The sequence below is a fragment of the Micromonospora sp. NPDC005197 genome (genome assembly GCF_040608295.1).
In the GTDB taxonomy this organism is placed as follows: domain Bacteria; phylum Actinomycetota; class Actinomycetes; order Mycobacteriales; family Micromonosporaceae; genus Micromonospora.
Genome location: NZ_JBEXHY010000001.1, coordinates 1 through 111,322, shown reverse-complemented (window position 1 = coordinate 111,322; position 111,322 = coordinate 1). Strand labels below are relative to the sequence as shown.

Below are 111,322 nucleotides of genomic sequence, written 5' to 3'. Positions count from 1 at the left end.
ATGTTCGGGGCCGGTACAGCAGCGAAGTACAGCAGTGGACCAACCGCCTGCCTGACTTCCGTGTCGGGGATGCTCTCCGGAGCGGCGGCGGACCGCGGCACGCTGACGAGTGCTGGCACGGACGAAGCTCCGAGCGTGCGGCTGTTGCCGGACGTGTGCGGACGTGATGCACAGAGCTCAGACGGAAGTAGCGCAGGCAAGCGAGATGGACGGGTATCGGCCACTTCCAGGCATCCGGGGTGGCGCGCCGGCGGCATGTTCCTCTTGTAAGCGAGGCGTTCCCCGGCTCAGCTCCTGCTCAAGAAGGTGGATGCGCAGGCGACCGATCCGGGCAAGAATCACGTATTCCTGTCCACTGCGCCTGTAGGCACGATCATGAGCGAGGCGCTTTGATGCCTTCTGACCCTTCTGTCGACTTCCTTCATCGAGCGCACCAACTCTGCGAGGACCAGGCCGACGACATGCGGAAGGCCCTGGGCAGGTACATGGACAGTGTGGCTGGGCCGGGCACGGTGGCGGCCAGGGATCATGCCCGCCTGCTGGCATCGGTGCGTAGCGCGGATCGCCAGACGCTGTGGAGCAAGGTGGGCATAAACTGCCTGCATCTGACGGTGAACGTTGCCGACCATGTACGAGCGGTCGCGGTGCTACTGGCGCAGCCGCAGGCGGGGGTGCCGATCTACGCACACGAGACCGTGGCGCGGGCTGCGGTCGAATCTGCGGCGATGCTGATGTACATACTCGACCGGGGACAGGTCTTCGAGGCCCGGTTTGCTCGCGGAGTCGCACACCTGATCGCGGACGCGACCGCGGCTCGGAACGCCGCAGCCGTGGTTCCAAGAAACGCGGTCATGGCGTCACCGGCCGCTGCAGTCACCCAGGAAAGGGATCGACTGATTGAGCTAATCCAGCGAGCCCGGATTGAGCTCGTGATGGGCAAGCGGGATGTCAAGGGCGTCCGGGTGGTAGCGGCAGGCCCGGAAGCGCCGATCGCGGTGAAGGCGACGGACCTGATCCAGGCCCGGTTCGCGGACCTACCGGCGGTCTACCACATGCTGTCCGGCGTAGCCCACGGCATGCCTTGGCGGTTGGCGGACAGCGCCCATGTCGAGGGGCGGTTGGCATCGTGGGAGCCCGATCCGATTTATGTAGGCACATCAGCGCTAATCGCGATGGCCGCTGCGGAGCGCGCAGTCAAGGTGCACTCCTGGTATCGCGGGTTCGACGAGGACCTGATGGCGACACGCATGCAAGCCCGGGTTGCAGCGGCAGACGCAGCGCTTGCAGCGTTTGGGCGGAAGCGCTTTGGGCTGACCCGGATGCCGCCGTCAGTGGCTCCATTCTTGTCACCCAGCGTATGAGTCGGTCCGCCGGATGTGCCTTGGGGCAGGGTCACCCTCCTTGGGCGGCGAGCCGACAGCAACGGCGACCTGACATCAGCCGCTGACATCAACGGTGGCGGCCGAGAACGGACTAGCGCGGACGGATGTTGCCTCCGGCCCGAAACTGGTGGACGTCAGCGGACGCTACGACTCTCGCCGAAAGCGCCTTGTAAGCAGGAGGCCGAGGGTCCTGGTCAGCTTGAATCAGGTGCTCGGTTGACCTTGAGAGGGCACGGGTGCCTCGGCGGCGCCGAGAAGCGCAGGCTCCGTAAGCATGGCGGCTAGAGCTGGATACCACCTGGGGTGTGTACTCACGACCTCGACGAGCGTGGGGCTGTGCCCGAGCAAGAAGCGCGAATAGTCCAACCAGTCTTCCTGCGCGTCGGTTGAAGCGATGGTTGTCGTGCTGTGCAAGCCAACCTCCAAGACATCGCCGAACATCTCCGCAACGGTCAGGACCCGCGCGCGCTCGTCCCCCTCCGGCGGGCAAACTTTGCGTTCGTACAGGTACGGGCGGAGCGACGGCTCTTCGAACAGCATGCGTAGTACTCCGTGCAGCAGTTCCATGGGCTGTTGAACACCCGTGGTGCCGGCTACCGCGTTCTGTAGCTTGCTCTGCTCGATCAGCTGTCGCGTCTGCCAGCCACTGAAGAGCAACGATCCGACTACGCCCAAGACGCCGACGATTGCGGTGATGAGCACGATCATCCCGAGTTCCTAGCGCTCAAGGTCCAGGTTCCGCACCAGTTGTAGCAGTCGATGGCAACTCCGAGCGAGGCAGCGAGAAGGCAGCGTGAGCGCTGATGCGGGCCGCCACCGAACGTGAACTGACGACCGCCCGGTACCTGCTCGTCGACGCGGGCTGGCACCGGTTGGCAGCGGTCGACAACTTGGGACCGCATCCCCCCCCAACGGGGGTCGCTAACGGCTGCGGCAGGGGTCAGCGACCAACGCGGATCCGGACGGCGGCATACACCTCGCGTGAGCCGTCGGCCCGGAAAATCACGATGACCGGGATGCCCTCACCGATCTCCAGCTCGCGCCGTTCGGCGGGGGTGGGCATCCGAGCGGTAGCGGTGTCGCCCTTGAGGAGGGTCACCGTTTCGGTCGGCTCGTCGGCGCGGACGAACGTTCCGCGCGGTGGTTCCACGATCACGAGCCCTTCCGACCGGAGTAGCGCTACAGCCTGTCGGACGCTCGTGCGGCTCAGCCCGTACTCCTGAGCCAGCCGCAGCTCGCTGGGAAGCGAGGCACCGGGCGCAAGGTCACCAGACGCGATCCGGTCTCGCAGAAGGTCTGCGAGCTGCCGGAACACGGCGCGATCCGCGCTGGGGTCGATCACGAATGTGACGCTACGTGGCCAACAGTTCTACATCTTATTGTATCTACAGTCCTACATCGTTACAGTGATATGAGCTGGGACAACAGTCGGCGACCGGCTCCACCTGCCCGTGAGATCGAAGAACGCCCGAGGGGAGACCCGGTGCCTCGCGTGTCGTACGAGGAGTACTTAGTGGCCGTCGCGCTAACCCTGGCAAGGCGGCACCGGCCGGTCTGGTCATGGCAGCGATGGCGGAAGGTCTGCCGATGCGGGGGCGAGTTGCCCTGCCATACGAGGCATCGAATCCCGATCAACCGGGGTCACTGGCCCTCAGAGGGCAGCTGGCTATCCGCTCCGTCATCGGAACCGCCGGCCGAGCGGGGGGAGCCGAAGTGACGAACCACCTCCCGATCACGCCGGCCTGGACCTGCGGCGGCTGCGATGCCGACTGGCCCTGCCACACCCGCCGTCGAGAGATGCGAGCGGAGTACGACGAGGCCTCCGTGTCACTCGCCCTCTACCTGGCTGCCCAGCTCGTCGACGCAGCCCAGGACCTGGCCCACGTCCGCGCCGGCCTCCTACACCACCGCTTCCTCGGCTGGATTCGATGAGCATCCTGCGACCCGGCGACGAGAAGTTCCACTACAGCGACGGCTCCCACAAGTGGATCCCGCCAAACCCGGACTACGACCAGGAGATCTGGGACGAGCAGGTCCGCCAGCACAAGCATGGCCACCTCAGGAACGGACGCCCCAAGGTCCGCATCCAGCGCCTCGTCTGATGCCAGCAGTACAGCAGCGAAGTACAGCAACCGTGCCAGCCGAACCAAGCCGCGAAGCACCCCAGCAGCCCGGATGACCTCGAACCACACCGCAGAAGGCCGGCTCGCCGGCAATCCATAGGTTCAAGGTTGGAGTCCCTGGCGGCCCACTCCTCCGCAGTCCCGCGGTCCCGTCCGGGGCCGCTGTTGCCATGATCGGGGCCGGTAGAGCAGCGAAGTGCAGCAGTAGGCTCAGCGGTCGAGCGCCTTGCCGAGCCGCTTGAGCGCCGCCACGCTTCTCAAGCTGACAATGCTGGTTCGGTTCCCGTCAGCCGCTCCACAGGAGAGACCGTGTGCGGGACTCCATCCGACCGGGCCTCGTTGTGGGCGTTAGCACAGGCTTAACCCGGCCTTATCCCACCGTGCGCGAGGCTGGCCCCTGCCCAGGTCGGGGACGGACCGGCCCGGTCTACACGGGAGGATCACGTATGCGAATTCGTACCCTCGGGGTGCCCGCTCTGGTCGTCGCCCTGCTGACGGCCGTCACCCCGACCGCCGCCACCGCCGGGACCGCCAACTTCGGCCCGCTGGTCGACGTGGCGACGGGCGCCGTCCCGGGCGCCATGGCCACCGGCGACCTCGACGGCGACGCGCGGCCCGACCTGGCGGTCGCGCACACGGACGCGGACCGGATCTCGATCCTGCTCAGCCGGGGGGCGACCGGCTTCCGGACCGGGACCGTGGTGGCCCTTGGAGGCGCGCCCCACTCGGTCGCGCTCGCCGACGTCGACGGTGACGGCCGGCGGGACCTGGTCGCCACGATCGTCGACATCGAGCTCGATCAGGTGGTGGTCGCCCTCGGTCGAGGCAACGGCCGGTTCCGGGCGCCTCGGGTGATCGACCTGGCCCCGAACAGCATCCCCCGGAACCTGGTCTCGGCTGACCTCGACGGCGACCGGGACATCGACCTGGCGCTGACCCTCGCCGGGCGAGAACAGGTCCAGGTGCTGCGCAATGACGGACGGGGCCGGTTCACACCGGGGGCGACTCTAGCGGCCGAGCCGACTGCCAACAACGGGCTGGCCGGGGCGGACCTCAACGGGGACGGCCACACCGACCTGGTGGCGACCGGCCAAGGCTACGGCCGGTTGGTGACCTGGTTGAACGCGGGCGACGGCACCTTCGCACCCGGGGTGTGGCACGAACTACCGAATCCCCGCAGCCCGGCCGTGCTCGCCGACTTCAACACCGACGGTCGGGTCGACGCGCTCGTACCGGGATCCGAGTGGGGCGACGCCCTTTACCTCGCGGGCAACGGCGACGGCACCTTCACCAACGAGCGCGCGCTCATCTTCGGGCAAGGTGAGCGGACCGCCGCCAGCGGCGACTTCGATGGCGACGGCAGCGCGGATCTCGCGTTCGGCGGTGGCTATTACGGCGTGCTGGTGGTGCTCGGTAACGGGGATGGCACCTTCCAGACTCCGGCCACCTTGGCGACGCCCGGTATCCCCGGCGCACCCGTGGTGGACGAATTCACCGGGGACGGGCGGGACGACATCGTCGTGCCAAACTCCAACGGCCTGAGCGACAGCCTCTGGTTCGTCCCGGCCATCTGAACCCTCGGCCCGGGAGGCAGCAGACTCGGACGAAGCGCCCGGGATCCTCCGGGCGCTTCGGTCATTTCAGCAAACTTGGCCAGGTGCGGCGGGCAGGTCGAGGTCGACCAGGAGCGTACGACGGCTGAAGTCGCTCGCGCTGGTAGCTTGACGCGTCCTGCGAGAAGTCGAGTCTGTCCGTGCCCAGGATGTTGCTGCGTAGGTTGGTCGCGGTGGTGACCGTGCTCGCCTGCGGACCTCTGACCTATCGAACGCAACGTTGGAAGCGCTGCGCATCACCGCCGACCGGCTTTGCAGCGAGTACCCGTACATGTCGTCCGATCAGCTCCGCGTCGAGGGGCGAGCTTGGTTGCGTCGGATCACTGCGCTGATGGATCGCCGGCTTACGCTCGCTCAGCACCAGGAGGTGCTGACCCTTGCAGGATGGGTCGCGTTGCTCGTTGGCTGCGTCGAGTACGACATGGGGCTACGCCGCATTGCTGAGGGAACGCGCAAGGCGGCATTGACGCTCGGCGAGGAGGCGGGAAACACCGCTGTCTCCGGATGGGCTTACGAGATGCGAGCCTGGTACGCGCTGACGCAGGGCGACTATCGAGGTGTCGTAGCGGCGGCGGAGGCTGGCGAGTCGATCGCGGCCAACAGCAGTGCCGCCCTGCAGCTCGCCGGCCAGCGTGCCAAGGCGTGGGCTCGACTCGGCGACAGGCGGCAAGTTGCGTCGGGCGCTGGAGGGTGACCGCAAGTCGATGCCGTCTCTCTTGATGTGCTCCTGGGAGTTGGCGACGCTAATGCAGGAGCGGTACCCGAACGAGCCGGAGGCTCTGTCGTACTTGGACGAGGTGCGAAGCCTTAGCCCGAGCTGACGTCGGGTTCGCTCTCGCTGTGGCCTAGTTCGGAACCCTTGATGTCTCTCGGCGTTTCGCACAAGCTTTGTGCGTCGGTTGTGCCGAATCTGTGCCCGATGATCTCTTCGATGCTCACACGGTTCCCCACTCTCATCCCATGAGATCACCCGATCCCGAGAATATTCCCGCTGAGCGAAGGGTCATTACCCACCTCGCATTGTTGCAACCACCTAATACTATGTACTCATTACTGAATTGTCGGCAAGAATGAGAGCTTAGTCAATTGGCGGTATACCAGCGCGTGCGAAGTAGGATCAGACCTCTACTGCCAACCTCCGAGAAAGTCGCTACGGCTTTCTCGAAGACAAACATGAGCGAGGAATCGTTCCTGTTTTTTGTCTCGGCGATGCGTGACAATAAGCTTAGCCATGAGAAGAAGGTGGGGAGGCACAGCTTTTCCTTAGTGCTGGTGGTTTGCGCCTTCGAGCTTCTGGCGCGTGGTATGGTATCAGAGGTTTCCGTTTTGGGTGTTAAGATAGAAAACCTATTCGTCGCCACGCTCTTTCTGCCAACGCTTGCCGCTTATTTTTTTAACAACGTCGTAGTCTCTCGATTCGAAGCTCAAATGCTGTCCGACGCTTTGGGTTGGGTCATCGCCAGAAGATACCCAACCTTGTACAGCACTGGCCTATACGCCTTGCCGGTTGCGGGTGACTCCTGGATGTCGTCCGGCCCGCTGGACGGCATACTTGATTCGAAATGGTTGACAAGGACCGCTTCCGCCGTCTTCTCCGTCTACGCTGTAGTAATCGGCCTTGGCTCTATCGCATTCGCTATATACGCCAACGTCCGGCTCTTTTTCCTGCCCGGCAGCAACCACTATTTGATTGTCGCCTCAATTCTTATGACTACCTTTTTCCTAGCAGTTGGCATAACGCGAGCGGTCCTTTTCTCCGATGCGTGGGGGATTGCACGTCAAACCACCACCGATGCAGATTCCCCATCTTCGTAAATACTCGATCAAATGCCTACACCTCGCCATCCCGTCTGCCGCCGACCCGCCCTCCTGGGGAGCGGGCCACCGCCCGGTCCGCCACGTCAAGCGGACCTTGACGCACGTACGGGACGCTGGCGGGCTGGGCGGCGGGCTGCTCGGCTCGCCCGGGTCGACGGCTGGCGGGATGGGCCCTGCGCAACCACCCATGGACCGCGACCCGCCGGCGGACCCCCGGCCATCTCGGAGTCGTTGCGCCCCCGCCGGAGGCGCGGTAACCGCGACCGGCCCGCCGCCGCGAACCGCCGTAGCGGACCCGGCGTGCCCTTCCCTGCGCCGCGCCGATCGGGCGCGGTGCCCGGCCGGCTGCCGGCCCACGAACACCAACCACCCTCGGCACCACCGTCAGCGGCGGCCCCCGGGCATCCCGCTCTCCGCGCCAGCCGCCGGGCGTTCTGCGTGGCCGGAGTCGGAGCGCCAGCGAAGCGACGGACTCGCGCCCAGGCGGCGGCGCGTGCGGCCCGTCTCGGGCCGCCTTGAAGACGTACAGAGCCGTTCCCGCTCGATCCCGACCCGGCGGGTGGAATGAACGCGCAGGTGATCGGCGAGCTTGCGGATGCTCCAGCGGGTGAACGGTCGCCCCAGTTTCTCGGGGCGGGTGTTGGCCGTCTCGACGATGAACTGTTCCTCGTCAGGACTGATCTGGCGGGGACGGCCACCCGCCCACTGAGGGTCCAGGCTGGCCATCCCCATCTCGTTGAACCGGTGGATGACCTGCCGAATCGTGTCCTCGTCGGCCTGGACCAAGCGGGCGATCGCCGGCACCGTGTTCCCGCCGGCAGACGCGAGCACGACCATCGCCCGTCGCAGTCGGATCGGTGAACCGGTTCCCCGGCGGGTGATTCTGAGCAGCTGCTGACCTTCCTGATCACTCAGCCGCCGCACGCGTACAAGATCCGCCACCGCCACAGCCTGACCGCTGCGGCGCCGCCCGGCCGATAGGCCGGACGGCGTGTCACCCAACACCGTGAACGTTCGTGGTCACGGCACTAGCGACGGCCGGCAAGATCGTCGGGCACAACGCGGGCACAACTGACACCAACAAGTGCCGTCAACCGCTGTAAGGCAACGGAAGGCTTCGCCGAGGTCAGCCGACCGATCTCTCCGATAGGACATGGTCGATGCCAGGCGAGAGGGGTTCAGGGTTCGAGTCCCTGGCGGCCCACTCTTCCGCAGCTCAGCCAGCCCTTGACAGGTCTCTCGTCTTGGTGCGCGTGGCCTGTAGCAGCTAAGTACACCAGCAGCCGGCCACGCACGTGCATGGCGCGACCATTCCACCCGAGGTACAGTTTTCTGTACTTGCCCTGGAGGTGGTCATGCGGACCGTGAACTTCACCCAGCTTCGACAGAACCTGGCCGCCGAACTCGACAGCGTCATCAACGACGCGGAGGAAGTAGTGGTGACCCGGTCCGGACACGAGCCCGTGGTGATCGTGCCACTTGCGGAGTACGAGTCGATGAAGGAGACCGAGTACCTCCTTCGCAACCCGGCCAACGCCGCAGCCCTGCGCCGCTCGATGGCAGAGCTTGAGAAGGGCGACGCGGTCGAGCGGGACCTGATCGACCCGGCCACCGTCCGGGACATCGCGTGAGGCTGGTCTTCACCGCGACGGCCTGGAACCAGTACCTCAGCCACACCGACCGCAAGTTGGTCAAACGCATCAACGATCTCATCGCGGACGTGATGCGCAACGGATACGAGGGCATCGGCAAGCCGGAACCCCTTCGAGGAGAGCTGTCCGGCTTCTGGTCCCGCCGGATCGATCGCGAACACCGGCTGGTGTATCGGGTCACCAAGGACGACGTCGAGATCATCGCCTGCCGGTACCACTACGTCGACCGGTAGCGGACGGCCAGTCACTCGCGTCGGGCGGCTCCGCGCATCGCGTACGTCACCAGGCCGGTGACCGCCAGGACGGTTGCGACCGCCGCCGCCGGTCGGCTGGTGTGGGGTTGTCCCTGCCAGGTGGCGAGCGCGCCCCACGTGCTCGGCTGGGGGAACATCGCGGCGACGACCGCCCACCCCATCGGAAGGAACCAGGCGCGGGCCGCGCCTACGACCGCCGCGCAGAGGGCGGTCAGGCCGAGCAGGCCGGCGGAGTCGCGAACCACCAGCGCGGCGGGGCCGAAACGGGCGCCGGTTAGTTGGGTGGCGAGCAGCACGACGAGTACGACCGCCAGAGCGGCCAGCAGGTGCACGGCTCGGCGCCACGGCCAGTGCAGTGCGGCAGTGCGTTCCAGGTCTTCGTCCGGGGCGGCCAGCGTGGTCGACAGGACCGCCACCATCAGCATGACCGTCAGTACGACGAGCAGGAGGATGGCGTCGCGCTCCTTCGAGAGGGTCAGCCACAGCGCCCAGATCAGCGCTGCGGCGCCGACGGACGCGGCCAGTGCCAGGGGTACGCGTCGTGCGCGCAGGTGGAGGGTCATCGCGACAGCAGTCCGGTGGTGTCCCGGCAGGCCAGGATCGCGTCGCGGACCGCCGTCACGCGGGCGATCGCCTCCGGTGCCGGTAGCTTCTGCAGGCCCTGCCACAGGGTGACCGCCTCGGCGTTGAGCTGCGGATCCTCCTCGATCATCTCGGGGATCACGCCGACGTCGGAGACCGGCTCGCGGCCGAGCAGGTGGTAGGCGGCTGCTCGTTCGACCGCGGCGTTGCGCTCGCATTCCCCGTTGCCGTACCCGGTGCCCAGGCCGAAGACCATCTCGGGGACCACGGCGTCGGGGTGGGCCAGGCCGCCGTGGTCGTCGATCCGGACGTCGATCGTGACGATGTCGGCGTCGCGGGCGGGCGCGTCCCCGAGGAATAAGGCCCGCCTGTCCTCGTGCGCCTGCGTGGGGGCGTTCGGCATTTTCGCGAGGACGGACATGCCCTGGCGGGCGAGTGGGGTCAGCGCGTCCAGCACGTTCGCGTGGACGCGGGTGACGCAGACCTTCGGCGCGTCGTCGGTGCAGACGAGTTCGCGGGCGACGGGGTCGACAGGTGCGACGAGGGCTGCGTCGTCGCGGGGGACGATCGCCGCCGCGGCGCCGAAGCCGAGCAGCACCGGCAGCACGGCGGCCACCGAGGCCCGTCGGCCCCCGGCGACCAGCAGGAGTACGCCGGTCAGCGCGAGCCCGCCCATGAAGAGGGCGAGCACGGCGGTGACCCGCGGGTCGATGGTCTGGAACGGGTAGAACGGGGTGCTGCCGTAGGCGGGCGACAGGATCGCGCCCATCCAGTCGGGCCGCATGATCACGGTGAAGAAGACCAGCAACACACCTGCCACGGCGAGCACGGGTGCGGTCACCAGAGTGGGCAGCAGCCGCCCGATGCCCAGGCCGAGCCAGGCCGCCGCGACGAGGCAGAGCGCGCCGACCAGCGTGATGGCGACGACGTCCGGCGGGAAGTAGGCGGCGGTCGACGCGATCCGCATGCCGCCCGCGGCGACCACGAGCAGGAAGGCGAGCCCGACCGAGGATCCCATCGCGACGAGGACCGGCAGCATCCGGCGGATGCGGGACCGGGGTGTGGTGGCGAACAGTTCGCCGACCTTGGCCCGGTGCTCGCGGCGGCCCTGCCACGCTCCGGCGGCCAGGGCGATCGGCCACAGCAGGATCATGTACTCCTTCACGGTCAGCGTGAGGGACATCCAGCCCTCCGACCAGCGCCCCGGGGCGATGTAGAGGGCGGCGACGCCGACCGCCAACGCGAGCAGGGCGGCGCCGGCCGCGGCGGAGCGCCGCAGTTCGATCCTCAGGACACTCATCGGGCGGCCTCCGCGTGGTGGCGGCGGAGCAGGGCCGAGTAGCCGCGTTCGGCGGGGCTGTCGCCCGGGTGGTGTTCGTCGCCCTGGGTGGCCAGGGCGGCGGGCGTGCCCTGCCAGACCAGCCGACCCTCGTTGATCAGCACGACCTCGGTGCAGGCGGCGACCACGTCCTCGACGAGGTGGGTGGAGACCAGTACGCAGGCGTCCGTACCCAGGTCGCGCAGCAGCTCGCGCAGGTCGAGGCGCTGTTCGGGGTCGAGGCCGACGGTCGGCTCGTCCAGCAGCAGCACCTGCGGGTCGTTGACGATGGCCTGGGCGACGCCGGCCCGGCGCAGCATCCCGCCGGAGAGTGTCCGGAGGCGGGCGTCGGCCTTGGCGCTGAGTCCCACGCGGTCGATCGCGCGCTGCGTGGCCGCCGGGATGTCGGGCTTCGGCATCTCCTTCAACCAGGCCAGGTACGACACGAACTCGCGCACCGTGAACCGCGGGTAGTAGCCGAAGTGCTGCGGCAGGTAGCCCAGCGCGCGCCGGGCCTGGCGCAGGTCGGCGCGGCCGTCGACCGAGCTGCCGAGCAGGGTGAGCCGACCTCCGGCCGGCTTGAGCACGGTGGCGAGGGCACGCATCAACGTCGTCTTGCCCGCGCCGTTGCGCCCCAGGAGGCCGTGCACGCCGGTGCCCAGGCTCAGGTCGAGCCCGTCGACGGCCAGGTGGCGGCCGGCCCGCACCTTCAGCGCCTCGGCGTGAATGGCCCAGGGGTGGATGGTGGTGGCCGTTTCGGCCGTACTCACCGCTCGCATGGTGGTTCCTTTCAGAACGAGGTGAGGCGCCGGAAGCTGTTGGCGCGCAGGAGGGTCAGGGCGGCCAGCACGACAGTGACGACGGCCCACCCGCCGGTGGCCGCCGGTTCCAGGAGCACCGGCAGTTCGGCGGTGGCGAGGCTGGGCGCGACCACGGCGGCGGCCCAGGCCACCATCAGGCCGATCGCGGCGCGGTGAACGCCGACGAGGGAGCCGAGCAGCAGCGTGGCGGCGGTGAAGGCCAGGCACGGCAGGAGCATCAGCGCGGGGTTCGCCCGGCTGGCGCCGAGGGCGGCGAACGCGGCGAGCACCGGGATGACGAGGACGAGCACCACTGCGGTACGGCGCAACAGCATCGTCAGACCGGCCGACGGGGTGCCGACGATCAGCTCCCAGGCCGGGTCGGCGCGTCTGCTCCAGGCAGCCGCGACCCCGGGCAGCGGCGCCAGGGGCGCGAGCAGCAACACGATCGACGGCAACTCGGACAGGAAGTACGTGAGCAGGGCCGCGGTGCCGAGCACGCCGGCGGTCATGGCGACCCACGGCAGCAGCGCCGCCACGAACCAGCGCTGCCGCACCGGCGTACGGAAGAAGGCCCTGGACCGTGGGGCGGGGCCGGCGGCGATCCCACGGTCGACGGCTGCCGCGACCTCGGCGACCAGGGCGCGCGACTCGGCCGTGGTGCTGCCGGCCAGGCGGGCGCGGCAGTCGGCGCAGTTCTCCAGGTGCACCTCGATCGACCAGACGGTCGCCTCGTCGAGGCCGGGATCGAAGTCGGCGTAGCGGTCGATGTCATTCAGGGTGGGATGCGTGGTCATGACAGGGCCTCCCGCAGGACGATCCGGGCGCGGCGGATCCGGGACTTGACGGTGTTCTCGGGTACGCCCAGCAGCACGGACGTCTCGCGGACGGTGAAGCCGTCGAGGACGGTGGCGCGCAGCACCGCGCGGACCTCGGGCGCCAGCACGGCGAGGGCCTGTTCGAGTTCCTGCCCGACCCGGCCGGCCAGCACCTCGTCCTCGGCGGCGGGCACGACCGTCTCGACCGGGTGTACCTGCGGCGTCCGGGCCTGCCGGGAGCGACGCCGGAACGCGTCGACCAGGCGGTGCGCGGCGATGGTCCACAACCAGCCGACGGCGCTGCCGCTGACCTGGTCGCCGGCGAAGCTGCCGGCCGCCCGCCAGAGGGTCAGGTAGGTCTCCTGGAGGACGTCGGCGACCACATCGGGGTCGGCGCACCGACGCCGCAGCCGCACCTCCAGCCAGGGTGCGGTGCGCCGGTAGAGCTCGTCGAAGGCCCGCCGGTCACCGTGGGCCACGCGACGTACGAGTTCCTGCTCGTCGGCCGCGTCCAGACTTCGTCTCACATCAGGTAAGACGACGACCCCCTCGTGATCGGGTCCCGCATCGGTGTGACCGCCGTCACCAACGCCGGCCCGGTCGGACGTCAATGGCGTTGCACGGCCACGGGTCCGCTGGTTAGGTTGACGCCATGTCCAGCTCGTACGCGTCCCCGACGGCGTCCCCCGACGTCCTGTTCGGCGCGCTGCGACGCCGGCGGTCCTGCGACCGCCCGCGCTGAGCATCCCTCACCTGCGACCGGCGGATCGAGCCGCCGGTCGTCACCGATCGTCCTCGGTCCGCCCGCATCCCCTTCCGGTGATCCGCGAGCGGCGGATCCGAGCGAGATCGGCGTACCCATGGATCTGGAAAAGCTGCTGACCGACCGGCTGGCGCCGGCGTTCGCGACGGTGGCCGGCGTACCGGTCGACCCGGTCGTGCGGCGGTCTCCGCGCGCGGACTTACAGTCCGACGCGGCGCTGGCGTTGGCCCGGCGGCTCGGCCGGCCGCCGCGCGACGTCGCCGCCGAGGTGCTGCAGTACGCCGACCTGGCCGACGTGTGCAGTGTCGCCGAGGTGTCCGGGCCGGGCTTTCTCAACCTGACCGTCGCCGACGCGGTCCTGGCCGGGCTGGTGTCCGCGCTCGCCACCGACCCGCGGCTGGGTGTGCCGGTGGCCGCCGAGCCGGAGACCGTGGTCATCGACTACTCGGCGCCGAACGTGGCGAAGGAGATGCACGTCGGGCACCTGCGCTCGACGGTGATCGGCGACGCGGCGGCCCGGCTGCTGGAGTGGCTGGGGCACCGGGTGCTGCGGGCCAATCACCTGGGCGACTGGGGCACGCCCTTCGGCATGCTGATCGAGCATCTGGCCGATCTGGGCGAGGCCGAGGCCGCACACGAGCTGTCCATGGGGGACCTGGACTCGTTCTACAAGGCGGCTCGGGCGAAGTTCGACGCCGACGAGGCGTTCGCCGAGCGGTCCCGGCTGCGGGTGGTGGCCCTGCAGGGCGGCGATCCGGTGACGCTGCGGCTGTGGCGGCTGCTGGTGGAGCAGTCCGAGCGGTACTTCCTGACCGTGTACGACAGGCTCGACGTGACCCTCACCGAGCGGGACTTCCACGGCGAGAGCAGCTACAACGACCTGCTCGCCCCGGTGGTCGAGGACCTGGGTCGGCTCGGCCTGCTGCGCGAGAGCGACGGGGCGGCCTGCGTGTTCCCGCCCGGCTCGGTGGGCCGGGGCGGCGAGCCGCTGCCGCTGATCGTCCGCAAGTCCGACGGCGGGTACGGGTACGCGGCGACCGACCTGGCGGCGATCCGGCAGCGGACCGACGCGCTGGGCGCGACCCGACTGCTCTACGTGGTCGGGCTGCCGCAACGGCGGCACTTCGAGATGGTGTACGCCGTCGCCGCACAGGCCGGTTGGCTGTCCCCGCCGGCCCGGGCCGAGCATGTCGGGTTCGGCTCGATCCTCGGGTCGGACGGGCGGATGCTGCGCAGCCGGGCCGGCGGGTCGGTGAAGCTGGTCGGGCTGCTGGAGGAGGCGATCGCGAGGGCCACCGCGCTGGCCCGGGACCGGAACCCGGAACTGGGCGAGGCTGAGGCGGCCGAGGTGGGCCGGGCGGTCGGCATCGGCGCGATCAAGTACGCCGACCTGTCCAACGACCGGCACCGGGACTACGTGCTCGACTGGGAGCGGATGCTGTCCCTGGACGGCAACACCGCGCCCTACCTCCAGTACGCGTACTCCCGGATCCAGTCGATCTTTCGGCGGGCCGGGGTGGCGGCCCGGCCGGAAGCGGCCGTCTCGCTGGCCGAGCCGGCGGAGCGGGCGCTGGCCTTCGAACTGGTCGGCTTCGGCCGGGTGGTCGGCGAGGTGGCGGAGGACCTGGAGTTCCATCACCTCGCCGGCTACCTGTACCGGCTGGCCGCGGCGTTCAGCGCGTTCTACGAACGGTGTCCGGTGCTGCGGGCCGAGGGGCCCGTCCGGGACAGCCGGCTGGTGCTCTGTGACCTGACCGCCCGGGTGCTCCGGCAGGGCCTGCACCTGCTCGGCATCCGGACCCCCGAACGCATGTGAACGCCCCCTTACTGCTCCGCCATGGCCATGGCGCTCGGGGCTGACGTGGCTATCCTCTTCAGGTGCTGGTCCGTGTGGAGATCGTTGGCACGAGTCCGGCACTGCGAAGGGACCTTCGACATGCCCCGTGTGGTACCGGCAGTCATCCGCGCGCTTGACGTCCTCGAACTGTTCCTGGATTGCCCCCAACTGTCGGCCCGCCAGGTGATGGAGCGGCTCGACCTGCCCCGCACCACAGTCCACGAGCTGCTCGTGACGCTTGAGGCTCGCTCGTACCTGATCTCCGTACCGGGCCAGCCGGTGCAGTACCGGCTCGGCATGCCGCTGTTCCAGCTGGGCGCGGCGTTCGCGGGCCGGCTTGATCTGGTACGCGAGGCGCAGGGCGTCGCGCGGGACGTGGCCGCCAGGTGTGACGAGGCGGTTCATGTGGCGGTGCTCGACGGCGCCGATGTCATCTACCTCGTCAAGTTCGACAGCACGCACCCCGTTCGGATGGTTTCCGGAGTCGGGCTGCGGCTGCCGGCCCACTGCACGGCGGTCGGCAAGGTACTGCTGTCGGCCCTCGATCAGGCGGACCTGGACGCCGTCCTGTCGAAGGATCCGCTGCCGGGGATGACGCCGGACAGCATCACCGACCCGGACCTTCTCCGTGAGCATCTCGAAGGTGTCCGGGCGGAGGGTGTCGCGGTCGACGTCGGCGAGTCGGACAGCGCGATGCGCTGCGTCGCGGCGGCGATCCGGGACCATTCCGGTGCCGTCATCGCCGCGATGAGCCTGTCCGCGCCGATCATCCGCTGGACGCCTGAGGTGCAGGTGGAGTGGACCGGGCTGGTTCGGGAGGGCGCGGCCGCGCTGTCGGCTCGGATGGGCTACCGGGCCCAGTCTCGATAGCCGACCTCCCGCTTTCGGGTCGAAACAGCATCGAAACATTGACATTACTCAGTGCACTGCTCTAGCGTCGCGACCACTCGATCCGGTATATCGAACCTAGTTCGAAATCTCGAACGGCGGTGGTCCCGTGACCCGACCGAACTGGAACGTCAGCGCCACCATCTCGGCCCGGTCGCCGATCGCCTCAACCTCGTCGCGCTGCCCGACGTGCGGCACCCGAAATGTCGCGAGTGGCCCGGGCGAAGCGTGGAACCCAACCATCGCGGTGTCCGCCAGGTGAGCCTTCGGCGTGCAGCCGTACGCGGGGAAATGAAGGAGGCGAATGTCCATGGAAGAAAAGCCGGCGTGGTCTCGGCGCGGCTTTCTGGGGGTGGGGGTGGGTGTGCTCGGCGCGACCGGCCTGGCCGCGTGCGGGGGCAGCTCCGAATCGCCCAGCAAGGTGCAGCCGGACGTTCCACAGGAGCTGATCGACGCCGCGTCGTCGATGAAGGGCTCCTCGATGGGGATGCTGTCGCAGAAGCTGTACTCGACGGCGGCGAACGAGGCACTCGACAGCTCGGTCAAGAAGTTCGCCGACACCACCGGAACGAAGATCGAGAACAGTCTGGTCCAGGCCGACGCCGGTGACGTGGTGGCCAAGATCGATGCCGAGGTCAAGGGCGGGGTGGCGCGCGACCTGGCGTTCATGACCGACTCACGGTTCGTCGCGCAGTTCCAGGCGCTGGGCGACCTGGAGGACGTGACGGACGTCGTCCAGGCATTGACCGCCAAGTACGGCCAACCCTCCGCCGAGGCCACGAACTTCTGCGTCTTCGACGGCAGGTGGTTCGCGATCCCCTACCACTTCATCGGGATCGGATCGTTCCTGCGCAAGGACTGGATGCAGGACAAGGGCATCACGCCCAAGGACATCTACAGCTGGGAAGAGCTGCGGGACGTCTGCCTGGAGATCTCCGATCCGGGCAAGCGCCGGTTCGGCTGGGGCATGACGGTGAACCGGTCCGGTGACGCCAACGGCATGATCGAGGCGCTGATCAACGCGTACGGCGGGTCGATCGCCTCCAACGACGGCCGGAAGGTCACGTTCGACTCCCCCGAGACGGTGCAGGCGGTGACCTTCCTGGGCGACATCTACACCAATCCCAAGTACAAGCCGATGCTGCCGCCGGGGATCGCGAGCTGGACCGACACCAGCAACAACGAGAACTGGCTCGCGGGAATCCTCGGTTACACCCGCAACCAGTTCAGCGTCTACGCGGACTCCCGGACCAAGAAGAACCCGGTGTACGCGAAGACCCACGTGTTCTCCGACTGCATCGGGCCGGCGACCAACAATCCCCTGCTGCTCGGCCAGTCGCAGGGCTTCGTCGTCTTCAAGGGCGCCAAGAACCCCGGGCTCGCCAAGCTCCTGGCGCAGTACCTGGTCAGCGCGCCCGCGCTGCTCGGGGTGGCGAAGGAGGCGCCCGGCCTGGTGATGCCCGCCTGGGAGAAGGTCTGGGACGCGGACCCGTTCTTCACCAGCGGCGACCCGGCGTTCCCCATGCTGCGCAAGATCACCCAGTTGCAGTTGCCGCTGAACACGAAGAACGGCCTGGCCTTCCCGCAGAAGGCCAGCGCCGGCCAGCAGGCCGTCGGCGCGGCCTACGTCCTCACCGACATGATGCAGCAGGTCGTGCAGGGCGCGGCGCCGGCGCAGGCCGTGACGGCCGCCCACGCGAAGATGGTGCAGATCTTCAACCAGCAGGGGCTGCCGCAGTGAGGTCGGTCCGTCCCGCGCGGGCCCCGGCGGCGAGGAAGTCCCCGCCGCCGGGACCCGGCTCTCTCACGGCTACCCAGCGGCGGCTGGGGCGTGACTGGCGACTGGCGGCGCTGTTCCTCGCGCCCATGGCCATACTGGTCGGCGGGCTCGTCCTCGTGCCGATCGCTCGATCGATCGTCACCAGCAGCACGGAACGGCACGGGCAGGACACCGTGTTCGTCGGCCTGGACAACTACCTCCACCTCGTCGGCGACGACCAGTTCCACACGGGCGTGGTGAACTCGTTCGTCTTCACCGCGTACGCCGAGATCTTCAAGGTGGTGCTCGGGCTGGCCGCGGCCCTGCTGCTGCACCACCGGCGCCGCGGCCGCGCGGTGCTGGCGGGGTTGCTGCTGGTGCCGTGGGTGGTGCCGACGGTGGTGACGGCGTTCAGTTGGCGCGCGCTGCTCGACCCCATCTTCGGCAGCGTCAACACCCTGCTCACCGCCACCGGGATCGGGCCGCTGCTGGCCAGCGCGCACCTGGTGGACAGCTGGCCGGCGGGCTGGCTGTCCGACCCGTCGCTGGCCATGCCGTCGGTGATCCTCGTCAACGTCTGGAAGGGGGTGCCGTTCTTCACCGTGTGTTTCCTGGCCGGGTTGAAGGCCATCCCGGCGGACCTCTACGAGGCGGCGACCATCGACGGGGCCTCGTCGTTGCAGCGGTTCGTCAACGTGACGCTGCCCGGACTCCGTCACGTGATCACCGTGACGGTGACCCTGTCGTCGATCTGGACGTTCAACAACTTCGACCTCGTCTGGTTGCTGACCCAGGGTGGCCCGGGTGACGTGACCGCGCCGTACGTGCTCGTCGCGTACTCGAAGGCGATCTTGCAGTTGCAGTACGGCGCGGGCGCGGCGGTCACGCTCGTCATGCTGCCGGTCATCGGCGGGCTGGTGTTCGTCCTGGTCCGGCTGTTGCGCCAGGACTCGGGGGCGAAACTGCCCCGACCACGCCGCGCAGCGCGGTGGGTCGGTACGCGGTGGACCGCGACGGCGCGCAGGGCCCTGCCGTGGGTCGTCGCGGCGGTGGTCACCGGCCTGCTGGCCTGGGCGTCGCCACAGATCTTCTGGAAGGCGGCGGTGGTCCTCGGGGTGATCCTGCTGATCGCCGCGGCGGTCGGCCGGGTGGTCTCGACCCTCCAGTCGCGCGGCGGGCGCCGGGCGTCGTCTGTGGTGTCGGGACTGGGATCCGGTGTCGCGCTGGCCGGGCTGCTCTTCTTCGTGCTGGGCCCGCTGTACTGGATCGCCGTCACGGCCTTCAAGTCCGAGGGCCAGGTCGTGATGCGGACCGACGACCTGTGGCCGACGCCGTGGACCACGGAGCAGTTCAGCGGACTCTTCGCCAACCAGCCCTTCGGTCGCTGGTACCTCAACACCCTGCTGGTGTCCGCGGCGTCCACGGCGGTGGCGCTGGTCTGCGCCGCCCTGGCGGGCTACGCGCTGGCCCGGCTGCGGTTCCGCGGCGCGCAGGGCTTCACCGTCACGGTCCTGCTCACCTACGTGATGCCGGGCGCGCTGCTGTTCATCCCGCTGTACCAGATGCTCATCGGCGCGCGGCTCACCGACTCGTTGTGGTCGCTGGTGGTGACGTACCCGACCTTCACGCTGCCGTTCGCCACCTGGCTGCTGGTGGGGTACTTCTCGTCGATCCCCGTCGAGCTGGAGGAGGCCGCGCTGGTCGACGGTTGCAGCCGCGTCCAGGCGTTCGGCCGGGTGGTGCTGCCCCTGGCCAAGCCGGGGCTGCTGGCGGTCGCGCTCTTCACCCTGACCAACGCCTGGAACGAATTCCTCTTCGCCTTCGTGTTCATCACGAAGGACGAGTACAAGACGCTGCCGGTGGGGATGCAGTCGATGATCGCCGGTGACGTCGTACCGCAGGGACAACTCGCCGCGGCGTCGCTGCTCGTCAGCATCCCCGTGGTGATCATGTACGCCCTCGGGCAGCGCTTCCTCACCGAAGGGCTCACCGCCGGCGCGGTGAAGGGCTGACCGGGTACGTCGAGTCGCGAGCGCAAGCGCGGACGTGCATCAGGTGTAGGCGAGCAGGAAGTCCACGGTGCCCGTACCGCCCGGCTGGCCGGGTGGGGTCTGGAGAGCGGTCGGTAGCACCACGCTGTCGCGCAGAATCCGGACGCCGGAACGGATGTGACCGCTACTCGGCACCGGCGATGGTGGCGCCACTGACGGTGTCCACGTACCACCTCTGGTACCGCTCCAGCGACCATCCGCGTTGCCGGACGAGCCAGTCGAAGTTACGGACGTCCTGAGCCAGCCAGAGGATGTCGGCCACCTGATCGACGTCCAGGTCGGGGCGGAGGCCCCCCGTGCCGACGAGTTCGGCGGCGAACATGGCCATGCCCCGGCGGCGCTCGTCGATGTTCTTGCGCCAGATCTCGGCGGCGTCCGGATCGGCCGTGGCTGCTCCGGCCAGCGCGAGCATCACCTGGACCTGTCGGGCGTTGACCTCGGCCAGATGGCGGGCATAGCGGACGAGTTTGGCGCGAGGGTCGGCGAGCGCGCGGATCTCGGCCACGAAGGGCCGGTCCGGCAGGGCCACCGGTTCGTCGTCGCCGGCCAGGGTGACGTCGACCAACTGGGAGAGCAGGTGCCGCTTGCTGCCGAACACCGCGTACAGGGTCTGGACCGCGACGCCGGCTTCCGCGGCGACCGCGGTCAGCGGGGTGGCCGCATACCCGGGGTCGACGAACAGGCGGCCGGCCGCTTCGAGGATTGCTCGCCGGGTCTGTCGGGCCTGCTCCTGTCGGCGGGAAGAGTCGTAGATTCGCTTGACAACCACCGGTCGAGTGTAGTGCTCTATTGGATAGAGGCTCACTCTATCGAGAGGCGGCGGCCGATGCCGTTCGGTGTGTTGCAGGAGATGCCCGGCGTCAGTGAGGCGGAATACCGGCAGGTGGAGCGGCACCTCGGGCCGGACCGGCCACCAGGGCTCCTCGCCCATGTCTCCGGACCGACCGAGGACGGCTGGCGGATCATCAACATCTGGCAGGACGAAGCGGCGTTCCGCCAGTTCCAGTCGGAGCGACTGGTCCGCGCCGCGGGCTTGGCGGCGCAGGAGGACGGCTTCGACCCGACGAAGGCAGCCAACTTCCGGTCGGTGAGCGTCGACGGCGCCGAGATGCCGTTCTGATGGCCGACACCGCCGCCCTACGCTCCCGCAATGCCGCCTTCTGGGCGGGAGCGGCGGCCGGCTGGATCCGCCACGCCGACCGGCAGGACGAGACCGGCCGACCGCTGGGCGCGGCGGCAATGGATCGACTGGCCGCACGGCCCGCCGAACGGATTCTTGACGTGGGCTGCGGCTGCGGCGGCACCACGGCCGAGCTCGCCAGGGCGGTCGGCGAGACCGGCGCGGCGGTCGGCGTCGACATCGCCGAGGCGATGGTGACCGCAGCCCGCCAGCGGTTCCCGGACATTCGGTTCCACGTGGCCGACATCGAGACTCTCGATGTCGTGCCGGGGGCGCCGTTCGACGCGGCGTTCTCGCGCATGACCCTGATGTTGCTGGCGGATCCGGTCGCCGGCTGCGCCACGATCCGACGATCCCTGCGCCCGGGCGGACGCCTCGCCGCGACCGTCTTCCGCGACGGCGGCGTCAACCCGTGGCTGTCCGCCGCGATGCTCGGCGCAGCACCGCACCTCGGGCCGCTACCACCGCTACCGGTAGGTGACGAGCCCGGTCCGTTCTCCTTCGCCGACCCGGCGAGGCTCGTCCGAGTCCTCACCAGGGCCGGCTGGACCGCCGTCACGATCACGCCGTACGACGTCGAACTGGACGCCCCGGACGACGCCGACGCGGTTGCCGAATGGCTCATCGAGGTCGGCCCCGCCGGTGCCGCGTACCGGGCTGCCCCGCTGGCTAAGCAGGTTTCGGCCCGGGCAGGGGCGGTCCGGCTGCTCGACCGGTTTCGCGAACCTGGCGTCGGCTACCGACTGCCCACCGGCCTGTGGCTCGTCACCGCGATCGCCGGGGCTGACCACCAACAACAACCAGGTCAGGACGAGAATTGATGATGAGAAGCAATCGCTTGATCGCGCCAGCCCTCTGTCTTGTGTTCGCCCTGACGGCATGCACTAACGCCGACGCGCCCGAGCCCGGGGCTGCGGCGCCGGGCACCCCGGCAGCACCCGATGCCGCGCCCAGCGCGGCCGGATCCGCTCCGGCCCGCGGCTCGAATCCGGTGTCGGCGAAGGAGGTGTGTGCCTACCTGGACGGCCAGTTGCCGACGCTGAAGGGGATCGGGTCCGAGACGGGCGCGATGGCCAACCTGACCGTGAACCTCTATTCCTGGTACGAGAAACAGGGCCCCGTGCCGAACGGCCGTCAGATCGACGACCAGACCCGTCAGGAATGCCCGGCGATCCGGACCGAGGTGCTGGAGCTCGCCGGGATGGAGAGCTTCGAACGGCTGTAGCCACTACTTACTGCCCGAGCTGCTTCTCGAACCAGTGGTGGGCGTAGCGCTCGGTGTTGTACGGCTCGATCTCCCGGTAACCGGCCGCGTGGTACATGGCGATCGCCTCGGTGAGGTTGCGGTTGGTGTCCAGCCGGACCGTGCTCACGCCTCGGTCGGCGGCGTACCGTTCCAGCTCGCTCAGCAGCCGTCGCCCGATGCCCAGCCCGCGGACGCTGTCCGCCACCCAGACACGCTTGATCTCGGCGGGTGCGTCGCGGTGGAGTTTGACGGCGCCGCAGCCGACGGGCTCGGTGTTGAGGGTGGCGAGCAGGAGCACGCCGGCGGGCGGGGCGATCTCCTCGTCGTGGATCGGCTTGCTCAGTGCCGGGTCGAACCCGTCGTCGAACCGCCGCCCGATGTCCCGGGCGTAGGCCCGCAGGCACGCCCGGGCCCGCGGATCGCTCGGTGGGCACGGTGCGATGACCACCATCGACCCGATGAGCAGGCGTTCGACCTCGGCCATGGCGGCGACGAGTCGTTCGCGGCGTCGCTCGGTGAGCGGTTGGAGGATCGAGGCGGCGAGTTCGTCGGACCGCTCGTCGAGTTCGGCCCATTCCGTACGGCCGGCGTCGGTGAGCTGGGCGACGCGTACCCGGCCGTCGCCGCCGGCCTGGCCGGCCGGGCCCACGGTGACCAGCCCGTCGTTCTCCAGGGTGCGCAGGAGTCGGCTGAGGTATCCGGAGTCCAGGCCGAGCCGTGCGCGTAACGCCGCGACCTCGGCGCCGGCGGGGCCGATCTCCCAGAGCAGGCGAGCCTGCCCGAGGGGTCGGCCCTGCGCCATGTACTCGTCGTCGAGCGCACCCACCCGCTGGGTGACAGTCCGGTTGAACCGCCGCACTGCGGCGATGAGCGCGGAGTCCATCTGCCTGACTTTAGTCAGCAGATCTGCGCCGGCGATAGGTGAAGGGGGCGGCGTGGTCCAGGACCGCCACCACGAGCACCACGCCGGTGGCGACCGCGCTGATCGCCAGCAGCGGCAGCCGCAGGGCGGCCGCCGCGCCGGCCAGCACGAGCAGCGCGCCAACCCGAGGCCAGGACAACCGCCGGTGGATGGCCAGCGAGAACAGGATCCGGCCGACGAGGAACAGCGTGGGTCCGCCCAGGATGACCGCGACAGCCCTCATGTCGCCGACCTCGGAGGGATGAGCGATGCTCAGCTCGGCCCCGACGGCCGTGACCACTATGCCGGCGATCATCACGAGGTGCAGGTATCCGGTGACGACACCGAGCCGGGACGGGTCGGCGCGCTCGATGGCCGAGCCCAGCTGCCGGCCGGCGGGGGTCACGTAGAGCAGACCGATCAGCACAGCCGTGGCGAAGACCAGCAGGAAGGCGGCGGTCTCGGCGAGGTCGAGGCGGGTGCCGGCGTACGAGAGCCCGGCGGCCAGGACGAGTTCGCCGAGCGCGATGATCATGATTTGCTGGTAGCGCTCGGCGAAGTGCGCGCCAGCGAGGCGCAACTCCTGCTGACGGGCGCGACCCAGCCTCGGCGTGGGCCAGCCGAGCCGTGGGCCGGTCACGTCGATCGCGAGGGCGAGCACCCAGAGCGGCACCCGCCATTGCGGCAGGAACGCGCCCGCCAGCCACGGCACGGCGGTGACCGTGTACCAGCAGAGGATCCGCAGCGCCCGGCGCTGCCGTGGATGACCGCGCAGCATCGAGGCGGTGACCACGCCCCGGACGAGATGGACCGCGACGTACGCGCCGGCGAAGAGCACCCCCCGCTCCTCGAGCGCCTGCGGGATCGCCACCCCGGCCAGCAGGCTGCCCAGCGTGGCGACGACCAGCACCACGCGGATGGCCGGGGTCTCCGGGTCGTACCAGTCGGCGCTCCAGGTGGTGGTCACCCAGATCCACCAGACGCCGGCCAGCAGCAGAGCGGTGTGCAGCGCGCCGGCCAGCGTGAGGTCGTGCAGCAGGTGCGCGGCCGACTGGCTGAGGGCGAGCACGAACGCCAGGTCGAAGAAGAGCTCCAGGAACGAGGCGCTCAGCGGCGCGTCGCTTGTCCGCAACAGCCGCTCGGGCCTGCTCGCCATCGGCGCTCCTCCCGGTGGCAGGCGCTGTTTCCGTCGTACCACCCGAGGCCCGCCACCGGAGGCGAAAGCGCGTCAGCGGCGGACGCCGACCCCGGCGTAGCCGTGTGAGTCCCCGACCTCTGGCTCGCCGTCCGGCCGCCACCGGGTGGTCTCGACCAGGCCGGGCTCCACCAGGTCGTACCCGTCGAAGAAGCGCAGCGTCTCGGCGTGGGTGCGGGGCACCAGCGGGGCGCTGCTGGTGCGGTACACGGCCTGCCCGCGCTCGGCCACCTCCGACGGGACGCCGTCCAGCGTCAGGTGCGACAGCACCAGGTGGCTGCCGGGCACGGTGGCGTCGCGCAGCCGGGCGACGGCAGCCCACGGGTCGTCGTCGTCCGGCACGAAGTGCAGCACCGCGAGCAGCAGCACGGCCACCGGGCGGTCCAGGTCGAGCGTGGCCCGCACCTCCGGGTGGGCCAGCAGGTCGTCCGGCCGCCGCAGGTCGCCCTGCACGACGGCCGCGCCGGGCACGTCCGTCAACAACCGCCGGGCGTACGCGACGGCCACCTCGTCGTAGTCGACGTAGACCACCCGGGCGTCCGGCGCCACGGCCCGTACCACCTCGTGCACGGCCCCCTGGGCGGGCAACCCCGCCCCGATGTCCAGGAACTGGTGGACGCCCTGCCCGACGGCGTACCGGACGGCTCGGCGCAGGAAGTGCCGGTTGGTCTGGGCCGCGAGCCCGGTGCCCGGGAAGATCTCCAACACCCGCTCGGCTGCGGCGCGGTCGGCGGCGAAGTTGTTGCTGCCACCCAGGAAGTAGTCGTACATCCGGGCGACGTTGGGTCGGGCGGTGACGTCGGTCGTGTCGGGGGTCGGCTGGTCGGTCACGAGGGGTCCCTTCGCCGCGGTCAGATCTCGATGTCTAGCAGCCGGGGCGACGACCCGCTGACCCCTCGTGTCGTTGATCCGGCTGCACCCCTGGTCAACCCCGACCACGGTGGGGGCACCGAATCACCGAGGGGGACGCGATGACCGGTCAGCGGGAAACCGTGCGGGTCGACCACGACCTGTTCCGCGCCGTGTACGACTCGCCCGCGTCGCTGCCCGGCCGGCACCGGTGGACCACACCGGAGTCGGACGTCCGCCGTCTGGAGAAGCTGCTGGGAATGCCGGCACGCAGCATCGGCGCCCCGCTGTGGGTCAGCGGCGACGAACCGGACTGCCCGAAGTGCGGCCGGCGGATCACCTGGTACGACATCGTCTCGTCGGCGCTCACCGGCCTGCACGACAAGAACATGATCGCCACGGTCATCCTCGGCGAACACAGGTACGTCAACACCGAGGTGCCGGAGGCCATCCCCGGGGTGCGCTGCGCCGACTGCCACACCGCCATCGACGGCCTGCGCAGCTTCAAGTGCCACAACTGGGCGTACGCCTTCGAGGCGCTGGAGGCCGTCCGCGAGCGCATGGCCGGCGGGCCCGCGCCGACCTGAGCGCCTGCCGGCGGGCCTCCGCCGACCTGAGCGCCTGCCGGCGGGCCTCCGTGCGGCCGGCTCGACCTTCGACTCCTGCGCTGCCCCCTGCCGCGTTCCCAGGGTGTCTTCCAGGTGAACGAGGTATGAACGTCTGGTGAGGTGATTCATGGCCGACAACGGCAGCACGGACGTTCCAGAGATCAGCGCCGAGTGGTACCGCGACATCGTCGACGCGGCCGCCGGCACCCCGCACCCGGTGCAGTGGTTCGTCGGGCACGTCACCGAGGGGGTGATCCTGCTGCTCGGCGCGCTGCTGGTGGCGGCCGCGCTGCGCCGCCTGGTCGGCGGCCCGCACGACCGGGCGCTCGCCCTGGTCGCGCCGCTGCCGACCCTCCTCGCGTACGCGAGCAGCGAATGGCTCAAGACCGTGGTGGACGAGGACCGACCGTGCCGGACGGTGGGCCGGGCGATCGTCGCCGGCACCTGCCCACCACCGGGTGACTGGTCGTTCCCCAGCAACCACGCCACCCTGGCCGGCGCGCTGGCGATCACCACACTGCTGCTCTCCCGACGGCTCGGACTGGTCGCGCTGCCGCTGGCCGTGCTGGCCGCGTTCTCCCGGGTCTTCGTGGGCGTGCACTACCCGCACGACGTGGCCGCCGGCCTGCTGCTCGGCGCCCTGGTCGCCATGGTGGCGACCCCGCTTCTGGCCCGCCTGACCGCCGAGGCGCTGCGCCGCCGCGCCGATGCCCGCCGCCCGGTACCCGACCTGGCCAGCCGACCCCGCCCCTGACCCCGCCGCCCGACGGTCGGTGGGGTGGGCGTCAGGAGGTCAGGAGGAGGGCACCCACCGTGCCGAGCAGCAGGAACGGGCCGAACGGCAGGTGCGTGCTCCACCGGGCCCGTCGGGCGACCAGCAGTCCCAGACTCACCAGCGCGGACAGCCCGAACGCGAGCAGCAGCCCGAGGAGCAGGACGGGCAGGCCGTACCAGCCGAGCAGTGCCCCCACGCTGAGCGCCAGCTTCGCGTCGCCCAACCCGAAGCCGCGGCGGCCGAGCAGCAGCGTGCTGGTGGCGAAGAACAGCGCCAGCCCCGCGCCTGCGGCGACCGCCCGCAGCCAGGGGCCCGCGTCGGCGTCGGCGAGCGCGGCCGCGCCGAGCAGCAGCCAGGTCCCGGCCGCCGCGGGCAGGGTGAGCCGGTCGGGCAGTCGGTGCGCGGCCAGGTCGACGAGGACCGCCGGCACGGTCCAGGCGAGCCACCATGCCAGCGCCGGCATCGCCCCGCCCGACGGGCCGACCAGCGCCAGCAGCGCCACGGCGGCGAGCGCGGCCACCTCGACCGTGCCGGGCGGCGGCCCGACCCGGGCCCGGCACCGGCCGCACCGGCCGGCCGGGCCGAGCGCCGGCCAGGGCCGGGTCAGGCCGACCGCCGCGCCGCAGGCGTCGCAGCCGGTCCGGCTGGAGGTGCCCGAGGGTACGGCGTAGCGCACGACTGCCAACCGCAGCAGCGGACTGACCGTCAGGATCGCCAGCCCGGTCGCGAGCCGAAGACGGCCAGGGGCAGGCCCCGCCGCCGCCCGATCGGTCGGGTTTCGCCGACCGGGTGCCGCCGCAGGGGGGCCGGTCAGCGCCACGTGGACCACGCCGGACGCCGGCCACCCCCGGTAAAGGTGAACACGGATCGTGACTGAACGTTCGCTCGGGTGTAGCGGATGGCGCGGAAACCGACGTCCACCACCGGCGGCACGATGATCTCCCCGTCCGAGGGCGGGCCGGTCGGCACCGCAGACGGGGTGGCCGGTCCGTCGCCCCGGGACGCAGTCCGGATGCCGGGATGGCGGCGCGATGTCCCACTCTCGGGACCGACGCAGGGGTTGCGGCGGATCGGCCCCGGCCGGCGAGGCCGGACGGTCGGCGACCCCTCGACCGGCCATCGTCCGGAGTGCAGCACGAACACCCGCCACCACCACCCATCATCACGCAGAGTGTTCACTTGAATTGCCTCTGTTGCATCGGCGAGCGTCAGCCTATGCTCGCCCCTTGGGTGTGACGCAAGCCTCACCTCTACGACCGGACGACACGGGACCTTGCATTTGTAGAAGATCCGTAACGGTGAATGCAGAAGCGCAGTAAAAGCTCCGGAAGGCACTGATCCGGGCGCGCTTCCGCATGCCCGGCGGCGGTGCTTCATGGCCACGTCGGGCGACCACGAGGAGGGCTCAGCGGTGCGCGGACGGCAGCTCAGGCGAGCGGCAATCTGCCTGCTGGCGGTCGTGGCGGCGGTGCCGGTCACCGCCTGCGGCAGCGGGCAGGAGGCGGTCGATCGGCCGGCGACGGCGCGGGGCGACGGAGCGCGGGCCGATTCGGGCGCGGAACGGGAAGCTGCCGAAAAGGCGGCGCTCGAGGCGTACTCCGGTTATCTCGCAGCATCGCGGACGGCGAGTCGGCGCAATGATCCACACGCGCCGGAACTGTCCCGGTTTCTCGCTGATCCGCTGCTGACCCGGGTGCAATTGTCCATTCGCGACGCAAAGGAGCACGGCGCGATGCGTACCGGGACGCTGGCGTCCGATCCCAGCGTGACCGCCGTCAGCCTGGACTCTGACCCGGCCACCGTGGAGATCCAGGACTGCCTGGACGCGAGCGGCTACCGGCTGGTCTACACCAAGGACCAGCGCGTGGTCCCGGGCAGCGGTGGCGGCAAACATCTGGCTACCGCCACCGCCACCCGCTATCCCGACGGTCGCTGGCTGATCAGCTCCGGCTCGGCGCACCCGGACCAGCCGTGCTGACCCGGGGGCGGAGAGCCCGCACCGGCGCGGCCCGGCGGATGCTCGCGGGGGCCGGTCTGGCGTTGCTACTGGTGGTCGGCGCGACCCTGCCGGCCGCCGCCGCCCGACGCGCCGACCCGGGGGCCGGATGTCCGCCCGGCCAACCGGACTGCAACGTCTGGGACGACGAGCCCGGTACGCCGGGCGGCCCCGGCGGCGGGGGCGACAACGGCGGCGGCGACTCCGGCGGCGGCGGGGGCGGCGGTGTCTGTCAGTGGGGCGGGCGGACGATCCCCTGCTACGACGACCTGCTGGGCTGGTTCAACAACGGCGACGGCTGCTACTACAAGCTCGCCTCGCCGCAGAAGCCGGCACCCGAGGGTCAGCAGTGGTACGTGCAGACCTGCAACGGGGGCGATCTCGGCGCACAGGACACGGTGCTGCGGGACGGGCCGCCGCCCGGCTTCGGCGCTCCGCCGGACCCGGAGGAGCTGGCCCGCCGGGCCCTGGCGTCGATCAAGCTGCTGCCGGCGCGGCTCAAGGTGGCGCCCCGCAAGGACATCGGCCCGGGCCTGGTCGGCCTGCCCGTGTGGATGTGGGCCACCCCGAGCGCCAGCTACTTCGGGCCGCTGCGCGCCTCCGCGTCCGACCGTGGGCTGACCGTCTCGATCGAGGCGAAGGTCGACCGGATCGTCTGGAACATGGGCAACGGCGACACGGTCACCTGCACCAAGGCCGGCACCCCGTACGACCCGAAGGGCAAGCGCGCCGGCCGCACCTCCCCGGACTGCGGCTACGACCGCGGCTACCCGAAGGCCGGCACCTACCGGGTGGGCGCCACCACGTACTGGACGGTGCGCTGGTGGACCGACGACGGCGACGAGGGTGACCCGATCCCGCAGACCCGGACCAGCGGCACCGTGCCGGTCCAGATCAAGGAACTCCAGGTGGTGACCAGGTGAGTGAGCCGGTTCTGCGAGCCCCACAGTCGGGAATGGAGATCGAACGGTGAGTGTGGCTACGCGTAACGCGACCGGGCCGGTGGACGCGCCGGTCAGCCCGCCCAAGGTGGTCCGGCAGCGCCGCGTCCGCCCAGGGCTGCTGGGTCTCGCCGTACTCCTGATCGCCCTCGGTGGGCTGGGGGCGGCGTTCGCGGTCACCTCGGTCCGGGCCACCGGCAGCTACCTCGCGGTGGCCCGGCCGGTGGAGGTGGGTCGGGAGGTCAGCGCCGCCGATCTGATCACCGTGCAGGTCGCCGGCGGTCAGGGGTTGCACCCGGTGCCCGCGGGCCGGCTGGACGAGGTGGTCGGCAAGCGGGCCGCCGTGGCGCTGGTGCCGGGCACCCTGCTCACCCTCGGGCAGGTCACCGACGACCCGCTGCTCGGCCCGGGTCAGCAGCAGATCGCGATCGGCCTGAAGACCGCCCAGGTGCCGGCCCGAGCGCTGCACCCCGGAGACAAGGTGCTGCTGGTCAGCACCCCGGACGAGAACGCCACCGGGGCGGCGGCCGGGGCGGGCACCCGGTTCGCGGCCACCGTCATCGACATGGTCAGCCCGACGGACGACGAGAAGGTGCTGTACCTGGCGCTGCTCATCCGGGACGTACCCGCCGTGGTGGCGTTGGCCGCCCAGGAGCGGATCGCGGTCGTGCTGACCGAGGCGGCCTGAGCATGGCGATCATCGCGTTGGTGTCCGCGAAGGGTTCGCCCGGCGTGACCACCTCGGCGTTGGCCTGTGCCCTGACCTGGCACCGCCGGCTGGTCCTGGCCGAGTGCGACCCGGCCGGCGGGTCGATCCTCGCCGGCTACCTCGGTGGTCAGCTGGACGGGCCGCGCGGCATCGGCGAGCTGGCCGTCGGGGAGCTGCGCGACGGCAACCTGGAGACCGGGTTCTGGTCGCAGCTGGTCGACCTGGACGCGCCGCGCCGGGAACGGCTGCTGCTGCCCGGGTTGGTCGACCCGGCGCAGGCCGGCAGCGTCACCCCGCTCTGGCAGCGCTTCGCCGACTACTTCAACGCCCTGGACCGGGGCACTCCCGGCTACGACGTGCTCGTCGACTGCGGCCGGCTGCACGTCACCGGCCCACCGTGGCCACTGCTGCGGGCCGCCTCGGTGGTGCTGCTGGTGACCCGGGCCCACCTGCCCGACCTGTCCGGCACCCGGGCGGTGGTCACCGCGATCGAGCGGGACTTCGCCGAACACCGGGTGCCGCCGGGCACCCTGCGGCTACTGCTGGTCGGCGACGGGCACGGGCGCGCGGAGATCAGTCGTGGACTGAAACTGCCGGTGATCGCCCGGCTGCCGCACGACCCGCGTACCGCAGGGGTGCTCGCCCTCGGTGGGACCGTACGGTCCGGACGGCCGCTGCTGCGCGCGGCCGCCGCGCTGGAGGTGCCGGTCGGGGCGCTGCTGGAACGCAGGCGGGCACGGCTGGCCTGGCCGGTGCAGCAGGGGGTGCCGGATGCGGTTTGAGCCCGTCTCCACCGACCCACGTCAGCAGCCGCCGGCCGCGACGTCCACCGCGCCGCCGCTGGCCCCGCCGAACGGCCGGCACCACCAGTCGGCGGCGATACCGCAGCCGATGCCCACGGCCACGCCGCCGCCGGAGGTGGCACCCCGACCCCGGATGGACTTCCAGGTGGTCCGGGAGCTGCGCCGGGAACTCACCGAACGGCTCACCCTGTGGCAGCGCGGCCGGGAGTTCACCGTCGACGAGGAGGACACCGAGCGGGCCCGGCTGGCCGTCACGGTGGTCGCCGAGTACGCGGACGCGGTCCGTCGCGCCGGCACACCGATGGCCGCCGGCGAGGAACGCCTGCTGCTCGACCAGGTGACCGCCGAGCTGGTCGGGCTGGGCCGGCTACAGACCCTGCTGGTCGACGACACCATCGAGGAGGTGCACATCCTCGGCTGCGACGTGGTGCGCATCACCCGGCACGGCGGTGGGGTGGACTGGGCCGAGCCGATCGCCGACAGCGACGCCGAGCTGGTGGAGATCCTCCAGGCGGCGGCGCGGCGGGCCGGCGCGACCGAACGGTCACTGTCCACCGTGAAGCCCACCCTGGACCTGCAACTGCCCGACGGCAGCCGACTGGCCGCGGTGTTCCTGGTCAGCCACCGGCCGTACGCGGTGATCCGCAAGCACAACACCCTGGACGTGAGCCTCGACGACGTGGCCGGCGCCCGGGGTGACCTGGACGAGATGATCGACCCGCTGCTGCGCGACTTCCTGCGTGCGGCGATGCGCGCCGGGTTGAACATCATGGTCGCCGGGCTGGCCGGCGCCGGGAAGACCACGATCATCCGGGCGCTCATGAACGAGATCCCACCCGACGAGCCGTACGTGCTGCTGGAGGAGAGTCGGGAGTTGTTGCCGGCCCGTCGCCGGGAGCGGCACCGGGCGGTGATGAGCTTCGAGGCGCGGGAGGGGCACGGCGAGCGCGGCTTCGACGGCCGGCCGGCGGGTGAGGTGACGATCGCCGACCTGATCCCGCTGTCGCTGCGGATGGGCGTGCTGCGGATCATCGTGGGCGAGGTCCGGTCCCGGGAGATCGTGCCGATGCTCCAGGCGATGACCACCAGCCGGGGCTCGATGTGCACCATTCACGCCCGTACGGCTGCCGGGGTGGGTGAACGGATCGTCGAGCTGGCGCTGGCGCACGGCCGGGAGATGACCGTCGACCAGGCCCGCCGGATGGCCGGCAACGCCCTCGATCTGATCGTCTACGTCACCGTCGAGGACGAGAGCGCGATCGGCGGCCGTAAGCACCGGTTCGTCTCGCACGTGGAGGAGGTGATCGGGGCCGGTGAGGCCGGACGGATCACCACCACCACCGTCTTCGGTCCCGGTCCGGACGGCCGCGCCGTCCCCCGGCACCTCCCGGAACGGGTTCGCGACCAGTTGCTGCGGGTGGGGTACGACGCCCGGCTGCTGACCCGCTGGATCGAGGCCGGTACGGGTGCCTGGCGGCGTCCCCGACAGACCCGACTGGCCCGGCGGTGACCTGATGGGGAACAGCCTGGAGTTGATCGCTGTGGTCTCCGGGGCCGCCTGTGTGGCCGGGCTGCTGCTGGCGGTCGTCGCCCTGGTGGGCAGCCGCCGGCCCGCCGGGCCCGGCCCGGGAGCTGGCCCTGGCCTGAGCCGCCTCTGGCGCGGCTCCGGCGCCACTCCGGCCGAGCGGCGGGCCTACCAGGCGCTGCTGCTCACCGCGGTGGTCGCCGGGGCGTTGGCGTTCCTGCTGACCGGGCTGCCGGTGGTGGGCCTGCTGGTGGCGGTGGCGGTGCCCGGCACGCCTTGGCTGTTCGCCGTCGGCAAGGCCGAGCAGCGGGCGATCGCCCGGATCGAGGCCGTCGGCGAGTGGACCCGCCGGCTCAAGGACGTCTCCGGTACGGGGCAGGGCCTCCAACAGGCGATCATCAGCACGATCGGCAGCGTGCCACCCGGCATCGAGGACGAGGTACGGCTGCTCGCCGCCCGGTTGCAGGCCGGCTGGCTGGCCCGTTCCGCGCTGCTGGCGTTCGCCGACGAGATCGGCGATCCGGTCTGCGACCAGGTCGTGGCGGCGCTGATCCTGCACCTCACCGACCGGGGTGAGCGGCTGGGCGACGTGCTGGGCTCGATCGCCGGCGCGGCGGCCGCGGAGGTGGCGACCCGCCGGGAGATCGAGGCCAAGCGCACCCAGCCCCGGTTCGCGGTCCGCTTCCTGACCGGGATGACGCTGGCGACGCTGGCGTACGGGCTGGTCAACACCGAATACATCAAGCCGTACGGCACACCGACGGGTCAGGTGGTGATGGCCGCTCTCGGTGCCGCATTCATCGGCCTGCTGGCCTGGGTGCGGTCGATGAGCCAGCCGCAGCGGCCGGCCCGGTTCCTGCCGGCCCCCGACCCGCAGGAGGTGATCGCGTGAGCGCGAGCGGCGAAGCGCGGCGCAGCCCCGGAAGGCGGTCGCGGTGATCCTCAACTGGCACCTGGCCGTCGCGGTCTGTGGCGGGGCGACGATCGGGTTGGGCTTGTTCCTGGTGATCCGGGAGCTGGTTCCGGCGACCCCCGCGCTCGGGCCGGCGCTGCGCCGCCTGCACCAGCCGCCGGGCACCGGGCGGGTGGCCGCTCCCGCCTCCCGCCGGCTGGACTGGCTGACCGGGCTGTCCCGCTGGTTGCGACCACCGCACCGGCAGCTCGCCCTGATCGGTCAGACCCCCGAGCAGTACGCGCTGTCGGTGCTGCTGTCCGCGCTCATCGGACTGGCCACGCCGACCCTGCTCGGGGTGGCGCTGTTCGTGCTCGGTGTCTCGCTGCCGCTTGTCGTACCGGTGCTGGGTGGCCTCGGCATGGCGCTGATCGCCGGCCTGCTGGCGCACCGCTCGGTGCTGGCAAAGGCGGACGCCGCCCGCGACGAGTTCCGCCAGGCCGTCTGCACGTACCTGGATCTGGTGGCTCTGCAGCTCTCCGCCGCGCACGGGCCGGTGCAGTCGCTGGAGCGGGCCGCCGCGGTCTGTGACGGCTGGGTGTTCGACCGGCTTCAGGAGTCGCTGCGGATCGCCCAGATGCAGATGCACGCGCCCTGGGACGAGCTGCGTGACCTCGCCGACAAGATCGGCATCCCGGAGCTGGGCGACGTCGGCGCGATCATGCGCTCCTCCGGCAGCGAGGGCGCGCAGGTGCACGAGACCCTGCGCAGCCGGGCCGACTCGCTGCGCGACCAGATCCGCACCGACAACCTGGCCCGCGCCGAGGGCGTGACCAGCCGACTCGACATCCCGGGCGCACTTCTCGTCTTCGTGCTGCTCGGCTTCGTCGTCTATCCGTTCATCGCCCGTGTCTGATCCGACCCCCGAGAAGGAGTACGCCATGTCCATCCTCACCTACCTGCACGTCGTGGTGACGACGCGCTTCGCCGAGCTGCGGCGGGACGGCGAGCGCGGCGACAGCCCGGTACCGACCGCCGTGATCATCTTCGGTCTGGTCTTCGTGGCGACCATCGTCACCGGCCTGGCCCTCGGCAAGGCCAACGACTGGATGAAGGCCATCCCGAACCACACGAACCCGAAGTAGCCGGCATGCGCCGAGCCGCGTTCGGAAGGTGGCGCCGGGCGGTTCTCGCCGCCCGGTGTCGCCTCGTGGCCGGCGACCGGGAGCGGGGTGCCAACCCGGTGGAGCTGGCCGTGGTGATGCCGCTGATCCTGGTGCTCCTGTTCGCCTCGCTCCAGGTCTCGGCGGTCTTCCTGGCCCGCTCCACGGCGTTGAACGCCGCCCAGAGCGGGGTCAACGCCCAGCGGCTCTACAACGCGTCCGACAGCGCCGGGAAGGCCAGCGCCACCCGGTTCCTGTCCGCCACCGGCGGCTGGTTGCTGGGCTGGGACAGGACCGGCCCGACCTGCGTGACCACCGCGGTCGAGGTGACCTGCACGGTGACCGGCCGATCCCTGTCGGTGGTGCCCGGTGTGGACTTCGCGGTAGAGCAGACCGCGCACGGGACGGTGGAGCGGGTGACCCCGCCGTGAACCGGCCCGCCGAGCGGGGCTCGGTCTCCATCGAGGTGGCGGTGCTCGCACCCGCGTTCATCGCGCTGATGGTGCTGGCCGGCGTGGCCGGACGCAGCGCGGTGGCGGCGGAGGCCATCGACGCCGCCGCCCACGACGCGGCCCGCGCCGCCTCGATCTCCCGCAGTGCGGCCGACGCCCGCAGGGAAGCCCGCGAGGCGGCTCAGCAGCAGCTGGACTGGCGAGGGCTGAATTGCAGCGGCACTCCGACCGTGACGTTCAGCGGCTCGGTCGGAGGCGCCACCACCAGCTTCGACAGGGCCTACCGCAGCGCGCTCGGCCAGGATGCGACAGTCACCGTCACGGTCGCCTGCCGGGTGTCCTTCCGGGATCTGCGCCTCTCGGCAGTGCCCGGCATGCCCAGCGAAAACCGCGTCGAGGCGAGCTTCACCTCACCACTTGACCGCTACCGGAGCCGGCGATGACCGTCCGTCCGCTCTCCGGCGACCACGGCCGCGTGAGCATCTTCCTGGCGGTGGCGATGATCGGCGTACTGGCCATCGTGGGTCTCTCGTTCGACGGCGCCGGTCAGCTGCGCACGCTGCAACGCGCGGACAACCTCGCCGCGGAGGCGGCCCGCGCGGGCGGGCAGGCCATCGACCGGGCCACCGCGATCGAGGGTGGGCCGACGCGGATCGACCAGCCGCAGGCCCGCGTCGCGGTCGCCAACTATCTCTCCGCCGCCGGCACCACCGGCCACACCGTGAGCTTCCCGCAGATCGCCGGGGAGACCGTCGTCCGGGTACGCGTCACGATCACCTACCGCCGCTCGATGCTCGGGCTGTTCGGCTTCGCCGACCGGGTCACCGTCACCGGCGAGGCGACCGCGCGGGCCATCACCGCAGGACCGTAGGAAGGAAGGCCGCCATGTCCGCATCGGGTCGGTCCGTCGTACGGCGGACCGGACGCGTCCTCACCGGCGTCGGCGCGCTCGTCGTGCTCTGCGCGCTGGTTGCGGGCGCGCCGGTCGCGCTGCTCGCCTTCGCGGGCAATCCCCTGCCCGACCATCTGCCCACCCTCGCCGAGGTGGGCACCGCCCTGACCAGCCGCGACGACGGGCAGCTCTTCCTGCGGGCCCTGGCGCTGGCCGGCTGGTTCGGCTGGGCCACGTTCGCCTTCTCCGTCATCGTCGAATTGGGCGCGCAGACCCTGCGCCGGCCGGCGCCGAAGTTGCCGGGGATGAGCCGCCAGCAGAAGGCCGCCGCCGCGCTGGTCGGTTCGGTCGCGCTGATCCTCGCGGCCAGCCCGGCCGCCGCCAGCGCCGCGGCGGTCTACACCGCTCCGGCGTACGCCCAGTCGAGCGCTTCGACCGGAGCCGCCCGACTGCCCGAAGGTGGGCCGCTCGGGATGACCGGGAGCGGGCCGCTCGGCATGGCCGGGAGCGGGCCGCTCGGGCTGGTCGCGCCTGACGGGCCGAGCGCCGGTGACCAGGCGGCCCCGGTGTATCGCGTGGCGCGGGGCGACTACCTCGGCGAGGTGGCCGAGCGGTACCTCGACGAGTTCGGCGACTACCGACAGCTCGCCAAGCTGAACCGGCTGGACGACCCGGATCGGATTCGCCCCGGCCAACTGCTCCGGCTGCCAGCGGAGGCCGCCGACCAGGGCGCCCGCCCGCACGCCACCGGAAAACTCGTCGGCCGGCCCGCCGCGCCCAGGCCGCCGGCCCCGCGACCGGCACCCGAGCGGACCGCGCCGGAGCGGGCGGAGCAGGCGCCCCCCGGCGGTACGGAGTCGACAGGTCAGGTACCCCCGATGACCGTCGGCGCGGCGCGGGCCGGAACCACCGACCGGGTGAACCGACCGTTGGCGGTCTCCGCCGTGCTGGCCGTCGCGAGCATCGTGGGCGCCCAGATCGGCGCGGTGCTCGGCCTGCGCCGCCGCCCGGCCACCGCCGGCGCGGCTCCCCGGCTGGCCGCACCCAGCCGCGCACCCCGGCGCGGGGCGAGCGGCCGCCGCGGCAGCTCGAACGGGAGCAGCCTGGGCCCGAGCGGGAGCAGCCTGGGCCCGAGCGGCAGCGGCGCCGCCTGGGCCGCCAGCCGCGCGGCGGCGGCCATCGAGCCGTCCGCACCAATCGCTGGCACAGCACCCGACTGGTCCAGCGACGGTACGGCGTCCGTCGGCGCATCGGGAGCCGGGAGCGACAGTGCCGGAGCTACCGGTGCGGCAGGGTGGGACGACGACGGACCCCAGGGCGGTCGGCATCGGCGCGGCTGAGCCGGCAAACCCCGGGCCCGGCACCGGCAGGCGCGCGGGGGTGCGGTCGGTCAGGGGACGCGGGTCTGGAGCACGCCGTCGCGGATCCGCGTGGGCAGGATCTGCTGGTCGTTGCCGGAGGGCCCCAGTACGACCTCGCCGCCGTTGAGCCGGAACGCGCTGCCGTGCCACGGGCAGACCACGCACGCGTGGCCGTCGATCTCCTGGACCTCGCCCTCGCCGAGCGGCCCGCTCTGGTGGGGGCAGCGCTCCAGCATGACGGTGACCTCGTCGCCGTGGCGGTAGAGGATCACCGAGACGTCGTCCACCTCGCGGGTCACCAGCGTGCGCTGCGGCAGGGCCGACATGTCGACAAGCGAGTGCCAACCGTCGCTCATCCGGCGCAGCTCGGAGATGCTCTGGTTGACCTGCGCCCCCTGCTTGTACGCCAGGTGCCCGCCGATGTAGGCCCCGAGGCTCGCGGCGGACAGCCCGAGGAAGCCGAGAGCGCGGCCCATACCGTGCCGGCCGGAGAGCCGTGCGGCCAGCGAGCCGGCGTAGAAGGTCAGGCCGATGCCGTTCGCGGCGGCGTGCACCAGGCCGACGCGCCGCTGGTCGGGGGCGAGGGCCACCCAGTCGTTCAGGCCGGCGATCGCCGCCGGCACGGCGCTGACGGTGCCCAGCCCGACCAGCGCGGTGGCAGCCCGGCGCTGCCCGGGCATGAGGTCCAGCACCGCCGCGCTGATCCAGGAGCCCACCGGCACCTGCACCATCGCCGGGTGCAGGGGATGGCCCAGCGGCACCCCGTGCAGGAGGTCGCGTAACCGCCGTGGACGCAGCGTGCCCAGCACCACCCGTTGCAGCCGGTCACCCACCCGGTCCAGCCGGGACGCCTGCTCGATCTTCGTCAGGATCTCTCGCACGAGGACCGACTTCCCGGCGAACGCCGTCGCAAACCGGTCGGCGGTGACGGACCTGTAGCAACGTGTGCGGATGCTCCGGTGGGTGCGCTCCGGCGCTCCGCCAGGCACCATGGGCCGATGGGTGTACGGGTGGAGCGCGCCGGGCCGGTGACGACGGTGATCCTGGACCGCCCGGCGGCCCGCAACGCGGTGGACGGGCCGACCGCGCGGGCACTCGCGGACGCGTTCCGCTCGTTCGATGCCGACCCGGACGCGGCGGTGGCCGTGCTCTGGGGTGCCGGCGGCACGTTCTGCGCGGGCGCCGACCTCAAGGCGATCGGCACGGCCAGCGGCAATCGGGTCGAGCCGGAGGGAGACGGCCCGATGGGTCCGACCCGCATGGCGCTGAGCAAGCCGGTGATCGCGGCGATCTCCGGGTACGCGGTGGCCGGCGGCCTGGAGCTGGCACTCTGGTGCGACCTGCGGGTCGCCGAGTCCGATGCCACGCTCGGGGTGTTCTGCCGACGCTGGGGAGTGCCGCTGATCGACGGCGGGACGGTCCGGCTGCCCCGGCTGATCGGTGAGAGCCGTGCCCTGGACCTGATCCTCACCGGGCGGGCGGTGCCCGCCGACGAGGCGTACACCATGGGGTTGGTCAACCGGGTGGTGCCGCCGGGCCGGGCGCGGGCGGCGGCCGAGGAGCTGGCCGCGGCGATCGCCCGGCATCCGCAGACCTGCCTGCGCAACGACCGGGCGGCCGTGCTGGCCGGCGCCGGACGGCCCGAGGCGGAGGCGCTGGCGACCGAGCTGGCGTACGGGATGGATTCGCTGGCCACCGACGCGGCGGCCGGGGCGGCCCGGTTCGCCGCCGGCGAGGGCCGGCACGGCGCGATGCCGCCGGGAGGGTGAACCTCCCGGCGGCATCCGGTACGGCCTGACTCAGTTGCGGTTGATGGTGAAGGTCGAGGTGGTGTTGCGGATGTCCACCGCGTTGTTGCTCAACCGCAGGTTGTTGAAGGTCACCGACCCGACGGCCGGCCCCTGCCCGGACTCGGGCATCTCGTTGACCCAGATGCCGAAGCCGGACTTCGCGTCGTAGGCGTCACCGCTCTTGCGGGCGCCGCTGATCGAGATGTTGGTGAAGACCGTGTCGGTGACCGGGAACTGCGGCTGCCCACCGACGTAGTTGGTCTGGAACATGATGCCGCTGTAGGTCGGATCGACGATGTCCACGTCGCTGACCCGGATGCCCTGGAACACCTTCGAGGCGGAGAAGACCCAGATCGCCGGGAAGGTCTGCGCGCCCCAGAAATGCCCACCGGCCCGCACGATCGAGATGTTCTCGAAACGGGTCGGCGGGCTCGCGCCGAAGCCGTTCATCGGGTAGCCGAAGTCGAGCGAGCTGATGGTGATGCCGGAGTAGACGAGCGTGTCCGCGATGTAGATGTTGCGGAACGTGTTGCCGTAGCCGCCGTAGACGGCCACACCGGCGGCCCGCCAGGTCAGGGTCGAGGTCAGGTTCTCGTAGATGTTGTCCCGCATGTCCGCGCCGCCCGCGTCGATCGCCGAGAACAGCGCGAAGCTGTCATCGCCGGTGGCCCGGGCGTCGTTGTTGCTGACCAGGTTGTTGGTGCTGCCGTTGGTCATGTTGATGCCGTCGGCGAACAGGTTGCGGATCCGCGAGTTCTTGATCGTCATGTAGTCGGTGTTGGCGCCCCAGTAGAGGCAGACCTGGTGCTCGGCCCAGATGTTGTCGATCACGATGTTCGACACGTTGGCGAAGTCGAACACCTTGCCCGGCCCGTCGATGCGCGAGGTGTAGTTGCCGAAGTAGGCGAAGTTCGCGAACGACGATCCGGCCGCCGAGTTCTCGGCCCGGAAGCCGATGTCGGTGTTCTCCTGGCCGGAGGGGGCGTTGAACCGGGTGTACCAGGGCCCGGCGCCGGTCACCTTGACCGCCTTGCCGTACACCTGGAACTTCGACGAGGTGGAGTAGTTGCCGGCGGGCAGGTACACCCCGATCAGGTTGCCGGTGGTGTCCATCCGCACCCGGTCCAGGGCGTTCTGCACGTCCTGGTGGGTGAAGCCGGCCGGCGTCGCGTAGCGGGCCGAGTCCGGGTTCGCGATCGGCGAGACCTGCTCGGTGTTGATGAAGTCGATCGCGTACGTGGTGGTGTTGGCCGCGTCCTTCTGGAGGCGGATCTTGCTGCCGGCCGGCACGGTCGAGTTGAGCATGACGTTGGCTTCGTCGTAGATGTGCCGCGGTCCGCCCGCGCTCGGCGAGTTGCCCGGGCTGGTCTCGTTGCCGTACAGCCAGGCGTAGCGGGACGTCAGGTCGATGGCCTTGTGGAACGTGCCGTTGACGTAGACGTTCAGCGTGGAGTTGATGCCCCCGCCGCCCGACGCGTCGGGGATGGAGAAGCGGGTGACCAGCGTGTTGGTGCTGGCCCGGGTGGTGAACTCGACGTAGCTGCCGGTCGAGTTGAGCGTCACCGCACGCCGGCCGGACGCCTCACCGGCCACGTCGCCGACGGTCCGGTTCGGGCCTACCACTGCCGCGCCGCCGCCGACCACGCCGTCCTCGGCCTCGTACATGTCGTACGGCATGTTGGCGCCGCGCCCGACGAAGAGCGGACGGTCGCTGGTGTTGTTGCCCTGCTTGACCGGCAGTTCGTTGCTGTCGGCGGCGAGCACGACCCGGACGGTGTACTTGCCGTTCGCGGCCGTCCAGGTGCCCAGGTCGACCGGGCCGACGGTGGCCCCGGCGTTGATCACACCGGAGTACGAGCCGGTGAGGGTACGCACCACCGTGCCCGATTCGTTGAGCACGGTGAGCGTGATGCCGTGCGACCCGGACGCGGAGGCCACGCTGCCGGCGTTGCGGATCGACACGGAGAAGGTGACAGTGCTGCCGGCCGACGGGTTGCCCGGCGACCAGGCCACCGCCGAGGCGACCAGGTCACTCGTGGCGACCGGGCTCACCACCAGCGGGCTCGGGTTGGAGTAGCTGTTGTTGGTGTCGTCCTGCTCGACGACGGTGTTGGACTCGTCGACCTTCGCGCTGAGCGGGTAGCTGCCCGCGTCGCGGGTGCCGATGCTGGCGCTGACCGTGGTCGAGGCGCCGGCCGCGAGGCCGCCGACCGACGCGGTGCCGACCCGGGTGGAGCCCAGGTAGAAGTTGACGTCGGTGGCGCCGGAGGCCGCCGAGCCGGCGTTGCGCACGGTGGCCGAAAGCGTGATGGTGCTGGTCTCCACGGGGGCGGACGGGCTGACCGACATGCCGGTCACGGTGAGGTCCGGGTTCGGCGCGGGGGTGCCGATGACCTGGAACTCGGCCACCTGCCCGGCCGGGGCGCCGGTGTTCGAGGCGATCGAGAGCCGTACGTCGGCGGCGGCGCCGGAGACCGGGATGGTCACCGTGTTGCCGCTGCCCGGGTTGAAGGTGTAGTTCGCCGCGCCGACCAGGGTGGTGAAGGTCGACGAGCCCTGGTCGCGGCCGAGCACTGTGATGTTCTGGGTACGCGTACCCCAGGCGGAGTCCGGGTTGAGCTTCAGCACGACCTGGCTGAGGCTGGCGTTCGCGCCGAGCTGCACGGTCAGCGTGCTCGGGTTGCCGTTGCCCTCCCAGTAGGTGGTCACGTTGTTGTCGTTGGCGTTGGTCGCCACGAACGTGTGCACGTACCCGGAGGCGGTGATCGGCTTGCCGACCGCCAGGTTGGTGCCGGTGGGAGGGGTGCCGGTGCCGGTGCGGGTCACCGTGTTGCTGTTCGACGACTGGTTGCCGGCCGCGTCCCTGGCCCGCACGTAGTACGAGACCGTGGCGGTGTCCGGCTGGCTGTCGGTGTACGTCAGCGTCGAGCCGCTGACGCTGCCGCGCAGCGCGCCACCCGCGTAGACGTCGTACCCGGTCACGCCGACGTTGTCCGTGGACGCGGACCAGGTGAGCCGGATCTGACCGCTGGCGGGCTGGGTGTAGGCCAGGTTGCCGGGGGCGCTGGGGGCTTGGGTGTCGGTGCTGCCGCTGGCGCCGTACACCTCGACCTCGGAGAACTGGGCGGCCGGCCAGCCGGTGTTGCCGGTGACCTGCACCCGTACGTAGCGGGTGCTGGCCGCGGTGAAGCTGACGGTCGCGGTGTTGCCGGTGCCCGGGTCGAACGTGTAGCCGCCGGACGCCTTCAGGGTGGTGAAGGTCGAGCCGTTGGTGGAGCCGAGGATCGACAGCGTCTGGGTGCGGGTCTGCCAGTCCGACGAGGGCGGCAGCTTGAGCACCACCCGGTCCACGTTGACGGTGGCGCCGAGGTCGGCCTGGATCCACTGCGGGAACGCGTTGTTGGCGCTCTCCCAGTAGGTCGACGCGTTGCCGTCGTTGGCGTTGCCCGCGACGTAGTTCTGGTTGTAGCTGCTGGCGCTCATGCTGGCCGAGAGCCCGGCGAGCAGGGCCGCGCGGGCGGACCCGGCCGGGGCCGGAGCCGGCTTCGCCGCCGGGGCCGCGGTCGCCGGGGTGAGGGCGGGGACGGCGGCGAGGAGCAGTCCGGCGAGCGCGCCGGCGAACAGCCGCCGGCCGGCCGGCAGTCGGCCGGCTCGGTCGGCTCGGGGGACGGGACCGGGCGAGCCGGCACGCGGGGTGCCTCGGGTGGGGCCGTTTCTGGACATGGGTGGCTACACCTCTTTCGGGGGTGGTGTGGGTGCGTTGCCCGGTGACGGGTGCAGGGGTACGCCCGTCGTGCCGCGACAGGTGGGGGACGGTGCGGTGCGGGACGGGTGCGGGCGGGCCGGCGCCGCGCTGCGCCGGGCTCCCCGACCGGTGGCCCCCGCCCTGCTCGGGCGGGGGCCGTCGGCCTAGCTGGAGTAGACCTCGAACTCGCTGAGCTGGCCGGCGGGCCAGCCGGTGTTGCCGGTGACGGTCAGCCGCAGGTACCGCTGGCTGGTCGCCGTGAAGGTCACGGTGACCGTGTTGCCGCTGGCCGGGTTGAACGTGTAGCCGGCGGACGCCTTCAGTGTGGTGAACGACGAGCCGGTGGTGGAGCCGAGCACCGACAGCGTCTGCGTACGGGTCTGCCACGCCGACGACGGCGGCAGCTTCAGCACGACCCGGGACACCGAACGGGTGGCACCCAGGTCCACCGTCAGCGACTGCGGGAAGGCGTTGTTGGCGCTTTCCCAGTAGGTGTTGGCGTTGCCGTCCACCGCGTTGGGAGCGGCGTACACGTCGGAGTGGCTGGTTTCGGTGATCGACCGTCCGGCCGCGAGGTTGCCACTGGGCGGGGGCGTCGTCGGCGGGGCGGTGGTCGGTGGGGCCGTCGTCGGTGCTGCGGTGGTGGGCGGCGGCGTGGTGGCGGTGCCGCCGTACACCTCGACCTCGCTGAGCTGGGCGGCCGGCCAGCCCGTGTTGCCGGTGACGGTGACCCGGATGTAGCGGCGGTCACCGGAGGGCAGCCCGATCGACACGGTGTTGCCCGTGCCGGGGTCGAAGACCCGACCGGCGGACGACGCCAGGGTGCTGTACGACGAGCCGTCGGTGGAGCCGAGCACCGACAGCGTCTCGGTGCGCTGCTCCCAGCCGGCGGGCAGCTTGAGCACCACCCGGTCGACCGAGCGGGCCGCGCCCAGGTCCACCGTCAGCGACTGCGGGAAGGCGTTGTTGGCGCTCTCCCAGTAGGTGGCCGCGTTGCCGTCCACGGCGTTGCCCGCCGTGTAGCTCTGGTTGGTGCTGGTCGCGGTCGTCGACCGGTTCAGCGCCAGGTTCCCGCCGGTGGGCGGCGGCGTGGTCGGGGGCGGCGTGGTCGGCGGTGCGGTGGTGGGTGGCGCGGTGGTGGGTGGCGCGGTGGTGGGGCCGGTGGTCGGCGGGGTGCTGGGGCCGCCACCCCACTGCGGCTCCGGCCACGGGCCGCAGTACGGGGTCGACGTGTACCAGCCCGAGTTGCCGGAACCCTGGGTGATCTGGAAGCCGCCGCCCACGCAGTTGTGCATCGGGTTGCTCTGCGCGATGTTGGTGGCGCGCACGTTGGTGAACGACACCTGGCTGGGCGCCTGCACCTGGAGCGCGTACGTGCCGGCGCCGTCGATCCGTACGTTGTTAAGGTTGATCCCGCTGGTCTGGCCCTCGATCCAGTGCAGCGCGGCGTACGAGCTGTCCAGGATGTCGGTGTCGGTGATGTTGATGGTGGCCTGCTGGAACGCCTCGTTGAGGGCGGAGAACCAGATCGCCCCGACGCCGAAGTTCCAGTTGTAGTCCGAGTTGCCGTTACGGATCAGCGTGTTCCGGGCGATCGTCCAGGTGCCCCGGACCGCGGTGTCGCCCTGCACACCGGGATAGCGGTTGGCGACGTGGATGCCACCGCCGTTGGTCAGCGAGTCGGCCGTCACGTTGTCGGTGATTGTGATGTCCCGACCGCCGTAGCTGACCAGGTGGTTGGCCAGCAGCGTCACGCCGATGGTGTTGTGCGTGAACGAGTTGTTGACGTTCGGCACGCTCTGCGCCCACATCGCCAGGGCGTCGTCGCCGGTGTTGCGGACGAACGTGTTGGTCACCGTCGAGTTGGTGACGCCGGTGTGGAAGTTCACCCCGTCGGCGGTCTGGTCCAGGATCCGGCTGTTGCGGATGGTGAAGTTGTCCATCGGGCCGTCCATCCACGCCCCGACCTTGGTGTTCTCCAGCCACAGGTTGTCCACCACCGAGTTGGTCATCGCCCCGCCCAGGGCGTTGACCTGGTCCTCGTCCACCCGCTCGCGGATGTCGCCGATGATGGCGAAGTCCCGCAGGGTGACGTTGCGGCTCGGTCCGCCGGCCTCGTGCGCCCGGATCTCCCCGGTGTAGCCGCCGCCGGGGACGTACTTGCCGTAGATGCCGGCGGCCCGCTTGCGGTCGGTGGGGTGCCGCCCGCCGAGCACCGAATACCACGGGCCGGCGCCACGCAGGGTCACCCCATCGACCACCACGTGATCCCAGAGGGTGAACGTGCCGGTCGGGATCCAGACGGCCCGGCCCTGGGCCTTTCCGGCGTCGACAGCGGCCTGGAACTTCGCGGTCGAGTCCGTCGCGCCGCTCGGGTCGGCGCCGAAGTCGGTGACCACGTCGAGCACACCGGAGGGCTTGCTGATCGCCGGGGCGACCAGCTCGAAGTCCGCCAGGTCGATCGTGAAGGAGGGCGACTGGGCGGTCGAGGAGACCTGCAACCGGATCTTCGTACCGGCCGGGTAGGTGGTGCCGAACATCGCCCGGGTCTCGTCGTAGAAGTGGTGCGGGTTCGTGTCGCCCGGGTTGTTGTTGAACGGGTAGCCGCCGTAGTACCAGCCGTACCGCGATGTCACCGGCACCGACTTCAGCAGGGTGCCGTTGGCCCGCAGGTCGAGGGCGGCGTCCCGGCCGGTGCCGGCCGGGCTGTCCGGCAGGCTGTGCCGGAAGGTGACCGCGTTGGCCGGGGCGGTGAGCGTGAACTCGACGTACTCGCCGACGGAGTCGAGGGTGACCGCCTCGCGGCCGGACGCCTCCGACGGCAGCGTGCCGTAGCGCCGGTCCGGGCCGATCCTCGTGCCGTTGGAGGCAGCCTTCTCCGCCTCCTGCTCGATGAACGGGACGGTCGCGCCACGGCCCGAGATGTCGAAGGGGGACAACCCGGCCGCCGAAGCCGGGGTGGCGGTGCCGGTGACCGCGAGGGCGGTCACCGTGGTGGCGGCGAGCAGGGTGGCGGCGATCGCGGCCAGCCCGACGCGCGCCGGGTGTCGGAGGTGGTGCGGGGTGGCGGTGGTGTGGTTGGCCATGAGCTGTGCTCTCCCTCTCGTCAGGCAGGCCAGGTCCCCCGTTTCGGTGCGGCGTGGCGGTTTCTCCCCCCTCGTTCCTCCTTCCTCGGTCGTGGTGTGTGGGTGGGTGGTGCCGGCGGCCGGGACGGGACCGCCGGCACCACGTCGGTCGGATCAGGTCAGGGCGGCGGCGTCCGCGCGCGGTCCGTCCACCGCTTCGGGGGTACGCAGCCAGACGGCCGTGTCCGACGGCAGCAGACCGTCGTCGAGGGGGCCACTGGCCAGCAGCAGCTCCCCGTCGGCGGGCAGCGGCACCGCCGCGTCGGTGAGGTTGACCAGGCAGCGGAAGCCACAGCCACGGCTGAACGCCAGCATCCCGTCCGGGGCGGGCAGCCACGTCAGCTCACCGTCGCCGAGCGCCGCCTCGGCCCGCCGGATGTGGATCGCCGCCCGATACAGCTCCAGCATCGAGGCCGCGTCGCCGGTCTGCGCCAGCGCCGTCCGGTCCTTCCAGTCGGCCGGCTGGGGCAGCCAGGGCGCCGCCGCCCCGTCCGGGCTGAACCCGAACGGCGGCTCGTCACCGGCCCACGGCAGCGGCACGCGGCAGCCGTCGCGACCGGGGTCGATCCGACCGGAGCGTTCCCACATCGGGTCCTGCCGCAGCGCGTACGGGATGTCCTCGACCTCCCAGAGCCCCAGCTCCTCGCCCTGGTAGACGTAGGCGGCACCGGGCAGCGACAGGGACAGCAGCGCGGCTGCCCGCGCCCGGCGGGTGCCCAGCTCCAGGTCGGTGGGGATCCCCTCGCGCTTGGCCGCGAAGCTGAACGTGGTGTCCGCCCGGCCGTAGCGGGTGACGTGCCGGGTCACGTCGTGGTTGGAGAGCACCCAGGTGGCCGGCGCGCCGACCGGCGCGTGGGCGCTGAGCGTGCCGTCGATGCTCTCGCGCAGCGCGGACGCGTCCCAGGCGCAGCCGAGGAAGTCGAAGTTGAACGCGGCGTGCAGCTCGTCCGGGCGCAGGTAGTTGGCGAACCGCTGCCGGTCCGGCAGCCACACCTCACCGATCAGCGCTCGATCGGCGTAGGAGTCGGCGACCCGCCGCCAGCCCCGGTAGATGTCGTGCACGCCGTCGAGGTCGTGGAACGGGTGCTGGTGGTCCGGTCGGACCTCGGGCAGCGTCCCGTCCTTCACCAGCAGACCGGCGGAGTCGATCCGGATGCCGTCGACGCCCCGGTCGAACCAGAACCGCAGGATGTCCTCGAATTCGGCCCGCACCCGGGGGTGGTCCCAGTTGAAATCGGGCTGCTGGGGGGCGAACAGGTGCAGGTACCAGTCGCCGGGCGTGCCGTCCGGGTTGGTGGTGCGGGTCCAGGTCTCGCCGCCGAACTCGCCGATCCAGTCGGTGGGCCGCTGGTCCCCGTTCGGGCCACGACCGGGACGGAACCAGAACAGGTCCCGCTCGGGCGCTCCCGGGCCGCCGGCCAGCGCGGCCTGGAACCACGGGTGCGCGTCGGAGCAGTGGTTGGGCACCACGTCGACGATCGTCCGGATGCCGAGGTCGTGCGCCTCCGCGATCAGCGCCTCCACCTCGGCGAGCGTGCCGAAGACCGGATCGATGTCGCGGTAGTCGGATACGTCGTACCCGGCGTCGGCCATCGGGGACGGGTACCAGGGGCTGAACCAGATCGCGTCGACGCCGAGCGCGGACAGGTGGTTCAGCCGGGACCGGATGCCGGCGATGTCACCGATGCCGTCGCCGTTGCCGTCGGCGAAGCTCCGGGGATACACCTGGTAGATCACGGCTCCACGCCACCACGGACTTCTGTCAGCTGTGGACACGAGCACCTGCTTTCTGCGTCAGTACGTCGGCGGGTTCGCCGGAGGGAGATATGTATCGGGACGAACGGTCGTTGTTCGCCGCGCGGGTGAATGCGGTCGTGGGCTATCCCTTGATGCCGCCCGTGGTCAGGCCGGACATGATGTTCCGTTGGAAGATCAGGAAGATGATGACAGTCGGGAGGGCGGCGATGACCGACGCGGCGATCACCACGTTCATCGGCGTACCACCCGCGAAGGTGTAGATGCCGACGCTGACCGTCCGGGTCTCGGGCGACGGCATGACCAGTTTCGGCCAGAGGAAGTCCTTCCAGACCGCGGTCACCGCGAAGATCGAGACGACGCCGAGGATGGGACGCGACAGCGGCAGGATGATCGACCAGAGCGTGCGCAGCGACGTCGCCCCGTCCATCAGGGCGGCGGCCATCAGCTCCTCCGGGATCGAGTCGAAGAACCGCTTCAGCAGGAAGATGTTGAACGCGTTCGCGACCATCGGCAGCCAGATCGCGAACGGTGAGTCGAGCAGGTTGATGTGCAGGATCGGCAGGTCGAGCACCGTCACGTACTGCGGAACGATGAGGACCATCGCCGGGATCATCAGGGTGCCCAGCATCAGGGCGAGGATCGCGTTGCCGAAGATCGGCCGGAGCTTCGACAGGGAGTACGCGGCGGCGCTGTCGAAGACGAGTTGGAACAGCACCGCCCCTATGGCGTAGTAAAAGGTGTTGAACAGCAGCTTGGCGAGGGCGAGGTTGTTCCACGCGTCGATGTAGTTCTGCGGCTGCGGGTCCTTCGGGAACAGCGACGGCGGGGTCTGCGCGATCTCCTGGCCGGACTTGAGCGCGCCGGTGACCATCCAGTAGAGGGGCCCGAGGAAGACGAGCGTGAAGCCCGCCACGACGACCACGAGCAGCGTCCAGTAGATGACCTTGCCGCGCCCCCGGCTCAGCTGGGAGTGGGAGATGAGGGTCCGGGTACCGGAATCCTGTGCCATTGGGCGCCGTCCTAGTCCTGTTTCGCGGTCAGTCGCACGTACACGGCGGAGAAGCCGGCCAGCACCACGAGCATGATCACGCCCAGCGCGGCGGCGCCGTTGAGATCGTTCTGGAAGAACCCGTGCTGGTAGATGAGGTACGCCACCGAGGTCGCGGAATCCTCCGCGCCCGCGCCGTTGGCGAGGATCAGTGGCTCGATGAAGAGCTGCATCGTGGCGACGATCTGCAGCATCGCCAGGAGCGCGAGGATCAGCCGGGTCTGCGGGATCGTCACGTGGCGGATCCGCCGCCAGATCCCGGCGCCGTCGAGCTCTGCCGCCTCGTACAGCTCACCGGGAATGTTCTGCAACGACGCCAGGTAGATCAGGACGGCGCCACCCATGTTCATCCAGGTGGACGCGATCACCATGGCCGGCATCGTCATCGCCGGCGACTGCATCCACTGCGACGTGGGCAGGTGCAGCGCCGTGAGGATCGCGTTGAACAACCCCGCCTCGCTGGGGTCGTACGCGTAGAACTTGAAGAGGAACAGCGCCGAGGCCGGCGGCAGCATGACCGGCAGGTAGACCAGGACCCGCAGGTAACCCTTGGCGTGGCGGAACTCGTTGAGCAGGATCGCCACGAAGAACGGCACCGCGTACCCGAGCACGAGCGCGAGCACAGTGAAGTAGAGCGTGTTCTTCCAGGCGGGCCAGAAGCTGGGGTCGGCGATGAGGCGGGAGTAGTTGTCCCAGCCCACCCAGGTCGTCTCGCCGCGCCTGGTCCGCTGGAAGCTCATGACGATGCCGCGGATCATCGGGTACCAGGAGAAGACCACGAAGCAGAGCACGGCGCCGATCAGGAACGCGTGCCCGGCGAGGTTGTCCCGTACCTTGCGGCCGAGGCTCGTGCGCTGCGGCCCTGTCGCGTACGGCGACATCGGGCGACCCGGTTTCCTGGGGGCCTGGGGGACGGCGGTGATCGCCAAGGCAACTCCTGCGGAAGTCAGTGACGCGGACGGTGCGGCGCGGGGTGTGGGGGCCGGTGGACCGACCCCCACACCTGCCGGTCAGCTCTCGGCGGCCAGGAGCTGGTTGACCTTCTCTTCGGCCGTCTTCAGCAGCGCGTCGATGTTCGCGTTCGGGTTCGTCAGCACCCCGGACATCGCGGCGTCGAGGACCGCGTAGATCGCCTGCGCGTTGCGCGGCTCACCCTTGATCGGCACCGGGGTCGCCTCGAAGATGGCGAAGTTCGCGGTGTCGACGTTCGCGTTCGCCTTGCGCAGCTCGAGTTCCTGCTTCTGCGCCTCGCTGCCGTTGGCGAACAGCAGCGGCTGGGGCAGACCCACCGGGTAGTTCTGCGGCTTGGCCCGGACGTAGTCGAACTGGCCCTTGCCCGGCGTGAGCTTCTGGTAAGCGATCCACTTCAGACCGGCCTTGACCTGCTCGGGAGAGAGGTCCTTCTTGAAGAAGTAGCCCTCGCCGCCGCCGAGCGTGCCCTTCGCCGGACCGTCCTGGCCGGGCAGCGGGGCCATCGCCCAGTCCTGGAACTTGCCCTGGAACTGGCTGACGATCGCCTGGGTGGCGTCCGGGGCGCCGATGAACATGCCGACCTTGCCCGCGCCGGCGTTGGTCAGCAGGTCACCCCACTGGAGCAGCTGGCGGGAGCCCATGCTGTTGTCGCCGTACCGCATGTCCTTGATGTTCTGCAGGACCTGCTTGCCCATCGCGTTGTTGAAGTCGGCCTTCTTGCCGTCCGCGGACAGCACCTGGCCACCCTGCGAGTAGAGCAGCGAGGTGAAGTGCCAGCCGCCGGTGTTGCCGGCGCTGTACTCGGAGTAGCCGGCGATGCCGTTGCCGAGGGCGGAGATCTTCTTGGCGGCGGCCCGGACGTCGGCCCAGGTCTTGGGCGGGTTGTTGACGTCGAGCCCGGCCTTCTGGAACAGGACCTTGTTGTAGACCAGGCCCATCGAGTAGTTCTTCACCGGGACGGCGTACAGCTTGCCGCCGTCGGTGAAGGCCTCCTTGAGCGCCGGGTCGACGCTGTCCCAGGTGGGGATCGTGTCCTTGTTGACGACCCCACTGATGTCCATCGCCTGACCGGAGTCGAGCACCTGCTGGAGATCGGTCATGTACCCGTAGAACACGTCGGTCACGGTGCCGCCGGCGAGGCGGGCGGTGAAGTCCGGCGGGTTGTTGCACTGCTCGCCGACGCTCACGCTCTTGACGACGATGTCCGGGTTCTGCTTCTGGAACTCGACGACATCGTCGTTCCAGTTCTTCAACAACTCTTTCTGTGCGCCGACCGGCTGGCAGTCGACCGTGATGGTGACCTTGCCGCCGGCGGTCGTGCCCTTGTCGTCGCTCTTCGTGGAGCATGCCGTGAGGCTGAACCCCAGGCCGGCCACGAGCGCCAGCGCCGCAGCCCTTCGGTATTGCGGTACGGACATCTGTCCATCCCTTCGGGAACGGGTGTCTCCATGAGGTGCGCTGATCTGCGGTGATGCGACCTGACGCCCTGTAGCTGCGCCGGAGCCAGGTGTGAGTGGAGTCACTGTAACGAGGCCGACTCATTTCAGCAAGGTGTCGACCGTGTGTTGAAAGGACACGACTTCTTGACGACAGAGACCGACAGTCGCTTGTTTTACGCCGGATTTGATCGCTTATGGACGCAAAAAAAAGCCGCCGACCGCGATGAGCGGTCGACGGCCGGACGGGGCTGGCGGTCAGTACGGCAGGGGCATCGTCAGCGGCCGGGGGCGGGCGCGGTGGAACCGCGAACCACCAGCTCCGGTTCGAACAGCAGCTCGTCCTGGAGGACGCCGGCGCCCTCGATCTGGGTGACCAGCAGATCCACGGCGGCCTGACCCATCGTCTCGATCGGCTGCCGCACCGTGGTCAGCGGCGGGTCGGTGCAGGTCATGAACGCCGAGTCGTCGTAGCCCACCACCGAGATGTCCGTCGGCACCGCACGACCCAGCCGCCGTGCGGCTCGAATGGTGCCCAGGGCCAGCACGTCGCTGGCGCAGATGATGCCCGTGACGCCACGCTCGACGAGCTTCGTCGCGGCGACCCGCGCCCCCTCCATGGAGAAGCTGGAGCGCTGGACGCACTCAGCGTCGCCCTCGCCCCAGCCCGCAACCTGGACCATCGCGTCCAGCTTGCGGCGGGACGGCACGTGCCCCTCCGGGCCGAGCACCATCCCGATCCGCTCGTGGCCGAGCGAACGCAGATGCCCGTACGCCTGCTCCACCGCCACCGCGTCGTCGGTGGAGACGCGCGGAAAGCCCAACTCGTCCACACCGGCGTTGACCAGCACCACCGGAAGGCCCCGATCGGTGAGCCTCCGATAGTGGTCGTGCCGGGCGTCGGCGAGCGCGTACGAACCACCGGCGAAGATCACCCCAGAGACCTGGTGGTCGAGGAGCATCTCCACGTAGTCCATCTCGGACACGCCGCCGATTGTGCGGGCGCAGAGCGCCGGGGTGTAGCCGCGCTGTGCGAGGGAGCCGGTGACGACCTCGGCGAGCGCCGGGAAGATGGGGTTCTGCAGCTCGGGCAGCACCAGCCCGACCAGCCGGGCACGCTCGCCGCGCAGCTTGGTCGGTCGCTCGTAGCCGAGCACGTCCAGCGCGGTCAGCACGGCCGTGCGGGTCGTCTCGGAGACGCCGTCCCGACCGTTGAGCACCCGGCTGACGGTGGCCTCGCTGACGCCCGCCTTCTTGGCAACTTCAGTCAACCGCTTAGTCACGGGCGCAATCGTACGTCACCAGAATGAAAGAAATGAACGGCAATTGAGGCAAAGTTTGCGGTCCGGCTGTCGCACCGCGCTCGCCAGTCGACAGTCAGATTCTGAGTCACGTCGTCAGGCGCGGACTGGATCGTCGTGAACGCCCGACCGCCGGTTCGACCCGGCGCTGGACGCGCAGCCCGGCTCTTCGGACAAACAGCTCGCGCTTGGCCCTCGCCAACCCCTGCGCGTCGAGCGCATAACCCGTGATCCAGAGCCAGCCGGTGTACGGGTCGACCTCGCCCAGTGACACCAGCCGCAGCAGGAGGGCCCGCTCACCCGTGAACTGCACCGAACAGGCGGCCCCGATCAGCATGACATCTCCCGGACGAGGTGCCGACGTCGTCACCGCTCCTCGCCAGGCCAGTGCCCGCGATTGATCGGGACGCGATGCCTGACTCGGCACGGCAACTCGTTCCCACACCGGCAGACGTTCCGCCACCTGACCCACGACCACACCGGCTTGTGCCGGCGAGCCAGCGTCAGCGCGACCGCCGTCAGGTACTCGGCGTAAGAAACACGTCGGGTCATACGCCTACAGTCGCCACCCCGGACGAATTAGTCAACTGGCAATAGCCAAAAGGAAAGGCTAGGTCGTCTTACGTTCGGGCCATGGACCGAGGGCCGGGTCAGCTCATGGGGCCGTACGAGATCGCCGAACGCCTGGGCGTCTCGCGCCAGCGATTCCAGCAGCTTGCCCGGTATCCCACCTTCCCGAAGCCGTACCAGGAGCTACGAGGGACGAAGGTCTGGTTGGCCGAGGATGTCGAGGCTTGGATCAAGAAGTACCGCCAGCCTCGCCCAACGGAGGACGACACCCCGGGCTGACCGAGTCGAGCGGTCAGCCCCAACGCTCGGCAGCACACAGAGCGGCACGCCACCGTCAGGACAGGTCGCGCAGCGCGTCCTCGATGGCGCGGTGGAAGGTCGGGTACGCGTAGATCATGTGCCGCAGCTGACTCAACGGCACGGCCGCGTGCACCGCCACCACCAGCGCGGACAGCACCTCACCACCGGCCGGACCGACCGACGTCGCGCCGATCAGCACGCCCTGGTCGGCGTCCGCGACGAGCTTGATGAAGCCCTCGTCACCGACCTGGTGGATCCAGCCACGGGTCGAGCTGCCCAGCTTGGTGAACCCGACCTGCACGTTGATGCCACGCTCGCGGGCCTGCTGCTCGGTCAGCCCCACCGCCCCGACCTCGGGATCGGTGAAGGTCACCCGGGGCAGCGCGCGGTAGTCGGCGCGCGGCACGGTGCCGGCCGACCCACTCGACCCGCTGGCGGCCACCGAACTGGAAGCGCCCATTGCACCGCCGACGACGCTGGCGGTCCCGCTGGCGTCGGCCCCCGCCGTCGCCTCCCGGGCGTGGGCCAGCAGATCGGCCACGACGATCCCCGCCTGGTACATGGCGATGTGGGTGAACGCCCCCTCGCCGGTCAGGTCGCCCACCGCCCAGATGCGGTCGGTGACGTGCAGCCGGTCGTCCACCGGCAGGTAACGCTGGGTGGCGTCCACACCGACGCTGTCCAGCCCCACCTCCTCCAGGTGCGCCCGGCGGCCGGTCACCACGAGCAGTCGCTCGGCGGTGAACTCCGCCCCACCGCCGCCGTGCAGCGTGAACCGGTCGCCATCGTGCTCGACCCGTTCGGCCCGTACGCCGGTGTGGATCTCGACGCCGTCGGCGCGCAGCGCGGCGGCGGCCACCTCGGACGCCTCGGGCTCCTCGACGGCCAGCACCCGGTCCAGCGCCTCCACCACCGTGACGCGGACGCCGAAGCGCGCGAAGACCTGGGCCAGCTCCAGCCCGATCGCGCCCCCGCCGAGCACCAGCAGCGACTCGGGCAGCTGCTCGACCTCGATCGCCTGGTGGTTGGTCCAGTACGGCGTGTCGGCCAGGCCGTCGATCGGCGGCACCGAGGGCCGGGTGCCGGTGCCCAGGACGACGCCGTGCCGGGCCTGGAACACCTGGTCACCGACCCGGACCCGACCCGGGCCGTCGAGCCGACCACTGCCCCGGACGAACCGGCCGCCCTTGCCGGTGAACCGCTCGACCGCGACCGTGTCGTCCCAGCTGTCGGTGGCCTCCTCGCGGATCCGCTTCGCCACCGGCGCCCAGTCCGGCCGGACCTGCGCCGTGCCCGCGAGCCCGTCGACCCGACGCGCCTCGGCCAGCGCGTTGGCGGCCCTGATCATCATCTTGCTCGGGATGCAGCCCCAGTACGGACATTCGCCGCCGACGAGGTCCCGTTCGACGCCGACCACGCTGAGGCCGGCCTCAGCGAGCCGCCCGGCCACCTCCTCGCCGCCGACCCCGAGCCCCACCACGATCACATCCACCAGCTCCGGCTCCGCCATCGAGACAGCATCCCCCAGCGGTCTCTCCCCGACCACCGGGGTCGGGAAAAAGTCGGCACGGTAACGCCGTCGGACCGCCTACGGTGATCCGATGCCTGCACGCTTCGACCCCGTCCGGGACTGCTTCCGCGACCTGCTCGCCTCCAGCCGGGAGTCCGGCGCCAGCCTGACCGTCTGGTACGACGGCCAGCCGGTGCTCGACCTGGTCGGCGGCTCCCGGACCGCCGACGGGTCGACCGGCCAACCGTGGCGGCCGGACACGCTGGTCAACGTCTACTCGGTCGGCAAGCCCGTGGCCGCGCTCTGCCTGCTGCTGCTCGTCGACCGGGGACGGGTCGACCTCGACTCGCCAGTCGAGAGGTACTGGCCGGAGTTCCGCACCCCGGCCACGGTGCGGCAGGTGTTGTCACACACCGCCGGGCTGCCGGCCTTTCCGGTGCCCCGGCCGGCGGCCGCCATCACCGACTGGGCGCTGCTCGCGGGCGACCTGGCCGCCGCCGACCCCGAGTGGCCGCCCGGGTCGCTGGCCGGAGAGCACGCCTGGACGTACGGCCACCTGGTGGGCGAGCTGGTCCGCCGGGTCGACGGCCGCGGCGTGGGCCGCTTCCTGGCCGACGAGATCGCCGGCCCGTGGCAGCTCGACCTCGGCTTCGGGCTGGCCGAGGCGGACCAGCGAAGGTGCGCGGACCTGCGCTACGGCGACCCGCAGTGGCCGGTCCGGAAGGTGGGCGAGCCGGAATCACTGCGGGCGCGGGCGATGGGCAACCCGGCCGGCGGGCTGGACCTCGCCGTGCTGAACAGCCCGCTGTGGCGGGGCGCCGAGATGCCGGCGGTCAACCTGCACGCCACCGCCGCCGGCCTGGGCCGGCTCTACGCCGGCCTGCTGGCCGGTGGCGTCCTGGACGGTGTACGGCTCTTCAGCCCCGGCCTCGTCGACGAGGCCACCCGGGTCCAGTACGACGGGCCGGACCTGGTGCTGGACCGCCGGGCCCGGTGGACGCTGGGTATGCAGTGGGAGCCGGACGGCAGCTGGGGCATGGGCGGGCTCGGTGGCAGCAGCGCCTGGGCCGACCCGGTGCGCGGCTACTGCCTCGCGTACGCCACGGCGCTGCTCGCGGAACACGACCGGGTCGACGAGCTGGCCGAGGCCCTGCACTCGGTGCTCTGACGCGTCGTCGCCTCAGCGCAGCCAGACCGGGTCGGTGCCGGGTACGGAGAGCGGCGGCGGGTAGTCCACCGTGCGGCGGAGGTCGTCGGGCAGCTTCCACGGCTGGTGGACGGCCTTGCCCGGCACCTCCGACAGCTCCGGCACCCAGCGGCGCACGTAGTCGCCGGCCGGGTCGTACCGCTCGGCCTGCCGGACCGGGTTGAACCCCCGGTACGGCTTGGTGTCGTTGCCGGTGCCGGCGACCCACTGCCAGTTGCCCGAGTTGTTGGCCACGTCCCCGTCGAGCAGCCAGCGGAAGAAGACCCCGACACCGGCCCGCCAGTCCTGCCCCAGGTGCTTGGTCAGGTAGCCGGCGGTGATCAGCCGCGCCCGGTTGTGCTGCCAACCCTGCGCCCGCATCTGCCGCATCCCGGCGTCCACGATCGGCATTCCGGTCCGCCCCGCGGCCCAGGCCGACAGGGCGTCATCGTCGTAGCGCCACTCTTCGGTGGCACCCCGCCGGTAGGCGGCCGTCGAGATCTCCGGAAACGCGGCGGTGACCTGGTAGTAGAAGTCGCGCCAGCAGACCTGCCGGACGAAGGGCCCGGACCGGTCGCCGGCACGGTTGGCCACCGACAGCGGGGACAGGCAGCCGAAGCGCAGGTACGGGCTGAGTCGGGAGGTGTCGTCGCCGGCCATGTCGTCGTGCTGGTCGTCGTACCGGCCCAGCTCGGGCAGCCAGTCGGTGAGCCGCTGTCGGGCGAGCCGCTCGCCGCCGACGGCCGCGTCCGGTGACTCCCCGGCCGGCGGGGCCGGCACCCGACCCACGCGCACCCCGTCGGGCAGCGTGATCCGGCGGGGTGCGGCCAACTCCTCGCGCCACCGCGCGGACGCCCACGCCCGGTGGTACGGGCTGAACACCCGGTAGTGGTCGCCGCCGCCGCCGGGGCGCAACGCACCCGGCTCGACGACCGTCAGCCCCGGAAAGAGCCGCAGGCGCAGCCGGTGCCGCTCGCACTCGGCGCGCAGTCGCCGCTCCCGCCGACGGGCGTAGCGGCTGATGTCGGCGGAGAGCGCCACGGCGGTGGCGCCGACCTGGCCGGCCAACCGGATCGTCTCGGCCACCGGGTCGCCGCGCCGCACCACCAGGTCACCACCGCGCTCGCGCAGCGCGTCGCGCAGGTCGGCGAGCGCCTGGTGCAGGAACCGGGTGCGGTTGGCCGACAAGCCGGCCAGAGCCGGGTCGAGCACGTACAGCGGCACCACCCGGTCGAACGCCGCGCAGGTGGTGGCCAGCGCCGGGTGGTCGTGCACCCGCAGGTCGCGGGTGAAGAGCACGATCGCGGTGCCCGCCGTCATCGGGCCGCCGGCTGGACCGTCGGCCCGGGGATCGTGACCGGGGTACCCGTCGGGGTGAGCAGAGCGCGGGCGGCCACCGCCATCCGCCGCCGCTGCGGCACCAGGGCCCGGCGGGTGAAGACGTCGTAGTCCTGCGCGGCAACCTCGTCGAGGATGCCGCCATAGAGGGCGTACGCGGTGCGCATGCACGCCTGCGACGCTGGCGCGAGCATGGTGATGCCGGGCGCGGCGGCGGCATAGTGCGCCTGCGCCCGGGTCACCTCGTACTCGATCAGCTCGCGCGTCCGGGGCGTTCCGCGCCCGCGGGCGCTGGCCTCGGCCAGGTCCTCGCGGGTGACGCCGAACTTCGCCAGGTCCTCGTCGGGCAGGTAGGTGCGACCCCGGTCGAGGTCCTCGGCGACGTCGCGGATGAAGTTGGTGAGCTGGAAGGCGAAGCCGAGCTGCCGAGCCGGCTCACGGGCGGCCGCCGGATCGGTGCTGCCCAGGATCGGCAGCATCATGGTGCCGATCACCGCCGCCGAGCCCTCCATGTAGTCGAGCAGGTGGTCGTACGTCGCGTACGAGGTGACGGTCAGGTCCATCGCCATGCTCGTCAGAAACGACGCAAAGTCGTCCCGGTCGAGATCGAAGATGGCGATCGTGTGCAGCACGGCCGGCAGCAGCGGGTCGTCGACCGGCGCACCGTGCAGACCGGCCACGAACCGGCTGGCCCAGTCGTCGAGCCGGGCGGCCCGCTCGGCCGGTGGCAGGTCCTCGGTGCGGTCGACGATCTCGTCGGCGTACCGCGTGAATCCGTAGAGGGCGTGCACATGTCGTCGTTTCCACGCGGGGAGCAACCGGGTGGCGAGATAGTAGGTACGCCCGTGCCGTTTGTGCAGCTCACGACACCGGTCATAGGCAGCGGTGAGATTCGTGTCCACCGGCCCTCCTCAATTATCGACGCACCAATCGACGCAACTCGTACCCTAGGGTACGCTCGCCACCATGGCCAACGACGCAGTAGCGGGCAACGCGACCCGTGTGGCGCCGACAGGGCCGGGCGACAGGGACGATCCGGTCCGCGCCGTCCTGGCCGCGTACACCCAGGACCTGATCACGGCGGTCGACGAGACCCTCTCCACCTTCCTCACCGCCGAGGTCGACGCACTCACCGAGATCGACGCGGCGATGGGCGGCTTCGCGTCCGCCGCCCGCGAGGCCGTGCTGGCCGGCGGCAAGCGGATCCGGTCCACGTTCGCCTACTGGGGCTGGCGCGGGGCGGTCGGCGGCACCGAGCCCCTCCCACCGGTCCTGCCCGCGCTGGCCTCCCTCGAACTGCTGCACACCTTCGCGCTGGTACACGACGACGTGATGGACGCCTCCACCACCCGCCGCGGCCGGCCCACCGCACACGTCGCGCTCGCCGCGCAGCACGTCGCCGCCGGCCACCGGGGCGACCCCGACCGGTTCGGCGAGGCGGCCGCCGTGCTCATCGGCGACCTCTGCATGGTCTGGGCCGACAAGCTGCTCGCTCGCGCCACCATCACCCCGGCCCGGCTGTTCGAGGTCCGCCGCTGCTACGACCAGATGCGCGTCGAGACGGTTGCCGGGCAGTACCTGGACGTGCTCGGCGAGAACGACCCGAGCAACTGGTCGGTCGACCGGGCACTGCGCGTGGCCCGCTACAAGACCGCCAGCTACACGGTGCAGCGACCGCTGCTCTTCGGCGCCTGCCTGGCCGGGGTGACCGCCGACGCCGCGCTGGTCACCGCGTACACCCGCTACGGCCTGGCCGTCGGCGAGGCCTTCCAACTCCGCGACGACCTGCTCGGCGTCTACGGCGACCCGGCGGCGACCGGCAAGCCGGCCGGCGACGACCTGCGCACCGGCAAGCCGACCACGCTGCTCATGCTGGCTCGCCAACTGGCCACTCCCCGCCAGCTCCGAGCACTGGAGCAGGCCGACGGCGAGCCGGTCGACCGGCTCGCCGACCTGGTCGCCGAGACCGGCGCGGTGGCCCGGGTGGAGCGGATGATCGCCGAGCGGGTGGGCGACGCCCTGGCCGCGCTCGACAGCGCGCCCGTGGACCGGACGGCGCGTACCGCGCTGACCGGGTTGGCCGCCGCCGCCACCAGCCGGCGGGCCTGATGAGCGATTCTCACGAGGAGGTGGTCACGTGCGGACGGTGACGGGACGGACGGACCGGGTGGTGGTCGTCGGCGCCGGGCTGGGTGGGCTGGCCTGCGCGCTGCACCTGGCCGGCAGCGGCCGACAGGTGACGGTGCTGGAGCGCGAGCCGGTCCCCGGCGGGCGCGCGGGCCGACTCTCCGTGGGTGGGTACGAGTTCGACACCGGCCCGACCGTGCTCACCATGCCCGACCTCATCGCCGAGGCGCTCGGGGCGGTCGGCGAGGAGCTGCACGACTGGCTCGACCTGACCCCGCTCGACCCGGCCTACCGGGCGTACTACCCGGACGGCTCGACCCTCGACGTGCTCACCGACACCACCCGGATGGCGGCCGAGATCTCCCGGGTCTGCGGGCCCCGGGAGGCCGACGGCTACCTGCGCTTCGTCGACTACGCCCGGGAGCTGTGGCGGCTGGAACGGGCCGACTTCATCGAGCGCAACCTGGACGCGCCCACCGACCTCATCACCGGCAACCTGCTCAAGCTGCTCACCGGCGGGGCCTTCCGCCGCCTCCAGACAAAGATCAACCAGTTCTTCCGGGACCCGCGTACCCAGCGGATCTTCTCCTTCCAGGCGATGTACGCCGGGCTCGCCCCGCACGACGCGCTGGCCATCTACGCGGTCATCGCGTACCTCGACTCGGTGGCCGGTGTCTACTTCCCCCGCGGGGGCATCCACGCGGTCTCCCGGGCGATGGCCGGCGCGGCCGAGAAGCACGGCGTGCAGATCCGGTACGACACGACGGTGACCCAGGTGCAGACCGCGAACGGCCGGGCCACCGGCGTGCTCACCGCCGACGGCGAGCTCGTGCCGGCGGACGTCGTGGTGCTCAACCCGGACCTGCCGGTCGCCTACCGGGACCTGCTCCCCGCCGCGCCCGCGCGACGCCTCACCTACTCACCCTCCTGCGTCGTCCTGCACGTCGGCTCACGACAGGGATATGCGAAGATCGCCCACCACAACATCCATTTCGGACGCGCGTGGAAGGGCACCTTCGATGAGGTCATCCGCAGGGGCGAGCTGATGACCGATCCGTCGCTGCTGGTGACCAACCCCAGCCGGACCGACCCGTCGGTGGCCCCACCGGACCGACACACCTACTACGTGCTCGCGCCGGTGCCCAACCTCGACCGGGCGCCGTTCGAGTGGCGCGGCGACCTGACCAGGCGCTACGGCGACCAGCTGATCAGCACGCTGGAGGAGCGCGGGTACGTCGGCTTCGGCGCCGGGGTCGAGGTGTTGCAGGCGATCACCCCCGCCGAGTGGGCGGAGCAGGGGATGGCCGCCGGCACCCCGTTCGCCGCCGCGCACACCCTCTTCCAGACCGGGCCGTTCCGCCCGTCGAACCTGCACCGCGACCTGTCGAACGTGGTCTTCGTCGGCTCCGGCACCCAGCCCGGTGTGGGCGTACCGATGGTGTTGATCTCCGGCAAGCTGGCCGCCGGCCGGATCACCGGAGAAGGCCGATGACGAGCCGCGAGGACCACCTCGTCGAACTGGTCGACGACCGCGGGCAGCCCTGCGGCGACACCACAGTCGCCGCCGCCCACCAGCCGCCGGGGCAACTGCACCGGGCCTTCTCGGTGCTGCTGATCGACCCGGACGGCCAGGTGCTGCTGCAACGACGGGCCGCGGTCAAGACCCGCTTCCCGCTGCGCTGGGCCAACTCCTGCTGCGGCCATCCGCGCCCCGGCGAATCGCTGACCGAGGCGGCCAACCGGCGGCTGAAGGAGGAGCTGGGCACCGGCCCGGTCGAGCTGACCGAGGTGGGCGTCTACGTCTACTACGCCGAGGACCCGACCTCCGGTCGCGTCGAATTCGAGTACGACCACGTGCTGCGCGGCGAGTTCCTGCCCGCCGCCCCGCTGCGACCCGACCCGGACGAGGTGGCCGAGCTGCGCTGGGCCGACCCGGCCGCCCTGGAGGCCGAACTCGACCGCGACCCCCGGTCGTACGCACCCTGGCTGGGCGGGGTGGTGAACCGACTGCTGCGCCCCTCGGGTGCTCCGTCGGGCGCCCCCGGCTCGCCCACGACCCCGGCCGGATCGTCGGCGGATGACGCGGCGGAGCGGTCGGGTGGCCGATGAGGCGCTGAGCGCGGGCGCCGTCGCGCGCCGGCTGGGGGTCGCGGTCACCACGCTGCGCACCTGGCACCAGCGCTACGGGCTCGGGCCCAGCGAGCACGTGCCCGGCCACCACCGTCGGTACACCCCCGCCGATCTGGCCCGCCTCGAAACCATGCGGCGGTTGACCGCCGAGGGCGTGAGCCCGGCCGAGGCGGCCCGGTGGGCGCGGCAGGCACCCGACCGGACGTCCGTGGACACCGTCACCCGCAGCCGGATCCGCCCGCCCGGCCGCGACGGTGGCGGCGCCATCCCGGTGGGCCGCGCCGGCCCGGCCGCCCGGGGCCTGGCCCGCGCCGCCATGCGCCTGGACGCCGCGGCGATCAACGAGACCATCGCGCACACGATCGCCGCCAGCGGCGTCGTCGCCACCTGGGAGACCCTGCTGCGCCCCGTGCTCGCCGGCATCGGTGACCGGCACGCCGCCACCTCCGGCCTGATCGAGGTCGAACACCTGGTCTCCCGGTGCGTGTCGGAGGCATTCGCGGCAGCCAGCCAGGCCAACGCGCCCAGCGGCCCCGCCCGGATCCTGCTCTCCTGCGCCGACGAGGAACAGCACACCCTCCCCCTGGAAGCGTTGGCCGCCGCGCTCGCCGAGGCCGGGGTGAGCTACCGGATGCTGGGTGCCCGGGTGCCGGTGGCCGCCCTCGTCGAGGCGGTCAACCGCACCGGCCCGGCCGCCGTGGTGCTCTGGTCACACACCCGGGCCACGGCCGACCCGGCCCAGCTCAGCGCGCTGCTCGCGGCGCCCCGCCGCCCGCTGCTGATCCTCGCCGCCGGCCCCGGCTGGCGGGCCGACACGCTGCCCGCCGGGGTGGTCCGGCCCGTCGACCTGGCCGAGGCGGTCTCGCTCGCGATGGCGGTCCGTGACTCGCTGGACCAGTCGCGGGAGGCGTGACCGGACTGTCGGTCCCCCACTCGCTTCCACTACCGTCGGGGCGTCCGCCTGCCCCGACCCCCGGGAGCGAACAGATGCAAGCCCGCGCCGCCCTGGCGTCCGTCCTCGCCGTGGTGCTGGTCTTGTCCGGTTGCGCTCAGCCAGACAGCACCGTCCACGCCGCCGGCGGGTCGCAGCCCGTCGAGTCGACCACCCCGACCGCCCCGCCCACACCGACGCCCACCCCGTCGCCGAGCCCCACCCACACCAAACCACCGAAGCCGCCCCTGCGACCGCTGCCGGCGAAGCTCCCGGCCGGGCTGCGGCGCACCACCGGCGTACGCCCCGTGGCGTTGACCTTCGACGACGGGCCCAGCCCGGCCTGGACCCCGAAGGTGCTCGACCAACTGCGGTCGGCCCACGTGACGGCCACCTTCTGCGTCGTCGGCCTCGAAGCCCAGCGGCACCCGGAGCTGATCCGGCGGATCGTCCGGGAGGGGCATCAGCTCTGCAACCACAGTTGGCGGCACGACCTCGACCTCGCCCGCCGACCGGTGGCAGAGATCAGGGCCGACCTGGTCCGCACCAACAAGGCCATCCAGGCAGCCTCCCCGGGCACACCGGTGTCCTTCTACCGGCAACCCGGTGGTCGGTGGACACCGGAGGTTCTGGCCGTGGCGAAAGAGCTCGGCATGCGCCCGCTGCACTGGGCCGTCGACCCGCAGGACTGGGACAAGCCGACCGCCGCCACGATCGCCAAGCGGGTCCACAACGCGGCACGTCCCGGTTCCATCGTGCTGCTGCACGACGGGGGCGGAAACCGGGCCGCGACGCTCGCCGCCTGCCCGCACCTGATCGCCGACCTGAAGCACCGCTTCGGCATCACCCGCCTCCGCTAGATTGGATCTGACCTGCGGTTATGCGGTGCACGACGGCTCCACCGATACCGGTTTTGTCGACCAGCCAGGCATCACGTATGCTTTCCAAGCCTCCGGCGGGGCCGGATGGGAGCAAGTCCGCTTGAAGTTGCGAATGTGCAATGATGGCGGGGCCGCCCTCATCGTCTAGCGGCCCAGGACGCCGCCCTTTCAAGGCGGTAGCACGGGTTCGAATCCCGTTGGGGGCACGACCGGCGCAAGCCGGAGCAACACAAGCTAGGTCCTGTGGAGCAGTTGGAGTGCTCGCCGCCCTGTCAAGGCGGAGGTCGCGGGTTCAAGTCCCGTCAGGACCGCAGCGCTGACGCCGCGCCTCGCGCGGCGTTCTGCGTATCGGAGCAGGTGACCCTGCCAGCGGTTCATCCGGTTGGCGGGTAGCATGAGCCGAGCAACACGGCCAGGTAGCTCAGTTGGTACGAGCGTCCGACTGAAAATCGGAAGGTCGGCGGTTCGACCCCGCCCCTGGCCACATAGCCTTTCGCCGGGCTACAGGAGCGCCGACCAGCGGAAACGCGGTCGGCGTTCTGCTTTTCCGCCGCAGCCCGCCCGGCCTTTCCCCGTGATCGCCCGGCCTGGCCCATGATCGCCCCCGCCCGGCCTGTGATCGCCCGGCCTGGCCCGTGATCGCCCCGCCTGCCCCTTGATCGCCCGGCCTGCCCCTTGATCGCCCGGCCTGCCCCTTGATCGACTCGCTTTCGGCGATATCGGGGTATCGCAGCGACCGGGATACCGCGATATCGCCGAACCCGAGTCGATCAACCGCGTCGGCCGCGCTGGGCGCTGGTCACTGATCGCGGCGGCCCTGTTGACGGTGCTGGGCCATCCCGCCCTGGATCGCCTCCCACACACTGCGCCCGGCCTGCCGCAGGGTCTCTCCCGCCTGCTCGGCGAGTTGCGCCGCGCTCTGAGCTGCGGCATGCGCCTGACTCGAAACACCACCGCCACCCTGGCCACCACCGGCCTGCCCGCCGCCGCCCTGACCACCACCACGCTGGCCACCGCCTCCCTGACCGCCGGCGCCCTGACCACCACCGGCCTGCCCGCCGCTGCCCTGGCCACCACCACCCTGACCAACGCCACCCTGACCATCGCCGCCCTGACCAACGCCACCCTGACCATCGCCGCCCTGGCCGCCAGCGGCTTGCCCGGCGGGTTTGCCACCACCGCCACCCTGGCCGCCCTGATTCCCGCCGCCGGAGGCCCGCGACTCACCAGGACCGGGGGTTGGCGAGCCACCCGGCTGACCGGCGGGCTTCCCGGTCGACGAAGCAGCCGGAGCGGATCTGTCTCCCCCCGCACCACCCCCCGGTTGCTGCCGGTCCTGGCCCTCGGGCGGCCGCTGCCCCTCAAACCCCTGCCCCGCGGAGGTCGGGTGCGCCTGCGCGGAGGCCCGGTCCACCGGCCACCGGCCCTGCAACCGAGACTCCGGCCGCTGACCTTCCGCCGGGCGCGACTCCGCTCGCTGAGCTTCCGCCGGCCGGGACTCCGCCGCTCGCGACTCCGCCGGCCGGGACTCCGTTGGACGAGGCTCTGCCGGCCGGGACTCCGTTGGGTGAGGCTCCGCCGGGCGGGCGGGTCGTGCTCGCGTCTGGTCGCCGAGCGCGCCGGGCACACCCGCCTGTCGGGCCAGCTCGTCGCGTACGCCGGAGTGCTGCGCCTGCGCGGTGACCTGGGCGGCGCCGGCGGCCAACTGCTGGGTGCTGCGGTTGACGTCGTCGAGCGCGCCGCTGCCCGCCCGGGCCAGGGATTCGATGACCTGCGGGTTGTTGTCGATCGTGTCGAGTGCCCGGCCCAGGAGTGTCACCAGCTGCTCCAGGCGTACCCGTAACTGCGCCTCGGCGTGCACCCCGTCGATGTCCAGCTCGACGCCGTTCAGGTGGACCCGTACGCCGGCGTCGAGCTGGAGCAGGTTGGCCAACCGGGCGCGCAGCGAGATGTCGGCGTCCAGCCCGTCCACGACCAGCCGGATCGAGTCGACCGACACATTCGGGATGTCGAGCAGGACGTCCGGGTCCCCGGCGTCGACGTCCCTGTCCGGATTCCGCTGCTGCGCGTTCTCGCTCATGCTCTCCCGCTCCCGTACGCCGCCCCGGTCGTCCGAGCCGTTCGGCGCGGTTACCCGCTTTCCGGCGGGGCATCCCGTGCGTGACGGCTCGGCAACCCACTGTCTGGAACCGGGCACCGCGCGAAGCTGCACACCGAGGCATCAGCCGGTATGGTCCGGGCCTATGGGACAGGGGATGACTGATCCGGCCGACATCCGGCAGGACCTGGAGCGGTTCTCCTTACGGTGCAGCCTCCTCGTCCCGGGTTCCGCAGAGCGGGCGTTCGCGGTCTTCACCGATGAGCTGACCGACTGGTGGGTCACCGAGTACACGTGGTCCGGTCCGGAGGCCCTCGCCGAGCTGGGCATGGAGCCACGGGCCGGCGGCATGCTCTACGAGATCGGCCCGTACGGCTTCCGCGCCGACTGGGGACGGGTGCTCACCTGGGATCCGCCCCGGCGGCTGGTCTTCGCCTGGCAGCTCGGTCCGGACCGGGTGCCGGTGCCGGACCCGGCGAAGGCGAGCGAGGTCGAGGTGCTGTTCCTCCCCGACGGTCCGGAACGGACCCGGGTCGAGCTGGAGCACCGACACTTCGACCGGCACGGCGAGGCGGCCGAGGGATACCGCAAGGCGTTGACGGCGGGCTGGCACGAGTTGCTCACCCGCTACCTCGCCACCGTGTCACGCGGCCAACAAGCCGCCTGAGCAGTCAGCGGTCGAGTTGTCGACCAGCCCGGCTGCCGTCCAGGCCCCGGCCGCCCAGGTGTGCGCGGTTTCCGGCCTCCGCCCCGGAGCCGAAGCCCGTGCCGCCGAGCCGGCGTGCCGGTGCGGTCCGCAGTCGCGGGTACTCCTCGGTGAGCCGCCGCTGCACCCGGTCGGAGCGGTCGGCCAGCACCAGCGCCACCGACGGGCCACCCGACTCGCCGGCCGCCGCCGTCTCGGCCGCCCAGAGCCGGCCCCCGATCACCTCCGCGAAGCCGGCGAGCCAGGACCGCCGGAAGGCGGCCGGATGGTCGTCCGCGGGCACCGCCGTGGCGGCCAGGCCGTGTGCGGCCTGCACGAGCAGTGAGGTGAAGAGCAGGTCCACCCGTTCCAGGTCGCTGGCGAAGCCGAACAGGTGCACCGCGAACCCGTTGCCCTGCCGGCGACGGACGCAGCGGCAGCGCAGCGGCTCCGCGACCGCGGCGAGCAGGCCCACCTTGTCCCGGGCGTACGGGGCGACGATGTCGAGCACCCGGTCGCCGACCGGGTCGGTGGTCGGATCCCGGACGGCGAGCAACGCCCTGTCGACGCCGTAGCGGGCGATCAACTCGGTCGCCTTGGCGGTGAAGGCCGCCGACTCGGCGGGTGTGCAGGCCGGGTCCTCGGCCTGGGCGAGCAGCTTGCGCACCTTGCTGAGCATGGCCTCGGACATGCCCCCAGAGCTATCACACACGGCGGACGATCTGGGACCACGATCGCATTGATCGATCAGTATCATCGTCACGATCAGCTCGACCGTCCAATACGGACGGTCAATTAACTGTTTCCGGAGGCACGCATGTCATCCCCGACCGCCCGCCTGCTCGCCGTCGCCACGGCCGCCGCCCTGCTCGCTACCGGCGCACCCGCCCAGGCCGCTCAGGCCGCCGCACCGGCCGCCCCCGCCGCCGACTCCACCGACGTCACCTCGGGGCCGAACCTCTTCGCCCCGCTCGCCACGTGTTACGGCGGGGCGGTTCGCTCGTTCTTCCAGACCGGCGGCTACGGCGGCCAGGCCGGCCCGTACCGCACCACAACCCGGTGCCGCGACATCAACGTGCGCAACGCCAGCGCGTACGGCACCGACGCCTGCGTGATCTTCATCGACAAGACCGGCAACTGCAACTACTGGACCTACCTGCCGGCCAACTCCGGCTGGGTCACCGTGGCGACCGACGTCCGGGACGGGGTCAACTTCCGGGTCCGCTTCGAGAACGTCCGCTACGAGTACGAGCCACTGGTCGCGTACCACGCCTTCTGAGCGGCCCGTGCGGGCGCGGCACCCGACGGGAGCCGCGCCCCGGGAGGCGTAGTCAGCCGGCGCGGCTGCGCAGGGTGGCGACCGTCGAGCCGGCGAGCGTGAGCAGGCAGTCGGAGAGCAGCCCGTCGGCCGCGGCCGCACCGAACAGGGCCTCCCCGGTCGGCACGTCCCGGTTGGCGTACGCGCTCACGAACCGAGCCACCCAGCGGGTGTCGTAGTCCGCCTGCTCGATGCCCGGGAAGTCCAGCGCGCATCCGGTGCTCGGCGCAGCGTCACCGACCATCGTCGCCGCCAGGCACCAGGCGACCCCGTACGCGCCGGGCAGGCCGGCCCGGTCGACGACGGCGTCGAACGCACCTGTCACCGCTTCCCCATCGCCGGCCAGCGCCGAGCGGAGCACGGCGGTCGCGTCGTCGAACGTCTGCTGTGGTAGGTCCGTCACCCAGCGCACAGTAGGACGGAGGGTCAAGGCCCGCCATTTCCGTCACTCTGCGTGTTCGATGCGAGCGACCTGCGCATTTCGCCACCTCCACGGTCCCGCCGCCGGCCCGGGCACGCTAATGTGCGCAGCGGACCTTCGCCGGAGGAAGGACGACCATGCTCGTATCACGCCGCTCGCGGGTAGCCACACTGGCCGCCTGCGCGACGATCCTGCTCGCCACAAGCGCTTGCGGGGATGACAAGGCCGAGGAGGGAAGCGCCCAACAGGTGCGCCTCTACGGCACGGACGGCAACATGCTCAACTCCTACCCAGCGGAGTTGAAGGATCGCGCCGATCTCGTCGACGGGATGAAGGGAACCACGCCCCTCACCCCGCTGCCCGACGACTTCAAGAGTCGGCTACGGTCCGTCAATCCGGCGCTGACGGACTACCTCTACGCCGCCGAGACGTACGACGCCGTCGTGATCGGTGTGCTCGCCGCCCAACTGGCCGGCAGCACCGACCCCGCCGCCATCGCCAAGCAGATCGTCGGCGTGACCAACAACGGTCAGCGCTGCGAGGACCCGGCCAGTTGTCTCACGCTGGCCCGGGCCGGGCAGGACATCGAGTACCGCAGCGTCTCGCTGACCCGCGCGGGCTTCACCGACAAGGGTGAGCCGGCCACCGCGAGCTACGCCACGCTGACCTTCGACGGCCAGCAGATCAACGACGGCAAGACCGAGTTCGTCGGCGCGGGCGCCGAGTCGGCGGCGAGCACCAAGACCCCGCCGAAGGCGAAGAAGGCACGCCCCGGTGAAGCAGACGACCAGCAGCCGCTGATCGTGGGCGGACTGCTGCCGAAGACCGGCGACCTGGCGATCGCCTACCCGCCGATGGCGGCCGGCGCGGCGCTGGCGATCCGGGAGATCAACGCCGCGGGCGGCGCGCTGGGCAAGCCGGTGACGTGGAAGGACGGCGACGACGGCACCAGCACGACGGTGGCCAAGGCGACCGTCGCCAAGCATGTGGCCGACGGGGTCAGCATCATCATCGGCGCCGGCGCCTCGGGCATCTCCCGGGAGGTGCTGCCGGACGTGGTCCGGGCCGGCAAGATTCTCTTCTCGCCGTCCAACACCGACTCCAGCCTGACCGACGTCGAGGACAAGGGCCTCTACTTCCGCACCGCCCCGCCGGACAGCCTGCAGGGTCGGGCGCTGGCCGACGTGATCCTCCGCGACGGGTCGCAGAAGATCGTCATCGTCGCCCGCAAGGATTCCTACGGTGAGGGCCTCCAGGCCACCGTCCGTGACGAGCTGGAAAAGGCCGGCATCGCCGGCGACCGACTCAAGCTGCTCACGTACGACCCCCCGGCCGACGCCTCGGCGGCGCCGGTGGACTTCACCGGTGGCGCGAAGGAGATCAAGGAATTCGGCGCGGACGCCGTGCTCATCATCGGTTTCGGTGAGTCGGCCCAGGTGATCCGGGCCCTCGCCGACACCGGGGTGCAGATCCGGCACTGAGCACCACCGCGGACCGCGACGGCCGCACCGGCTTCGGAGCCGGTGCGGCCGTCCTTCGTTTCCGCCTCAGCGGGCTCGGCGGCGCTCCAGGAACTCGGTCATGCGGCGGTGCTTCTCCTCGTCCTCGAAGAGCACCGCCTGGCTGACCAGGTCGAGCTGCGGATGTGCGGCGGCGGGCGCGTCCACCGCCAGCTTGGTGAGGCGCAACGCCAGCGGGGAGCCCTGCGCCATCTCGTCGAGCAGCCCGTGCGCCACCGTCAGCAGGTCGCCGGGCTCGTCCACCACCCGGTTTACCAGACCGATGCGCAGCGCCTCGGCGGCGTCCACCCGCCGGCCGGTGAACAGCAGCTCCTTGGCCCGGCCCTCGCCGATGAGGGCGGGCAGCCGGTGGGTCGCGCCCGCGCCGGCCAGAATGCCCAACCGCACCTCCGGCTGGCCGAAGACCGCCCGCGCCGTGCACACCCGCAGATCGCAGGCGTACGCCAGCTCCGCGCCACCGCCCAACGCCGGGCCGTCGACGGCGGCCACGCTCGGCATCGGCAGCGCCCTGATCCGGGCGAAGGCCGCCGAGTTGATCGCGGCCAGCGCGTCCGTGCGGCCTCGTTCGCGGAGCTGACCGATGTCGGCGCCGCCGGCGAAGATGCCCTCCGCGCCACCGGTCAACAGCAGCAGTCGGGGGTGCGCCTCCAGCTCGGCGCAGACCTGGTGCAGCTCGGCGATCAGGTCGGCGTCGATGGCGTTGCGCTTCTCCGGCCGGGCCAGCGTCACCACGAGCCGATCCGGCCGCTCCTCGATCCGCAGACCGCTCACCGTGCCCACCCTCCGTTCACCACCGCGCTCACCGCTTGACCCCGCCGTCCCAGTGGTAGAAGCCGTGCCCGGACTTCTTGCCCAGCCGGCCGGCGGCCACCATCTCCACCAGCAGCTCCGGCGGCGCGAAGCGGTCCCCGTACGCGGCCTGGAGGGTGCGGGCGATGTCCAGCCGCACGTCCAGGCCGACCAGGTCGGTGAGTTCCAACGGCCCGATCGGGTGTCGGTAGCCCAGCACCATCGCCTTGTCGATGTCGGCCGGGCTGGCCACCCCGTCGGCGACCATCCGGATCGCCTCCAGCCCCAGGGTGACCCCGAGCCGGGAGGTGGCGAAGCCGGGCAGGTCGCGTACGACGACGGGGTCCTTGCCGAGCCGGCCGGCGAGCGCGACGGCCGCCGCGGTGGTCTCCTCGGCGGTAGCCGGGCCAACCACGATCTCCAGCAGCGCCATCGCCCAGACCGGGTTGAAGAAGTGCAGGCCGAGGAAGCGCTCGGGCGCGTCCAGGCCCGCGGCCAACTCGCCGATGGCGATGCTCGACGTGTTGCTCGCGAGCAGGGCCGGGCTCAGGGCGGCGGCGTCCCGCAGCACCGTCCGCTTGAGGTCGAGCCGCTCCGGCACCGCCTCCACGAGCACTCCGGGAGCGGGGGCGACCTCGGCGAGGCTCGGGCGCAGCGTCACTCGCTCCCGGTTCGCGGCGGCCTCGTCGGCGGTCAGCTTGCCGCGCTGCACCGCCCGCTCCCACAGGTCGGCGAGCCGGGTCAGCGCGGTCGCGCCCCGGGCTGGGTCCACCTCGACCAGCTCGACGGCGTGCCCGGCTCCGGCCGCCACGTACGCGATGCCGAGCCCCATCGTGCCCGCACCGACGACCACGAAACGATCGTTCATCACGCCTCCCTGTCCGCCCCGGTGGCGCGCGGGGTCCCCGCCACGCCGGCCCGGGTGCTCGGCCCGCTCCGCTCGCTCATGGTGCGACCCTAAACAGCACGACGAACCCGCCCAGGCTTGGGGGAGCGCGCGATCGGGTACGTACGGCCTGTCAACCCAAAGGGAAGGACCGCATCGAGATGAGCCAGGCACCGGAGAGCGTCACCACCGGGGAGAGCACCAACTCCGAGACCGTGGAGACCCGGGGCGACGAGCGGGTCGACCTGCTGCGCGCCGACACCAACAACGACGGCAAGACCGACGTGTGGGTGGTGGACACCGACGGCGACGGCAAGGCCGACCTGTTCCAGTTCGACACCGACGGTGACGGCAAGGTGGACATCACCATGGTCGACATCGACGAGGACGGCACCCCCGACGAGGTGGTCGACGGCGATGGCGGCCTCCCGCCCGAGCAGCTGCCCCCGACCGTCCAGGTCTGATCTGCCGAAAAAGGGGGGGCCCTCCGACGAGGGTCCCCCTTTCCGGTCAGCCGGCGAGGCGCAGGGTGGCCAGGTAGTAGGGGGCGTCGCGGTCGTCCACATCGGTCAGCTGCCAGTCGCTGCCGTGCACCAGCTCGGCGAACTCGTCCGGCGAGCAGACCAGATAGTCGAACCACTCGGTGCCCAGTTCCCGGTAGCGCAGCCGTAGTCGCAGCTGGCCACCGAGCCGGCCCCGGCGGCGGTTGCGCTCGTGATAGCCGGTGTGCAGCGGGTCGCGGGTGCCGTACGGGTTGGTGCCGTGCGCGATGATCTGCGCCCCCGGTCGGGCCAGCGCGGCGAGCGCGGCCAGGAACACTGGCGCCCGCTCCCGCCCCTCGAACAGCCCGAGGTTGTTGCCGAGCAGCAGGAACGTGTCGTACCGCTGCCCGTCGGCGACGTGCGTGTCCACCGTGCCGTGCACCAGCCGCCGTACGCCGCGACGCCCGCTGACCGCGAGCGCGCCCGCCGACGTGTCCAGCCCGGTGACCGGCACGCCACGCTCCTGGAGCAGCAGCGCGATCCGGCCGGCCCCGGTGCCGACGTCCAGCGTCTCGCCCCGGGCCCGGTCGACGGCCCGGTGGTCGTACGGCTGCCAGTCGGCTGGCCCGTCGAGGTAGTGCGCGGCCGGAGCGCCGTTGATCAGGCCGTCGTCCCGTTCGATGATCTCGATGACCGGCCGGGGCAGCCGCCCGCCGACCATGGGCCGGGGCCCGACCCCGGTGGCCACGGCGAGCGCGTCCCGCAGCAGTTCGCCGACCACGTCACCGAATAGAGGTTCCCCCGTCACGGGGTTCACGCTATCCGGCCACTGATTGGCCCGCGGCGGCCGTATCCTGGCGGCGTGACCACGCTGGACCGGCTGTCGGCCGAGAAGTACCTCCTGCTCACGACCTTCCGTAAGGACGGTCGGGCGGTCCCGACCCCGGTCTGGGCGGTCCGCGACGGAGACGCGTTGGCCGTCTGGACCCGGGCCGACTCGGGGAAGGTGAAGCGGATCCGCCACAACGGCGAGGTGACCGTGGCCCCGTGTGACGTCCGGGGCCGGCCGCACGGGGCGGAGGTGCCCGCCCACGCGACCCTCTACGGTGGCCGCGACACGGGCCGGGTGCGCGACCTGCTCAAGCACAAGTACCGGCTGATCGGCCGCCTCAGCCTGCTCGGCAGCCGGCTGCGCCGCGGCGAGGGCGGCACGGTCGGCATCCGGGTCACGCTGACCGAGGGGCAGCGCTGAGGGCGGGCACGACAAAGGGCGGCGGATCGAGATCCACCGCCCTTTGTCGGAAAAACTCGTACCGGCTCAGTCGCCCTGCCGCTGCTGCGGGATCTGACCCTGCAGCAGCGCCCTGACCTCCGACTCGCGGTATCGACGGTGGCCACCCAGGGTGCGGATGGCACTGAGCTTGCCCGCCTTCGCCCACCGGGTCACCGTCTTCGGGTCGACACGGAACATCGACGCCACCTCGGCCGGTGTGAGTAGCGGCTCTGGTTCGTGCGTTCGCGATGCCATCGGTCACTCCTCCACATGTATAGACATCGGCCGGGGTCCCGCCGGCCGACGCGTCTCCCATGGTCCGGCTAGTCCCCGATGTCCGACATGGGCCGAACGGATGAAGGTCCCTAGACGGACGGATGAACCATGCCCGATTTTTACGACTTTTACACAGCAGAAACTACCTTATTCGGACTCATGATCACGGTTCGTGATGCGTCAACTACGAGCGCACCTCGCCTTGGGAGCGCTTCTGGGGTGAAATGCCCTAGTTGCACCGCTCCAGCAGCTGCACGGCACGCCACCGGGCCACCAATTTGTCGTACGCGGCGGACGCCTCCTCGGCCTCGCCGCGCGACAGCCCGGCAAGGCCACCGGCGACCAGCTCCGGCGAGTCGTCCGCGGCGAGGGTCTCGTCGGAGAGCAGGGCGACCAGGCCGCCGTAGTCCAGCTCCACCACTGAGCGCGGGTGGAACTCCTCCAGCCAGCGGGCCGCCTCCTCCACCGCTTCGGTGATCGGCGCCTCACCCACCGACTTACGCAGCACCGACAGCGCCCGCGACGATCGGCGACGGGCCTTGGAGATCTCCGTCCGGTAGCGCAGTGCCCGCCGGCCCGGTTTGGTGACCAGGTCCCGTTCCGCCGGGTCGAAGAGCACGAACCACCGCAGCGGCACGCCCCAGGTGGCGATCTGCTCGTGCACCCGGGGCACACCGTGCTCCAGCACCCGGGCGCCGCTGCGCCAGTCGTCGACGACCGCCCTGGCCTGCCCGGCGAGCACCGGCGGCACGAACGCGTCGGCGAGCACCGAGGGCACCCCGTCCCGGGCGTTGAGCGCCGCCTCGGCGACCCGGATGCGCAGGTTCCAGGGGCAGACCAGCAGGCCGTCGTCCGTCTCCAGGACGTACGCCTCCTCGGGCAGGTCGGGCAGCCGGGTCCAGCCCGCGCCCAGCGCCTCGATCACCGCCGTCCGCTGGCGGCCGGGGCCCTCGACCGGGGCGACCGCCCGCCCTTCGGAGACGTAGCGGCGCCAGTAGCTCTGCCGGTCCCGGTCGAAGGCGGTCAGCGGCTCGTACACGCGCAGGTAAGAAGCGAAGAGCGACGGCACCGCGCGATCCTCCCACGAACCGCACCCGTACGGGCCCAGCGGCCGGACCACGCGCGCCGCAACGTGAGATGACGCCGGCACGTCGGGCGGCCGCTCGGCGGCCGATACTAGGCTCGACCGCACCGGCAGCATCCCCGCCGGGGTCCACCAGGTCCGCGTCCCACAAGGAACGCACACCACCGTAGGAGCCAGTCATGGGCGTATTCGCGAGCACCGACGACCCGGTATCGACCGGTCACGAACAGGTCGTCTTCTGCCAGGACAAACAGAGCGGCCTGAAGGCGATCATCGGGATCTACTCCACCGCGCTGGGGCCCGCGCTCGGCGGCACCCGCTTCTACCCCTACGACAGCGAGGACGACGCGCTCGCCGACGTGCTCGACCTGTCCCGCGGGATGGCGTACAAGAATGCTCTCGCCGGGCTGGACCTGGGCGGCGGCAAGGCCGTCATCTGGGGCGACCCGGAGCAGATCAAGAGCGAGGCGCTGCTGCGCGCGTACGGCCGCTTCGTGGAGTCGCTGGCCGGCCGCTACTACACCGCTTGCGACGTCGGCACCTACGTCGCCGACATGGACATCATCGCCCGCGAGACCCGGTACGTGACCGGCCGCAGCGTCGAGCACGGCGGCGCCGGCGACTCCTCGATCCTGACCGCGTGGGGTGTCTTCCAGGGGATGCGGGCCGCCGCCGAGCACGTCTGGAGCACGCCGAGCCTGCGTGGCCGGCGCGTCGGCGTGGCGGGCCTCGGCAAGGTCGGCAAGTACCTGACCGGGCACCTGCTGGAGGACGGCGCGGAGGTGGTCGCCACCGACGTCAACCCGAAGGCCCTGGCCTGGGTGCGCGCGAACCACCCGCAGGTCACCCTGGTGGACGACGCCACCGCGCTGGTCGCTGCGGACATCGACGTGTACGCCCCGTGCGCGCTGGGCGGCGCGCTGAACGACGACACGGTGCCGGCGCTGCGCGCGAAGGTGGTGACCGGGGCGGCGAACAACCAGCTCGCGCACCCGGGCATCGAGAAGCTGCTGGCCGACCGGGGCATCCTCTACACCCCGGACTACGTGGTCAACGCCGGCGGCGTGATCCAGGTGGCCGACGAGATCGAGGGCTTCAACTTCGAGCGGGCGAAGCTGCGGGCCACCCGGATCTACGACACCACCCGCGAGATCCTGCACCTGGCGGACGCCGAGGGCGTGCCGCCGGCGGTCGCCGCGGACCGGTTGGCCGAGCGGCGGATGGCCGAGGTCGGTCGGCTGCGCACGATCCACCTGCGCTGACCCCTCCCGGAGGCGGAGGCGGATCGACCGAGATCCGCCTCCGGGCCTCCCGCGCCGGTCCGACTCGGTAAGCTGAGGCCGGGTCAAGTTTGGCGTGTTTTGTCCGGTGTCACGGGTGCTCTTCGTTCCGCTCCTTACCAGGTACACTGGGTGACGGCCGGATCGCCGCGACGCGCAGAGCCGGCCGACGGTAACCCGAGGTGCCGAACGATGGCATCCCCATGTACCGTAAGAGCCACGAGAGATGCCTGACGTCATCGGGGCCCGCCTTCGGGCTGCCCCGCATTCTGTGCGAGGGGGTCGAGCCATGGGGCGCGGCCGTGCTAAGGCCAAGCAGACGAAGGTGGCCCGGGAGTTGAAGTACCACTCCCCGAACACCGACCTCACCGCCTTGCAGCGCGAACTGGCGGGTGCTGGTAAGTCTGAGCACCACTTCGACGACGACTCGAAAGAGTTCGTCGACGACGATGATGAGAATCACGCGGACGACGACCCGGATCCCTGGGTCCGACCGACCCGCTGACCTCTCGACGCAGCTGAGCACGCGGTGACCCCCGCGTGCTCACGCATGTGCCCATCGGGAGCGAGACCGGTGCCGATCATCAGGGGCCTGCCCTGGCCGGAGGTCACTCCGGCCGGCCGACAGGCCCCTGATCACGGTCGGCCTCAGCGCGGGCGGTTGTTCCAGTTGTAGAAGGTCGGGATGTTCTCGAAGTGGTTCCAGGCGCAGACCGCGCTGACGCCGTCTCCGCCCGACACCTCCGCCCGCAGCCGCCGCGCGTCCTCGGCTTCCTGAAGCAGCGCGACGAGCCCGGGGGCGGCCTCCCGCACCCGCTTGGTCACTCCGTCCGGGGCGTCGTCCGCTTCGCGCTCAGGCCGCCGGTGACTGGTGGTCTCGGGCATGCTCCAACACTCCCTCCAATAGGCGGATCTTGCTGTTGCGGCAGTGCTCGGTCTCCGTACCGTCAAAACGCCCCAGCTCGAAGTAACGGTTGGCGGCATGACCGCCGCCGCAGAAGCCGAAGTACGGGCAGGACGCCCGGCACGCCTCCACGCCCCCCAGGAACTCGCCCACCCAGGGCGTCGACGCCGCGTCCGTCAGGATCCGGGCCAACGGAGTGGCCAGCACGTTCCCGCTGCTGAAGTCGCCGTAGTGCGGATCGGTGAACCCGGCCAGCTCCGGGGAGAGCACGGTCACCGAGCCGTCGTGCCCGATGGTCGGGATCGGGTCCAACCGACGGGGCAACACGCCGTCCGCCGCGCCGTCGAGCACCGCCGCCGCGTACCGCAGCGACCACTCGACCTCGCGAAGGTGGATCCGGGGCTCCTTGCGCCAGGCCGAAACCAACTCGGCCCAGAACGCCGTCACCGCCGCCGCGTCATGGCTGTTGTCGCGGGTGTTGACGCCCTCGGTCTCCTCGATGTTGATGCCCAGCACGTCGCAGCCCAGCCCGAGGAAGTAGTCGTACAACTCGGCGGCGAGCCCCGGCGCCGGCCGGGACACCACGGCCAGCGCGGAGAAGGGCAGCCCGTGTCGGCGCAGCGCCGCCACACCGCGCAGGATCCGGTCGTACGCCGGCTGACCGCCACGGTTGACCCGGTCGCCATTGCGTTCGGCGGGCCCGTCCACGCTCACACTCACCCGCACCTCGTGCCGGGCGAAGAACGCGCACCACTCGTCGTCGATCAGCGTGGCGTTCGTCTGCACGTGGTGCTCGACCTCGGGCCCGAAGGGCGCGATCAGGTCGGCCAGGTGCTCCCGACCGGCGGCCAGCGGCTCGCCGCCGTGCCACACGACGGAAAAGCGACCGGCCGCCGCCCACGGGTTGACCGCCGCTGCCACCGCCTCGGCCACCGGCACCGACATCCGCCGGTCAGCGGCCCGAAACGGCAGGTAGCAGTACGCACAGTCGAGGTTGCAGAGGGTCGTCGGCTGCATGACGACGTACGACGGGACCGCGGCCAGACCGCGCATCCCGCTGAACGACAGTTCCCCCGCAGCCATCACCCTCCTCCGCCCAGCCTGAGCCCTTCAGGCTAGGCGGCACTGGCCACTCGGGTGAAGCCCTGATCAGGTGCCCGTACGATCACCGGAGCGTGATCATCCGCGAGTGTGCTGACCGACCATCTGCACGTTGCCGGTGCCCTCGATGATCTCGCCAGCCTGCCACGCCTCGACCCCACGGCCGGTCAGGGTGGCCAGCGCACGGTCGGCGTCCTCGGCCGAGACGATCGCGAACATGCCGACACCCATGTTGAAGGTCGACTCCATGTCGTGGTCGTCGATCCGGCCCTTCGACTGGATCAGGTCGAAGATCGGCTGCGGCTTCCAGGTGGACCGGTTGACCACCGCGTCGACGTGCTCCGGCAGCACCCGGACCAGGTTGCCGGGGATGCCGCCGCCGGTGATGTGGGACAGCGCCCGCACGTCGGCCTCGGCGATCAGCTTGAGGCAGTCCTTGGCGTAGATCTTGGTCGGGGTAAGCAGCTCCTCACCCAGGGTCCGCTGCCGACCGAAATCGTCGATCACGATGTCCAGACGCATCCGGGCCGCGCCCAGCAGCACGTGCCGGACCAGGGAGTAGCCGTTGGAGTGCAGGCCGGAGGAGCGCATCGCGATCACCACGTCGCCCACCTCGACCCGCTCGGGGCTGAGGATGTCGGCTTCCTCGACCACGCCCACGCCGGTGGCGGAGATGTCGTACTCGTCCGGGCGCAGCACGCCGGGGTGTTCGGCGGTCTCCCCGCCCAGCAGCGCGCAGCCCGCGTACCGGCAGCCGTCGGCGATGCCCGCGCCGATCTCGGCCACCTTGTCCGGAACGACCTCGCCGGTGGCGATGTAGTCGAGCAGGAACAGCGGCTCGGCGCCACAGGCCACCAGGTCGTCGACGACCATCGCGACCAGGTCGATGCCGACCGTGTCGTGGATGTCCATCTGCTGGGCGATCACCAGCTTGGTGCCCACACCGTCGGTCGAGGAGGCCAGGATCGGGCTCTTGTACTTCTTCGTGTCCAGCCGGAACAGGCCGGCGAAGCCGCCGAGGTCACCCAGCACCTCGGGGCGACGGGTCTGGCGCACCTTCGACTTGAGCAGCTCCACCGCGCGGTCACCCGCGTCGATGGAGACCCCGGCGTCGGCGTACGAGACCGAGCGTTTACGGGCCTGACGGCCAGCACCGCCCGTCCACGGCTGGTGGTCGCCGCCAGCGCCGGTCGGGCTGCTTCCTGCGCCGCTGCGCTCGGACACGTGCGTCACGGTTCTCCCCTTTGTGGTTCTCGGTGCCGCGCCGGCGGTGGCCGGGCCGCGCCGGTTGGTGCTACGGGCGGTTTGCGGTCACGCCACCCGGAGTGGCGACGAGCGGGCCGAAGCTGTCCGGGGCTTCCGGCGTCGCGTTGGCGACCCGGCGGCCCACCCCTTCGAGGACGTGCTTGCCGATCAGGTTGCCGGCCGGCAGCTCGATCGGGTACTCCCCATCGAAACACGCCCGACACAGCCGGGTCTTCGGCTGCTCGGTCGCGGCGATCAGGCCAGGAAGCGAGACGTAACCCAGCGTGTCGGCGCCGATGGAACGCCGGATGCCGTCGTTGTCCAACCCGTTGGCCAGCAGCTCCGCCCGAGTGGCGAAGTCGATGCCGTAGAAGCACGGCCAGCTGACCGGCGGGGAGGAGATCCGGACGTGCACCTCCAGCGCCCCCGCCTCGCGCAGCATCCGCACGATGGCCCGCTGCGTGTTGCCGCGCACGATCGAGTCGTCCACGACCACCAGCCGCTTGCCGCGGACGTTCTGCCGCAGGGGGTTGAGCTTGAGCCGGATGCCCAGCTGGCGCAGGGTCTGCGACGGCTGGATGAAGGTGCGGCCCACGTACGGGTTCTTCATGAGGCCCGCGCCGTAGGTGATGCCGGACGCCTCCGCGTAACCGATCGCGGCCGGCGTGCCGGACTCGGGCACCGGGATGACCAGGTCGGCCTCCACCGGGTGCTCCTTGGCCAGCTGACGACCGATCTGCACCCGCGCCGCGTGCACGTTGCGCCCGGCGATGGTGGCGTCCGGGCGGGCGATGTAGACGTACTCGAAGAGGCAGCCCTTCGGCTCCGGCGACGCGAACCGGGTGGAGCGCAGCCCCTCCTCGTCGATCGCGATCAGCTCACCGGGCTCGACCTCGCGCACCACGCTGGCGCCGACGATGTCCAGCGCGGCGGTCTCGCTCGCCACCACCCAGCCACGCTCCAGCCGGCCGAGCACCAGCGGGCGCACGCCGTGCGGGTCGCGGGCCGCGTACAACGTCGACTCGTCCATGAAGACGAAGCTGAACGCCCCGCGCAGCTGCGGCAGCACCTCGAGCGCGGCCGCCTCGACGGACAGGTCCGGATGGCTGGCCAGCAGCATGGTCACCAGCGAGGTGTCGTTGGTCGAGCCGTCCGCGACCAGGCCGCGCTCGGCGACCTCCTTCTCCAGCTCGGCGGTGTTGACCAGGTTGCCGTTGTGGGCCAGCGCGATGGTCGTGCCGGAACTTGTCGACCGGATGGTCGGTTGGGCGTTCTCCCAGTTGGAGGCGCCGGTCGTGGAGTAACGGGCGTGGCCGATCGCCAGGTGGCCGCGCAGGCTGGCCAGGGTGGGCTCGTCGAAGACCTGGGCCACCAGGCCGAGATCCTTGTAGACCACCACGCCCGAGCCATCGCTCACCGCGATGCCTGCGGCCTCCTGGCCACGGTGCTGCAGGGCGTAGAGGCCGAAGTAGGTCAGGTTGGCGACCTCTTCACCGGGGGCCCAGACACCGAAGACGCCGCAGGCGTCCTGGGGGCCGGGTCGTTGGGGGTCAAGGTCGTGGCTCAGCCGGCCGTCGCCTCGGGGCACTACCGCTCCCTCATGCTGGTCTGGACCGGCCTGGCGGGGATCACGGTGCGGATCCACACTCCTCGGCCGGGACCACTGTCGTCGCCTGACAGTGTACGCGAGTCGCCGTCGATACAGATAGTCACGATTTCCCTGCCGAGAGTCACGATCACTCGGACATCCGCCCAGCTAGAGGGGCAGGTACGCCGAGAGGTCCGCCCGGATGCCACTCACCTGAACGCGACCATCGGTGACCGCTTCGGCCCACGCGATCCGGCCGGTGGCCAGCCCCAACCAGGTCTGCGGGGACATCTCGACCACGTTCGGCGGGTTTCCCCTGGTGTGTCGAGGACCGGGAACGCACTGGATCGCACCGTATGGTGGGACGCGCACCTCCACCGATCGGCCGGGGGCGCGCTCCGCGAGGACGGCCAACAAGGACCGGACCGCCTCCCGGAGTACCGGCCGTTCGGGCGTACGACCCTCGTCAAGCGCCGACAAAGCCGCCGCCACGGCGGCGGACTTACTGTGCGGAGAGGACACGACGGGACGATACGACGCACAGGTGAAGCACTCGACGCTGGCCCTGGGTCGCGCCGATCCAGTCAGACAAGGCATAGTGGCCGACGGCGTATTCGTACCGTGATGATCCCCGGCCCGGCGCCCCGCCGGTCAAGGGAAGTCAGCCCGGAAGGCGGTGGACGTGTCAACACACCGACGTGCCTGGAAGCAGCGGGCCGGTGTGGTCGTAGCGCTGGTTGCCGGCGCTCTGCTCGCCGTCCCCGCCACACCAGCCCTGGCCGCAGAGGTCGACGTCTCCCCCGGCTCGGTCACCGTGAACGCCGGAAGCGACGCCACGATCACCGTGCGCGTCACTCCCGGTGACAACGACCGGAAGGCCAAGATCAGTCTCTCCGGCCTGCCGTCCGGCGTCAGCTGCGCCAGCGGCTGCGGCGACGTCGACTTCCCCGGCCTGGGCAACCCGCAGGCCAAGTCGGTGCTGGTCAGGATCGCCGCCAACGACAACGCCGGCGACGCGACCGCCACCGTCACGGTGGCCGTCGAGGCCGACTCCGGCCCGGACACCGCCACGGTCGCGCTGACCGTGAAGGGCAAGGCCGCGGCTCCGCCGACGCCGCAGCAGACGCAGACCGTGAAGTCGGTGTCCGGCAAGGTGGTCAAGAAGGCCGACAACACCGCGGTGCCGAATGCCTTCGTCGTCCTGCAGGACAGCGCCGGTCACCGCTACGACGCCCTGAGCGACGGCAGCGGCAACTTCCGCTTCACCGGAAGCACCTCCGCTCCGATCGCTCCCGGGCGTATCGACCTCGGTGCGTCCTCCGACAACATCAAGGCGTTCAAGAACTTCACCGCGAGTGCCGGGCAGTCCATCACCGGCCAGCGGATCAGCCTGGAGATCAAGGTCGAGGTGACGCCCAGCGCCACGCCGTCCGCCACCGCCGAGGCCCTCCCCACCGAGGAGGCGACCGAGGAGGATGGCGAGGAGCAGCCGTCCGAGGCGGCCAGCCCGGGCGCCCCGGCGAACGCCGCCAACGAGGACGACGGCGGCGGCTTCGGGTCGTACCTGATCATCCTGCTCGGCGGCCTGCTGGTCGCGGCCGGCGTCGGCACGATCGTGCTGCTCTGGATGAAGCGCCGCGAGAACGGCGACGACGATGACGAGCCGGCGACCGCTGGCGCGGCTGGCGCCGTGCCGGCGGCCCGGGGCGCCTTCCACGGGACTGACGACCAGACCCGGGTGGTCAACCGCGCCGGTGGCGGTCCCGACCCGACCATGGTCGGCGGCGCGGCGCTGAGCGAGGCGCCGACGATGATGCACCGCCCGGTGGTCGACGACGTCCCGCCGGACCCGTACGGAGCGCCAGCGCAGCCCTACGGCGCGGCGGGCCAGCAGGGCTGGGGCGGCACCGGCTACGGCGACGAGCCCGCTCCGGGCGGCTACGGCGCCGGTGGCTACGGCAACGCGCCGTCCTCGGGCGGCGGCTACGGCACGGCGGCAACGCCGGAGGGCGGCTACGGCGCCGGCCCGGCGGGGGACCCCTACGGTGCCGCACCCGGCTCGGGCGCGGGCTACGGCGGCGCTGCCGCCCCGGGTGGCGGCTACGGCAGCCGTGACTACACCGCCCCGGCCGGTGGCGCGGGCTATCCGCCCGCTCCCGCCGGTGGGGCGGGCTACGGCGAGCGTTTCGACGAGCCGACCGGCCGCTACACCGGTGACAGCACCCAGTACCCGGCTCCGGCCGACCCGTACGCCACCGGCGTCTACCAGCCGGAGCAGGATCCGGGCTACGGCCAGCCCGATCCGACGGCCCCGTACGGCGGCGGTCGCGCGGCGGAGCCGGCTGGCGGCTACGGCCAGCAGACCAGCGCGTACGACCAGGGCGGTTACGGCCAGCAGCAGGGCGGCGGGTACGACCAGGGCGGCTACGGCCAGGAGGCCCCGCAGCAACGCGGCGCCTACGACGACCGGGGCTACGACCAGGCCGGCTACGGCCAGCAGCAGGGCGGCGGGTACGACCAGGGCGGCTACGGCAAGGAAGCCCCGCAGCAACGCGGCGCCTACGACGACCGGGGCTACGACCAGGCCGGCTACGGCCAACAGCAGGGTGGCCGGGCCCGGCCGGACGGGCCGCCGCCCACCGAGCGGGGCGGCCGACGCCTCGACTGGCTGGACGACTGACCAGCACCACGGCACCGCAGCACGGCAGAACGGCCGCCCGGATCTCCGGGCGGCCGTTCCGTTGCGGGCGCTGGTCGCCCGGTCCTCCAGCGTGATCAACTCGTCTTCCAGGAAGGCGGGCTGTCCGCGTTACCTCGACACACCGACTTCCCGGAAACCGAGTTGATCACGCCCGGCACCGGACGGGCGCGGGCGCGGCGGGACGCGGATGTGGGCGCGGCGCGAGCGGGCCGGCGACCCGCGACGGTCAGGCGGCGGAGAACACGCCCTGGCGGAGAACCGGTACGACGTCCGACACGCCCACCCGGACCGCGACGTCGACGTCGGCGCCGAAGCCGCCCTCGGTCAACTCCCGACCGGACACGCTGCCGCGCACCGCGGCGGGCACGTCCGGAGTGCTGGCCAGCGCGGCGAGCGCCATGGCCGCCTCCACGGAGAGGCCACCCGGCACACCGGACAGGGCGTCCAGCACGCTCGCCGCGCCGAGCTGGTCCTCGACCGACGGTCGTAGCGACCCGTCCGGCCACCGCTCACCCGAGGCGACGACGCCGATGGGGGCGTCCGTCGTGCCGTACCCCTGGCGGCGCAGCCAACGCCCGACGGCGCGGGCGTTGCGCAGGCACGCCGCGACCACCGGCAGCCCGGTGGCGCTGGCGGCCGCGCTGATCGCGGAGCCGTTCGGTGAGGGCAGCACCAGGTCCGCCACGACGGGCGCGGCGCTCAACGCGGCGGGTGAGAGCGACCACGGATGGTCGGCTGTCACCCGGCGACGGCCCACCGCCGCGACCGCGCCGACCCGCACCGCGTACTCGGCGGCCTGCTCGCCCCACGGGAACGGGTGCACCCGCATGCCCCGGGCGACCGCCACCTCGACGGCGGTGGTGAACGAGAGGACGTCCACCACCACCAGCGCCGCGCAGACGCGGCCGAGTTCGGCCGCCCCGGTCAGGCCCCAGTCGAAGCGGGCACCCGACCCGGGCTGGCCGTAGACGGCCGCCGTCAACGCCTCAGCGCTCGTCAGGCGACGGCTCGGCGGCACCGGAGTCAGACTCGGACGATTCGCCCGGCTGCTCCGACCCGACCGGGTCGACAGCTCCGGTCTGCGGGGACGGACCGGCCGAGGCGATCGGCTCGGAGAGCACCTCCGACGCGTCCACCGGCTCGGCCGGGGCACCCGGCAGCGGCACGGCCTCGACCGCGCCCGCCACGCCGGCGGCCGGCGCGGGCACGTCGACGGCCGCAGCGCCGCCGAAGAGGCGCGGCAGGGTCTCGGTGTGCGCGGCGCGCAGCTCGTCCAGACCGATCCGGAACTGGCCGTGCACCTCCAGCGCACCGCCGGTCGGGTCGGTGACGCCGATCAGCTCGAACGGCACCCCCCGCTCGGCGCAGAGCGCCGCGAACGCCTTGTCGTGGCCACGCGGCACCGACACCAGCGCCCGCGTGGCGGACTCGCTGAACAGGTAGACGAACGGCATCGAACCGTCGGCGAACTGCTCGGGCACGGCGATCCGTGCGCCGACGCCACGCCGCAGGCAGGACTCGACCAGGCTCTGGGCGAGGCCACCGTCGGACAGGTCGTGCGCCGAACTGAGGTGACCCACCCGGGCCGCCTCGGCCAGCAGGTCGGCCAGCGCCTTCTCGCGAAGCAGGTCGACCTGCGGCGGGATGCCGCCGAGGTGCTCGTGCGTCACCCAGGCCCACTCCGAGCCGGACAGCTCCACATTCGTCTCGCCGAGCAGGTAGAGCTGGTCGTGGTCGCCGCCGGGACGCGGGACGAAGCCCATCGGCACCCGGTCGGCCACGTTGTCCAGCACACCCAGCACACCGACCACCGGGGTCGGGTGGATGGCCGCCGCGCCGGTCTGGTTGTAGAAGCTGACGTTGCCACCGGTGACCGGGATGCCCAGCTCCAGGCAGCCGTCCGCCAGGCCGCGCACGGCCTCGGCGAACTGCCACATCACGCCCGGGTCCTCCGGAGAGCCGAAGTTGAGGCAGTTGGTGACGGCTATCGGCGTCGCGCCGGTCACCGCCACGTTCCGGTACGCCTCGGCCAGGGCCAGCTTGGTGCCGTTGTACGGGTCGAGCCGGGCGTACCGGCCGTTGCCGTCCACCGACAGCGCCACACCGAGCCCGGTCCGCTCGTCGATCCGGATCACGCCGCCGTCCTCCGGCTGCGCGAGCACGGTGTTGCCCAGCACGTAGCGGTCGTACTGCTCGGTGACCCAGGTCTTGTCGGCCAGGTTGGGCGACGCGATCATGCGCAGCACGGTCTCCCGCAGCGCCTCCGGGTCGGCCGGGCGGGGCAGCGTCTCGGCCCGGTCGGCCTGGAGCAGGATCAGGTCGGCCGGCTCCCGCATCGGTCGGGCATACACCGGGCCGTCGTCGACGAGCGAACCCGGCGGCACGTCGACGACCAGGTGATCCTGCCAGGTGATCAGCAGTCGGCCGGGCCGGCCGTCCGGCTCGGGCGCGGTCACCTCACCGATCGCGGTGGCGAGCACGCCCCACTTCTCGGCGGTCTTGAGCACGGCGTCGAGCTTGTCCGGCTCGACGACCAGCAGCATCCGCTCCTGCGACTCGCTGGCCAGGATCTCGTGCGGGTCCATCGAGGGCTCCCGCAGCGGCACCCGCTCCAGCCAGACCCGCATGCCGGTGCCGGCAGCGGCGGCGGTCTCGGTGAGCGCGCAGGTCAGGCCGGCGCCACCGAGGTCCTGGATGCCGACGACCAGCTGGCCGTCGTACAGCTCCAGGCACGCCTCGATCAGCAGCTTCTCGGTGAACGGGTCGCCGACCTGCACGGCCGGGCGACGGGCCTCGCTGCCCTCGTCGAAGGTGGCGCTGGCCAGCACCGACACGCCGCCGATGCCGTCCCGGCCGGTCTTGGCACCCATCAGCACCACGACGTTGCCGGGGCCCGCGGCGGCCTTGTTCTGCAGCCGGTCGACCGGCAGTACGCCCAGGCAAAGCGCGTTGAGCAGCGGGTTGCCCTGGTAGGACGGGTCGAAGACCAGCTCGCCGCCGATGTTGGGCAGGCCGAGGCAGTTGCCGTAGCCACCCACGCCGGCGACCACGCCGGTGAGCACCCGAGCGGTGTCCGGGTGGTCCGCGGCACCGAAGCGCAGCGGATCCATGACCGCGATCGGGCGGGCACCCATGGCGAGGATGTCCCGGACGATGCCGCCGACGCCGGTCGCCGCGCCCTGGTACGGCTCGACGAAGCTCGGGTGGTTGTGCGACTCGACCTTGAAGGTCACCGCCAGCTCGTCGGAGACCTGCACCACGCCGGCGTTCTCGCCGATGCCGGCGAGCAGGCGGTCGCTGTGCGGGGCCTTCTCACCGAACTGGCGCAGGTGCACCTTGCTCGACTTGTAGGAGCAGTGCTCGCTCCACATGATCGAGTACATCGCCAGCTCGGACTGCGTGGGTCGACGGCCGAGGATCTGCCGGATCCGGTCGTACTCGTCGTCGCGCAGACCCAGCTCGGTGTACGGCTGCAACTCGCCCGGCGTGCCACCGGCGCGCGGCACGGTGTCCACGCCGTCGGTCCAGTCGGCGGTCGCCGGCTGGGACGGAGCGGCGGGCTGCGCCAGCGGCTCGGTCGGCTGCGCCGGGGCGGAGTACGCCTCCGGAGTGTCCCGTACCGGGTCCGGATGGGTGGTCATGACCTCTCCTCGCTGCGCTCGTGCCCGCCTGACCGACTCCTCGCGTTCACGCGGGCGCCCCCACCAGGTGCTTGAGGACCGAGGTGAAGAAGCCCAGGCCGTCCAGCGAGGGGCCGGTGAGCGCCTCCACCGCGTGCTCGGGGTGCGGCATGATGCCGACAACGTTGCCGGCGGAGTTCGTGATGGCCGCGATGTCGCGCAGCGACCCGTTGGGGTTGCCGCCGACGTAGCGCGCGACGACCCGCCCCTCGGCTTCGAGCTGGTCCAGCGTCGCGGTGTCGGCGACGTAGCAGCCCTCGCCGTTCTTCACCGGGATGAGGATCTCCTGGCCGGGCTGGAACGCGTTGGTCCACGCCGTGCCGGCCGACTCGACGCGCAGGACCTGGTCCCGGTTACGGAAGTGCAGGTGCTGGTTGCGGGTGAGCGCGCCGGGCAGCAGGTGCGCCTCGCAGAGGATCTGGAAGCCGTTGCAGATGCCGAGCACCGGCAGGCCACCCCGGGCGGCGTCCACGAGCGTCTCCATCACCGGGGCGAACCGGGCGATGGCGCCGCAGCGCAGGTAGTCACCGTAGGAGAAGCCGCCGGGCAGCACGACCGCGTCCACACCATGCAGGTCCGGGTCACCGTGCCAGAGCCGGACCGGCTCGGCGCCGGCGATCCGGACGGCGCGGGCGGCATCCCCGTCGTCGAGCGAGCCGGGGAAGGTGACCACACCGACCCGGGCGGTCACGAGCGGGCGTCCGCGGTCTCGTCGGTCTCGACCAGGCGGACGGTGAAGTCCTCGATGACCGGGTTGGCGAGCAGCTTGTCGGCGATCTCCCGGGCCCGGTCCAGGTCCGGTTCACCGGTGAAGTCGATCTCGATGCGCCGGCCGATCCGCACTGAGGCGACGTCGCTGACGCCGAGCCGGGGCAGCGCGTTTGCGACGGCCTGGCCCTGCGGATCGAGGATCTCGGGCTTGAGCATGACGTCGACGACGACGCGAGGCACTGGGCACTCCTGACTGTGTACGCAGTTGGGTGCCGACCCACAACGGGCGAGCGCAGCCAGCGTACCTGGCAGATACCGTCGCGGACGCACCGGCCGGGCGCAGTTCAGGCAGTGATCCACATAACCGGCAGCGGGTGCGGCCGGCGGGGCGGGACAGGCGGCCCCAGCAGGGCATATACGGCGCGCTGGGTAGCCGAATCGTTACATTCGTTGATCTCGATAAGCTTCTTGAAAACGATGCTCGTCGGCCCTACATTACATAGACATCACTCGATGCCAGCGGCGGCGGGGATCTCCCGCTGTCGCCACCGGGCACCCGGCGACCCCGGGCCCCAGCCCCTCCAAGGAGTCCACCGATGCGCGTTCGTCCCCTGCTCGCCCTGATCAGCACCGCGCTGGTCGGCGCCCTCGCCGCCGCGTCCGGCGCGTCCGCCGCCCCGGCCGGCCCCCAACCCATCATCGGCGGCGGCACCGTGTCGTCCGCCCCCTGGGCCGCCGCCGTGCTGAGCAACGGCTCGTTCACCTGCTCGGGCAGCGTGATCGCCGCGCAGTGGGTGCTCACCGCCCGACACTGCATCAGCGGCACGATGTCGGTCCGGGTCGGCAGCGTCTACCGCGCCTCGGGCGGGGTCACCCGTACCGTCAGCGCCACCTACACCCGTAACGACCTGGCCCTCATGCGGCTCTCCAGCACCGTCAGCACCTCGGCGGTGTCCCTGGCCAGCAGCAACCCGCCCGTCGGCTCGACCAACTCGATCTACGGGTGGGGCATGACCTGCTACAGCGGGTGCGACGCCTCCAGCCAGCTCAAGACCGCCACCGTCCAGGTGACCAGCAACAGCGCCACCGACGCGTACGGCGGGCAGGCGATCCGCAGCAGCCGGATCAACGGCAACGCCTGGCGGGGCGACTCGGGCGGGCCGCAGTTCTACAACGGCCAGCAGGTCGGTGTGGCCTCCACGGCCGACGGCTCCTCCATCCAGAACTACGGCAGTGTCGCGTACAACCGGGCCTGGATCACCTCGGTGGCCGGTGTCTGACCGTTAGCGCCCGCGCGGCGCGGATGGTCGCCGGCGTGCCGACCGTCCGCGCCGCGTCGTTTTGCAGCATCCGATCAGGTGAACACGGCACCCGATCGGGTCGCGCAACTCCTGACAGCATCGGAACCGTGCTGGTCGTGACGACAGAGCAACTGCCCGGCTACGAGATCCGCCAGATTCTCGGTGAGGTGGTGTCATCGATGGCCAGGACGCGCAACCCGTACCGCGAGGGTGTCAAGAATCTGCGCGGTGGCGCGTACGACCCGATGGCGCCGGACAACCTGACCCGCTGGCGTACCGACTCCGTGACCCGCCTCGGCGAGGAGGCCCTGCGGCTCGGCGCGAACGCCGTGATCGGCATGCGCTTCGACAGCCGGGACTGCGGTGAGATGTGGATGGAGATCTGCGCGTACGGCACGGCGGTTATCGCCGTACCCACGATGCCCCAGGTCATGCCGGCCGACCAGCCGGCGGTGGCGGCGGAGACCGCCACCGACCCGGCCTTCGCCGAGTCTCTCGGCGGCATCGCCGAACCCGCAAGCGGCCCCAACCTACGAACAGCCGCAGAAACCCCCACCGGCGACTAACCCGACCCTCGCTGCCGGCCCCTCGCCACCCGGTTGATCATGAAGTTATTGCCCTGCGCGTCGGCGTGTCGCGGCAATAACTTCATGATCAACGAACGCTGGGGCGGGACGGGCGCGGGGGCGCGGGGGGGGAGTCGGCGGGGTTAGAGGATGGGGGGTGGGGTGTAGGTTGCGGCTTCCGGGTGGGTTTCTACCACCTTGGTGATGCGGCGGGTTACCGCTTCCACCTGGGTCTTCGCCGCTCCGACGAAGGCGGTGCGGTCGGCGACCAGGGTGTCGATGTCGGCGCGGGACAGGCCCAGGCGGCCGTCGGCGGCCAGGCGGTCGAACAGGTCGTTCTCCGGGGCGCCCTTCTCGCGCATGGCCAGCGCCACGGCGACCGCGTGCTCCTTGATCACCTCGTGCGCGACCTCCCGGCCGACGCCGCGCCGGACCGCCGCCACCAGGATCTTGGTGGTCGCCAGGAAGGGCAGGAACCGCTCCAACTCCCGGTTGATCACCGCCGGGTACGCGCCGAACTCGTCGAGCACGGTCAGGAAGGTCTGGAACAGCCCGTCGGCGGCGAAGAACGCGTCCGGCAGAGCCACCCGGCGGACCACCGAGCAGGACACGTCGCCCTCGTTCCACTGGTCACCGGCCAGCTCGCCGACCATCGACAGGTAACCCCGGATGATCACCGCGAAGCCGTTCACCCGCTCCGACGAACGGGTGTTCATCTTGTGCGGCATCGCGCTGGAGCCGACCTGACCCGGCTTGAAGCCCTCGGTCACCAGCTCCTGACCGACCATCAGCCGGATCGTGGTGGCCAGCGAGGACGGCGCGGCGGCGGTCTGCGCCAGCGCCGACAGCACGTCGAAGTCCAACGAGCGTGGGTAGACCTGCCCGACGCTGTCGAGCACCCGCGCGAAGCCCAGGTGCTCGGCGACCCGTCGCTCCAGCTCGGCGACCTTGTCGGCGTCACCGTCGAAGAGGTCGAGCTGGTCGGCGGCCGTGCCAACCGGCCCCTTGATGCCGCGCAGCGGGTAGCGGCCGATCAGGTCCTCCAGCCGCTCGTACGCGATCAGCAGCTCCTCCGCCGCCGACGCGAAGCGCTTGCCAAGCGTGGTGGCCTGCGCGGCCACGTTGTGCGAGCGGCCGGTCATGACCAGCTCGGAGTGCTCGTACGCCAGCCGGGCCAACCGGGCCAGGGTGGCCACCACCCGGTCCCGGATCAGCTCCAACGAGGCGCGCACCTGGAGCTGCTCGACGTTCTCGGTGAGATCCCGGGAGGTCATCCCCTTGTGCACGTGCTCGTGCCCGGCGAGCGCGCTGAACTCCTCGATGCGGGCCTTGACGTCGTGCCGGGTGACCCGCTCCCGCTCCGCGATCGACGCGAGGTCGACCTGGTCGAGCACCCGCTCGTACGCCTCGACCACGCCGTCCGGAACGGCCACGCCCAGGTCACGCTGCGCGCGCAGCACGGCGAGCCACAGCCGCCGCTCCATGCGGACCTTCTCCTCGGGCGACCAGAGGGCGACCAACTCGGGCGAGGCGTACCGGTTGGCGAGCACGTTCGGGATCGTCGTCACGTACCTCATTCTCGCGTACGCGCCGGTCGCAGCCCCAGCCAACCCGGCCCACCGGCCGGTCGGCGGGACGGGTCGGGTCAGGTCACACCCGCGGGGTGTCGTGCACGGCCGCACTCACGCGGCCTGGCCCTGCCGGCCCACGACGTTGCGATCCTCGCCCAGCCCGAAGACCGGGCGCAGCTTGGCGGATTTCTACTGACCGGGGGCGGCGAGCCGATGTGCATTGCCTCGGTCAGGTCGCTCAGGGCTGCTTCGAAGCGACCGTCGGCAACGGCCAGCAGCCACGAGCTGGGCATTTCCCCTGGGCGGACGACGACCCCTCAGCATTCGCGGCCTCGGTGGAGCGATTCCTCCCCTTGGCCGGACGGCAGGCCACGCAGGTTACTCCGACCGGGTTTGGTGTCAGCTCGCGTACGCCTGCATTGAAGTGATCATGGCTTGGTCGTCGAAGGTCATGGTGTCGATGACCTCTCTGGTGGGGCCGTCGGCTGGTGTGGCGCGGAAATGGAACGCGGCGTGGTGGTCGGCGATCGCCACCATGACGAGTTCCATTGTCCGTTGCTTGGTGAGCACGCCGGCAAAGTGCTGCTGGATGGCCGTTCGGCCGGTGACTGGGGATCCGCCAGCGGGGTCATGCAGACGGGCATCCGGTGTGTAGAGATCCGCCAGCGCGGTAGCGTCGGCGGCGCCGACGGCGGCGAGGTGTGCCTCGATGGTGGCCTCGATCTGCTCCTTGCTGGCCACGATCAACTGTCGCTTTCCGCCGAAGGACCCGGAGCCGAGGCAGGTCGCGCTTGCCGGTCGAGGACGACGCAGAGGACCCCGGTGTAGCCGGTCGTCGGATCTCCTTGCAGGTCCAGGATCATCTGCTCACCGCCGTCGGCAAAGATGCTGTCGGTGGCGTTGGTGGTGTCGCGCTGCGGCCGGCCCCGATAGGGCGGGCGACTGAAAACCTCGTCGGTGACCCTGTCGGGAAAGTAGAGCTGCGTGGTCACCGAGCGGTCGCCGAGGTGCGCGATGAGGTGGATGTGCACGGTACGGCTGGCGTACCAGCCCGGGTAGATCGTGTTGAACGCGCACATCCCGCGCTCGTCGGTGCGCTGGCTGCCCCGCAGGTACGTCTCACCGGCGGCGATCACATCGTGCGGCACCGACTCCGAGGTGACCACCTGTCCCGGCCTCGCTTCGAATGGCTGGAAGCCGGAGTATCGGCCCACGTGGTCGGCCTGCCAGACTTCGACGAGGACGTCCGCGAGGGGGGTGGTGGCGTCCGCCGCCAATAGGCGTAGCCCAAGGCGCAGCGGGAGACCATCGCGGTCCTCGGTGATCTCCCGCCGCTCGGGATGCACAGCTCGGTGGTATGGGCCCTGCGTCTGCTCGACCAACAACCGGCAGGTGACTCCGGTCGAGGCCAGCAGTTCGACGAGGTCCTCCTCCACCGTGCCAGTATCGTCCGCCGTTCGTTGCGGCGCCCGCGGTTTGCCGCCCGCTGCGACCGGACGACGTACAGGTCGATCGACAGGGACGCCTCAGCGCTCCAGGATCGCCGTCACGCCCTGGCCGCCGGCCGCGCAGATGGAGATCAGCCCGCGCCCGCTGCCCTTCTCGGCCAGCAGCTTGGCCAGCGTGGCCACGATCCGGCCGCCGGTGGCGGCGAACGGGTGCCCGGCGGCCAGCGAGGAGCCGTTGACGTTGAGCTTCTCGCGGTCGATCGACCCGAGCGGGGCGTCCAGTCCCAGCCGGTCCTTGCAGAACTCCGGCGATTCCCAGGCGGCGAGGGTGGCCAGCACCTGCGAGGCGAACGCCTCGTGGATCTCGTAGTAGTCGAAGTCCTGCAACGTCAGCCCGGCGCGGGCCAGCATCCGCGGCACCGCGTACGCGGGGGCCATCAGCAGCCCTTCGTCGCCGTGCACGAAGTCCACGGCCGCCGTCTCCGACAGGCTGAACCAGGCCTGCACCGGCAGGTGGTGCGCGGCGGCCCACTCCTCGCTGGCCAGCAGCACCGTGGACGCGCCGTCGGTGAGCGGCGACGAGTTCCCGGCGGTCATGGTGGCGTGCTCGGCGTCCGGGCCACGGGTGCCGAAGACGGGTCGCAGCGCGCCGAGCTTCTCCAGACTGCTGTCCGGGCGGAGGTTCGCATCGCGGGTGAGCCCCAGGTAGGGCGTCATCAGATCGTCGAAGAAACCCCTGTCGTACGCGGCGGCGAGCCGCTGGTGCGAGCGCAGTGCCAGCTCGTCCTGCGAGCGCCGGTCGATCTGCCAGCGCAGCGCGGTGCGGGCGGCGTGGTCCCCCATGGACAGGCCGGTACGCGGCTCGGCGTTGCGCGGGATCTCCGGCTTGAACGGCTGGAGTGGGCGCAGCTTCGCGGCGACCTTCAGCCGCTGGCCGAGCGTCCGGGCGGAGTTGAGTTTGAGCAGCGTGCGCCGCATCTCCTCGTTGACCGCGAGCGGCGCGTCGGAGGTGGTGTCGACACCACCGGCGATGCCGACGTCGAGCTGACCGAGGGCGATCTTGTTGGCGACGAGGATCGCCGCCTCCAGGCCGGTGCCGCAGGCCTGCTGGATGTCGTACGCGGGGGTGTGCGGGTCGAGCCGGGACCCGAGGACCACCTCGCGGGTGAGGTTGAAGTCGCGGGAGTGCTTGAGCACAGCCCCGGTGACCACCTCGCCGACCCGCTGCCCGGCCAGCCCGTACCGGGCGATCAGACCGTCGAGCGCCGCGCCGAGCAGGTCCGCGTTGGACGCGTCCGCGTAGCGGGAGTTGGAACGGGCGAAGGGGATGCGGTTGCCCCCGATGACCGCGACCCGCCGGATGCTCTGCACGATCCGCCTCCTCGACAAGTGTTGCTCGAACCTTACTCGCCAGTAGGCTACGCCCATGACCGACAGGTACGCGAGCTTCGTCCAATCGGCCGCCGGCCGCGCGCTGGTCAAGCGCCTCGGGCTGCCCGACCCGCCGCGACTGCGCCGACACCACCCCGGCGACCCGCTGCTGACCGGGCCGGTCCTGCTCGGCGCGGCCAGCGGCGGCCGGCTCGCCGAGCCGGTCACCACGATCCTGGCCGCCGCCGGGGTCGAGCTGCGCGACACCGGCACGGCCGAGGCACAGGACCGCTTCGGCGCCCTGGTGTACGACGCCACCGGCATCACCGACTCGACCCAGCTGCGTCAGCTCTACGACTTCTTCCACCCGCAGGCCCGGGCCCTGCTGCCCAGTGGCCGGGTGATCGTGCTCGGCACCCCGCCCGACGAGTGCCCGACACCGCGTGCGGCGACCGCGCAGCGCGCCCTGGAAGGGCTGGTCCGCAGCATCGGCAAGGAGTTCGGTCGGGGCACCACCGCCCAGCTCGTCTATGTGACAGGCGACACGAGCGCCGCCGGCACCCGCACAAGCCTCGAATCGACCCTCCGCTTCCTCCTGTCCGGCCGGTCGGCGTACGTCTCCGGGCAGGTCATCCGGGTCGGCGCCGGCGCGGCGAGCGCCCCGGCCGACTGGGACCGGCCGCTGGACGGGCAGGTCGTGCTGGTCACCGGGGCTGCCCGGGGTATCGGCGCGGCCCTCGCCCGGGTCCTCGCCCGCGACGGCGCGCAGGTGGTCGCCCTGGACGTCCCGGCGGCCGGGGACGCCCTCGCCGCGGTGGCGAACGAGATCGGCGGTACGGCAGTCCAGCTCGACCTGACCGCGCCGGACGCGCCGACCCGCCTCGCCGACCACCTGGCCAGCCGGCACGGTCGGGTCGACGCGGTGGTGCACAACGCCGGCATCACCCGGGACAAGACGCTCGGCCGGATGGACGCCGACCGGTGGGACCAGGTCATCGACGTCAACCTGTCCAGTCAGGAGCGGATCAACGACGTGCTGCTGGAGCGGGAGCTGATCCCGGCCGGCGGGCGGATCATCGGCGTCTCCTCGATCGCCGGGATCGCCGGTAACCGGGGGCAGACCAACTACGCCACCAGCAAGGCCGGCGTGATCGGCGTGGTCGACTCGCTCGCCCCGGCCCTGCGCGACCGGGGAATCAGCGTGAACGCGGTGGCCCCCGGCTTCATCGAGACCCGGATGACCGCCCGCATCCCGTTGGTCGTCCGCGAGGCGGGCCGGCGGATGAACAGCCTGGCTCAGGGCGGGCTGCCGGTGGACGTGGCCGAGACGATCGGCTGGCTGGCCTGGCCGGCCAGCGGCGCGGTCAGCGGCAACGTCGTCCGGGTCTGCGGCCAGAGCCTGCTGGGGGCGTGATGGGCAAACGGAGAGAGCCGGACGACCTGTCGGTCCACGAGCTGATCGAGGGCCCGACCGAGATCCTGTCGCGCGAGACGCTGGACGCGATCCGCCGGCCGGAGGCCGTCGGCGCCGACCTGAGCATCGAGCAGACGCACGACTTGAGCGCGTCGGCGGCCGAGGTGACCAGTGACCTCAGCGGTGCCGGTGCGGCCGGCGCGGGCGGCCGGACGCGCGTCGAGCTGCCCCGGATGCCCGCGCCCGGCGCGCTGTACCGGCGGGCCGCGCTCGGCGCGCTGCCCGGACTCGGTGGGCGGCGCGGCGCCGACCTGCCGGCGGTCGAGTTCACCGTGGCCGGGGTACGGACCGACCGGGCGCACCTGGCCGACTACGACCGGGTCTGCGGGTTCCGGCTCACCGATCGGCTGCCCGCGACGTTCCCGCACATCCTGGGCTTTCCGCTGACCCTGCGACTGATGACCGCGCCGGGCTTTCCCATCCCGCTGACCGGCGTGGTGCACGTCGGCAACCGGATCACCGTGCACCGCCCGATCACCGCCGACGAGGCCCTCGACTTCACGACGTTCGCCGAGAACCTGCGTCCGCACGACCGGGGGCGGCAGGTGGACGTGGTGCTGGTCGGCTCGGTCGACGGCGAGGAGGTCTGGCGCGGCGTCTCGACGTACCTGGGCCGGGAGCGCACACCCGGCGGGCGCGATCGGGGCGAGCGTCCGACCGCGCCCACGGCCACGGCCCGCTGGCGGGTGGAACCCCGCGTCGGCACGGAGTACGCGCGGGTCTCCGGGGACCACAACCCGATCCACACCTCCCGGCTCGGGGCGCGGCTGTTCGGCTTCCGCCGGCCGATCGCGCACGGCATGTGGAGCAAGGCGCGCTGCCTCGCGGCGCTGGAGACCCGGCTGCCGGACGCCTGCACCGTCGAGGTGGCGTTCAAGCTGCCCGTACCGCTGCCGAGCACTGTGGACTTCACCCTCCTGCCGGACGGGGCATTCGCCCTGCACGACTCGCGCGGCCGACCGCACCTGGCGGGTCTCGTGCGCTGACGCGTCCCTGCCGATCCTGATTCGGGCTTGGCAGGGGCGTACGTCTGCGCTACGTTGTTCTCACAACGAGATGTTCTCAGGATGAGAGAGACCAGATGAACGAGCAGGACTTCCTGGCCGCGTACGACCCGCGGGCCTACCCGTCGGTCGCCGTGACCGTCGACGTGGTGGCGCTGACCATCCGCGACGGTGCCCTGCACCTGCTGCTGATCCGGCGCGGCGAGGCGCCCTTCGCGGGGCACTGGGCACTGCCCGGCGGCTTCGTCCGCCCCGACGAGGACCTGACCGCCGGCGCTCGACGGGAGCTGGCCGAGGAGACCGGGCTCGGCGGGGAGGGGCTCCGGCGCGTACACCTGGAGCAGTTGGGCAGCTATGGCGACCCCGACCGTGACCCGCGGATGCGCGTCGTCTCGATCGCCCACCTCGCGTTCGCCCCCGACCTGCCCGACCCGGCCGCCGGCACCGACGCCGACGAGGCGATCTGGCTGCCGGTGACCGCGCTGACCAGCCGGCAGCTCGCCTTCGACCACGGCCGCATCATCGACGACGCGCTGGAGCGGGCCCGGTCCAAGCTGGAGTACACCCCGCTCGCCACCCGCTTCCTCGCCGCCGAGTTCACGATCAGCGAGCTGCGCGCCGTCTACGAGACGGTCTGGGGGCACCCGCTGCACGCCGGCAACTTCCACCGCAAGGTGCTCTCCGTGCCGGGCTTCGTGGAGAGCACCGGCACCAGCACCGAGCGCGGCGGGGCCCGAGGTGGCCCGCGCGCACGGCTCTACCGGGCCGGCGACGCCCGCCTGCTGCACCCGGCGCTGCTGCGCCCCGCCCGCGAGGAGACGGTGCGGTGAGGGCCGCGGAGGCCATCGGCCTGGTCGCGGCCGCCCGCACCGACGCCGATCTGTTCGGCGCCGACCAGCCGGCCCGCCGCTACCGCGAGCTGGTCGCGGCCCTGCACCCCGACCGCCTGCCGACCGACCCGGCGGTACGCGCCGAAGCCCTCGACGCGTTCATCCACGTCACCACCCGGTGGCGGGCCCGGCGGGTCACCGTCCTCGGCGACTACCGCCTCGGCACGCCGGCCCACTCGGGCGACCTGGCCGACCTCTACGACGTGGGCGACGACCGGCTGCTCAAACTCCCCCGACGGCCCACCGACAACGACCTGATGGCCCGCGAGGCGCACGCCCTGCGCACCATCGCCGAGCGCGGCGACCCGCGCTACCTGCCGTACGTGCCTCGGCTCGTCGACGAATTCCCGCACCGCGACGCCACCTCCGGTGCCGAACGGCGGATCACCGTGCTCGCCACCGCACCCGGCCTGCACGACCTCGACGAGGTGCGGCGCGCGTACCCCGACGGGTTGGACGCCCGGGACGTGGCCTGGATGTGGCGGCGGCTGCTGGTGGTGCTCGGCCTGGCCCACCGGGCGGGCGTGGTGCACGGCGCGGTCCTGCCGCGACACGTGCTGATCGAGCCGGACGCCCACGGCGTGGTGCTTGTCGACTGGTGCTTCTCCGCAGCCGTCGGCAGCACGATCCCGGCGTTGGTGCCGGGCCAGGAGGACTGGTATCCGGAGGAGGTCCCCGGCAAACGGCCCTGCGGCCCGGGCACCGACATCGCGATGGCCAGCCGCTGCATGAGCTGGCTGATGGGGCCGCGCGCACCCCGCGAGCTGCACGCCTTCGCGCAGGGGTGCCGGCAGCGCCCCCTGGACGCCCGCCCGGACGACGCCTGGCGTCTGCTGCGCGAACTCGACCAGGTGCTGGACCGGCTCTACGGGCCACGCACCTTCCGACCGTTCACCCGCACCCCCTAGGGAGCTGTCATGGGCAGTGGAATCTGGTCCACCGACGTGTACGACGCCGCCGACCGCTACCGCCGGTCCACCGGCCGGAGCGCCTTCTCCTACAGCGACAGCGGGGCGCGCACCGTGCACCCCGCGCTCGACCCCCGCGACGCGAGCCGGGAGAGCCGGGACTCCGACGAGCACCCGCAGTCGACGCCCATCGCGGTGCTCTTCGACGTGACCGGCTCCATGCGCAGGGTGCCACGCGCCCTGCAGACCAAGCTGCCGCAGCTGCTCGGCCTGCTGCAACGGCAGGGGTACGCCAGCGATCCGCAGATCATGTTCGGCGCGATCGGCGACGCCACCTGCGACCGGGTGCCGTTGCAGGTGGGCCAGTTCGAGTCGGACAACCGGATGGACGACGACCTCGGCCGGATCGTCCTCGAAGGCGGTGGCGGCGGGCAGATGAGCGAGTCGTACGAGCTGGCGCTGTACTTCATGGCCCGGCACACCGTCACCGACAACTGGGAGAAGCGCGGCCGGCGCGGCTACCTGTTCATCATCGGCGACGAGCTGGCGTACCCGCAGGTGAAGGCTCGTGAGGTGGCCGGCCTGATCGGCGACGACCTGGCGCAGGACGTGCCGCTGCGGCAGGTCGTCGACGAGGTGACCCGCCGCTGGGACACCTACTATCTGCTCCCCGCCGGCAGCCACTACGCCGGCAACGCGAAGGTGCTCGACTTCTGGCGGGATCTGCTCGGGCAGAACGCTGTCGTGCTCGATGACCTCGACGCCGTCTGCGAGACCATCGCGCTCACCATCGGCCTCGGCGAGCAGGCCATCGACCTGGACGAGGGCCTGCGCCACCTGGACCACGCCGGCTCCAGCGCCACCGGCACCGTCTCGAAGGCCCTGGCCCGCCTCGGCCGGGGGCGGCGGGCCGAGGTGTCGACCCTGCCGGCGTTCCGCGACACCACCGGCGGGGTGAGGAGGCTGTGAGGCACGTGGCGGTGGTCGACCTCGGCTTCGGCGACGCCGGCAAGGGCACGGTCGTGGACTGGCTCTGCGCCACCCGCCCGGTGCACACGGTGGTCCGCTTCAACGGGGGCGCGCAGGCGGCGCACACCGTCGTGCTGCGCGACGGGCGGCACCACACGTTCGCGCAGTTCGGCGCGGGCACGTTCCATCCCGGCGTCGGTACGCACCTGTCCCGGCACGTGGTGGTGGACCCGCTGGCACTGGCCGCCGAGGCCGACCATCTCGCCACGATCGGGGTGCCCGACGCGCTCGACCGGCTGACCGTCGACGCCGACGCGCTGCTCGCCACCCCGTACCACCGGGCCGCCAACCGCGCCCGGGAGATCGCCCGGGGAGCCGACCGGCACGGCTCCTGCGGGCTGGGGGTGGGTGAGGCCGTCGCGTACGGCCTCGCCCACCCCGACGACGCGCCCCGCGTCGCCGACTGCCACCGCCCCGCGCTGCTGCGCCGCCGGCTGACCGCCCTGCGGGACCGGCTGACCGCCGAACTCGGCCCGTTGGACGCGCCACCGGTCGACGACTGCCTGCCCGCGTTCACCGGGTTCGCCGCACGGGTCGCGGTCGTCGACCGGAGCTGGCTCGCCCGAGCGCTGCGCGCCGGCACCTGCGTCTTCGAAGGCGCGCAGGGGGTGCTGCTCGACGAGTGGCACGGCTTCCACCCGTACACGACGTGGAGCACCACCACGTTCGCCAACGCCCACAGCCTGCTCGCCGAGGCCGGTCGGTCCGGCGACCTGACCCGGATCGGCGTGCTGCGGACCGTCACCACCCGACACGGGCCCGGCCCGCTGGTGACCGAGGACCCGGCCCTGCCGCTGGCCGACCCGCACAACCCGACCAACCCCTGGCAGGGCCGGTTCCGGTTCGGTCACTTCGACGCGGTCGCCCACCGGTACGCCCTCGCCGCGGCCGGCGGAGTGGACGGCCTGGCGCTGACCCACCTCGACCTCGCCGGCCCCGAGCTGCGGATCTGCCGCCGCTACGACACCACCGACCGGCTCGACCCCGGCCCACCCGGCGACCTGGACCGACAGGCCGCGCTCACCGACCGCCTGCTGCGCTCCCGACCCTTGTACGACGACCCGCCGACGGACTGGAAGGAGGCGGTGGGCGCGGAGCTGGGCGCACCTGTGGTGCTCGCCTCGCACGGCCCCACCGCCGACGACAAGACCCCGCACGGCCCACTGCTCGCCCCACCCGCCCTGGTGCGCTCGGCCTGACGCCCGGGACCGAAGGGGGTGATCCGCCGACTCGGCCCACCGGGCGGCTCGCACCCGGCGAGCATGAGGGCATGGACGCCGCCCTCGACCTGCTCCGACAGCTGATCACCTCGCCGTGGGTGTACCTGCTGATCTTCGGGCTCACGGCGGTCGACGCGTTCTTTCCAGCCGTACCCGGCGAGGCGGCCGTCATCACCGCCGCCGTGCTCTCCACCGGCGGGAGCCCCAACCTGGCGGCGGTGATCGCCGTCGCCGCGGTGGGCGCCTGCGTCGGCGACCACATCTCGTACGCCATCGGACGCGGTGGCGGCGCGAACCGGCTCGCCGGGTTTCCCGACGGGAGCCGACGGCGGGCCAGCTCCGAGTGGGCCCGCCGTGCGCTGAACCGGCGCGGCGGGCTGATCCTGACCACCTCCCGCTACCTGCCGGGCGGCCGGACCGCGGTCACCCTCACCATGGGCGCGGTGCGGTATCCCCGCCGGTCGTTCCTGCTCTACGACGTGATCGCGACGGTCACCTGGGCCGTGTACTGCGGACTGCTCGGCTACTTCGGTGGGCTGGCCTTCGCGCGCCACCCCGTCAAGGGCGTCCTCGCCGGAATCGGCCTCTCGGTGCTCGTCACGCTGGGTATCGAGGCCGTCCGCTGGCTGCGCCACCGGGCGCACCGCCGCGCCGCCGCCCGCAACTGGCCGGGCGGATCGACCTGACACCCGTCACAGCAGGTCGGCCGGCGGACGCCAGGTGACGCCGTGCAGCAGTTGGGCGGCGCCGAGCCAGGCCACGTTCATCATCCGGGTGGCCGTCTTCTCCGGGTCGGCGTCCGGGTGGTCCGCGAGCCAGTCGGCCAGTGACTCGGTCGCGCCGACCAGGGCGTACGCGACGACCTCCAGGTCGAGGGCGGCGATCTCGCGGCCCTCGGCGCGCAGCGCGTGGTCGAGCATCCCGGCGACCACCTCGACCAGGCGGGCCCGCATGGTGGCCAGCTCGCCGGCGAACGGCTGCTCGCCCCGGGCCTGCCGGTAGAGCACCGCCCAGCCGTCCCGATGCGCGCCGACGAAGCCGAAGAACGCCCGCAGCCCATGCCAGAGCCGCTCGTCGGCCGGCAGGTCGGGGGCGGCGGCACCGGCGATGGCCTGCATCATCCGGGTGCCCTCCCGGTGCAGGCAGGCGACGAACAGCTCCTCCTTCGTCCCGAGGTAGGCGTACACCATGGGCTTGGAGATGCCGGCGTCCTCCGCGATCTCGTCCATGCTGGCGGCGTGGAAGCCACGCCGGGAGAAGACCTTCACGGCCGCGTCGAGCATCTGCTGCTCGCGGACGGCGCGGGGCAGGCGCCTGAAGGCGGGGACACTGGACACCTTGCGAGCATACCTACTCGTGCGTAGGGTTACGCACGAGTAGGTAAATCTTCCCGGAAGGCGCATCTCATGACTGACTTCGACCCGGCCACCTTCGCCAACGTCGGCCCCAAGGAGTTCGCCCAGCTGGTCAAGTCCACCCCGGACGACAAGATCGCCCAGGTGATGTCCGGTGACCTGCGCGGCAAGGTCCTCGGTGAGGTCTTCGGCCGGATGCCGTCGCTGTTCCGCGCGGACCGGGCCGGCTCCACCAACGCGGTCATCCACTGGATCATCACCGGTCGTCCCGACGGCGGCAGCGACACCTACGAGGTGGTCATCGCCGACGGCAAGTGCGAGGTGAACGAGACTCCGCAGCACGACCCGAAGCTGAGCCTGACCATGGGCCCGGTCGAGTTCCTGAAGATCGTCTCCGGCGGCGCCAACCCGGTGATGATGTTCATGACCGGCAAGCTGAAGGCGAAGGGCGACCTCGGCCTCGCCGCCAACATCGCCAACCTGTTCGACATCCCCAAGGCCTGACATGGCTGAGTTCTCGCTTGACCTGAACGAGGAACAGCGGGATCTACGCGACTGGGTGCACGGCTTCGCCGCCGAGGTCGTGCGCCCGGCCGCCGCCGAGTGGGACGAGCGCGAGGACACCCCGTGGCCGGTGATCCAGGAGGCCGCCAAGGTCGGCCTCTACGGCTTCGAGTTCCTCGCCACCTGCTGGGCAGACCCGACCGGACTCTCCCTGCCCATCGCCAGCGAGGAACTCTTCTGGGGTGACGCCGGCATCGGCCTGAGCATCTTCGGCACCTCGCTCGCCGTCGCCGCCATCTACGGCGCCGGCACCCCCGAACAGATGATCGAGTGGGTGCCGCAGTGCTTCGGCGACGTCGACTCCCCAGCCGTCGCCGCGTTCTGCACCAGCGAACCCGAGGCCGGCTCCGACGTCGGCGCGATGCGCACCCGGGCCGTCTACGACGAGGCCACCGACGAGTGGGTCCTGAACGGCCAGAAGGCGTACGCCACCAACGGCGGCATCGCCGGCGTGCACGTGGTCACCGCCTCGGTCGACCCCACGCTCGGCTCCCGAGGCCAGGCGGCGTTCGTCGTACCGCCCGGCACCCCCGGCCTGGCCGCGACCCGCAAGCTGCGCAAGCTCGGCCTGCGCGCGTCACACACCGCCGACGTCTTCCTCGACGGGGTACGCGTGCCCGGCCGCTGCCTGCTCGGCGGACGGGAGGCTCTGCTGGAACGCCTGGACCGCGCCCGCACCGGGCAACGGGCCAGCGGGCAGGCCGCGATGCGCACCTTCGAGCTGTCCCGACCCACGGTCGGCGCGCAGGCGCTCGGCGTGGCCCGGGCCGCCTACGAGTACGCCCTGGACTACGCGAAGGACCGCGTCCAGTTCGGACGGCCGATCATCGAGAACCAGGCGGTCGCGTTCGCGCTGGCCGACATGCGGATGGAGATCGACGCGGCTCGGCTGCTGGTCTGGCGGGCCTCCTGGATGGGCCGCAACAACCGCCCGTTCACCGCGGGCGAGGGCTCGATGTCCAAGCTGAAGGCCGGCGAGGTGGCGGTGTCGGTCACCGAGAAGGCGGTGCAGCTGCTCGGCGGGGCCGGCTTCCTGCGCGACCACCCCGTCGAACGCTGGTACCGCGACGCCAAGATCTACACCATTTTCGAGGGTACGTCCGAGATCCAGCGACTGGTGATCTCCCGGGCGATCTCCGGCATGCAGATCCGCTGAGCCTCCGGTCAGCCACCCCCTGGCCCGACTGGCGGTCGGGCCAGGGGGTGGCGTCCTACCTATCCGTGCCGTCTTCGTCACCCCATGCCGACGCCGGCTGGGCCTGATGCCGCGTCGGGTGCATGATCAAGGAAGACGCCCTGCCGGATGGGAGTCCCACTGCCCGTCCGCGTACCACCCCAAGGAGGTCTGCGGCATGGACCTGCCGTTCGTCGTCGCCACGCTGACCCGGCGCGGCCTGCTCACCCCGGGCCGCCCGATCCGGATCGCCTCACAGCTCAACGCGTTGCGCACCTGGGGGTGGAGTCTCGCCGGCGAACTGCGCCAGGCAGCCGCCCGAGACCCTGGTCGGCCGGCGATCATCGACGAGGACGGCGTCGAGCTGACCTACCAGGCGCTCCTCGACCGGGCCGAACGCATGGCCCGGTCGATGCGGTCCGGGCTCGGCGTACAGGCCGGCGACCGGATCGGCGTGCTGTGCCGCAACCACCACGGGCTGATCGAGACCATCGTCGCGGCGACCCTGCTCGGCGTCGACGCGGTCCTGGTCAACACCGGGCTCTCCGCCGCCCAACTGTCCACCGTCGCCGAGGAGCAGCGGCTGCGGCTGCTGGTGCACGACGACGAGTTCGCCGAACGGGTCCTCGGCCTCCCCGCCGAGCTGCCCCGCCTCGACGAACGCGCCCGCGAGGAGCTGGTGGCCGGAGCACTGCCCGGCGAGCTGCACCCACCGGAGCGCGACGGCCGGATCATCGTGCTCACCTCGGGCACCACCGGCGCGCCCAAGGGCGCCCGCCGGCCCACACCCAGCGGTTTCGGGCCGCTCGTGTCCATCATCGACCGCATCCCGCTGCACGCCAAGGACCGGGTGCTGATCGCCGCCCCGATCTTCCACACCTGGGGATTCGCCGCCCTGCAGGTCTGCTTCGCGTTGCGGGCCACCATCGTGCTGCACCGCCGCTTCGACCCGGCCGCCACGATCGCCGCCCTGGTGGCACACCGCTGCGACGCCCTCTTCGCCGTACCCGTGATGCTCCAACGGCTGCTGGAAGTGCCCCCACCGGACCCGCGCCCTCCGCTCAAGGTCGTCGCGGTCAGCGGATCGGCCCTGCCGGGCGGGCTCGCCCCGAAGTTCATGGACGTCTACGGAGACGTCCTCTACAACCTCTACGGGTCCACCGAGGTCTCCTGGGCGTCCATCGCCGGTCCCCCGGACCTGCGCCAGGCACCCACCGCGGCCGGCCGGCCGCCGCACGGCACCCGCCTGGAAATTCTCGACGACGACGGTCAGCCGATACCCGAGGGTCGGGTCGGCCGCATCTTCGTCGGCAACGAGATGCTCTTCGAGGGCTACACCTCCGGTGCCAGCCGGGAGACCCGCGACGGCCTGCTCGACACCGGCGACCTCGGCCGGCTCAACGCCGACGGGCTGCTCTTCGTCGACGGCCGGGCCGACGACATGATCGTCTCCGGCGGCGAGAACGTGTTCCCGTCCGAGGTGGAGGACCTGCTCGCCCAACTACCGCAGGTACGCGAGGCCGCCGTGATCGGCGTACCCGACCCCGAGTACGGCCAGCGACTGGCCGCATTCCTCGCCCTGCACCCCGGCGAGACCCTCGACCCCGAGGCGGTCCGTGAGTACGTCCGGCACTACCTGGCCCGGTTCTCCGTACCCCGGGACGTGGTCTTCGTGAAGTACCTGCCCCGCAACGCCACCGGCAAGGTGCTCACCCGGGAACTACGCCGCTACTACGGCTGAGGCGGGACCCTCAGGTCGGGATCGTGATCCGGCCCTCGACCGCGGCGGTGGCGATGTCGGTGCGGTGCTGCGAGCCGGCCAGCTCCACCCCGTCCACCAGCGCGTACGCCGCATCCCGGGCGGCCGCCAGGTCGGGGCCGGTGGCCGTACCGCAGAGGACCCGGCCGCCGGCGGAGAGCAACGCGCCGTCGCTCGCCCGGCGGACGGTGCCCGCGTGGATGATGCCCGGCCGGTCCGCGCCGGTGATCACGTCGCCGGTGCGCGGCGCGGCAGGGTAGCCCTGCGCGGCGAGCACCACGGTCACCGCCGCGCCGTCGCGCCAGCGCAGCGGCGGGTGCTCGGCCAGCGTTCCGGTGGCCGCCGCGTGCAACAGCCCACCCAGCGGGGTCTCCAGCAGGGCGAGCACGACCTGGGTCTCCGGGTCGCCGAAGCGCGCGTTGAACTCGATCACCCGAGGGCCGGTGGTCGTCATCGCGAGGCCCACGTAGAGCAGGCCCGCGAACGGCGTGCCCCGACGGCGCAACTCCGCCAGGGTGGGGTGGACCACGTCGCGCATGACGTCGTCGACCAGACCGGGCGGGGCCCAGGGCAGCGGCGCGTACGCGCCCATGCCGCCCGTGTTCGGGCCCGTGTCGCCGTCGCCGATCCGCTTGAAGTCCTGCGCGGGCAGCAGCGGCAGCGCCGCCTCGCCGTCGGTGACCACGAACAGGCTGACCTCCGGACCGTCGAGGAACTCCTCGACCACCACCCGGCCGCACTCCGCGGCGTGCGCCAACGCGGCGGATCGGTCGTCGGTCACCACCACGCCCTTGCCGGCGGCCAGACCGTCGTCCTTCACCACGTACGGGGCGCCGAACTCGTCCAGCGCCCGCGCGGTGGTCTCCTCGTCGGTGCAGACGTACGCCCGGGCGGTCGGCACACCGGCGGCGGTCATCACGTCCTTGGCGAACGCCTTGGAGCCCTCCAGTTGGGCGGCCTCGGCCGACGGGCCGAACACGGCGATGCCCTTGGCACGTACCGCGTCGGCGACACCGGCCACGAGCGGCGCCTCCGGCCCGATCACCACCAGGTCAGCGGCAGTCTCCACGGCGAGCGCGGCGACAGCGGCCGGATCGGAGGCGTTCACGGCCCGCACCTCGGCAACCGAGGCGATCCCCGGATTACCAGGCGCGGCAATCAGCGCCGAAACAGCCGGATCGCGTGCCAACCCGAGCGCGAGCGCATGCTCCCGCCCACCACCACCCACCAAAAGAACCCGCACAACCGAGCATCCTACTGTCCACCCCACCCACCGCCCCGCATCGCGCCGGTGATCAAGAGCTTTGCGTCAAAATCTCGCGCGAATCTGACGCAAAGCTCTTGATCAACAGGGCGAAGGGGGCGGGGACGCCAGGCGGGGTGGGGGCCGGGGTGGGTGGGTGGGGGGTTAGGGGAGGAGGGGGTGTTGGACTACGTTTTCTTCTCGGCCTGGGCCTACGCCGATGACGCTGACCCTGGTGTTGCAGAGTTCCTCGACGCGGGCGATGTAGCGGCGGGCGTTCTCCGGCAGCTCGTCAACGGTGCGGGCCTTGGTGATGTCCTCCCACCACCCGTCGAGCTCCTCGTACACCGGCGTGGCGTGGTGGAAGTCCGTCTGGCTCATCGGCATGTCGTCGACCCGCTTGCCGTTGATCTCGTAGCCGACGCAGATCGGCACCTTGGGCAGCCCGGTGAGCACATCCAGCTTGGTGATGACCAGGTCGGTGACGCCGTTGAGGCGGCAGGCGTACCGGGCCACGACCGCGTCGAACCACCCGCACCGGCGCTCCCGGCCGGTGGTGGTGCCGTACTCCGCGCCGATCTTGCGCAGGTGCGCGCCGTTGGCGTCGAACAACTCGGTCGGGAACGGCCCCGAACCGACCCGGGTGGTGTACGCCTTGCTCACCGCGATCACCTGGTTGATCGCGGTCGGCGGGATGCCGGCGCCCACGCAGGCGCCACCGGCCGTCGGGTTGGACGACGTCACGAAGGGGTACGTGCCGTGGTCCATGTCCAGCATGGTGGCCTGGGCGCCCTCCAGGAGCACGGTCTCGCCGCGGTCCAGCGCGTCCCAGAGCATGGCCCGGGTCTCGGCGATGTACGGCTTGAGCCGCTCCGCGTACTCCAGGTACTCCTCGACGGTGGCCTCAAGGTCGATCGCCTTGCGGTTGTAGACCTTGAACAGCATCTGGTTCTTCTCGCGCAGCGCGAGTTCCAGCTTCTTGCGCAGGATGCCCGGGTCGAGCAGGTCCTGGAGCCGAATGCCCATCCGGGCGACCTTGTCGCCGTACGCCGGGCCGATGCCCCGGCCGGTGGTGCCGATCCGGGACGAGCCGAGGTACCGCTCGACCACCCGGTCCAGCGCCCGGTGGTGCGGCATGATGAGGTGCGCGTCACCCGAGATCCGCAGCCGGGACACGTCCACGCCACGCTCGGCGAGACCGTCGATCTCGGCGAGCAGCACCTTCGGGTCGACCACCACGCCGTTGCCGATGATGATCATCGCGCTCGGCGAGAGCGCCCCGGAGGGCATCAGGTGCAGCGCGTACTTCTGGCCGTCCGGGGTGATGACCGTGTGCCCGGCGTTGTTGCCGCCGGAGTAGCGCACGACGTAGTCGACCCGCTCACCCAGCAGGTCGGTAACCTTGCCCTTGCCCTCGTCGCCCCACTGAGCGCCGATGAGCACGATCGCTGGCATCTTTTCCGCCTCCAGAAGGCTCGGGTGCCAGGTGGCGACCGGTTGGCGAGCCCGGGGTGTCAGGTTAACAAGTAGTGACGGCGCGACCGGCAGGGGTCGCGTCGAGAGGCAGGAGGCTCCTTCCGTGTACGACGTGGTGCTGCTCACCCTCTCATCGGAGCGCGACGCTCCCGGGGGCTGCGGCAGCGGCGGGGCCTGCTGCGGCGGCGCGACCGGAACCGACACCGCCGTCAAGGGCGCTGACGGGGCTGCCGCTGGCACGGCGACCGACGCCGGCACCGACCCTGGCGGGACGCCGGGTGACGCCGACCGGTGCGCCACCGACCGGCCCCGGGTGCCGGTGCTGGCCTGCGCCGACGCCCTGACCGCCCGGGGCGCCCGGGTGCAGACGGTCACCGCCCGCTCGGACGCGGAGATCGACGCGGTGTTGGCCCAGCTCGACGGTCCGGCCCGCCCGGACGGTCTCACCTGGCCGGATTCGGACGGCAAGACCCGGCTGGTCGTGGCCACGGCGAGCGACGCGCAGTTGCGCGCCGTGCTGCGCCGCCTCGTCCGGCGGTACGCCCCACCGCCGAGCCGCCGTCCGGCTGACCTGCGCGGTGACCGGACCCTGCCCGACCTGCCGCCGGTCGCCGTACTCCCTCTCGACCCAGCGCGCGGCGGCACCCACCGGGACCTGGCCGCGCAGCTCGGGCTGCCCCGCGACCCGGCGGCCGTGGCCGCCGCCGTGTTGGACGGCACGCCACGCCGGCTGGACCTGCTGCGCAACGACGGCGGCTCGGTGACCCTGGACGGCGCTCTGCTCGGCGCCGCCGATGACGCGGGCCGCCCGCTGCACTGGCGGGCCCGGGTGGAGGTGGACGACGCCATCCTCACCGACGGCGACGAACCGCTGCTGGCCTGCGCGATCGGAAATGCCGGCGGGTACGCGTCGCTCGACGACGTGACGCTGCTGGCCGCGCCGGACCCGGCCGACGGCCAGGTCGAGGTAGCGGTGGCCGTCCCGGTGGTCGTCCGCTCGGCCTTGGGACGCAAGCGGGTACGCCTGGAGGTGCGGCGGGCCCGGGGACGGGCCGTGTCGGTGCTGCCCCGGGAGGGAAAGGTGCCCTACCTCGACGATGGCGTCGAGGGTGAGCTGACCCGCAAGCGCTCCTGGTGGATCGAACCGGGTGCCTGGGCGGTCTGGGTGGTCTGACCCCGACTGCGCCGATCGGCCCCGATCGGCCGGTGGGCCTATCCTCGCAGGAGGACTGGGGAGGAACCGTAATGGACAAGAACGCCGACCGGGCGCAGGTGCCCGGCCAGCAGCCGGTGCCGGAGCGGGACATCGAACCACTCTGGCCGCCGGATCCGGCCGAGCGGGGCGCGGGTGACGTGGTGCCGCCGTGGGCGGCGGTCGCCGAGCGGCGGGACGGGCCACCACCATCCGCGCCGTCGTCGGCCGTCTCGCCGCCGGTGACCGCGCCGCCGACCGGCCGTCCGCCGGTTCCCGGGCAGCCGGGCGCCGCAGCCCTGCCGCCGCCGTCTCCGTCGGACTACCCGTCCCTGACCGGGGCGGTGCCGCCGCCGAGCGGCTGGGGGGCCACCGGCCCGAGCGGGGCGGGTACGGGTTGGGCACCGGCGCAGCCGAGCTGGCCGCCGGCCGACGCGCCGGCCACTCCACCCACGCCGCCCGCGCCACCGACGCCGGCCACTCCGCCCGCACCACCCGTTCCGTCGACAGCACCGGTTCCGCCGGCCGTGGGTGCTCTCGTCGGGCCAGGAAGTGACACGTCGCCGCCGACCTCCGGCACTCCGGCCACCGGCACGCTGTCGGGGGCCATCCCAGCCGGAGCGACGGGCACCCCCGCCTTAGCGACGGGCACCGCAACCGGGGCGACGGGCTTCCCAGCCGGAGCGGCGCCGGCCGACGAGCCTGTCCCAGGTCCGGTCACCGACCCGCCGGTCGCGTCGGGCGGCGTCGACCTGGACCTGCCGTTCTCCCTGGACCGCCCGGCGGCAGCAGCCACGCCCACCGACCGACCGACCCCGGCAGGCCCGCCCGCCACAGGTCCGGTGACGGCAGATCCCAGCACGGCAGGCCCGACCACCGCAGGGCCGACCACCGCAGGCCCGAGCACCGCGGGGCCGACCACCGCAGGTCCGAGCATCGCAGGCCCGGCAGCGGCGGTGCCGGTGCCGCAGGCTGGCGGAGCAGCCGGTGCCGGGGAGCACGGCCCTGCCGTCGGGGCGGCACGGCCGGCAACCGAGTCGCCCTGGGCGTATCCGCCGCAGCGGCCGGCCAGCCCGCCCCCGTCGGCCGAGGACCAGGCCACCGTCGCGCCGCCGCCGATTCCCGCGCCGCCCGTCCCACCGCCACCGCCCGCCGTCGACCAGGGCACCGGAGCGGGGCAGACGTACGCCGGCCAGACCTACGCCGGTCAGACGTACTCGCCGACGATTCCCGGCCAGGCCGGCCCGGCACCGGTCGAGCCGCCGCAGCAGGGCGCGGTGGCGACCCCGCCGCCGGGGCCGTTCCCGCCGTCGCCGGGTTGGTATCCGCCGCCCTGGCAGCAGGGCGCGGCCGCGGTTCCACCGGCGCCGCCTCAGCAGTACCAGGAGACCGACCCGGTGGCGCGGGTGCCGGCCACCGGTTACCCGGACGCCACCTGGACTCCGGAGACCACGGCCGCGCCGACGGCCGAGGACTTCGCCCGCCGCCGGCAGGTACGGCCCGCCGACCCGGTGGCCACCATGGGCGTACGCGCGGTGGTCAACAAGATGGGTCTGCTCCGGCTCTCGCCCGGGCGGCACGAGCAGGAGCTCAAGCGGGACATCGAGATGGTGCGCCGCAACTTCGGCGGACTGCGGCAGGTGACCGTGGTCAACCCGAAGGGCGGCGCCGGCAAGACGGTGGCCATCCTGCTGCTGGCCATGACGTTCGGGCAGAAGCGTGGCGGCTATGTGCTGGCCTGGGACAACAACGAGACCCAGGGCACGCTCGGCATGCGGGCCCAGCAGGACTTCCACTCCCGCACGGTGCGGGACATGCTGCGCGACCTCGGGCAGTTCCAGGGCGCGCACGGTCGGGTCGGTGACCTGTCGCAGTACGTCCGCTCGCAGGGCGAGGGAATGTTCGACGTCCTGGCCTCGGACGAGTCGGCGACCGGTGGCGAGATGCTGACCGCTGCCGCGTTCGCCGAGATCCGCGAGGTGGTCAGCCGGTTCTACAAGCTGATCTTCGTGGACACCGGGAACAACGTGCGGGCGCAGAACTGGCAGGCGTCGATGGACGCCACCGACCAGCTCGTGGTCACCATGTCGGCCCGTAACGACTCGGCGGAGACGGCCGCCCGGATGCTCGACCACCTGGAGCAGAGCGGCCGGCAGCGGCTGGTCCGGCAGGCGGTGACGGTGGTGTCGATGCCGCCGTCGCGCAAGGAGATCGACCTTCCGGCCATCCAGGAGCACTTCGCGGCCCGGACCAGGGCGGTGCTGCTGGCGCCGTACGAGCGACTCATCGACAGCGGCGAGCCGATCCGGTACGGCGCGCTCTCCTCGGCCACCCGCGACGCCTGGTTGAAGATCGCCGCTGCGGTCGCGGAAGGGTTGTAGCCCGTCGAAGGCCGGCCCGACTCCGGGCCCGCCTTAGACCGGGGGGGGAGTTTCTTGGCC

At 71.5% G+C, this 111,322-nt stretch carries 109 protein-coding genes, 3 tRNA genes and 1 pseudogene; 62 read left to right on the top strand and 51 right to left on the bottom strand.

Annotated features, from left to right (window positions below):
- Nucleotides 1–461: 461 nt before the first annotated feature.
- Nucleotides 462–1,361, top strand: a complete 900-nt coding sequence (locus ABZU46_RS00565) for a hypothetical protein (protein WP_354853676.1) — start codon at nt 462–464, stop codon at nt 1,359–1,361.
- 225 nt (nt 1,362–1,586) lie between these two features.
- Here ABZU46_RS00565 and ABZU46_RS00560 read toward each other — a convergent pair whose 3' ends face one another.
- Together ABZU46_RS00560 and ABZU46_RS00555 are read right to left on the bottom strand one after the other, a co-directional pair.
- Nucleotides 1,587–2,090 (bottom strand): hypothetical protein, encoded by a 504-nt coding sequence (locus tag ABZU46_RS00560; protein ID WP_354853674.1) that lies wholly within the window; start codon nt 2,088–2,090, stop codon nt 1,587–1,589.
- A gap of 232 nt (nt 2,091–2,322) precedes the next feature.
- Entirely contained in the window at nt 2,323–2,724 is a 402-nt protein-coding gene (locus tag ABZU46_RS00555; RefSeq protein WP_203174052.1) for a winged helix-turn-helix domain-containing protein, read from the bottom strand.
- Between the two features lie 371 nt (nt 2,725–3,095).
- On the opposite strand from ABZU46_RS00555, the gene ABZU46_RS00550 reads away from it, so the two are divergent.
- The 5 genes from ABZU46_RS00550 (at nt 3,096) to ABZU46_RS00530 (ending at nt 6,933) form a co-directional block, all read left to right on the top strand.
- The gene (locus ABZU46_RS00550) at nt 3,096–3,314 is read left to right on the top strand and encodes a flavin reductase (RefSeq protein WP_354853671.1); all 219 of its coding nucleotides are present in this window, start codon (nt 3,096–3,098) and stop codon (nt 3,312–3,314) included.
- A complete protein-coding gene (locus ABZU46_RS00545; RefSeq protein ID WP_354853668.1) occupies nt 3,311–3,484 on the top strand; it encodes a hypothetical protein in 174 nt (57 codons plus the stop codon). The genes ABZU46_RS00550 and ABZU46_RS00545 overlap by 4 nt, the downstream gene beginning before the upstream one ends.
- Before the next feature lie 467 nt (nt 3,485–3,951).
- On the top strand, nt 3,952–5,079 hold the full coding sequence (locus tag ABZU46_RS00540; RefSeq protein WP_354853665.1) for a VCBS repeat-containing protein: 1,128 nt from the start codon (nt 3,952–3,954) through the stop codon (nt 5,077–5,079).
- A gap of 259 nt (nt 5,080–5,338) precedes the next feature.
- Entirely contained in the window at nt 5,339–5,812 is a 474-nt protein-coding gene (locus ABZU46_RS00535) for a hypothetical protein (RefSeq protein WP_354853663.1), read from the top strand.
- Between the two features lie 479 nt (nt 5,813–6,291).
- Nucleotides 6,292–6,933, top strand: a complete 642-nt coding sequence (locus ABZU46_RS00530; protein ID WP_354853660.1) for a hypothetical protein — start codon at nt 6,292–6,294, stop codon at nt 6,931–6,933.
- Nucleotides 6,934–7,320: 387 nt separating this feature from the next.
- Here ABZU46_RS00530 and ABZU46_RS00525 read toward each other — a convergent pair whose 3' ends face one another.
- Nucleotides 7,321–7,884, bottom strand: coding sequence for a helix-turn-helix domain-containing protein (locus ABZU46_RS00525; protein ID WP_354853657.1), 564 nt, complete (start codon nt 7,882–7,884; stop codon nt 7,321–7,323).
- Nucleotides 7,885–8,291: 407 nt separating this feature from the next.
- Here ABZU46_RS00525 and ABZU46_RS00520 point away from each other — a divergent pair, with 407 nt between their 5' ends.
- Together ABZU46_RS00520 and ABZU46_RS00515 are read left to right on the top strand one after the other, a co-directional pair.
- Nucleotides 8,292–8,567, top strand: a complete 276-nt coding sequence (locus ABZU46_RS00520) for a type II toxin-antitoxin system prevent-host-death family antitoxin (RefSeq protein WP_354853654.1) — start codon at nt 8,292–8,294, stop codon at nt 8,565–8,567.
- Nucleotides 8,564–8,821 (top strand): Txe/YoeB family addiction module toxin, encoded by a 258-nt coding sequence (locus ABZU46_RS00515; RefSeq protein ID WP_354853651.1) that lies wholly within the window; start codon nt 8,564–8,566, stop codon nt 8,819–8,821. Before ABZU46_RS00520 ends, ABZU46_RS00515 begins: the two co-directional genes overlap by 4 nt.
- Before the next feature lie 11 nt (nt 8,822–8,832).
- Here the strand turns inward: ABZU46_RS00515 and ABZU46_RS00510 are convergent, their stop codons facing one another.
- From ABZU46_RS00510 to ABZU46_RS00490, 5 genes are read right to left on the bottom strand one after another with little or no spacing between them, the layout of a single operon-like run.
- Nucleotides 8,833–9,405, bottom strand: coding sequence for a hypothetical protein (locus ABZU46_RS00510; protein WP_354853648.1), 573 nt, complete (start codon nt 9,403–9,405; stop codon nt 8,833–8,835).
- On the bottom strand, nt 9,402–10,724 hold the full coding sequence (locus ABZU46_RS00505) for a hypothetical protein (protein ID WP_354853645.1): 1,323 nt from the start codon (nt 10,722–10,724) through the stop codon (nt 9,402–9,404). Before ABZU46_RS00505 ends, ABZU46_RS00510 begins: the two co-directional genes overlap by 4 nt.
- Entirely contained in the window at nt 10,721–11,521 is an 801-nt protein-coding gene (locus ABZU46_RS00500) for an ATP-binding cassette domain-containing protein (protein ID WP_354853642.1), read from the bottom strand. The genes ABZU46_RS00505 and ABZU46_RS00500 overlap by 4 nt, the downstream gene beginning before the upstream one ends.
- An 11-nt stretch (nt 11,522–11,532) precedes the next feature.
- Nucleotides 11,533–12,339, bottom strand: coding sequence for a hypothetical protein (locus tag ABZU46_RS00495; RefSeq protein WP_354853639.1), 807 nt, complete (start codon nt 12,337–12,339; stop codon nt 11,533–11,535).
- Nucleotides 12,336–12,887: a sigma-70 family RNA polymerase sigma factor gene (locus ABZU46_RS00490; protein ID WP_354853636.1), complete on the bottom strand. Its 552-nt coding sequence runs from the start codon at nt 12,885–12,887 to the stop codon at nt 12,336–12,338. Before ABZU46_RS00490 ends, ABZU46_RS00495 begins: the two co-directional genes overlap by 4 nt.
- Before the next feature lie 333 nt (nt 12,888–13,220).
- Between ABZU46_RS00490 and argS the strand changes: the two genes are divergently transcribed.
- The gene (gene argS, locus ABZU46_RS00485; protein ID WP_354853634.1) at nt 13,221–14,939 is read left to right on the top strand and encodes an arginine--tRNA ligase; all 1,719 of its coding nucleotides are present in this window, start codon (nt 13,221–13,223) and stop codon (nt 14,937–14,939) included.
- 21 nt (nt 14,940–14,960) lie between these two features.
- Entirely contained in the window at nt 14,961–15,830 is an 870-nt protein-coding gene (locus ABZU46_RS00480; RefSeq protein WP_354853631.1) for an IclR family transcriptional regulator, read from the top strand.
- 96 nt (nt 15,831–15,926) lie between these two features.
- Here ABZU46_RS00480 and ABZU46_RS00475 read toward each other — a convergent pair whose 3' ends face one another.
- Nucleotides 15,927–16,160 carry a hypothetical protein gene (locus tag ABZU46_RS00475; protein WP_354853629.1) on the bottom strand — a complete coding sequence of 78 codons (234 nt, stop codon included), beginning with the start codon at nt 16,158–16,160 and terminating at the stop codon, nt 15,927–15,929.
- On the opposite strand from ABZU46_RS00475, the gene ABZU46_RS00470 reads away from it, so the two are divergent.
- Nucleotides 16,153–17,589, top strand: a complete 1,437-nt coding sequence (locus tag ABZU46_RS00470) for an extracellular solute-binding protein (RefSeq protein ID WP_354853626.1) — start codon at nt 16,153–16,155, stop codon at nt 17,587–17,589. The two genes, ABZU46_RS00475 and ABZU46_RS00470, sit on opposite strands and share 8 nt — an antisense overlap.
- A 125-nt stretch (nt 17,590–17,714) precedes the next feature.
- Complete coding sequence (locus tag ABZU46_RS00465) at nt 17,715–19,619, top strand: ABC transporter permease subunit (protein WP_354853624.1); 1,905 nt, start codon at nt 17,715–17,717, stop codon at nt 19,617–19,619.
- Between the two features lie 39 nt (nt 19,620–19,658).
- On the opposite strand, the gene ABZU46_RS00460 is transcribed toward ABZU46_RS00465, so the two are convergent.
- Together ABZU46_RS00460 and ABZU46_RS00455 are read right to left on the bottom strand one after the other, a co-directional pair.
- Nucleotides 19,659–19,793, bottom strand: coding sequence for a hypothetical protein (locus ABZU46_RS00460; protein ID WP_354853621.1), 135 nt, complete (start codon nt 19,791–19,793; stop codon nt 19,659–19,661).
- Nucleotides 19,783–20,427, bottom strand: a complete 645-nt coding sequence (locus tag ABZU46_RS00455; protein ID WP_354853618.1) for a TetR/AcrR family transcriptional regulator — start codon at nt 20,425–20,427, stop codon at nt 19,783–19,785. The genes ABZU46_RS00460 and ABZU46_RS00455 overlap by 11 nt, the downstream gene beginning before the upstream one ends.
- A 57-nt stretch (nt 20,428–20,484) precedes the next feature.
- On the opposite strand from ABZU46_RS00455, the gene ABZU46_RS00450 reads away from it, so the two are divergent.
- Genes ABZU46_RS00450 through ABZU46_RS00440 form a run of 3 tightly spaced genes read left to right on the top strand, consistent with a single transcriptional unit; the run spans nt 20,485 to nt 22,063 of the window.
- On the top strand, nt 20,485–20,778 hold the full coding sequence (locus ABZU46_RS00450) for a hypothetical protein (protein WP_354853615.1): 294 nt from the start codon (nt 20,485–20,487) through the stop codon (nt 20,776–20,778).
- The gene (locus tag ABZU46_RS00445) at nt 20,778–21,659 is read left to right on the top strand and encodes a methyltransferase domain-containing protein (RefSeq protein ID WP_354853612.1); all 882 of its coding nucleotides are present in this window, start codon (nt 20,778–20,780) and stop codon (nt 21,657–21,659) included. Before ABZU46_RS00450 ends, ABZU46_RS00445 begins: the two co-directional genes overlap by 1 nt.
- Nucleotides 21,659–22,063, top strand: a complete 405-nt coding sequence (locus ABZU46_RS00440) for a hypothetical protein (RefSeq protein WP_354853609.1) — start codon at nt 21,659–21,661, stop codon at nt 22,061–22,063. Before ABZU46_RS00445 ends, ABZU46_RS00440 begins: the two co-directional genes overlap by 1 nt.
- 7 nt (nt 22,064–22,070) lie before the next feature.
- Here ABZU46_RS00440 and ABZU46_RS00435 read toward each other — a convergent pair whose 3' ends face one another.
- The 3 genes from ABZU46_RS00435 to ABZU46_RS00425 form a co-directional block, all read right to left on the bottom strand.
- Nucleotides 22,071–22,967 carry a helix-turn-helix domain-containing GNAT family N-acetyltransferase gene (locus tag ABZU46_RS00435; protein WP_354853606.1) on the bottom strand — a complete coding sequence of 299 codons (897 nt, stop codon included), beginning with the start codon at nt 22,965–22,967 and terminating at the stop codon, nt 22,071–22,073.
- A gap of 10 nt (nt 22,968–22,977) precedes the next feature.
- Nucleotides 22,978–24,141: a low temperature requirement protein A gene (locus ABZU46_RS00430; protein ID WP_354853603.1), complete on the bottom strand. Its 1,164-nt coding sequence runs from the start codon at nt 24,139–24,141 to the stop codon at nt 22,978–22,980.
- A gap of 72 nt (nt 24,142–24,213) precedes the next feature.
- Nucleotides 24,214–25,011 (bottom strand): SAM-dependent methyltransferase, encoded by a 798-nt coding sequence (locus ABZU46_RS00425; RefSeq protein ID WP_354853601.1) that lies wholly within the window; start codon nt 25,009–25,011, stop codon nt 24,214–24,216.
- 140 nt (nt 25,012–25,151) lie between these two features.
- Here ABZU46_RS00425 and ABZU46_RS00420 point away from each other — a divergent pair, with 140 nt between their 5' ends.
- Nucleotides 25,152–25,616, top strand: coding sequence for a hypothetical protein (locus tag ABZU46_RS00420; protein ID WP_354853598.1), 465 nt, complete (start codon nt 25,152–25,154; stop codon nt 25,614–25,616).
- Nucleotides 25,617–25,764: 148 nt separating this feature from the next.
- A complete protein-coding gene (locus tag ABZU46_RS00415; RefSeq protein WP_354853595.1) occupies nt 25,765–26,391 on the top strand; it encodes a phosphatase PAP2 family protein in 627 nt (208 codons plus the stop codon).
- A gap of 31 nt (nt 26,392–26,422) precedes the next feature.
- Here the strand turns inward: ABZU46_RS00415 and ABZU46_RS00410 are convergent, their stop codons facing one another.
- A complete protein-coding gene (locus tag ABZU46_RS00410) occupies nt 26,423–27,130 on the bottom strand; it encodes an A24 family peptidase (protein WP_354853918.1) in 708 nt (235 codons plus the stop codon).
- A 693-nt stretch (nt 27,131–27,823) separates the two neighbouring features.
- On the opposite strand from ABZU46_RS00410, the gene ABZU46_RS00405 reads away from it, so the two are divergent.
- The 12 genes and pseudogenes from ABZU46_RS00405 to ABZU46_RS00350 all read left to right on the top strand — a co-directional run.
- Entirely contained in the window at nt 27,824–28,390 is a 567-nt protein-coding gene (locus ABZU46_RS00405) for a hypothetical protein (RefSeq protein WP_354853916.1), read from the top strand.
- Nucleotides 28,391–28,428: 38 nt separating this feature from the next.
- The gene (locus ABZU46_RS00400) at nt 28,429–29,331 is read left to right on the top strand and encodes a hypothetical protein (protein ID WP_354853914.1); all 903 of its coding nucleotides are present in this window, start codon (nt 28,429–28,431) and stop codon (nt 29,329–29,331) included.
- Nucleotides 29,332–29,377: 46 nt separating this feature from the next.
- The gene (locus ABZU46_RS00395) at nt 29,378–30,037 is read left to right on the top strand and encodes an SAF domain-containing protein (protein WP_354853592.1); all 660 of its coding nucleotides are present in this window, start codon (nt 29,378–29,380) and stop codon (nt 30,035–30,037) included.
- A gap of 2 nt (nt 30,038–30,039) precedes the next feature.
- Nucleotides 30,040–30,840 carry a ParA family protein gene (locus ABZU46_RS00390; protein ID WP_354853589.1) on the top strand — a complete coding sequence of 267 codons (801 nt, stop codon included), beginning with the start codon at nt 30,040–30,042 and terminating at the stop codon, nt 30,838–30,840.
- Nucleotides 30,830–32,371, top strand: coding sequence for a CpaF/VirB11 family protein (locus ABZU46_RS00385; RefSeq protein ID WP_354853586.1), 1,542 nt, complete (start codon nt 30,830–30,832; stop codon nt 32,369–32,371). The genes ABZU46_RS00390 and ABZU46_RS00385 overlap by 11 nt, the downstream gene beginning before the upstream one ends.
- Before the next feature lie 4 nt (nt 32,372–32,375).
- Nucleotides 32,376–33,278, top strand: a complete 903-nt coding sequence (locus ABZU46_RS00380; RefSeq protein ID WP_354853583.1) for a type II secretion system F family protein — start codon at nt 32,376–32,378, stop codon at nt 33,276–33,278.
- Nucleotides 33,279–33,324: 46 nt separating this feature from the next.
- Nucleotides 33,325–34,194, top strand: coding sequence for a type II secretion system F family protein (locus ABZU46_RS00375; RefSeq protein ID WP_354853911.1), 870 nt, complete (start codon nt 33,325–33,327; stop codon nt 34,192–34,194).
- Nucleotides 34,195–34,219: 25 nt separating this feature from the next.
- On the top strand, nt 34,220–34,423 hold the full coding sequence (locus tag ABZU46_RS00370; protein WP_354853908.1) for a hypothetical protein: 204 nt from the start codon (nt 34,220–34,222) through the stop codon (nt 34,421–34,423).
- A 5-nt stretch (nt 34,424–34,428) separates the two neighbouring features.
- The gene (locus tag ABZU46_RS00365; RefSeq protein ID WP_354853580.1) at nt 34,429–34,872 is read left to right on the top strand and encodes a TadE/TadG family type IV pilus assembly protein; all 444 of its coding nucleotides are present in this window, start codon (nt 34,429–34,431) and stop codon (nt 34,870–34,872) included.
- The gene (locus ABZU46_RS00360; RefSeq protein ID WP_354853577.1) at nt 34,869–35,336 is read left to right on the top strand and encodes a TadE/TadG family type IV pilus assembly protein; all 468 of its coding nucleotides are present in this window, start codon (nt 34,869–34,871) and stop codon (nt 35,334–35,336) included. Before ABZU46_RS00365 ends, ABZU46_RS00360 begins: the two co-directional genes overlap by 4 nt.
- A complete protein-coding gene (locus ABZU46_RS00355) occupies nt 35,333–35,764 on the top strand; it encodes a pilus assembly protein TadG-related protein (protein WP_354853574.1) in 432 nt (143 codons plus the stop codon). The genes ABZU46_RS00360 and ABZU46_RS00355 overlap by 4 nt, the downstream gene beginning before the upstream one ends.
- 14 nt (nt 35,765–35,778) lie before the next feature.
- Nucleotides 35,779–36,804: pseudogene (locus ABZU46_RS00350) on the top strand (LysM domain-containing protein); the annotation flags it as partial.
- 371 nt (nt 36,805–37,175) lie between these two features.
- Here the strand turns inward: ABZU46_RS00350 and ABZU46_RS00345 are convergent.
- On the bottom strand, nt 37,176–38,027 hold the full coding sequence (locus ABZU46_RS00345) for a Rieske 2Fe-2S domain-containing protein (protein ID WP_354853571.1): 852 nt from the start codon (nt 38,025–38,027) through the stop codon (nt 37,176–37,178).
- Between the two features lie 117 nt (nt 38,028–38,144).
- Between ABZU46_RS00345 and ABZU46_RS00340 the strand changes: the two genes are divergently transcribed.
- Nucleotides 38,145–38,915, top strand: a complete 771-nt coding sequence (locus ABZU46_RS00340) for a crotonase/enoyl-CoA hydratase family protein (RefSeq protein WP_354853568.1) — start codon at nt 38,145–38,147, stop codon at nt 38,913–38,915.
- A 30-nt stretch (nt 38,916–38,945) separates the two neighbouring features.
- Here ABZU46_RS00340 and ABZU46_RS00335 read toward each other — a convergent pair whose 3' ends face one another.
- The 8 genes from ABZU46_RS00335 to ABZU46_RS00300 form a co-directional block, all read right to left on the bottom strand.
- The gene (locus tag ABZU46_RS00335) at nt 38,946–42,659 is read right to left on the bottom strand and encodes a discoidin domain-containing protein (RefSeq protein ID WP_354853565.1); all 3,714 of its coding nucleotides are present in this window, start codon (nt 42,657–42,659) and stop codon (nt 38,946–38,948) included.
- A gap of 186 nt (nt 42,660–42,845) precedes the next feature.
- Nucleotides 42,846–45,767, bottom strand: a complete 2,922-nt coding sequence (locus ABZU46_RS00330; RefSeq protein ID WP_354853563.1) for a discoidin domain-containing protein — start codon at nt 45,765–45,767, stop codon at nt 42,846–42,848.
- A 153-nt stretch (nt 45,768–45,920) separates the two neighbouring features.
- Nucleotides 45,921–47,543, bottom strand: a complete 1,623-nt coding sequence (locus ABZU46_RS00325; RefSeq protein WP_354853561.1) for a glycoside hydrolase family 13 protein — start codon at nt 47,541–47,543, stop codon at nt 45,921–45,923.
- A gap of 142 nt (nt 47,544–47,685) precedes the next feature.
- On the bottom strand, nt 47,686–48,573 hold the full coding sequence (locus tag ABZU46_RS00320) for a carbohydrate ABC transporter permease (RefSeq protein WP_354853558.1): 888 nt from the start codon (nt 48,571–48,573) through the stop codon (nt 47,686–47,688).
- Between the two features lie 11 nt (nt 48,574–48,584).
- Entirely contained in the window at nt 48,585–49,493 is a 909-nt protein-coding gene (locus tag ABZU46_RS00315) for a sugar ABC transporter permease (RefSeq protein ID WP_354853555.1), read from the bottom strand.
- 129 nt (nt 49,494–49,622) lie between these two features.
- Nucleotides 49,623–51,002, bottom strand: coding sequence for an extracellular solute-binding protein (locus ABZU46_RS00310; protein ID WP_354853553.1), 1,380 nt, complete (start codon nt 51,000–51,002; stop codon nt 49,623–49,625).
- 296 nt (nt 51,003–51,298) lie between these two features.
- Complete coding sequence (locus tag ABZU46_RS00305) at nt 51,299–52,303, bottom strand: LacI family DNA-binding transcriptional regulator (protein ID WP_354853550.1); 1,005 nt, start codon at nt 52,301–52,303, stop codon at nt 51,299–51,301.
- A 106-nt stretch (nt 52,304–52,409) separates the two neighbouring features.
- Nucleotides 52,410–52,658 carry a hypothetical protein gene (locus ABZU46_RS00300; protein WP_354853547.1) on the bottom strand — a complete coding sequence of 83 codons (249 nt, stop codon included), beginning with the start codon at nt 52,656–52,658 and terminating at the stop codon, nt 52,410–52,412.
- Between the two features lie 296 nt (nt 52,659–52,954).
- Between ABZU46_RS00300 and ABZU46_RS00295 the strand changes: the two genes are divergently transcribed.
- The gene (locus ABZU46_RS00295; RefSeq protein WP_354853544.1) at nt 52,955–53,170 is read left to right on the top strand and encodes a hypothetical protein; all 216 of its coding nucleotides are present in this window, start codon (nt 52,955–52,957) and stop codon (nt 53,168–53,170) included.
- Nucleotides 53,171–53,225: 55 nt separating this feature from the next.
- Here the strand turns inward: ABZU46_RS00295 and ABZU46_RS00290 are convergent, their stop codons facing one another.
- On the bottom strand, nt 53,226–54,701 hold the full coding sequence (locus ABZU46_RS00290; protein ID WP_354853541.1) for an FAD-dependent oxidoreductase: 1,476 nt from the start codon (nt 54,699–54,701) through the stop codon (nt 53,226–53,228).
- A gap of 91 nt (nt 54,702–54,792) precedes the next feature.
- On the opposite strand from ABZU46_RS00290, the gene ABZU46_RS00285 reads away from it, so the two are divergent.
- Nucleotides 54,793–55,869: a serine hydrolase domain-containing protein gene (locus tag ABZU46_RS00285; RefSeq protein WP_354853539.1), complete on the top strand. Its 1,077-nt coding sequence runs from the start codon at nt 54,793–54,795 to the stop codon at nt 55,867–55,869.
- Nucleotides 55,870–55,881: 12 nt separating this feature from the next.
- Here the strand turns inward: ABZU46_RS00285 and ABZU46_RS00280 are convergent, their stop codons facing one another.
- A complete protein-coding gene (locus ABZU46_RS00280) occupies nt 55,882–57,207 on the bottom strand; it encodes a deoxyribodipyrimidine photo-lyase (protein WP_354853536.1) in 1,326 nt (441 codons plus the stop codon).
- Nucleotides 57,204–58,127 carry a phytoene/squalene synthase family protein gene (locus tag ABZU46_RS00275; protein WP_354853533.1) on the bottom strand — a complete coding sequence of 308 codons (924 nt, stop codon included), beginning with the start codon at nt 58,125–58,127 and terminating at the stop codon, nt 57,204–57,206. The genes ABZU46_RS00280 and ABZU46_RS00275 overlap by 4 nt, the downstream gene beginning before the upstream one ends.
- Nucleotides 58,128–58,191: 64 nt before the next feature.
- Between ABZU46_RS00275 and ABZU46_RS00270 the strand changes: the two genes are divergently transcribed.
- The 8 genes from ABZU46_RS00270 (at nt 58,192) to ABZU46_RS00235 (ending at nt 63,778) form a co-directional block, all read left to right on the top strand.
- Nucleotides 58,192–59,334: a polyprenyl synthetase family protein gene (locus ABZU46_RS00270; protein ID WP_354853530.1), complete on the top strand. Its 1,143-nt coding sequence runs from the start codon at nt 58,192–58,194 to the stop codon at nt 59,332–59,334.
- Nucleotides 59,335–59,362: 28 nt separating this feature from the next.
- A complete protein-coding gene (crtI, locus tag ABZU46_RS00265; RefSeq protein WP_354853527.1) occupies nt 59,363–60,844 on the top strand; it encodes a phytoene desaturase family protein in 1,482 nt (493 codons plus the stop codon).
- Nucleotides 60,841–61,461, top strand: coding sequence for an isopentenyl-diphosphate Delta-isomerase (idi, locus tag ABZU46_RS00260; protein WP_354853524.1), 621 nt, complete (start codon nt 60,841–60,843; stop codon nt 61,459–61,461). Before crtI ends, idi begins: the two co-directional genes overlap by 4 nt.
- Nucleotides 61,451–62,395, top strand: coding sequence for a MerR family transcriptional regulator (locus ABZU46_RS00255; RefSeq protein ID WP_354853906.1), 945 nt, complete (start codon nt 61,451–61,453; stop codon nt 62,393–62,395). Before idi ends, ABZU46_RS00255 begins: the two co-directional genes overlap by 11 nt.
- A 74-nt stretch (nt 62,396–62,469) precedes the next feature.
- Nucleotides 62,470–63,273: a polysaccharide deacetylase family protein gene (locus tag ABZU46_RS00250; protein WP_354853521.1), complete on the top strand. Its 804-nt coding sequence runs from the start codon at nt 62,470–62,472 to the stop codon at nt 63,271–63,273.
- A gap of 154 nt (nt 63,274–63,427) precedes the next feature.
- Nucleotides 63,428–63,500, top strand: a tRNA-Glu gene (locus ABZU46_RS00245).
- 31 nt (nt 63,501–63,531) lie between these two features.
- Nucleotides 63,532–63,605 (top strand) — tRNA-Asp (locus tag ABZU46_RS00240).
- A 99-nt stretch (nt 63,606–63,704) separates the two neighbouring features.
- Nucleotides 63,705–63,778, top strand: a tRNA-Phe gene (locus ABZU46_RS00235).
- 315 nt (nt 63,779–64,093) lie between these two features.
- On the opposite strand, the gene ABZU46_RS00230 is transcribed toward ABZU46_RS00235, so the two are convergent.
- Nucleotides 64,094–65,374, bottom strand: coding sequence for a hypothetical protein (locus ABZU46_RS00230; RefSeq protein WP_354853518.1), 1,281 nt, complete (start codon nt 65,372–65,374; stop codon nt 64,094–64,096).
- A gap of 163 nt (nt 65,375–65,537) precedes the next feature.
- Between ABZU46_RS00230 and ABZU46_RS00225 the strand changes: the two genes are divergently transcribed.
- Nucleotides 65,538–66,059: an SRPBCC family protein gene (locus ABZU46_RS00225; RefSeq protein ID WP_354853515.1), complete on the top strand. Its 522-nt coding sequence runs from the start codon at nt 65,538–65,540 to the stop codon at nt 66,057–66,059.
- Nucleotides 66,060–66,063: 4 nt separating this feature from the next.
- On the opposite strand, the gene ABZU46_RS00220 is transcribed toward ABZU46_RS00225, so the two are convergent.
- On the bottom strand, nt 66,064–66,768 hold the full coding sequence (locus ABZU46_RS00220; RefSeq protein WP_354853512.1) for a DUF2786 domain-containing protein: 705 nt from the start codon (nt 66,766–66,768) through the stop codon (nt 66,064–66,066).
- Between the two features lie 126 nt (nt 66,769–66,894).
- Between ABZU46_RS00220 and ABZU46_RS00215 the strand changes: the two genes are divergently transcribed.
- On the top strand, nt 66,895–67,356 hold the full coding sequence (locus tag ABZU46_RS00215; protein ID WP_354853510.1) for a hypothetical protein: 462 nt from the start codon (nt 66,895–66,897) through the stop codon (nt 67,354–67,356).
- A gap of 52 nt (nt 67,357–67,408) precedes the next feature.
- Here ABZU46_RS00215 and ABZU46_RS00210 read toward each other — a convergent pair whose 3' ends face one another.
- Nucleotides 67,409–67,798, bottom strand: a complete 390-nt coding sequence (locus ABZU46_RS00210; RefSeq protein ID WP_354853507.1) for a hypothetical protein — start codon at nt 67,796–67,798, stop codon at nt 67,409–67,411.
- A gap of 155 nt (nt 67,799–67,953) precedes the next feature.
- Between ABZU46_RS00210 and ABZU46_RS00205 the strand changes: the two genes are divergently transcribed.
- Complete coding sequence (locus ABZU46_RS00205) at nt 67,954–69,297, top strand: ABC transporter substrate-binding protein (protein WP_354853505.1); 1,344 nt, start codon at nt 67,954–67,956, stop codon at nt 69,295–69,297.
- 66 nt (nt 69,298–69,363) lie between these two features.
- Here ABZU46_RS00205 and ABZU46_RS00200 read toward each other — a convergent pair whose 3' ends face one another.
- Together ABZU46_RS00200 and ABZU46_RS00195 are read right to left on the bottom strand one after the other, a co-directional pair.
- On the bottom strand, nt 69,364–70,107 hold the full coding sequence (locus tag ABZU46_RS00200; protein WP_354853502.1) for an enoyl-CoA hydratase/isomerase family protein: 744 nt from the start codon (nt 70,105–70,107) through the stop codon (nt 69,364–69,366).
- A gap of 28 nt (nt 70,108–70,135) precedes the next feature.
- Nucleotides 70,136–70,993 (bottom strand): 3-hydroxyacyl-CoA dehydrogenase family protein, encoded by an 858-nt coding sequence (locus tag ABZU46_RS00195; protein ID WP_354853500.1) that lies wholly within the window; start codon nt 70,991–70,993, stop codon nt 70,136–70,138.
- Between the two features lie 179 nt (nt 70,994–71,172).
- On the opposite strand from ABZU46_RS00195, the gene ABZU46_RS00190 reads away from it, so the two are divergent.
- Nucleotides 71,173–71,475, top strand: a complete 303-nt coding sequence (locus ABZU46_RS00190; RefSeq protein ID WP_354853497.1) for a hypothetical protein — start codon at nt 71,173–71,175, stop codon at nt 71,473–71,475.
- Between the two features lie 46 nt (nt 71,476–71,521).
- Here the strand turns inward: ABZU46_RS00190 and ABZU46_RS00185 are convergent, their stop codons facing one another.
- On the bottom strand, nt 71,522–72,301 hold the full coding sequence (locus ABZU46_RS00185; protein ID WP_354853494.1) for a class I SAM-dependent methyltransferase: 780 nt from the start codon (nt 72,299–72,301) through the stop codon (nt 71,522–71,524).
- Between the two features lie 54 nt (nt 72,302–72,355).
- Here ABZU46_RS00185 and ABZU46_RS00180 point away from each other — a divergent pair, with 54 nt between their 5' ends.
- Nucleotides 72,356–72,745, top strand: coding sequence for a PPOX class F420-dependent oxidoreductase (locus tag ABZU46_RS00180; RefSeq protein WP_234583170.1), 390 nt, complete (start codon nt 72,356–72,358; stop codon nt 72,743–72,745).
- 66 nt (nt 72,746–72,811) lie between these two features.
- Here ABZU46_RS00180 and ABZU46_RS00175 read toward each other — a convergent pair whose 3' ends face one another.
- Together ABZU46_RS00175 and ABZU46_RS00170 are read right to left on the bottom strand one after the other, a co-directional pair.
- Entirely contained in the window at nt 72,812–73,021 is a 210-nt protein-coding gene (locus ABZU46_RS00175) for a BldC family transcriptional regulator (protein ID WP_007073996.1), read from the bottom strand.
- 250 nt (nt 73,022–73,271) lie between these two features.
- Nucleotides 73,272–74,111 (bottom strand): hypothetical protein, encoded by an 840-nt coding sequence (locus tag ABZU46_RS00170; RefSeq protein ID WP_354853489.1) that lies wholly within the window; start codon nt 74,109–74,111, stop codon nt 73,272–73,274.
- A gap of 194 nt (nt 74,112–74,305) precedes the next feature.
- Here ABZU46_RS00170 and ABZU46_RS00165 point away from each other — a divergent pair, with 194 nt between their 5' ends.
- The gene (locus ABZU46_RS00165; RefSeq protein ID WP_354853486.1) at nt 74,306–75,388 is read left to right on the top strand and encodes a Glu/Leu/Phe/Val dehydrogenase; all 1,083 of its coding nucleotides are present in this window, start codon (nt 74,306–74,308) and stop codon (nt 75,386–75,388) included.
- Between the two features lie 307 nt (nt 75,389–75,695).
- Complete coding sequence (locus ABZU46_RS00160) at nt 75,696–75,911, top strand: DUF3073 domain-containing protein (protein ID WP_007454329.1); 216 nt, start codon at nt 75,696–75,698, stop codon at nt 75,909–75,911.
- Between the two features lie 143 nt (nt 75,912–76,054).
- Here ABZU46_RS00160 and amcA read toward each other — a convergent pair whose 3' ends face one another.
- The 5 genes from amcA to ABZU46_RS00135 form a co-directional block, all read right to left on the bottom strand.
- The gene (gene amcA, locus ABZU46_RS00155; RefSeq protein ID WP_354853483.1) at nt 76,055–76,291 is read right to left on the bottom strand and encodes a multiple cyclophane-containing RiPP AmcA; all 237 of its coding nucleotides are present in this window, start codon (nt 76,289–76,291) and stop codon (nt 76,055–76,057) included.
- The gene (amcB, locus tag ABZU46_RS00150; RefSeq protein WP_354853903.1) at nt 76,260–77,363 is read right to left on the bottom strand and encodes a cyclophane-forming radical SAM peptide maturase AmcB; all 1,104 of its coding nucleotides are present in this window, start codon (nt 77,361–77,363) and stop codon (nt 76,260–76,262) included. Before amcB ends, amcA begins: the two co-directional genes overlap by 32 nt.
- 126 nt (nt 77,364–77,489) lie before the next feature.
- Nucleotides 77,490–78,644, bottom strand: a complete 1,155-nt coding sequence (gene purM, locus ABZU46_RS00145; protein WP_354853480.1) for a phosphoribosylformylglycinamidine cyclo-ligase — start codon at nt 78,642–78,644, stop codon at nt 77,490–77,492.
- A gap of 61 nt (nt 78,645–78,705) precedes the next feature.
- Nucleotides 78,706–80,244 (bottom strand): amidophosphoribosyltransferase, encoded by a 1,539-nt coding sequence (gene purF, locus ABZU46_RS00140; protein ID WP_354853477.1) that lies wholly within the window; start codon nt 80,242–80,244, stop codon nt 78,706–78,708.
- 168 nt (nt 80,245–80,412) lie between these two features.
- Nucleotides 80,413–80,736: a sterol carrier family protein gene (locus tag ABZU46_RS00135; protein ID WP_354853900.1), complete on the bottom strand. Its 324-nt coding sequence runs from the start codon at nt 80,734–80,736 to the stop codon at nt 80,413–80,415.
- Nucleotides 80,737–80,926: 190 nt separating this feature from the next.
- Here ABZU46_RS00135 and ABZU46_RS00130 point away from each other — a divergent pair, with 190 nt between their 5' ends.
- Nucleotides 80,927–82,924 (top strand): carboxypeptidase-like regulatory domain-containing protein, encoded by a 1,998-nt coding sequence (locus ABZU46_RS00130; protein WP_354853474.1) that lies wholly within the window; start codon nt 80,927–80,929, stop codon nt 82,922–82,924.
- A gap of 247 nt (nt 82,925–83,171) precedes the next feature.
- Here the strand turns inward: ABZU46_RS00130 and ABZU46_RS00125 are convergent, their stop codons facing one another.
- Genes ABZU46_RS00125 through purS form a run of 4 tightly spaced genes read right to left on the bottom strand, consistent with a single transcriptional unit; the run spans nt 83,172 to nt 87,576 of the window.
- Complete coding sequence (locus tag ABZU46_RS00125; RefSeq protein ID WP_354853897.1) at nt 83,172–83,927, bottom strand: 2-phosphosulfolactate phosphatase; 756 nt, start codon at nt 83,925–83,927, stop codon at nt 83,172–83,174.
- Nucleotides 83,928–83,931: 4 nt separating this feature from the next.
- Nucleotides 83,932–86,586, bottom strand: coding sequence for a phosphoribosylformylglycinamidine synthase subunit PurL (purL, locus tag ABZU46_RS00120; protein ID WP_354853471.1), 2,655 nt, complete (start codon nt 86,584–86,586; stop codon nt 83,932–83,934).
- Between the two features lie 46 nt (nt 86,587–86,632).
- Nucleotides 86,633–87,316, bottom strand: a complete 684-nt coding sequence (purQ, locus tag ABZU46_RS00115) for a phosphoribosylformylglycinamidine synthase subunit PurQ (protein WP_266247815.1) — start codon at nt 87,314–87,316, stop codon at nt 86,633–86,635.
- A complete protein-coding gene (purS, locus tag ABZU46_RS00110; RefSeq protein ID WP_007454310.1) occupies nt 87,313–87,576 on the bottom strand; it encodes a phosphoribosylformylglycinamidine synthase subunit PurS in 264 nt (87 codons plus the stop codon). Before purS ends, purQ begins: the two co-directional genes overlap by 4 nt.
- Nucleotides 87,577–87,932: 356 nt before the next feature.
- On the opposite strand from purS, the gene ABZU46_RS00105 reads away from it, so the two are divergent.
- Nucleotides 87,933–88,616, top strand: coding sequence for a trypsin-like serine protease (locus ABZU46_RS00105; RefSeq protein WP_354853466.1), 684 nt, complete (start codon nt 87,933–87,935; stop codon nt 88,614–88,616).
- Between the two features lie 23 nt (nt 88,617–88,639).
- Nucleotides 88,640–89,203, top strand: coding sequence for a YbjQ family protein (locus tag ABZU46_RS00100; RefSeq protein WP_354853464.1), 564 nt, complete (start codon nt 88,640–88,642; stop codon nt 89,201–89,203).
- 143 nt (nt 89,204–89,346) lie between these two features.
- Here the strand turns inward: ABZU46_RS00100 and purB are convergent, their stop codons facing one another.
- From purB to ABZU46_RS00080, 4 genes are all read right to left on the bottom strand, one after another.
- Nucleotides 89,347–90,771 (bottom strand): adenylosuccinate lyase, encoded by a 1,425-nt coding sequence (gene purB / locus ABZU46_RS00095; protein WP_354853461.1) that lies wholly within the window; start codon nt 90,769–90,771, stop codon nt 89,347–89,349.
- Between the two features lie 402 nt (nt 90,772–91,173).
- Nucleotides 91,174–91,515 (bottom strand): nuclear transport factor 2 family protein, encoded by a 342-nt coding sequence (locus tag ABZU46_RS00090; RefSeq protein WP_354853459.1) that lies wholly within the window; start codon nt 91,513–91,515, stop codon nt 91,174–91,176.
- A gap of 2 nt (nt 91,516–91,517) precedes the next feature.
- Nucleotides 91,518–92,210, bottom strand: coding sequence for a hypothetical protein (locus ABZU46_RS00085; RefSeq protein ID WP_354853457.1), 693 nt, complete (start codon nt 92,208–92,210; stop codon nt 91,518–91,520).
- 90 nt (nt 92,211–92,300) lie between these two features.
- Nucleotides 92,301–93,593, bottom strand: coding sequence for an acetyl-CoA C-acetyltransferase (locus tag ABZU46_RS00080; protein WP_354853454.1), 1,293 nt, complete (start codon nt 93,591–93,593; stop codon nt 92,301–92,303).
- 55 nt (nt 93,594–93,648) lie between these two features.
- On the opposite strand from ABZU46_RS00080, the gene ABZU46_RS00075 reads away from it, so the two are divergent.
- The 7 genes from ABZU46_RS00075 (at nt 93,649) to ABZU46_RS00045 (ending at nt 100,804) form a co-directional block, all read left to right on the top strand.
- A complete protein-coding gene (locus ABZU46_RS00075; RefSeq protein WP_354853451.1) occupies nt 93,649–95,007 on the top strand; it encodes a 3-oxoacyl-ACP reductase in 1,359 nt (452 codons plus the stop codon).
- Entirely contained in the window at nt 95,007–96,053 is a 1,047-nt protein-coding gene (locus ABZU46_RS00070) for a MaoC/PaaZ C-terminal domain-containing protein (protein ID WP_354853449.1), read from the top strand. The genes ABZU46_RS00075 and ABZU46_RS00070 overlap by 1 nt, the downstream gene beginning before the upstream one ends.
- Before the next feature lie 95 nt (nt 96,054–96,148).
- Entirely contained in the window at nt 96,149–96,901 is a 753-nt protein-coding gene (locus ABZU46_RS00065; RefSeq protein WP_354853446.1) for an NUDIX domain-containing protein, read from the top strand.
- Nucleotides 96,898–97,869, top strand: a complete 972-nt coding sequence (locus ABZU46_RS00060) for a serine/threonine protein kinase (protein WP_354853443.1) — start codon at nt 96,898–96,900, stop codon at nt 97,867–97,869. Before ABZU46_RS00065 ends, ABZU46_RS00060 begins: the two co-directional genes overlap by 4 nt.
- 9 nt (nt 97,870–97,878) lie before the next feature.
- Complete coding sequence (locus ABZU46_RS00055) at nt 97,879–98,838, top strand: hypothetical protein (RefSeq protein ID WP_354853440.1); 960 nt, start codon at nt 97,879–97,881, stop codon at nt 98,836–98,838.
- Nucleotides 98,835–100,097: an adenylosuccinate synthetase gene (locus ABZU46_RS00050; RefSeq protein ID WP_354853437.1), complete on the top strand. Its 1,263-nt coding sequence runs from the start codon at nt 98,835–98,837 to the stop codon at nt 100,095–100,097. Before ABZU46_RS00055 ends, ABZU46_RS00050 begins: the two co-directional genes overlap by 4 nt.
- A 71-nt stretch (nt 100,098–100,168) precedes the next feature.
- Nucleotides 100,169–100,804: a DedA family protein gene (locus ABZU46_RS00045; RefSeq protein WP_354853434.1), complete on the top strand. Its 636-nt coding sequence runs from the start codon at nt 100,169–100,171 to the stop codon at nt 100,802–100,804.
- Nucleotides 100,805–100,810: 6 nt separating this feature from the next.
- On the opposite strand, the gene ABZU46_RS00040 is transcribed toward ABZU46_RS00045, so the two are convergent.
- Nucleotides 100,811–101,455, bottom strand: coding sequence for a TetR/AcrR family transcriptional regulator (locus tag ABZU46_RS00040; RefSeq protein WP_354853431.1), 645 nt, complete (start codon nt 101,453–101,455; stop codon nt 100,811–100,813).
- Nucleotides 101,456–101,524: 69 nt separating this feature from the next.
- Between ABZU46_RS00040 and ABZU46_RS00035 the strand changes: the two genes are divergently transcribed.
- The 3 genes from ABZU46_RS00035 (at nt 101,525) to ABZU46_RS00025 (ending at nt 104,952) form a co-directional block, all read left to right on the top strand.
- Nucleotides 101,525–101,977, top strand: a complete 453-nt coding sequence (locus ABZU46_RS00035; protein ID WP_354853428.1) for an SCP2 sterol-binding domain-containing protein — start codon at nt 101,525–101,527, stop codon at nt 101,975–101,977.
- Between the two features lies 1 nt (nt 101,978).
- On the top strand, nt 101,979–103,193 hold the full coding sequence (locus ABZU46_RS00030; RefSeq protein ID WP_354853425.1) for an acyl-CoA dehydrogenase family protein: 1,215 nt from the start codon (nt 101,979–101,981) through the stop codon (nt 103,191–103,193).
- A 196-nt stretch (nt 103,194–103,389) separates the two neighbouring features.
- Nucleotides 103,390–104,952 carry an AMP-binding protein gene (locus tag ABZU46_RS00025; RefSeq protein WP_354853422.1) on the top strand — a complete coding sequence of 521 codons (1,563 nt, stop codon included), beginning with the start codon at nt 103,390–103,392 and terminating at the stop codon, nt 104,950–104,952.
- A gap of 10 nt (nt 104,953–104,962) precedes the next feature.
- On the opposite strand, the gene purD is transcribed toward ABZU46_RS00025, so the two are convergent.
- Together purD and ABZU46_RS00015 are read right to left on the bottom strand one after the other, a co-directional pair.
- Entirely contained in the window at nt 104,963–106,213 is a 1,251-nt protein-coding gene (gene purD / locus ABZU46_RS00020) for a phosphoribosylamine--glycine ligase (protein ID WP_354853419.1), read from the bottom strand.
- Nucleotides 106,214–106,378: 165 nt separating this feature from the next.
- A complete protein-coding gene (locus ABZU46_RS00015; RefSeq protein WP_354853416.1) occupies nt 106,379–107,668 on the bottom strand; it encodes an adenylosuccinate synthase in 1,290 nt (429 codons plus the stop codon).
- Between the two features lie 124 nt (nt 107,669–107,792).
- Between ABZU46_RS00015 and ABZU46_RS00010 the strand changes: the two genes are divergently transcribed.
- Nucleotides 107,793–108,863 carry a hypothetical protein gene (locus ABZU46_RS00010; protein ID WP_354853413.1) on the top strand — a complete coding sequence of 357 codons (1,071 nt, stop codon included), beginning with the start codon at nt 107,793–107,795 and terminating at the stop codon, nt 108,861–108,863.
- A gap of 71 nt (nt 108,864–108,934) precedes the next feature.
- Complete coding sequence (locus tag ABZU46_RS00005; RefSeq protein ID WP_354853410.1) at nt 108,935–111,262, top strand: chromosome partitioning protein; 2,328 nt, start codon at nt 108,935–108,937, stop codon at nt 111,260–111,262.
- The last annotated feature ends 60 nt before the right edge of the window (nt 111,263–111,322 follow it).

Bases quoted from the DNA above. Each gene is read 5' to 3' on its own strand.
- purL (WP_354853471.1), bottom strand. From the start codon at position 86,586: ATGACCACCCATCCGGACCCGGTACGGGACACTCCGGAGGCGTACTCC.
- ABZU46_RS00520 (WP_354853654.1), top strand. From the start codon at position 8,292: ATGCGGACCGTGAACTTCACCCAGCTTCGACAGAACCTGGCCGCCGAA.
- ABZU46_RS00295 (WP_354853544.1), top strand. From the start codon at position 52,955: ATGGACCGAGGGCCGGGTCAGCTCATGGGGCCGTACGAGATCGCCGAA.
- ABZU46_RS00025 (WP_354853422.1), top strand. From the start codon at position 103,390: ATGGACCTGCCGTTCGTCGTCGCCACGCTGACCCGGCGCGGCCTGCTC.
- ABZU46_RS00230 (WP_354853518.1), bottom strand. From the start codon at position 65,374: ATGAGCGAGAACGCGCAGCAGCGGAATCCGGACAGGGACGTCGACGCC.
- ABZU46_RS00195 (WP_354853500.1), bottom strand. From the start codon at position 70,993: ATGAACGATCGTTTCGTGGTCGTCGGTGCGGGCACGATGGGGCTCGGC.
- ABZU46_RS00100 (WP_354853464.1), top strand. From the start codon at position 88,640: ATGGTCGCCGGCGTGCCGACCGTCCGCGCCGCGTCGTTTTGCAGCATC.
- ABZU46_RS00215 (WP_354853510.1), top strand. From the start codon at position 66,895: ATGTCATCCCCGACCGCCCGCCTGCTCGCCGTCGCCACGGCCGCCGCC.
- ABZU46_RS00560 (WP_354853674.1), bottom strand. From the start codon at position 2,090: ATGATCGTGCTCATCACCGCAATCGTCGGCGTCTTGGGCGTAGTCGGA.
- ABZU46_RS00005 (WP_354853410.1), top strand. From the start codon at position 108,935: ATGGACAAGAACGCCGACCGGGCGCAGGTGCCCGGCCAGCAGCCGGTG.
- ABZU46_RS00225 (WP_354853515.1), top strand. From the start codon at position 65,538: ATGGGACAGGGGATGACTGATCCGGCCGACATCCGGCAGGACCTGGAG.
- ABZU46_RS00370 (WP_354853908.1), top strand. From the start codon at position 34,220: ATGTCCATCCTCACCTACCTGCACGTCGTGGTGACGACGCGCTTCGCC.
- ABZU46_RS00055 (WP_354853440.1), top strand. From the start codon at position 97,879: ATGGGCAGTGGAATCTGGTCCACCGACGTGTACGACGCCGCCGACCGC.
- ABZU46_RS00390 (WP_354853589.1), top strand. From the start codon at position 30,040: ATGGCGATCATCGCGTTGGTGTCCGCGAAGGGTTCGCCCGGCGTGACC.
- argS (WP_354853634.1), top strand. From the start codon at position 13,221: ATGGATCTGGAAAAGCTGCTGACCGACCGGCTGGCGCCGGCGTTCGCG.
- ABZU46_RS00270 (WP_354853530.1), top strand. From the start codon at position 58,192: ATGGCCAACGACGCAGTAGCGGGCAACGCGACCCGTGTGGCGCCGACA.
- ABZU46_RS00065 (WP_354853446.1), top strand. From the start codon at position 96,149: ATGAACGAGCAGGACTTCCTGGCCGCGTACGACCCGCGGGCCTACCCG.
- ABZU46_RS00545 (WP_354853668.1), top strand. From the start codon at position 3,311: ATGAGCATCCTGCGACCCGGCGACGAGAAGTTCCACTACAGCGACGGC.
- ABZU46_RS00380 (WP_354853583.1), top strand. From the start codon at position 32,376: ATGGGGAACAGCCTGGAGTTGATCGCTGTGGTCTCCGGGGCCGCCTGT.
- ABZU46_RS00365 (WP_354853580.1), top strand. From the start codon at position 34,429: ATGCGCCGAGCCGCGTTCGGAAGGTGGCGCCGGGCGGTTCTCGCCGCC.
- ABZU46_RS00470 (WP_354853626.1), top strand. From the start codon at position 16,153: ATGTCCATGGAAGAAAAGCCGGCGTGGTCTCGGCGCGGCTTTCTGGGG.
- ABZU46_RS00030 (WP_354853425.1), top strand. From the start codon at position 101,979: ATGGCTGAGTTCTCGCTTGACCTGAACGAGGAACAGCGGGATCTACGC.
- ABZU46_RS00035 (WP_354853428.1), top strand. From the start codon at position 101,525: ATGACTGACTTCGACCCGGCCACCTTCGCCAACGTCGGCCCCAAGGAG.
- ABZU46_RS00175 (WP_007073996.1), bottom strand. From the start codon at position 73,021: ATGGCATCGCGAACGCACGAACCAGAGCCGCTACTCACACCGGCCGAG.
- ABZU46_RS00340 (WP_354853568.1), top strand. From the start codon at position 38,145: ATGGGTGTACGGGTGGAGCGCGCCGGGCCGGTGACGACGGTGATCCTG.
- ABZU46_RS00440 (WP_354853609.1), top strand. From the start codon at position 21,659: ATGATGAGAAGCAATCGCTTGATCGCGCCAGCCCTCTGTCTTGTGTTC.
- ABZU46_RS00290 (WP_354853541.1), bottom strand. From the start codon at position 54,701: ATGGCGGAGCCGGAGCTGGTGGATGTGATCGTGGTGGGGCTCGGGGTC.
- ABZU46_RS00505 (WP_354853645.1), bottom strand. From the start codon at position 10,724: ATGAGTGTCCTGAGGATCGAACTGCGGCGCTCCGCCGCGGCCGGCGCC.
- ABZU46_RS00445 (WP_354853612.1), top strand. From the start codon at position 20,778: ATGGCCGACACCGCCGCCCTACGCTCCCGCAATGCCGCCTTCTGGGCG.
- ABZU46_RS00330 (WP_354853563.1), bottom strand. From the start codon at position 45,767: ATGGCCAACCACACCACCGCCACCCCGCACCACCTCCGACACCCGGCG.
- ABZU46_RS00320 (WP_354853558.1), bottom strand. From the start codon at position 48,573: ATGGCACAGGATTCCGGTACCCGGACCCTCATCTCCCACTCCCAGCTG.
- ABZU46_RS00075 (WP_354853451.1), top strand. From the start codon at position 93,649: ATGACCGACAGGTACGCGAGCTTCGTCCAATCGGCCGCCGGCCGCGCG.
- ABZU46_RS00435 (WP_354853606.1), bottom strand. From the start codon at position 22,967: ATGGACTCCGCGCTCATCGCCGCAGTGCGGCGGTTCAACCGGACTGTC.
- amcA (WP_354853483.1), bottom strand. From the start codon at position 76,291: ATGCCCGAGACCACCAGTCACCGGCGGCCTGAGCGCGAAGCGGACGAC.
- ABZU46_RS00335 (WP_354853565.1), bottom strand. From the start codon at position 42,659: ATGTCCAGAAACGGCCCCACCCGAGGCACCCCGCGTGCCGGCTCGCCC.
- ABZU46_RS00530 (WP_354853660.1), top strand. From the start codon at position 6,292: ATGAGCGAGGAATCGTTCCTGTTTTTTGTCTCGGCGATGCGTGACAAT.
- ABZU46_RS00430 (WP_354853603.1), bottom strand. From the start codon at position 24,141: ATGGCGAGCAGGCCCGAGCGGCTGTTGCGGACAAGCGACGCGCCGCTG.
- ABZU46_RS00285 (WP_354853539.1), top strand. From the start codon at position 54,793: ATGCCTGCACGCTTCGACCCCGTCCGGGACTGCTTCCGCGACCTGCTC.
- ABZU46_RS00070 (WP_354853449.1), top strand. From the start codon at position 95,007: ATGGGCAAACGGAGAGAGCCGGACGACCTGTCGGTCCACGAGCTGATC.
- ABZU46_RS00540 (WP_354853665.1), top strand. From the start codon at position 3,952: ATGCGAATTCGTACCCTCGGGGTGCCCGCTCTGGTCGTCGCCCTGCTG.
- ABZU46_RS00280 (WP_354853536.1), bottom strand. From the start codon at position 57,207: ATGACGGCGGGCACCGCGATCGTGCTCTTCACCCGCGACCTGCGGGTG.
- ABZU46_RS00450 (WP_354853615.1), top strand. From the start codon at position 20,485: ATGCCGTTCGGTGTGTTGCAGGAGATGCCCGGCGTCAGTGAGGCGGAA.
- idi (WP_354853524.1), top strand. From the start codon at position 60,841: ATGACGAGCCGCGAGGACCACCTCGTCGAACTGGTCGACGACCGCGGG.
- ABZU46_RS00045 (WP_354853434.1), top strand. From the start codon at position 100,169: ATGGACGCCGCCCTCGACCTGCTCCGACAGCTGATCACCTCGCCGTGG.
- ABZU46_RS00015 (WP_354853416.1), bottom strand. From the start codon at position 107,668: ATGCCAGCGATCGTGCTCATCGGCGCTCAGTGGGGCGACGAGGGCAAG.
- ABZU46_RS00565 (WP_354853676.1), top strand. From the start codon at position 462: ATGCGGAAGGCCCTGGGCAGGTACATGGACAGTGTGGCTGGGCCGGGC.
- ABZU46_RS00480 (WP_354853631.1), top strand. From the start codon at position 14,961: ATGGCCATGGCGCTCGGGGCTGACGTGGCTATCCTCTTCAGGTGCTGG.
- ABZU46_RS00385 (WP_354853586.1), top strand. From the start codon at position 30,830: ATGCGGTTTGAGCCCGTCTCCACCGACCCACGTCAGCAGCCGCCGGCC.
- amcB (WP_354853903.1), bottom strand. From the start codon at position 77,363: ATGCGCGGTCTGGCCGCGGTCCCGTCGTACGTCGTCATGCAGCCGACG.
- ABZU46_RS00355 (WP_354853574.1), top strand. From the start codon at position 35,333: ATGACCGTCCGTCCGCTCTCCGGCGACCACGGCCGCGTGAGCATCTTC.
- ABZU46_RS00310 (WP_354853553.1), bottom strand. From the start codon at position 51,002: ATGTCCGTACCGCAATACCGAAGGGCTGCGGCGCTGGCGCTCGTGGCC.
- ABZU46_RS00300 (WP_354853547.1), bottom strand. From the start codon at position 52,658: ATGCTGATCGGGGCCGCCTGTTCGGTGCAGTTCACGGGTGAGCGGGCC.
- ABZU46_RS00315 (WP_354853555.1), bottom strand. From the start codon at position 49,493: ATGTCGCCGTACGCGACAGGGCCGCAGCGCACGAGCCTCGGCCGCAAG.
- ABZU46_RS00415 (WP_354853595.1), top strand. From the start codon at position 25,765: ATGGCCGACAACGGCAGCACGGACGTTCCAGAGATCAGCGCCGAGTGG.
- ABZU46_RS00250 (WP_354853521.1), top strand. From the start codon at position 62,470: ATGCAAGCCCGCGCCGCCCTGGCGTCCGTCCTCGCCGTGGTGCTGGTC.
- ABZU46_RS00160 (WP_007454329.1), top strand. From the start codon at position 75,696: ATGGGGCGCGGCCGTGCTAAGGCCAAGCAGACGAAGGTGGCCCGGGAG.
- ABZU46_RS00190 (WP_354853497.1), top strand. From the start codon at position 71,173: ATGAGCCAGGCACCGGAGAGCGTCACCACCGGGGAGAGCACCAACTCC.
- ABZU46_RS00475 (WP_354853629.1), bottom strand. From the start codon at position 16,160: ATGGACATTCGCCTCCTTCATTTCCCCGCGTACGGCTGCACGCCGAAG.
- ABZU46_RS00220 (WP_354853512.1), bottom strand. From the start codon at position 66,768: ATGTCCGAGGCCATGCTCAGCAAGGTGCGCAAGCTGCTCGCCCAGGCC.
- ABZU46_RS00495 (WP_354853639.1), bottom strand. From the start codon at position 12,339: ATGACCACGCATCCCACCCTGAATGACATCGACCGCTACGCCGACTTC.
- ABZU46_RS00105 (WP_354853466.1), top strand. From the start codon at position 87,933: ATGCGCGTTCGTCCCCTGCTCGCCCTGATCAGCACCGCGCTGGTCGGC.
- ABZU46_RS00400 (WP_354853914.1), top strand. From the start codon at position 28,429: ATGCTCGCGGGGGCCGGTCTGGCGTTGCTACTGGTGGTCGGCGCGACC.
- ABZU46_RS00165 (WP_354853486.1), top strand. From the start codon at position 74,306: ATGGGCGTATTCGCGAGCACCGACGACCCGGTATCGACCGGTCACGAA.
- ABZU46_RS00420 (WP_354853598.1), top strand. From the start codon at position 25,152: ATGACCGGTCAGCGGGAAACCGTGCGGGTCGACCACGACCTGTTCCGC.
- ABZU46_RS00500 (WP_354853642.1), bottom strand. From the start codon at position 11,521: ATGCGAGCGGTGAGTACGGCCGAAACGGCCACCACCATCCACCCCTGG.
- ABZU46_RS00510 (WP_354853648.1), bottom strand. From the start codon at position 9,405: ATGACCCTCCACCTGCGCGCACGACGCGTACCCCTGGCACTGGCCGCG.
- ABZU46_RS00205 (WP_354853505.1), top strand. From the start codon at position 67,954: ATGCTCGTATCACGCCGCTCGCGGGTAGCCACACTGGCCGCCTGCGCG.
- ABZU46_RS00465 (WP_354853624.1), top strand. From the start codon at position 17,715: ATGGCCATACTGGTCGGCGGGCTCGTCCTCGTGCCGATCGCTCGATCG.